General features: G+C 36.9%; 99 protein-coding genes, 8 tRNA genes, 2 other RNA genes and 1 pseudogene (1 of these 110 only partly in view). 52 read left to right on the top strand and 58 right to left on the bottom strand.

Annotation, left to right across the window (positions count from 1 at the left end; translation table 11 throughout):
• Positions 1-791: the 3' portion of a protease HtpX gene (gene htpX, locus HX124_RS04320; protein WP_107007047.1), read on the top strand. Its footprint begins 115 nt before the window's first position; the window shows 791 of its 906 coding nt (coding positions 116-906); its start codon lies beyond the left edge, outside the window; its stop codon occupies positions 789-791.
• 105 nt (positions 792-896) lie between these two features.
• Here htpX and HX124_RS04315 read toward each other — a convergent pair whose 3' ends face one another.
• The 3 genes from HX124_RS04315 to HX124_RS04305 form a co-directional block, all read right to left on the bottom strand.
• A complete protein-coding gene (locus tag HX124_RS04315) occupies positions 897-1,487 on the bottom strand; it encodes a DUF4112 domain-containing protein (RefSeq protein WP_286376714.1) in 591 nt (196 codons plus the stop codon).
• A gap of 102 nt (positions 1,488-1,589) precedes the next feature.
• Positions 1,590-2,942, bottom strand: coding sequence for a magnesium transporter (gene mgtE / locus HX124_RS04310; RefSeq protein WP_286382055.1), 1,353 nt, complete (start codon positions 2,940-2,942; stop codon positions 1,590-1,592).
• Positions 2,943-3,080: 138 nt separating this feature from the next.
• Positions 3,081-6,179 carry a multidrug efflux RND transporter permease subunit gene (locus HX124_RS04305; protein WP_286382054.1) on the bottom strand — a complete coding sequence of 1,033 codons (3,099 nt, stop codon included), beginning with the start codon at positions 6,177-6,179 and terminating at the stop codon, positions 3,081-3,083.
• Positions 6,180-6,429: 250 nt separating this feature from the next.
• Between HX124_RS04305 and HX124_RS04300 the strand changes: the two genes are divergently transcribed.
• Both HX124_RS04300 and HX124_RS04295 read left to right on the top strand, forming a co-directional pair.
• Positions 6,430-7,584, top strand: a complete 1,155-nt coding sequence (locus HX124_RS04300; protein WP_286382053.1) for a glycerophosphodiester phosphodiesterase — start codon at positions 6,430-6,432, stop codon at positions 7,582-7,584.
• A gap of 128 nt (positions 7,585-7,712) precedes the next feature.
• Complete coding sequence (locus tag HX124_RS04295; RefSeq protein ID WP_107007042.1) at positions 7,713-8,087, top strand: diacylglycerol kinase; 375 nt, start codon at positions 7,713-7,715, stop codon at positions 8,085-8,087.
• A gap of 374 nt (positions 8,088-8,461) precedes the next feature.
• On the opposite strand, the gene HX124_RS04290 is transcribed toward HX124_RS04295, so the two are convergent.
• Complete coding sequence (locus HX124_RS04290; protein ID WP_286382052.1) at positions 8,462-12,364, bottom strand: YadA-like family protein; 3,903 nt, start codon at positions 12,362-12,364, stop codon at positions 8,462-8,464.
• Positions 12,365-12,723: 359 nt separating this feature from the next.
• Between HX124_RS04290 and HX124_RS04285 the strand changes: the two genes are divergently transcribed.
• Positions 12,724-13,086: a hypothetical protein gene (locus HX124_RS04285; protein WP_286376709.1), complete on the top strand. Its 363-nt coding sequence runs from the start codon at positions 12,724-12,726 to the stop codon at positions 13,084-13,086.
• Positions 13,087-13,417: 331 nt separating this feature from the next.
• Here HX124_RS04285 and groL read toward each other — a convergent pair whose 3' ends face one another.
• From groL to HX124_RS04265, 4 genes are all read right to left on the bottom strand, one after another.
• Positions 13,418-15,052, bottom strand: coding sequence for a chaperonin GroEL (gene groL, locus HX124_RS04280; RefSeq protein ID WP_286382051.1), 1,635 nt, complete (start codon positions 15,050-15,052; stop codon positions 13,418-13,420).
• Between the two features lie 71 nt (positions 15,053-15,123).
• A complete protein-coding gene (locus HX124_RS04275; protein WP_107007039.1) occupies positions 15,124-15,414 on the bottom strand; it encodes a co-chaperone GroES in 291 nt (96 codons plus the stop codon).
• Between the two features lie 203 nt (positions 15,415-15,617).
• Positions 15,618-16,376, bottom strand: coding sequence for a metallophosphoesterase family protein (locus tag HX124_RS04270; RefSeq protein WP_286382050.1), 759 nt, complete (start codon positions 16,374-16,376; stop codon positions 15,618-15,620).
• Entirely contained in the window at positions 16,357-17,295 is a 939-nt protein-coding gene (locus tag HX124_RS04265; protein WP_286376706.1) for a diacylglycerol/lipid kinase family protein, read from the bottom strand. Before HX124_RS04265 ends, HX124_RS04270 begins: the two co-directional genes overlap by 20 nt.
• A gap of 407 nt (positions 17,296-17,702) precedes the next feature.
• Here HX124_RS04265 and HX124_RS04260 point away from each other — a divergent pair, with 407 nt between their 5' ends.
• Entirely contained in the window at positions 17,703-19,535 is a 1,833-nt protein-coding gene (locus HX124_RS04260) for a phosphoenolpyruvate carboxykinase (GTP) (RefSeq protein ID WP_286376705.1), read from the top strand.
• Positions 19,536-19,670: 135 nt separating this feature from the next.
• A complete protein-coding gene (locus tag HX124_RS04255) occupies positions 19,671-20,375 on the top strand; it encodes a hypothetical protein (protein ID WP_286382049.1) in 705 nt (234 codons plus the stop codon).
• Between the two features lie 52 nt (positions 20,376-20,427).
• Here HX124_RS04255 and glpD read toward each other — a convergent pair whose 3' ends face one another.
• Complete coding sequence (gene glpD / locus HX124_RS04250; protein ID WP_286382048.1) at positions 20,428-21,948, bottom strand: glycerol-3-phosphate dehydrogenase; 1,521 nt, start codon at positions 21,946-21,948, stop codon at positions 20,428-20,430.
• Positions 21,949-22,280: 332 nt separating this feature from the next.
• Here glpD and HX124_RS04245 point away from each other — a divergent pair, with 332 nt between their 5' ends.
• Positions 22,281-22,709 (top strand): hypothetical protein, encoded by a 429-nt coding sequence (locus HX124_RS04245; protein ID WP_286382047.1) that lies wholly within the window; start codon positions 22,281-22,283, stop codon positions 22,707-22,709.
• A 36-nt stretch (positions 22,710-22,745) separates the two neighbouring features.
• Here the strand turns inward: HX124_RS04245 and HX124_RS04240 are convergent, their stop codons facing one another.
• Both HX124_RS04240 and folD read right to left on the bottom strand, forming a co-directional pair.
• On the bottom strand, positions 22,746-23,414 hold the full coding sequence (locus tag HX124_RS04240) for a class I SAM-dependent methyltransferase (protein WP_286382046.1): 669 nt from the start codon (positions 23,412-23,414) through the stop codon (positions 22,746-22,748).
• Between the two features lie 185 nt (positions 23,415-23,599).
• Positions 23,600-24,448 (bottom strand): bifunctional methylenetetrahydrofolate dehydrogenase/methenyltetrahydrofolate cyclohydrolase FolD, encoded by an 849-nt coding sequence (gene folD, locus HX124_RS04235; protein ID WP_107007031.1) that lies wholly within the window; start codon positions 24,446-24,448, stop codon positions 23,600-23,602.
• A 151-nt stretch (positions 24,449-24,599) separates the two neighbouring features.
• Here folD and HX124_RS04230 point away from each other — a divergent pair.
• From HX124_RS04230 to HX124_RS04215, 4 genes are all read left to right on the top strand, one after another.
• Positions 24,600-24,673 (top strand) — tRNA-Cys (locus tag HX124_RS04230).
• Between the two features lie 9 nt (positions 24,674-24,682).
• Positions 24,683-24,768, top strand: a tRNA-Leu gene (locus HX124_RS04225).
• A 309-nt stretch (positions 24,769-25,077) separates the two neighbouring features.
• Positions 25,078-25,809, top strand: coding sequence for a hypothetical protein (locus HX124_RS04220; protein ID WP_286376700.1), 732 nt, complete (start codon positions 25,078-25,080; stop codon positions 25,807-25,809).
• Positions 25,810-26,012: 203 nt separating this feature from the next.
• Positions 26,013-26,098 (top strand) — tRNA-Leu (locus tag HX124_RS04215).
• A gap of 353 nt (positions 26,099-26,451) precedes the next feature.
• Here HX124_RS04215 and HX124_RS04210 read toward each other — a convergent pair.
• The 5 genes from HX124_RS04210 to rlmE all read right to left on the bottom strand — a co-directional run bounded on the left by HX124_RS04210 (position 26,452) and on the right by rlmE (position 32,572).
• A complete protein-coding gene (locus HX124_RS04210; protein WP_107007029.1) occupies positions 26,452-26,766 on the bottom strand; it encodes a DUF5713 family protein in 315 nt (104 codons plus the stop codon).
• A gap of 80 nt (positions 26,767-26,846) precedes the next feature.
• Positions 26,847-28,352 carry a vWA domain-containing protein gene (locus HX124_RS04205; RefSeq protein WP_286382268.1) on the bottom strand — a complete coding sequence of 502 codons (1,506 nt, stop codon included), beginning with the start codon at positions 28,350-28,352 and terminating at the stop codon, positions 26,847-26,849.
• A 369-nt stretch (positions 28,353-28,721) separates the two neighbouring features.
• Positions 28,722-29,579 (bottom strand): dihydropteroate synthase, encoded by an 858-nt coding sequence (folP, locus tag HX124_RS04200; protein WP_286382045.1) that lies wholly within the window; start codon positions 29,577-29,579, stop codon positions 28,722-28,724.
• A 140-nt stretch (positions 29,580-29,719) separates the two neighbouring features.
• On the bottom strand, positions 29,720-31,609 hold the full coding sequence (gene ftsH, locus HX124_RS04195; RefSeq protein WP_107007026.1) for an ATP-dependent zinc metalloprotease FtsH: 1,890 nt from the start codon (positions 31,607-31,609) through the stop codon (positions 29,720-29,722).
• 312 nt (positions 31,610-31,921) lie between these two features.
• The gene (gene rlmE / locus HX124_RS04190) at positions 31,922-32,572 is read right to left on the bottom strand and encodes a 23S rRNA (uridine(2552)-2'-O)-methyltransferase RlmE (RefSeq protein WP_107007025.1); all 651 of its coding nucleotides are present in this window, start codon (positions 32,570-32,572) and stop codon (positions 31,922-31,924) included.
• A gap of 199 nt (positions 32,573-32,771) precedes the next feature.
• Between rlmE and yhbY the strand changes: the two genes are divergently transcribed.
• The 7 genes from yhbY (at position 32,772) to HX124_RS04155 (ending at position 41,210) form a co-directional block, all read left to right on the top strand.
• Positions 32,772-33,095 (top strand): ribosome assembly RNA-binding protein YhbY, encoded by a 324-nt coding sequence (gene yhbY, locus HX124_RS04185; RefSeq protein WP_286382044.1) that lies wholly within the window; start codon positions 32,772-32,774, stop codon positions 33,093-33,095.
• A gap of 12 nt (positions 33,096-33,107) precedes the next feature.
• Positions 33,108-33,647, top strand: a complete 540-nt coding sequence (locus HX124_RS04180; RefSeq protein ID WP_107007023.1) for a DOMON-like domain-containing protein — start codon at positions 33,108-33,110, stop codon at positions 33,645-33,647.
• 800 nt (positions 33,648-34,447) lie between these two features.
• A complete protein-coding gene (gene carA, locus HX124_RS04175) occupies positions 34,448-35,590 on the top strand; it encodes a glutamine-hydrolyzing carbamoyl-phosphate synthase small subunit (protein ID WP_286382043.1) in 1,143 nt (380 codons plus the stop codon).
• A gap of 13 nt (positions 35,591-35,603) precedes the next feature.
• A complete protein-coding gene (gene carB, locus HX124_RS04170) occupies positions 35,604-38,837 on the top strand; it encodes a carbamoyl-phosphate synthase large subunit (protein WP_286382042.1) in 3,234 nt (1,077 codons plus the stop codon).
• A 96-nt stretch (positions 38,838-38,933) separates the two neighbouring features.
• Positions 38,934-39,410 carry a transcription elongation factor GreA gene (greA, locus tag HX124_RS04165; RefSeq protein WP_107007019.1) on the top strand — a complete coding sequence of 159 codons (477 nt, stop codon included), beginning with the start codon at positions 38,934-38,936 and terminating at the stop codon, positions 39,408-39,410.
• A gap of 169 nt (positions 39,411-39,579) precedes the next feature.
• Positions 39,580-40,464: a class I SAM-dependent methyltransferase gene (locus HX124_RS04160; protein WP_286382041.1), complete on the top strand. Its 885-nt coding sequence runs from the start codon at positions 39,580-39,582 to the stop codon at positions 40,462-40,464.
• 122 nt (positions 40,465-40,586) lie between these two features.
• Positions 40,587-41,210 (top strand): CatB-related O-acetyltransferase, encoded by a 624-nt coding sequence (locus HX124_RS04155; protein ID WP_286382040.1) that lies wholly within the window; start codon positions 40,587-40,589, stop codon positions 41,208-41,210.
• 190 nt (positions 41,211-41,400) lie between these two features.
• On the opposite strand, the gene HX124_RS04150 is transcribed toward HX124_RS04155, so the two are convergent.
• From HX124_RS04150 to ubiH, 3 genes are all read right to left on the bottom strand, one after another.
• The gene (locus HX124_RS04150; RefSeq protein WP_107007016.1) at positions 41,401-41,646 is read right to left on the bottom strand and encodes a hypothetical protein; all 246 of its coding nucleotides are present in this window, start codon (positions 41,644-41,646) and stop codon (positions 41,401-41,403) included.
• 171 nt (positions 41,647-41,817) lie between these two features.
• Positions 41,818-43,062: an FAD-dependent monooxygenase gene (locus HX124_RS04145; protein ID WP_286382039.1), complete on the bottom strand. Its 1,245-nt coding sequence runs from the start codon at positions 43,060-43,062 to the stop codon at positions 41,818-41,820.
• The gene (ubiH, locus tag HX124_RS04140) at positions 43,059-44,270 is read right to left on the bottom strand and encodes a 2-octaprenyl-6-methoxyphenyl hydroxylase (RefSeq protein WP_286376691.1); all 1,212 of its coding nucleotides are present in this window, start codon (positions 44,268-44,270) and stop codon (positions 43,059-43,061) included. The genes HX124_RS04145 and ubiH overlap by 4 nt, the downstream gene beginning before the upstream one ends.
• Before the next feature lie 169 nt (positions 44,271-44,439).
• On the opposite strand from ubiH, the gene HX124_RS04135 reads away from it, so the two are divergent.
• Together HX124_RS04135 and HX124_RS04130 are read left to right on the top strand one after the other, a co-directional pair.
• Positions 44,440-44,946: a metal-dependent hydrolase gene (locus HX124_RS04135; protein ID WP_286382038.1), complete on the top strand. Its 507-nt coding sequence runs from the start codon at positions 44,440-44,442 to the stop codon at positions 44,944-44,946.
• Complete coding sequence (locus HX124_RS04130; protein ID WP_286382037.1) at positions 44,943-45,650, top strand: hypothetical protein; 708 nt, start codon at positions 44,943-44,945, stop codon at positions 45,648-45,650. The genes HX124_RS04135 and HX124_RS04130 overlap by 4 nt, the downstream gene beginning before the upstream one ends.
• Before the next feature lie 131 nt (positions 45,651-45,781).
• Here HX124_RS04130 and HX124_RS04125 read toward each other — a convergent pair whose 3' ends face one another.
• From HX124_RS04125 to HX124_RS04115, 3 genes are all read right to left on the bottom strand, one after another.
• On the bottom strand, positions 45,782-47,146 hold the full coding sequence (locus tag HX124_RS04125; RefSeq protein ID WP_286382036.1) for a spinster family MFS transporter: 1,365 nt from the start codon (positions 47,144-47,146) through the stop codon (positions 45,782-45,784).
• 474 nt (positions 47,147-47,620) lie between these two features.
• A complete protein-coding gene (pepP, locus tag HX124_RS04120) occupies positions 47,621-48,943 on the bottom strand; it encodes a Xaa-Pro aminopeptidase (protein ID WP_286382035.1) in 1,323 nt (440 codons plus the stop codon).
• Positions 48,944-49,057: 114 nt separating this feature from the next.
• Complete coding sequence (locus HX124_RS04115; RefSeq protein ID WP_286382034.1) at positions 49,058-49,690, bottom strand: UPF0149 family protein; 633 nt, start codon at positions 49,688-49,690, stop codon at positions 49,058-49,060.
• 64 nt (positions 49,691-49,754) lie between these two features.
• On the opposite strand from HX124_RS04115, the gene HX124_RS04110 reads away from it, so the two are divergent.
• The 3 genes from HX124_RS04110 (at position 49,755) to ssrS (ending at position 50,875) form a co-directional block, all read left to right on the top strand.
• Positions 49,755-50,306, top strand: coding sequence for a hypothetical protein (locus HX124_RS04110; RefSeq protein WP_107007009.1), 552 nt, complete (start codon positions 49,755-49,757; stop codon positions 50,304-50,306).
• A gap of 2 nt (positions 50,307-50,308) precedes the next feature.
• Entirely contained in the window at positions 50,309-50,593 is a 285-nt protein-coding gene (locus HX124_RS04105; protein ID WP_107007008.1) for a cell division protein ZapA, read from the top strand.
• 100 nt (positions 50,594-50,693) lie between these two features.
• Positions 50,694-50,875: non-coding RNA, 6S RNA (gene ssrS / locus HX124_RS04100), on the top strand.
• A 127-nt stretch (positions 50,876-51,002) separates the two neighbouring features.
• Here the strand turns inward: ssrS and HX124_RS04095 are convergent.
• On the bottom strand, positions 51,003-51,998 hold the full coding sequence (locus tag HX124_RS04095; protein ID WP_286382033.1) for a hypothetical protein: 996 nt from the start codon (positions 51,996-51,998) through the stop codon (positions 51,003-51,005).
• A 138-nt stretch (positions 51,999-52,136) separates the two neighbouring features.
• Entirely contained in the window at positions 52,137-53,321 is a 1,185-nt protein-coding gene (locus tag HX124_RS04090) for a putative solute-binding protein (protein ID WP_286382267.1), read from the bottom strand.
• A gap of 439 nt (positions 53,322-53,760) precedes the next feature.
• Between HX124_RS04090 and HX124_RS04085 the strand changes: the two genes are divergently transcribed.
• Together HX124_RS04085 and lon are read left to right on the top strand one after the other, a co-directional pair.
• Entirely contained in the window at positions 53,761-54,360 is a 600-nt protein-coding gene (locus HX124_RS04085) for a 5-formyltetrahydrofolate cyclo-ligase (RefSeq protein WP_286382032.1), read from the top strand.
• Positions 54,361-54,496: 136 nt separating this feature from the next.
• Positions 54,497-56,926: an endopeptidase La gene (lon, locus tag HX124_RS04080; RefSeq protein ID WP_286376682.1), complete on the top strand. Its 2,430-nt coding sequence runs from the start codon at positions 54,497-54,499 to the stop codon at positions 56,924-56,926.
• A gap of 470 nt (positions 56,927-57,396) precedes the next feature.
• Here lon and HX124_RS04075 read toward each other — a convergent pair whose 3' ends face one another.
• Positions 57,397-58,353 carry a M28 family peptidase gene (locus tag HX124_RS04075; protein ID WP_107007004.1) on the bottom strand — a complete coding sequence of 319 codons (957 nt, stop codon included), beginning with the start codon at positions 58,351-58,353 and terminating at the stop codon, positions 57,397-57,399.
• Positions 58,354-58,511: 158 nt separating this feature from the next.
• Between HX124_RS04075 and rlmH the strand changes: the two genes are divergently transcribed.
• From rlmH to HX124_RS04050, 5 genes are all read left to right on the top strand, one after another.
• On the top strand, positions 58,512-58,994 hold the full coding sequence (rlmH, locus tag HX124_RS04070) for a 23S rRNA (pseudouridine(1915)-N(3))-methyltransferase RlmH (protein ID WP_107007003.1): 483 nt from the start codon (positions 58,512-58,514) through the stop codon (positions 58,992-58,994).
• Between the two features lie 158 nt (positions 58,995-59,152).
• Positions 59,153-59,929, top strand: a complete 777-nt coding sequence (locus HX124_RS04065; RefSeq protein WP_286382031.1) for a DODA-type extradiol aromatic ring-opening family dioxygenase — start codon at positions 59,153-59,155, stop codon at positions 59,927-59,929.
• 235 nt (positions 59,930-60,164) lie between these two features.
• Positions 60,165-60,941: an META and DUF4377 domain-containing protein gene (locus tag HX124_RS04060; protein WP_107007001.1), complete on the top strand. Its 777-nt coding sequence runs from the start codon at positions 60,165-60,167 to the stop codon at positions 60,939-60,941.
• A 237-nt stretch (positions 60,942-61,178) separates the two neighbouring features.
• A complete protein-coding gene (locus HX124_RS04055; RefSeq protein ID WP_286382030.1) occupies positions 61,179-61,403 on the top strand; it encodes a hypothetical protein in 225 nt (74 codons plus the stop codon).
• Between the two features lie 3 nt (positions 61,404-61,406).
• Positions 61,407-62,240, top strand: a complete 834-nt coding sequence (locus HX124_RS04050) for an META domain-containing protein (protein ID WP_286382029.1) — start codon at positions 61,407-61,409, stop codon at positions 62,238-62,240.
• A gap of 63 nt (positions 62,241-62,303) precedes the next feature.
• Here HX124_RS04050 and gdhA read toward each other — a convergent pair whose 3' ends face one another.
• Positions 62,304-63,647 (bottom strand): NADP-specific glutamate dehydrogenase, encoded by a 1,344-nt coding sequence (gene gdhA, locus HX124_RS04045; RefSeq protein ID WP_286382028.1) that lies wholly within the window; start codon positions 63,645-63,647, stop codon positions 62,304-62,306.
• Between the two features lie 329 nt (positions 63,648-63,976).
• Here gdhA and HX124_RS04040 point away from each other — a divergent pair, with 329 nt between their 5' ends.
• The 3 genes from HX124_RS04040 to HX124_RS04030 all read left to right on the top strand — a co-directional run bounded on the left by HX124_RS04040 (position 63,977) and on the right by HX124_RS04030 (position 66,083).
• Complete coding sequence (locus HX124_RS04040) at positions 63,977-64,768, top strand: RnfABCDGE type electron transport complex subunit B (protein WP_286382027.1); 792 nt, start codon at positions 63,977-63,979, stop codon at positions 64,766-64,768.
• A gap of 29 nt (positions 64,769-64,797) precedes the next feature.
• Entirely contained in the window at positions 64,798-65,457 is a 660-nt protein-coding gene (gene nth, locus HX124_RS04035) for an endonuclease III (protein ID WP_286382266.1), read from the top strand.
• A gap of 149 nt (positions 65,458-65,606) precedes the next feature.
• The gene (locus tag HX124_RS04030) at positions 65,607-66,083 is read left to right on the top strand and encodes a GNAT family N-acetyltransferase (RefSeq protein WP_286382026.1); all 477 of its coding nucleotides are present in this window, start codon (positions 65,607-65,609) and stop codon (positions 66,081-66,083) included.
• A gap of 1 nt (position 66,084) precedes the next feature.
• Here HX124_RS04030 and HX124_RS04025 read toward each other — a convergent pair whose 3' ends face one another.
• From HX124_RS04025 to HX124_RS04005, 5 genes are all read right to left on the bottom strand, one after another.
• Complete coding sequence (locus HX124_RS04025; RefSeq protein ID WP_286376675.1) at positions 66,085-66,447, bottom strand: hypothetical protein; 363 nt, start codon at positions 66,445-66,447, stop codon at positions 66,085-66,087.
• A 15-nt stretch (positions 66,448-66,462) separates the two neighbouring features.
• The gene (locus tag HX124_RS04020; RefSeq protein ID WP_107007114.1) at positions 66,463-66,681 is read right to left on the bottom strand and encodes a hypothetical protein; all 219 of its coding nucleotides are present in this window, start codon (positions 66,679-66,681) and stop codon (positions 66,463-66,465) included.
• A 90-nt stretch (positions 66,682-66,771) separates the two neighbouring features.
• Complete coding sequence (adk, locus tag HX124_RS04015; protein WP_107006995.1) at positions 66,772-67,425, bottom strand: adenylate kinase; 654 nt, start codon at positions 67,423-67,425, stop codon at positions 66,772-66,774.
• 71 nt (positions 67,426-67,496) lie between these two features.
• Complete coding sequence (locus tag HX124_RS04010; RefSeq protein ID WP_107006994.1) at positions 67,497-68,813, bottom strand: DUF445 domain-containing protein; 1,317 nt, start codon at positions 68,811-68,813, stop codon at positions 67,497-67,499.
• 58 nt (positions 68,814-68,871) lie between these two features.
• On the bottom strand, positions 68,872-69,390 hold the full coding sequence (locus HX124_RS04005) for a hypothetical protein (protein ID WP_107006993.1): 519 nt from the start codon (positions 69,388-69,390) through the stop codon (positions 68,872-68,874).
• A 292-nt stretch (positions 69,391-69,682) separates the two neighbouring features.
• On the opposite strand from HX124_RS04005, the gene mrdA reads away from it, so the two are divergent.
• On the top strand, positions 69,683-71,725 hold the full coding sequence (gene mrdA, locus HX124_RS04000; protein ID WP_286382025.1) for a penicillin-binding protein 2: 2,043 nt from the start codon (positions 69,683-69,685) through the stop codon (positions 71,723-71,725).
• Positions 71,718-72,272 (top strand): 16S rRNA (guanine(966)-N(2))-methyltransferase RsmD, encoded by a 555-nt coding sequence (gene rsmD, locus HX124_RS03995; RefSeq protein ID WP_286382024.1) that lies wholly within the window; start codon positions 71,718-71,720, stop codon positions 72,270-72,272. The genes mrdA and rsmD overlap by 8 nt, the downstream gene beginning before the upstream one ends.
• Before the next feature lie 40 nt (positions 72,273-72,312).
• On the opposite strand, the gene HX124_RS03990 is transcribed toward rsmD, so the two are convergent.
• Positions 72,313-72,531 carry a hypothetical protein gene (locus tag HX124_RS03990; protein ID WP_107006990.1) on the bottom strand — a complete coding sequence of 73 codons (219 nt, stop codon included), beginning with the start codon at positions 72,529-72,531 and terminating at the stop codon, positions 72,313-72,315.
• 215 nt (positions 72,532-72,746) lie between these two features.
• Between HX124_RS03990 and HX124_RS03985 the strand changes: the two genes are divergently transcribed.
• Positions 72,747-73,508, top strand: coding sequence for a 3-oxoacyl-ACP reductase (locus tag HX124_RS03985; RefSeq protein WP_107006989.1), 762 nt, complete (start codon positions 72,747-72,749; stop codon positions 73,506-73,508).
• A gap of 266 nt (positions 73,509-73,774) precedes the next feature.
• Here HX124_RS03985 and HX124_RS03980 read toward each other — a convergent pair whose 3' ends face one another.
• From HX124_RS03980 to sdhC, 10 genes are all read right to left on the bottom strand, one after another.
• Positions 73,775-74,290, bottom strand: coding sequence for a hypothetical protein (locus HX124_RS03980; RefSeq protein WP_286382023.1), 516 nt, complete (start codon positions 74,288-74,290; stop codon positions 73,775-73,777).
• 144 nt (positions 74,291-74,434) lie between these two features.
• Positions 74,435-75,325 (bottom strand): succinate--CoA ligase subunit alpha, encoded by an 891-nt coding sequence (sucD, locus tag HX124_RS03975; protein ID WP_107006987.1) that lies wholly within the window; start codon positions 75,323-75,325, stop codon positions 74,435-74,437.
• Between the two features lie 12 nt (positions 75,326-75,337).
• A complete protein-coding gene (sucC, locus tag HX124_RS03970) occupies positions 75,338-76,501 on the bottom strand; it encodes an ADP-forming succinate--CoA ligase subunit beta (RefSeq protein ID WP_107006986.1) in 1,164 nt (387 codons plus the stop codon).
• A gap of 168 nt (positions 76,502-76,669) precedes the next feature.
• Positions 76,670-78,106 carry a dihydrolipoyl dehydrogenase gene (lpdA, locus tag HX124_RS03965; RefSeq protein ID WP_107006985.1) on the bottom strand — a complete coding sequence of 479 codons (1,437 nt, stop codon included), beginning with the start codon at positions 78,104-78,106 and terminating at the stop codon, positions 76,670-76,672.
• 60 nt (positions 78,107-78,166) lie between these two features.
• Positions 78,167-79,378: a 2-oxoglutarate dehydrogenase complex dihydrolipoyllysine-residue succinyltransferase gene (gene odhB / locus HX124_RS03960; protein ID WP_107006984.1), complete on the bottom strand. Its 1,212-nt coding sequence runs from the start codon at positions 79,376-79,378 to the stop codon at positions 78,167-78,169.
• The gene (locus HX124_RS03955; protein ID WP_286382022.1) at positions 79,378-82,215 is read right to left on the bottom strand and encodes a 2-oxoglutarate dehydrogenase E1 component; all 2,838 of its coding nucleotides are present in this window, start codon (positions 82,213-82,215) and stop codon (positions 79,378-79,380) included. The genes odhB and HX124_RS03955 overlap by 1 nt, the downstream gene beginning before the upstream one ends.
• A 577-nt stretch (positions 82,216-82,792) precedes the next feature.
• Positions 82,793-83,503, bottom strand: coding sequence for a succinate dehydrogenase iron-sulfur subunit (locus HX124_RS03950; RefSeq protein ID WP_286376668.1), 711 nt, complete (start codon positions 83,501-83,503; stop codon positions 82,793-82,795).
• A 14-nt stretch (positions 83,504-83,517) separates the two neighbouring features.
• Positions 83,518-85,416: an FAD-binding protein gene (locus HX124_RS03945; protein WP_286376667.1), complete on the bottom strand. Its 1,899-nt coding sequence runs from the start codon at positions 85,414-85,416 to the stop codon at positions 83,518-83,520.
• A 12-nt stretch (positions 85,417-85,428) separates the two neighbouring features.
• Positions 85,429-85,794, bottom strand: a complete 366-nt coding sequence (gene sdhD / locus HX124_RS03940; RefSeq protein ID WP_107006980.1) for a succinate dehydrogenase, hydrophobic membrane anchor protein — start codon at positions 85,792-85,794, stop codon at positions 85,429-85,431.
• The gene (sdhC, locus tag HX124_RS03935; RefSeq protein ID WP_107007113.1) at positions 85,794-86,183 is read right to left on the bottom strand and encodes a succinate dehydrogenase, cytochrome b556 subunit; all 390 of its coding nucleotides are present in this window, start codon (positions 86,181-86,183) and stop codon (positions 85,794-85,796) included. The genes sdhD and sdhC overlap by 1 nt, the downstream gene beginning before the upstream one ends.
• A 1,067-nt stretch (positions 86,184-87,250) precedes the next feature.
• Between sdhC and gltA the strand changes: the two genes are divergently transcribed.
• The gene (gene gltA / locus HX124_RS03930; RefSeq protein WP_107006979.1) at positions 87,251-88,525 is read left to right on the top strand and encodes a citrate synthase; all 1,275 of its coding nucleotides are present in this window, start codon (positions 87,251-87,253) and stop codon (positions 88,523-88,525) included.
• A gap of 60 nt (positions 88,526-88,585) precedes the next feature.
• Here gltA and HX124_RS03925 read toward each other — a convergent pair whose 3' ends face one another.
• Together HX124_RS03925 and HX124_RS03920 are read right to left on the bottom strand one after the other, a co-directional pair.
• A complete protein-coding gene (locus HX124_RS03925; RefSeq protein WP_502872804.1) occupies positions 88,586-89,227 on the bottom strand; it encodes a hypothetical protein in 642 nt (213 codons plus the stop codon).
• A 116-nt stretch (positions 89,228-89,343) separates the two neighbouring features.
• On the bottom strand, positions 89,344-90,009 hold the full coding sequence (locus tag HX124_RS03920) for a YARHG domain-containing protein (protein ID WP_286376665.1): 666 nt from the start codon (positions 90,007-90,009) through the stop codon (positions 89,344-89,346).
• 163 nt (positions 90,010-90,172) lie between these two features.
• On the opposite strand from HX124_RS03920, the gene HX124_RS03915 reads away from it, so the two are divergent.
• Entirely contained in the window at positions 90,173-90,838 is a 666-nt protein-coding gene (locus HX124_RS03915) for a DUF2306 domain-containing protein (RefSeq protein ID WP_286382020.1), read from the top strand.
• A 21-nt stretch (positions 90,839-90,859) separates the two neighbouring features.
• Here HX124_RS03915 and HX124_RS03910 read toward each other — a convergent pair whose 3' ends face one another.
• Genes HX124_RS03910 through HX124_RS03900 form a run of 3 tightly spaced genes read right to left on the bottom strand, consistent with a single transcriptional unit; the run spans position 90,860 to position 94,519 of the window.
• On the bottom strand, positions 90,860-92,665 hold the full coding sequence (locus HX124_RS03910) for an NAD(P)-binding domain-containing protein (protein WP_286382019.1): 1,806 nt from the start codon (positions 92,663-92,665) through the stop codon (positions 90,860-90,862).
• A 21-nt stretch (positions 92,666-92,686) separates the two neighbouring features.
• On the bottom strand, positions 92,687-93,532 hold the full coding sequence (locus HX124_RS03905) for an SDR family NAD(P)-dependent oxidoreductase (RefSeq protein WP_286382018.1): 846 nt from the start codon (positions 93,530-93,532) through the stop codon (positions 92,687-92,689).
• A gap of 30 nt (positions 93,533-93,562) precedes the next feature.
• Positions 93,563-94,519: a metal-dependent hydrolase gene (locus HX124_RS03900; protein WP_107006974.1), complete on the bottom strand. Its 957-nt coding sequence runs from the start codon at positions 94,517-94,519 to the stop codon at positions 93,563-93,565.
• 362 nt (positions 94,520-94,881) lie between these two features.
• Here HX124_RS03900 and HX124_RS03895 point away from each other — a divergent pair, with 362 nt between their 5' ends.
• From HX124_RS03895 to HX124_RS03880, 4 genes are all read left to right on the top strand, one after another.
• The gene (locus HX124_RS03895) at positions 94,882-95,385 is read left to right on the top strand and encodes a hypothetical protein (protein WP_286376660.1); all 504 of its coding nucleotides are present in this window, start codon (positions 94,882-94,884) and stop codon (positions 95,383-95,385) included.
• Positions 95,386-95,746: 361 nt separating this feature from the next.
• Entirely contained in the window at positions 95,747-97,372 is a 1,626-nt protein-coding gene (locus HX124_RS03890) for an NAD+ synthase (protein WP_286382017.1), read from the top strand.
• Between the two features lie 5 nt (positions 97,373-97,377).
• On the top strand, positions 97,378-98,433 hold the full coding sequence (locus HX124_RS03885) for a hypothetical protein (protein ID WP_286382016.1): 1,056 nt from the start codon (positions 97,378-97,380) through the stop codon (positions 98,431-98,433).
• A gap of 28 nt (positions 98,434-98,461) precedes the next feature.
• Positions 98,462-98,956: an endonuclease V gene (locus tag HX124_RS03880; RefSeq protein ID WP_286382015.1), complete on the top strand. Its 495-nt coding sequence runs from the start codon at positions 98,462-98,464 to the stop codon at positions 98,954-98,956.
• A 105-nt stretch (positions 98,957-99,061) separates the two neighbouring features.
• On the opposite strand, the gene HX124_RS03875 is transcribed toward HX124_RS03880, so the two are convergent.
• A tRNA-Met gene (locus HX124_RS03875) sits at positions 99,062-99,138 on the bottom strand.
• 166 nt (positions 99,139-99,304) lie between these two features.
• On the opposite strand from HX124_RS03875, the gene HX124_RS03870 reads away from it, so the two are divergent.
• Positions 99,305-99,706, top strand: coding sequence for a hypothetical protein (locus tag HX124_RS03870; RefSeq protein ID WP_107006969.1), 402 nt, complete (start codon positions 99,305-99,307; stop codon positions 99,704-99,706).
• A gap of 136 nt (positions 99,707-99,842) precedes the next feature.
• Here HX124_RS03870 and HX124_RS03865 read toward each other — a convergent pair.
• The 4 genes from HX124_RS03865 to coaD all read right to left on the bottom strand — a co-directional run bounded on the left by HX124_RS03865 (position 99,843) and on the right by coaD (position 101,148).
• Positions 99,843-99,919 (bottom strand) — tRNA-Met (locus HX124_RS03865).
• Positions 99,920-99,980: 61 nt separating this feature from the next.
• Positions 99,981-100,363: RNase P RNA component class A (gene rnpB, locus HX124_RS03860), an RNA gene on the bottom strand.
• Positions 100,364-100,391: 28 nt separating this feature from the next.
• Entirely contained in the window at positions 100,392-100,655 is a 264-nt protein-coding gene (locus HX124_RS03855) for a YfhL family 4Fe-4S dicluster ferredoxin (protein WP_107006968.1), read from the bottom strand.
• A 1-nt stretch (position 100,656) separates the two neighbouring features.
• Positions 100,657-101,148, bottom strand: coding sequence for a pantetheine-phosphate adenylyltransferase (coaD, locus tag HX124_RS03850; protein ID WP_107006967.1), 492 nt, complete (start codon positions 101,146-101,148; stop codon positions 100,657-100,659).
• Between the two features lie 141 nt (positions 101,149-101,289).
• On the opposite strand from coaD, the gene smpB reads away from it, so the two are divergent.
• The gene (smpB, locus tag HX124_RS03845) at positions 101,290-101,766 is read left to right on the top strand and encodes an SsrA-binding protein SmpB (protein ID WP_107006966.1); all 477 of its coding nucleotides are present in this window, start codon (positions 101,290-101,292) and stop codon (positions 101,764-101,766) included.
• Positions 101,767-101,809: 43 nt separating this feature from the next.
• Here smpB and HX124_RS03840 read toward each other — a convergent pair whose 3' ends face one another.
• From HX124_RS03840 to rluD, 5 genes are all read right to left on the bottom strand, one after another.
• Positions 101,810-103,096 (bottom strand): hypothetical protein, encoded by a 1,287-nt coding sequence (locus HX124_RS03840; RefSeq protein ID WP_286382014.1) that lies wholly within the window; start codon positions 103,094-103,096, stop codon positions 101,810-101,812.
• Positions 103,097-103,367: 271 nt separating this feature from the next.
• Positions 103,368-104,642, bottom strand: a complete 1,275-nt coding sequence (locus tag HX124_RS03835; RefSeq protein ID WP_286382013.1) for a hypothetical protein — start codon at positions 104,640-104,642, stop codon at positions 103,368-103,370.
• 178 nt (positions 104,643-104,820) lie between these two features.
• The gene (locus HX124_RS03830; RefSeq protein ID WP_286382012.1) at positions 104,821-105,375 is read right to left on the bottom strand and encodes a flavodoxin family protein; all 555 of its coding nucleotides are present in this window, start codon (positions 105,373-105,375) and stop codon (positions 104,821-104,823) included.
• Between the two features lie 39 nt (positions 105,376-105,414).
• Positions 105,415-106,155, bottom strand: coding sequence for a peptidoglycan editing factor PgeF (gene pgeF, locus HX124_RS03825; protein WP_286382011.1), 741 nt, complete (start codon positions 106,153-106,155; stop codon positions 105,415-105,417).
• Between the two features lie 22 nt (positions 106,156-106,177).
• Positions 106,178-107,230 (bottom strand): 23S rRNA pseudouridine(1911/1915/1917) synthase RluD, encoded by a 1,053-nt coding sequence (rluD, locus tag HX124_RS03820; RefSeq protein ID WP_286382010.1) that lies wholly within the window; start codon positions 107,228-107,230, stop codon positions 106,178-106,180.
• Positions 107,231-107,301: 71 nt separating this feature from the next.
• On the opposite strand from rluD, the pseudogene HX124_RS03815 reads away from it, so the two are divergent.
• A pseudogene (locus HX124_RS03815) lies at positions 107,302-108,363 on the top strand (outer membrane protein assembly factor BamD); the annotation flags it as partial.
• A gap of 150 nt (positions 108,364-108,513) precedes the next feature.
• A complete protein-coding gene (locus HX124_RS03810; protein WP_286382008.1) occupies positions 108,514-110,406 on the top strand; it encodes a DNA primase in 1,893 nt (630 codons plus the stop codon).
• A gap of 67 nt (positions 110,407-110,473) precedes the next feature.
• Here the strand turns inward: HX124_RS03810 and hemA are convergent, their stop codons facing one another.
• Complete coding sequence (hemA, locus tag HX124_RS03805) at positions 110,474-111,763, bottom strand: glutamyl-tRNA reductase (protein ID WP_286376650.1); 1,290 nt, start codon at positions 111,761-111,763, stop codon at positions 110,474-110,476.
• A gap of 77 nt (positions 111,764-111,840) precedes the next feature.
• On the opposite strand from hemA, the gene HX124_RS03800 reads away from it, so the two are divergent.
• From HX124_RS03800 to HX124_RS03775, 6 genes are all read left to right on the top strand, one after another.
• On the top strand, positions 111,841-113,553 hold the full coding sequence (locus tag HX124_RS03800) for a tetratricopeptide repeat protein (RefSeq protein ID WP_286376649.1): 1,713 nt from the start codon (positions 111,841-111,843) through the stop codon (positions 113,551-113,553).
• A gap of 7 nt (positions 113,554-113,560) precedes the next feature.
• Entirely contained in the window at positions 113,561-114,136 is a 576-nt protein-coding gene (gene lolB / locus HX124_RS03795; protein WP_286382007.1) for a lipoprotein insertase outer membrane protein LolB, read from the top strand.
• A gap of 21 nt (positions 114,137-114,157) precedes the next feature.
• Complete coding sequence (ispE, locus tag HX124_RS03790) at positions 114,158-114,985, top strand: 4-(cytidine 5'-diphospho)-2-C-methyl-D-erythritol kinase (protein ID WP_286382006.1); 828 nt, start codon at positions 114,158-114,160, stop codon at positions 114,983-114,985.
• A 4-nt stretch (positions 114,986-114,989) separates the two neighbouring features.
• Positions 114,990-115,064, top strand: a tRNA-Gln gene (locus tag HX124_RS03785).
• Between the two features lie 37 nt (positions 115,065-115,101).
• Positions 115,102-115,176, top strand: a tRNA-Gln gene (locus tag HX124_RS03780).
• A gap of 91 nt (positions 115,177-115,267) precedes the next feature.
• A tRNA-Gln gene (locus HX124_RS03775) sits at positions 115,268-115,342 on the top strand.
• Position 115,343: the final 1 nt, after the last annotated feature.

Below are 115,343 nucleotides of genomic sequence, written 5' to 3'. Positions count from 1 at the left end.
GCAACCTAATGGTTATCTGTTTTGTCTTTGGTATGGTGGGTTCTCTCATCTCACTGTTCATGTCTAAATGGATGGCGTTAAAAACAACAGGTACAGAATTAATTGATCCTAATGCTCCACGTAATCAAGCTGAAGTCTGGTTACTCCAAGAGGTTGCTCAACTTTCTCAACGCGCTGGTATTCAAATGCCAGATGTAGGTATTTTCCCATCTTATCAATCTAATGCTTTTGCAACAGGTTGGAACAAAAACAATGCGCTTGTTTCTGTTTCATCTGGTTTATTAGAACGTATGAATAAAGATGAGTTACGTGCTGTTATTGCACATGAAATTGGTCACGTTGCAAATGGTGACATGGTCACTCTATCTTTAATCCAAGGTGTAGTGAACGCCTTTGTCATGTTCTTTGCTCGTGTTGTTGGTGACTTTATTGACCGTAATATTTTTGGTCGTGAAGATGGTGAAGCACCAGGAATTGCATATTTTGTCATTACGATTGTATTAGATATTGTCTTTGGTATTTTAGCATCTGCGATTGTGATGTGGTTCTCTCGCCACCGTGAATATCGTGCGGATGAAGCAGGTGCACGTTTAGCAGGTAAAGAAGCGATGATTTCTGCTTTACTTCGTTTGCAATCAGAATCAGAAATGCCTGATCAAATGCCTAAAGAAATGAAAGCCTTTGCCATTACTGAAGGTAAAGAACAAGGCTTTAGTTTAGCTGCTTTATTCCAAACACATCCTAGTATTGAACAACGTGTCGCTGCCTTACGTCAGTTGAATGTACCGTAATTTAATCACTACGTTCCAAAATTTAACAATAAAGCCTTAACTTATTAAGGCTTTATTTTTTCAACAACTCAAATATTTTCCAATCTATTCGATCTATTTAAGATTTTATGCTGAATGCGCTTTCCACGCTTGATACCAATCCCACAGCATGGTTAAACCCAACCACATTGCCAAGCCAATCATGATTAAGACAAATATGCCTAAAAGATCAGGAATATGTAACCAAAACCAAGCCACAACAGGATTACGCCAAAATGCCGAATTTTGTTGTTTTTGTTCGAGACGTTCATGTAAAAATGGATGAATCACATGATCTTCTGTTTTAATTTGATATTCAGTCTGAATATGCTCATGCACAACATCTAAAGCTTTACGGCTAGGACGGATAAAAATATCAAATACTGTCCCCACAACTGGCACAAAACCGACAACCGCATCCATTACAGCCAATTTCATCACACCATTTAATTTCGTTTGTGGTACACCCAATTGTTTGGCTTTATAAATCGCATAACAGGTCAATACAAACCCAGCAACATCACCTGCAACAGGAATTGTACTCAGTGCGGCATCAGCTCCTACTCCCTGCTTGGTAAATGGAATACGTACAACAGAATCCATCATATTGGCAAATTTGGCTAAATCACGTTCAAGTCGAATGACTTCTTGAGTTGATAGTTTTTTTTCTGTGCTCATGTTTGAGTAATAACCTAATCCAAATCTTACATTAAAATCATAACGATTAAATTCCGTATATTGTGTATGAATTTAATATTTAACTTTCAATTTTATCTATGTTTATACAGCAACTTGCCCCAGTAAAATAGACGCTATAAATAAGTAGACAATAACCCCTGTCGCATCACAAATAGACGTGACTAACGGTGCTGACGCACTTGCAGGATCAAGTTTTAAGCGATTTAAAATAAAGGGTAAACTCATTCCAATCAAACAGCCTAATAAGACAATCCCCATCATACTCAATGCTAGAACCAATGCGACCATTGCATCACCTCGGATATAACCCAAAATAGACACAGCAAATGCCATCGTGCCGCCTAGACATAGAGCCACTAAAGTTTCGCGTCCAATTAAATACATCCAATCCTTTAATTGTACATCTCCCATTGCAAGCGCACGTACCATTAAAGTTGCTGATTGAGAGCCTGCATTTCCTCCACTGCCCACCAATAAAGGCAAGAAAAACACCAAAACAATATTGGCTGAAATAATATCTTCAAAGTGTGAAATCCCAATTCCAGATAACAAACTACCAAATACCAAAATCACCAACCAAAATACGCGTTTTTTATATAAGAAAAAAATGGGAGCGGTTTTAATGCTCATTTTGGGTGAACTACTGACTGCGCTAGATTTTAAAAAATCCTCCGTCATTTCTTCTTGTGCGACATCCATCGCATCATCATAGGTGACGATTCCTAATAAATGTTGCTCATCATCTAAAATAGGCAATGCAATAAAATCATAATGACTAAGTTTTTGCGCAATACTCTCTTGATCTTCATGTACTGACCCCACCACCAAATCAGTCGTCATAATATCTGCTATGCGCTTTGTAGGTTCCGCTAAAATAATTTCACGTAAAGACACCACGCCCAACAACTTTGAGGCTTGATCTACAATATAAATAAGATATAAGGTTTCACGGTCAGACGCTTGCTGACGAATCTGTTCAATGGCTTGTGGTATGGTCAAATTTGGTGACAAAGCCACAAAATCTGAACTCATTATTGCCCCTGCTGACTCTTCAGCATATTGAGCAAGTTGTTGAATTTGTTGTTGTATCTGAGGGTCTAATTGAGCATATACTTCATTTTTTAGGTTTTTAGACAATGCTTTAAATAAATCTGTACGATCATCCGAATGCATTTCAGAAATTAATTGTACTAACTGAGATATGGGTAATTGCTCTGCAATCTCAAGCTGCTGCTCTAAACTTAAAAATTCAAAAACATAAGCTGCATGTGGTAAATATTCAATTAATTTTACTTGAAGATCAAAGCTTAATGTTGCCAATACATCAGCAAGATCCGCATGATTGACCTGTTTAATTAAACGCTTAATCTCCTCAATATTATGATCTTGAATGGCTTGTTCTAAATTAACAATAAGTTGAGAAGATAATTGCATACCGATAACACTCATTATTTTGCTACATCATAAAATGCTCGCTTTTGGTAAAGCAAACAAATTCACATGAATTGACGATAAAAGCAAAAATTGCCCATCAAAGTGAGCAATTTTTAAAATTTTATCGTGAAAAATTGATTATGTTTTTGCTTTTAACTTAAAAATTGAACGTACCATAACATACATAAATGGAATAAAAACAAGAACTAATACCGTACCAAAAATAACACCACCTAAAACACTCACACCAATTTCTTGGCGACTTGCTGCACCTGCACCAAAAGCAAAAACCAGAGGTACAATACCCGCACCAAATGCCAGTGAAGTCATTAAAATTGGACGTAAACGAAGCCCTGCTCCTTCTAAAGCAGCTTGTACAACACTTTGCCCTTTTTCTTGGGCTAATGCAGCAAACTCAACAATTAAAATGGCATTTTTGCACGATAGACCAATTGTGGTGAGCAGTGCAATTTGAAAATAAATGTCATTTGGAAAACCAGCAAAATAACTAAATAAAATATTACCGCCAATCCCTAAAGGAATAGCACTCATCACTGCTGTTGGAATAGACCAACTTTCATAAAGTGCTGCTAAGCATAAAAAAATAAAGCCAATCGAGACTAAATATAATAATAATGCCTGATTACTCGTTTGCTTTTCTTCAAAAGCAACACCACTCCATGCCAAATCTACACCCGAAATTTGACTGACTTGATCATCAATTTCTTGCATAGCTTGACCTGTACTTGATGCTTTTGCCTTATCTGCTTCTAGCTCCAGTGCAGCATAACCATTAAAACGATTAACAACTTCAGGTGCGCCTGACCAACTGACCTCAGAAAAGCTACTAAATGGCACCATTTCATTCAAACTATTACGCACTGACCAATACTGTAAATCTTCAGGTTTGGCACGATAAGGAGCATCACCTTGCATAATGACTTTTTTAATCCGACCACGATCAATAAAATCATTAATATACTTACTTCCCAACGCTGCTGACATGGTGCTATTAATATCAGTAAGCGACAAATTTGATGCCATTGCTGCTTTTTGATCAATTTTAACTTGTAAATTTGCTTTATCAGGTAAGGCTTTTTTATCTAAATTTTCATAATGCATCGCATGTTGTGATGTTTCTTTTAAGGCATTAAATTTCTGTGCTAAAGCATCACGACCTTGCCCATCAATATCACGAAACCAAACTGCAATGCCATTGGTATCTCCTAAACCATTCACCACAGGAGGCATATTGATCATCACTGAAGCAGCTATATTGCTTTTACGAAAGTATTGACTTGCACGCTCACGAATAGCCGTTGCACTATTTGCTTGACCTGTACGCTCATCCCAAGGTTTTAACTTAACAAAACCTTGTGCTAAATGTTGTCCCGTTCCTGCACGATTACGTCCATAACGCAACATCACCAAATCAACATTTTCTTTTTCATGCTCTAAAAAATAACGTCGAACATTTTCACCAACCTCAATCGCTTTAGACATTGGTGCATTATCTTGTAAAGTAATTTGTAAGCTTAGTGTGCCTTGATCTTCACTGGGTAAATAGCTCGTTGGTAAAGCCTTATAAATTAATGTAAAAGTGCCAATTAAACCTATAGCAATAACTAAAGTGATTAATTTATGTTGAATCGTTATTTGTGCAACAGCAATATATTTATTTTTTATAGTCTCTAAGAAATTATTAAAACGTACTGCCCAGTGGTAAGGTTTTACAGTCGGTTTTAACATCAAAGAACATAACGCAGGTGTTAAAATCAATGCCACAGCCAATGAAATTGCCATAGCGGTCACCAGCGTCACTGAAAACTGCCGATAAATTACACCTGTAGAACCGCCAAAAAATGCCATTGGAACAAATACAGCTGTTAAAACTAGTGTGATCCCAATCAAAGCACCACTGATTTCCTGCATAGACTCAATAGAAGCTTGTTTGGCATCCAAACCCTTTTCATGCATTAATCGCTCAACATTCTCAACAACAACAATGGCATCATCAACCAACAAACCAATCGCCAAAACCAAAGCAAATAAAGTTAAGGTATTGATACTCATCCCAAAAACATATAACACAGCCATCGTGCCTAACAACACAACTGGTACAGTCATTGCTGGAATTAAAGTCGCTCGCCAATTTTGTAAAAAGAGAAACATCACAATAATGACCAGCAAAATCGCCTCAAATAAAGTTTTAACGACTTCTTTGATGGACTCTTGCACAAAAGGTGTGTTGTCACGAGGATAGACCAGTTTATAGCCTTGTGGTAATTGCTTAGATAAATGCGTAACTGTTTGCTCAATCAATTTCGACGCTTCTATCGCATTCGCCCCTGAGGCTAAAGAAATTGCCATTCCAGCAGAAGGAAAACCATTAATCGTGTTATAAGCTTGATAATTTTCAGCACCAATTTCAACACGTGCTACATCTTTTAAATAAACAAAACCGCCTGATTGAGTCGATTTCACAATAATGTCATTAAATTCTTCAACCGTTTTTAGGCGTGTCCCTGATGTGACTTTAGCACTTAAATACTGTGTTTCTGCTGTTGGTAAATCACCAATTCCTCCTGCTGCTACTTGAGTATTTTGGGCTTCTACAGCTTTTTGAATATCACTAGGAATTAACTTATATTGTGTGAGTTTATTAGGATCTAGCCAAATACGCATCGCAAATTGTGAACCAAAAACATCTACTTCACCGACCCCTTCAACTCGCGCTAACTCAGATTCTAAATGTGCAGACAAATAATCTGATAGCTCAATATTATTACTACGACGACTTTCATCATATAGCCCAATCACCATATGAGTATCGCCTAACGATTTAAAAACATTGACACCTTGCCGTTGAACATCTTCTGGCAAACGATTAATCACACTATTAATCGAGTTTTGAACCTGAACTTGTGCTGTATCGGGGTCTGTACCATTTTCAAAACTAATATTAATTCGACTACGCCCCGTCGAATCACTACTTGAACTAAAATAAAGTAAATGATCTAAACCTTTGATTTGTTGCTCTAAAATTTGCGTTACACTTTCTTCAACTGTTTCTGCATCTGCTCCCGAATATGTTGTACTAATCGCAATACGTGGTGGTGCTATGTCAGGATAACGCTCAACAGGTAAATTTAATAATGCAAAAAAACCAATTGCCATCACGAAAATAGCAAGAACAAAAGCAAAAATTGGACGAAAAATAAAAAATTTTGAGAGCATCAGATTAGATTCTGTATCAGATAAATATAAAGGTGCAATGTCTTTATAATGAAATCCATTTATATGGATATTCTGTGACTTAACTAAAAAAAACAAGAACTAATAACAGAAAAACTGCGCTTAAAGTGAAATAAGAAGAAAATATGTAGAAACTTAAAAATTATCTTTTGTAACTCAAAATACTTTTTCATTATTCTGCAAAAAAGATCGAGCACATTGCAATGACACAAACAAAACAATAGAGCGAATCATGATTAAAAAAACTGTACTGAGTTTCAGCCTTTTAGCAGCATTAACCGCATGCAATGATGACAATGATGATGACTATTCATCGCCCCCTAAAACCGAGTACCAAGAACCTAAAATCATTATTGTAGGACATCGTGGCGCAAGTGCTTTACGTCCTGAGCATACTTTAGCTTCATATCAAAAAGCGATTGATGATGGTGCAGACTTTATCGAACCTGATCTCGTATCAACAAAAGACGGTGTTTTAGTTGCTCGTCACGAAAATGAAATTGGTGGCACATCAAATATCAGTACACTTAGTCAATTTGCTGACCGTAAAAAAACCAAAATTATTGATGGTACATCACTGACAGGTTGGTTTACCGAAGATTTTACTTTAAGTGAATTAAATCAAATTAAAGCACGTGAACGTATTCCTAAAGAACGCCCAGCAAATACTCAATATAATGATCAATTTGCCATTCCAACCTTAGAGCAAATCATTGAACTTGCTGATCAAAACTATAAAAAAACAGGTAAAATTATTGGTTTATATATTGAAACTAAGCATCCAACTTATTTCCAAAAACAAAATTTGGCGATGGAAGATAATTTACTCAAAACATTAGCAAAATATGAATATACACGTGATATTGCCCCTATTTATCTACAATCATTTGAGGTCAGCAATCTAAAATATTTAAAAGACCAGCTTACACTACATAAAAGTTTGAAACATGCAAAAATTATCCAACTTTATGATGACAAAACAGCACAACCTGCTGACTTTAAAGAACAAAAAAACCAAACTACTTATGCAGACATGGCAACAGCACAAGGTTTAAAAACAGTCTCGTTATATGCAGATGGTGTTGGACCATGGAAACCTTATATTTTTAATGACACATTTACTGCACCTTCAGACTTTGTTAAAAATGCGCATGCTGTTAACTTAAAAGTTCATCCTTATACCTTCCGCCCTGAAAATCATTTTTTAGCACCAAATTTAAAATGTAGCCAAGCAGAAATTGATGCTGCTCAGCGTTGTGAATCTGGTGCAGAAAAAGAGTTTGAAATGTACTTTAAAGCAGGCGTTGATGGCGTATTTACTGATGATCCTGCTTTAGGACGTAAAGCCTTAACGAACTATCAAAAAGCGGATCCATCTCTCAAATAATCTATTTTGCTCAATACATCAAATCGTATTGAGCAATTTTTTCTTTTAAAAGCCAGTAAAATTCAAATTAATGCTCATTTAAGCTTAAACTATGATAATTCAAACTATTCTTATTATTTTCCAAACTTATGAGTCTCTATTCTCCCCAAAAAGGTAAAACTGGTTTTAAACGCATCCTAAATGCAACAGGCTATTCTTTAGCTGGATTTAAAGCTGCTTACCAAAATGAAGCTGCTTTTCGGCAAATTATTTTTTTAAATATTATTCTTATTCCAATCACTTTTTTTTTAGATATTAGTGCTATTGAACAAGCATTAATGGTTGCTGTCTGCCTCTTTGCTATTATTGTTGAATTATTTAATTCGGCACTAGAGGCTGTTGTAGATCGTATCTCTTTAGAGCAACATCCACTTTCAAAAAATGCAAAAGACATGGGGAGCGCAGCACAGTTTGTTGCTCTGTCTATTATTTTTAGTACATGGTGTATTATTTTATTTTTATAAAAATTTTGATCCAATTTTCCATTAAAATCTAAAAATTCAGATAAATTTAAAACTTAACTAAACAACACTATCACATAAGACATGGATGTCACCGTTGAGCGAAGCTGATCTCAATATCCTACGAAACTTCGCCTTTTATTTCTAATAAAGAATTTTTTATTCTTTTGCAGAATATCCTCTTTCTTTAAAATGAGACACCATCCATACAAATGAATATGAACCTTGCAATACAAATTGAGAAAATACCAAACAATAGTCTTACCCAATTTATTTGCCAACAAAAATATATTTAAAAAAAAATCAATGAATTATTTTTATCCATAAAAAATCCCCGCATGAAGCGAGGATTTTTTTATTTTAGATGAAAAACTTAATTATTTGCCACCAAATACGTAAGATACACCAATTCGACCGCCAACTTCGCTACCACCAGCAACACCGATTGCACCACTTAGAGATGTACGACCATCACCAAATACTGTAGTTACACCTAAAGCACCTGCTGATTCACCTTCATAGTGACCTACACCACCAAACACAGCAAACTGACCTGGTTGGATATTAGGAACTGGTTGTTGAGCAGCTAATGCAATTGCGATACCACGATAAGCAGTTGATTCAACATCATCTACACGACGATTCAAATCAGATGCAAATGAACGAACTTGCCCCATATTTGCAGCATCAGAGTCAACAACACCATTTGCAACATTACCAATTACTTTATTACCAGCATTTAAGCCTTTATCAGCATTGATCGTAACATCACCAACTTTGATTTCACCAGCTTTAATTGAAGTAGAACCTACAACTGTAGTTGTTGCTTTACCAGCAGCATCTGTTGTAATTTTTTCTTCAGTTAATGTAATACCTTGAACATTATCTACACGAGTTTCAGATTTTGCTGTAGAAGTTTTGTCCGCTGCAACTTTAGTTTCAGTACGATTAATAGTATCTGACTCAAAAGTATTGAACTTATCTGCTACTGAAGTTTGTGTTTTAGCAACTACAGTTTTTCCACCATCTGCTGCCGTAATCGTTTCAGAGCCATAAACTTTTGCAGTAGCACTTTCATCTGTACGTTGGGTTACATCGCTACCACGTGTAATACTAATATCTGTCGTTTTACCGTCAGTACCAGTTTGTTTTAATGCTTCTGTACGCTCAGAAGTATTTGTTTGTTTCACATCTTGTGATGCCAACAAGCCCATATCTGTGTTATTTACAACATTATGTGCTTTCGTTGCTTGCGTGTATGTATAACCAGACTTATCTTTGTTACTTACTACAGTTTCAAAATTAGACTCAGCTTTTTTCTCTGTTTCAATTTTTTGATCTGCTTGATATACAAGATCTTCAGCCTTAGCAGAACCTTTAGATGCTGTTGTTCTAGCATCTGTTACAACTTTTTCAGTTCCATTAGACTCTGTAATTGTTGAACTAGTTAATGCATTTTTACCTTCTTGGTAATTTACAGCAGTTGTTTTTGCATTGTCAGTATATTCATACGTCTCTGCAACAACAGCTTCACCTTTCGCATTTAGCTCATAAGTTTTTCCACTACCTTCTTGTGAATTTGTTTTTACAGAATCACGATATTTATCACTTTGACCATGATTATAAAGTGTTACATCATCTGTAGACTTATTCGTTTGAGTAACAACAGTACCATCTTTATAAGTATCTTTTAAGCTAGAAGAAGCTTGTTCAGATTTTTTATAAGCTACAGCACCTGTTTGGTAAACATTTTCATCTACCTTTTTAGCACCAGTTGTTTCACGAACAGCTTCAATTGATGCAGTTTTAGGTTCTTGACGTGAAACCACATCTCGACCTAATTCGTCTTTAGCAAGAATACCATTCGTTGCTGATAACGCTTTACCATCTTCGTCTACGCCATAATATGGTGTATTTACAAGATCAATAAGACCTGATTCTTTTTTAGATGCAGTTTCATTCGTTGCAATTGTACGATCAAGAGTATTCTTACCTTCAGCATATTGTGTTGCTGCAAGCGAACTATCAGATTTGTCATACGCAGTAACATTACCCTTCGCATCTGTAGACTGATTGTTTTTTGCTGCTGTAGAAGTAGAACTCCACACTTTTTCTTGACCAGCTTGATATTGCTGTAAAGATGCCTTACCTGAACTTGACTCAGTATCTGTACCTAATACAACTACATTACCTTTTGAATCTAGCTCATAGTTTGTATGCGTGCTTTCTTTATTATATGCTTGTGTTGTTTCACGATCTAAAGCATTTTTACCAGTCGCATATAACTTAACAGTTTCTTCTTTTGAGTCCTTATTTGAATCATAAACGATTTTGCCATCTTTTGATGTCGTTGCATTTTCGCTTGATTCTTTTGCATTTAAATCATAAACAGTAGCATTACTATGATCTACATTTTCTTTATAGTCATGAGATGATTTGCTAGTAACAACTGTAGCTACTTTGATATCTTGTGTTTCATCACCTTTACCATTCGTAAATGTAACTTCACTACGAATATCATTACCATCTAGATCTTTACCAAGTACAACATAATAACGTTGCTTACCATTTTCATCTTTCCAAGATTGAATTTGGTCTTCTGTAATCTCTTTACCTTGATTCAGTACGATGTGTCCATTTATTTCATTAATTTGGATATCATTAGTTGAACCAATTTGGTCATTAATTGAATCTTCAATAGTTAGAGCAACAGTACCCGCTTTAAATGTCGACTCACTGCCTGGCTTAGTTACAATTGAACCAACATTTTTAGTTCCTAACTGCTTGCTATCAAACGTTGCTTGATCAACTAACACACGATTAACTTCAATATTTTCTTGTTGGCTACGTTTATAGTCAGCAGAATCATTTGAAGTCGTTTTAGTATGTGCTACGAAACCATCAGCATAAGTTTTAGTTTCGCTAGATGATGATTTATCAACAGATTTTTGTACTGCTGAATCTGTATAACGTGTAGAGCCACCATTATTAAAGATTTCATAATCTTTACCTTGGTTTTTACCAGCCGTATATTGTGTTGGTTGATATTCTGAATCAAAACTTTCATTTGATGTTTCAGTTGCAGTTGTAAATGCTACAGTTGGTTTACCATTGGTTAAAACATACTCACCTTTAGCATTTTTAACAAATTCACGATTTGTTAATTTTGTCGTAGAACTTGAAGAACGTTCAAAAGCTAAATTACTTAAACCATCTTTATATTCTTTATTCGAGTCTGAAGAAGTCGAATTATTTACATAATTAAAGTTATCAAGTAATGAAGTTGACGTTTGTTCTGTTTTAGATGTTGAACTTTCATCTACTTTTAATGCAGCAACATCATCATAGCTTGTACTTTTGTCTGTAAACGCTGTTTTAGTATTAACAACTTTAGACTCATCTAAAGACTTCTTGTCAGCACTTAAGCTATAACCTGCAACTTCACCTTTCTCATTATGAGCATAATCAGTATTTACTGTTTCAGAAGTTACACTGTTTTCAGAAACTGAAAGACGACCAGCTGTATCTTGGCTTACATTTTTTCCAGCTGTGTTAACTTTTGACTTAAAGTTAACATCACTAGTATTTGTTTCTTCCGCCACAGTACCAGTACTAATAAACTGTCCCGCGATTTCTTTACCATTCGCATCACGTTTTGCTTCAGATTTTAAATCTGTAACTTTAGTTTGTGATTCACGAGACGTTGCACGTGCATCAGCTGATGTATAAGCTGTATTTACAGTTTTATTATAATAACTTTGTTTGATTGCATTATTTACTTTAGCTAAGTCATCAGCACTGAACTCAAAAGAACTATCTTTTGTACGTTGTTCAGAATCTTTAACCTCTGCACCTTTATCATTTAGCTGCACACGTGTATTTGCAGTACGAGTTACTAAACCACTTTGTTGAGTATTTTGTGAAATCACTTCTGAACGGCTGAGTTGAGTATTTGCATCAGTAACTTTGTCATTGGTTGTCGTACTTGATGTCGCTACTTCACCTTTACGTGTTTCTGTATAAGCATATTGTTGATAATTAACACCATTATCTTCAACTTTTTTACCAGCCACTTTTGCAGTAGCAGATTCAATTTTATCACTATTCGCTATTTCAGTTGTTAGTGGATTGCCTTTGGTATCTACAGTACCACTTGTTTGATCATATGCCCCTAGTTTTGTATCCGTTGCTGGACGATAGCTATAATCGGCAGCGATTGTTGCGCTAGATAAAGTTGCAATTGCAAGTGCAAGTGAAGTTTTTTTCATTACTAATTTCATATATAAATCCTGCTGAATACTTTTATATCAACGTTGTTCAAGCACATATAACTTCTAATAAGTATTTATTGTAGAAGTTAGACATTTTTTGTTTCCCATGGAGGATTCTAATATTGCTTTATATTTTTATCAATCAAAACTTGATGGAATATTTAAATATTACTTGATACGTGGTTTTTATTTTCTTATATCTTTATAAGTTAAATATCTAATTAACAATAAGTTAATATTTTTAAATAGTTTTTTATCTTTTTGTATATAAATCTTGGTTTTTTAATCTTATGTTCTTATAATTAAAAAAGTTTTTATTTCACCAAATATCTCCTAACGTATATTTTTAAAGGATTTTTCACTTGATTATGGATAAAATTAATGAAAAAAAAGCATTTAGTGAACGACTAAAATCAAGTCTAGAGAACCTTAATTATTCTTGTGGTCCCACTTTCTTATGTAGAGAATTTAACCTACGTTATTCAGGTTCACCGATTAGTACACAAACAGCACATAATTGGTTAAATGGAAATGCTATCCCTAGCCAAGAAAAACTACAAATTTTAGCAGTATGGTTACAGGTGAGTAGTGAGTGGCTAAGATTTGGACAGCAATCTTCTGAATTTTCAGGTAGCCAACACATGTACCTTTCATCTATTGATGCTAAATTTCAGCGACTTGCTCCAAAACAACAGCAGCTCATTATGGACTTAATTGATAGTTTACTGTAAGACTTTCTATTTTTGATTCCCCTAGCTGTAACTTTAAGTACATATTTTCTGACTCCAATTTCTTAATTTTATTTAAGTTCTCAACAATCATTGCATATAAATGTTTTAATTCATCTTTATGAATTGTGGTTAATTGATCATTATCTTTAAGTGAGTTCAAGTGGCACCTCTCTTTTTTATTATTAAATTAAAAAATTCTTAAAATTTCCTCTACAAATTAAATCAAATTTTGATTTACTTCAAGCTTTTTTATTAAACAATACCTTTTAAGTATGCATAAAAAATCCCCGCTAAAAGCAGGGATTTTTTAATCAATGATTGCGCTGATGAATTACATCATGCCGCCCATACCACCCATGCCACCCATATCAGGCATAGCTGGTTTATCTTCTGGAATGTCAGTGATCATTGCTTCTGTAGTCAACATCAAACCAGCAACAGATGCAGCATGTTCAAGTGCAGAACGTGTTACTTTGGCTGGGTCAAGAATACCCATTTCAAGCATATCGCCATACTCTGAAGTTGCAGCGTTATAACCAAAGTTACCTTCACCATTTTTCACTGCATTGATCACAACTGAAGGCTCATCACCTGCGTTTGCAACGATTTGACGAAGTGGCGCTTCAATCGCACGACGTAAAATATTTACACCTACATTTTGATCATCGTTTGCACCAGTTACGCCATCAAGTGCTTTTGCTGCACGTACAAGCGCAACACCACCACCCGCAACCACACCTTCTTCAACCGCAGCACGCGTTGCATGAAGCGCATCGTCAACACGGTCTTTCTTCTCTTTCATTTCAACTTCAGTTGCAGCACCGATTTTGATCACTGCAACACCGCCTGCCAATTTAGCAACACGTTCTTGAAGTTTTTCTTTGTCGTATTCTGAAGTTGATTCTTCGATTTGCGCACGGATTTGAGTTACACGCTCTGCAATTTGAGCAGCATCACCTGCACCATCAACAATTACAGTGTTTTCTTTAGAAACTGTGATTTTGTGTGCTGTACCTAAATCTTGAAGAGAAGCTTGCTCTAAAGTCATGCCCACTTCTTCAGAAATCACAGTCGCACCAGTCAAAATCGCGATGTCTTGAAGCATAGCTTTACGACGATCACCAAAACCAGGCGCTTTAACTGCACATACTTTGATAATACCGCGCATGTTGTTCACAACAAGTGTTGCCAACGCTTCGCCTTCAACATCTTCAGCGATGATTAAAAGCGGTTTACCTGTTTTTGCAACAGCTTCTAAAACTGTAATCAATTCACGGATATTGCTTACTTTTTTATCAACAAGCAGAATGAACGGATTTTCAAGTTCAGCAGTCAAAGTATCTTGTTTGTTGGCAAAGTACGGGCTGATATAACCACGGTCAAACTGCATACCTTCTACAACGTCAAGCGCATCTTCGAAGCCTGAACCTTCTTCAACGGTAATTACGCCTTCTTTACCAACGCGTTCCATTGCCTGAGCAATGAGTTTACCTACAGTTTCATCAGAGTTTGCAGAAATTGAACCCACTTGTTCAATCGCTTTGGTATCTGACGCAGGTTTAGCAGTTGCTTTGATCTCAGCAACCAATGCTTTAACAGCAAGATCGATCCCGCGTTTTAAATCCATTGGGTTCATACCTGCAGTTACAGATTTGATCCCTTCGTTTAAGATTGCTTGCGCAAGTACAGTCGCTGTCGTTGTACCGTCACCCGCGATGTCATTGGTTTTTGAAGAAACTTCACGAACCAATTGAGCACCCATGTTTTCGAACTTGTCTTTTAAAGTGATTTCTTTGGCAACTGTTACACCATCTTTAGTGATGTGCGGCGCACCGAAAGAACGGTCAATTACAACGTTACGACCTTTAGGACCTAAAGTTACTTTTACTGCATCTGCAAGTGTATTTACACCCGCAATCATTTTTGAACGCGCTGAATCACCAAATTTTACATCTTTAGCTGACATGCTAAACTCCAAATATTTTTAAATTTTTAACAATTTGATTTGTTTAAAAAAGCCACAATAAACTGCGTAAATTAGCCTTCAAGTACCGCTAAAATATCTGACTCTTTCATGACTAGAAGTTCTTCGCCATCTACTTTCACTTTAGTACCAGCATATGCACCAAACAATACGTTATCGCCTACTTTTACATCCAAAGCACGTACACCATTGTCAGTAATTTTGCCGTTACCTACAGCAATGATTTCACCTTGAGCTGGTTGTTCAGCAGCTGAAGTACTCAAGATTAAACCACCCGCAGTTTTAGTTTCCTTTTCTACACGGCGAATGACTACGTTTTCATGTAAAGGACGAATCTTGCTCATTTCTAACTCCATAGACATTAAATAATGTCATTGATTACGAGGTGAAGATGACTTCTTATTCCTAGGTCATCGACAAATTTTTGATATGACACTTTTGTGGGGATGGAAATAATTGCTTCAAGGGGAAAGCTAAAAAAAATTTCAAATTTTGTATTATTTTTAGGCAAGCACATGCATTTTTATCATTCATCAAGCATAAACAATTATTTTTTGGGCACAAATACCTGACTCATTTCATCAAAAAAATAATGTTCAAATGAGCCATCACAATGAATCACATTAAAACTATTCGGCATATTTTTATGCAATCGCTTTGAAATCGCTGTTCCTGCATGTACTTCATAAACAGGTTGTTGCAAATCTAGTTCAAACTCTCGATTAAGATCGTAGACTGCAACTAAATGTAAATGCCCATGTAATAAAGCATAGAGTTGATGTTGTCCCCATTCCTTAATGGCAAACTTTCCTAAGCTTGGACAATCTTTTAAATGATGATTTTCATTTGAAGTATAAAAGGGTTGGTGACTAACAATAATTTTTAATTTGTTCTGTGGTGCTTTTTGTAAGATTTCATCCACATGTTGAATTTGTTCAAGTGAAATATGCCCACGGGTATGATAACGACGGCGAATACTATTCATGCCTATCAAATAAAAATGTTCAGTTACTAAAGTATTTTCTAGGCTACCAAAAAATAATTGATATAAACCAAATGGGCTAAAGACCCGATTCCACAGTTGATAAAGTGGAATATCATGATTACCAGGTACAACGAAATATGGAATTTTTAAACCATCTAAAAACTGGCGACAAGCTAAAAATTCTTTAAACTTAGCACGTTGGGTTAAATCCCCACTCACCACCACAACCTCAGGTCGTTGCTCTTGGCAAAAAGTTTGAATTGCTTGAATACATTCCTGCCGCTCAGTGCCAAAATGTAAATCAGACAGATGCAATAACATGAGGCACCATAATATTTAATGCATTTTTTTCAACATGTAATTTTAACGGAGTTGACATACTCACAATCTCACCATCTACAGCAACAGTCAGTTTAGGCTTTTTTGAATAAACAATGACCCTTTGCGCACCAAAACTATACACATCAGCTGCTTGTTCTAATTTACCTCGTATGGTTTGCAATAAAGTTTTAAATAAAGTGACCTTATCGCCCTTAGCAAGAACAACACCTGCGATTTCTCCAACTGCTGCACATTTTGAGATTTTTAAATTCAACTCTTTAAGCTGCAACTGATTATTTCCAAAGAAAATTAAAGGTGTTTTCACTGGATATTTTTGCCCATCCACCTCTATTTCTAGTTTTAACTCTTTACGATCTCGAATTAAAACATCCAAACCTGAAGTATACGCATTTAAAGGAAAGCGCCCAAAACGACGATTGTATTCTTCACGTTTTTTAATGAATAAGGGATACAGTCCTAAGCTTGCATTATTTAAATAAATTTGATCATTAATACACGCCACATGCGATGCTCGTGGTTCACCTGTGACAACGACCGTTGCAGCTTCAAGTAAATCAAGTGGAATGTTTAAAACTCTTGCCACATAGTTGAATGTTCCCATGGGTAAAATTCCCATCGGAATAGTTTGGTGCAACATTTGTGAAGCAACGGCATTTAATGTGCCATCTCCTCCTGCTGCAACAATTACACCTTGATGCATATATTGCTGATGACGCTGAAAGACTTTTTTCATTAAACTTTGAATGTTTGGCTCAGATGAAATATCAAAAACTTGGATTTCAAAGCCATGTGATGTCCAAATTGTCATCATTTGTTCATAAATATCTTCTTTTTTATTGGCATGAAACCCAGATTTTTCGTTATAAATCATGGAAAGTGGTTTAAGTTCAGTTGACATAAGTTTGATTATTTTGAAGTATTTATTCTAATTTCGCTGATTTTATAAACAATTAAAAGCAGCTTTATGTAAAATTCAAATTATGATCATTCATTTAATCAATAACAATTGAAAGTTAAATAAAATTCATAAACATTTGTTAATTATTACTATTTAAAATAAAAATAATATACATAATTTTAAAAAATGTGTTTAGATTACCCATACTTAGGACTTATATAGCTTATTTATCAACAACTTACAAGACACAACAAATAAAGTATCTTTTACGCCTTTAGTCTTATTTTTTTCATGAATATATGCTTTAATACAGCCACTTTTTTTCATACTTAAATCTAGATGGAATATCCGTCCATTTAGATTGTTTTTTGTACACAAAATTGTACACATTTAAGATAGGCCTCACCATGACCCAAGTGAACGCACCAGAATTCGTTCGTCATCCCAAGCTCATCGCATGGGTTGAAGAAATTGCTAAATTAACTAAACCTGCAAAAATTGAATGGTGTGACGGAAGCGAAGAAGAGAATCAACGTTATATCGACTTGATGATCGCTAACGGCACTATGCAAGCTTTGAACCAAGAAAAACATCCTGGTTCTTATTTAGCGAATTCTGATCCGTCCGACGTAGCGCGTGTTGAAGGTCGTACATACATCTGCTCTGAAAAACAAGAAGATGCTGGTGCGACTAACAACTGGGAAGCTCCTGCAGAAATGCGTGTTCGTCTTAACGGTTTGTTTGATGGCGCAATGGAAGGTCGTACTATGTACGTTGTTCCTTTCTCTATGGGTCCTTTAGGCTCTCATATTGCGCATATCGGTATTGAATTAACTGACTCTCCTTATGTAGCAGTAAGTATGCGTAAAATGGCTCGTATGGGCAAAGCTGTTTACGATGTACTTGGTACAGATGGCGAATATATCCCTTGCGTACATACGGTTGGTGCGCCACTTGCTGAAGGTCAAAAAGATGTTGCTTGGCCTTGCAACCCAGAAAAATATATCGTGCATTATCCAGAAACTCGTGAAATCTGGTCTTTCGGTTCAGGTTACGGCGGTAACGCATTGCTAGGTAAAAAATGCTTAGCGTTACGTATTGCATCATCTATGGGTCGTCAACAAGGTTGGTTAGCTGAACACATGTTAATCTTGGGTGTTACAAACCCTCAAGGTGAAAAACATTACATCGCAGCTGCATTCCCTTCTGCTTGTGGTAAAACCAACTTTGCAATGTTGATTCCACCAGCAGGCTATGAAGGTTGGAAAATTGAAACTGTAGGTGATGATATTGCTTGGATCAAACCAGGTGAAGACGGTCGCTTATATGCAATCAACCCTGAAGCTGGTTTCTTCGGTGTAGCGCCTGGTACAAATACCAAAACTAACCCGAACTGTATGGCAACACTTCATAAAGATGTGATCTATACCAACGTTGCTGTAAATGACAACGGTGAAGTATGGTGGGAAGGTCTTTCTAAAGAAGCACCTGCTAACCTTACTAACTGGAAAGGTCAACCACATACTGGTGAAGAAAAAGCGGCTCATCCGAATGCGCGTTTCACAGTTTCAGCAGGTCAATGTCCTTCTATTGATGCTGACTGGGAAAATCCAGCAGGCGTACCTATTTCTGCGTTCATCTTCGGTGGTCGCCGTGCCGACACTGTGCCTTTAATCTCAGAAGCTTTTGACTGGGTTGATGGCGTTTATAAAGCTGCAACGATGGGTTCTGAAACAACTGCTGCTGCTGTTGGTCAACAAGGTATTGTGCGTCGTGATCCATTTGCGATGCTTCCATTTGCTGGCTACAACATGGCTGACTATTTCTCTCATTGGTTAGAGCTTGGTGAACAAGTTGCTGCTAAAGCTGAAGCTGCTGGCAACAAACTTCCAGGTATCTACAATGTAAACTGGTTCCGTCGTGATGCTGAAGGTAACTTTGTATGGCCTGGTTTTGGTCAAAACATGCGTGTTCTTGAGTGGATCATTGACCGTTGTGAAGGTCGTGCAACGGCTGTAGATACTCCAATTGGTCGCGTTCCAACATTTGAACAATTGAACTGGACTGGTTCTGACTTCACTAAAGAACAATTTGATCTTGTAACTTCACAAGACAAAGATCAGTGGATCAAAGAACTTGAAAGCCATACTGAATTGTTCAACAAACTTGGTGAACGTTTACCAAAAGCGCTTAAAACTCGTCAAGACGAACTTTTAGAAGCGGTTAAGAAATCTGCTTAATATAAAGCAATAAAAAAGGTCACTTCGGTGACCTTTTTTTTACTAAAAATTCTCTATTTACTTACATAATTATGATGGAGAAATGCCTCATTTTTCCGTATAAAAGCCCCTACATCAACAACATCCATCATTACAATGTTAGAAGAAATTACTACAATACAACCCTATTTAACGTTATTACCAGACAATGAAGCTGTTTTTGCACCGAAAAGTGCATTTTTAGCCAAGCACTTACTTCCTCTGATTTCAATTGATTTATCTGTGGTCAACCCAAAATGGCAAGGAAAAATTCATCTAGTGAATCCAATAGAACCTTATGAATGCTATATAGGTAGTGAAACAATTGAATTTGCAGATGAATTTGCCAATGAAAATTGGTTTATTTTACAATTAAATGATGAAAATCAGTATGAATGGCTTGGCAATCCCAACTATTTCCAACTTGAAAATCCTGATTGTGATGAAGAGTTAAAACAACATAGCCAAGAAATGCATCAAGACTATTTAGAGCTTAAAGCACGCTTTAAAGAAACAGGGAAAATTATTACATCCTCATCAATTCAATATAATAGCACTTCAACAACAACACTTTTAGACCAGCTTGGTGGTGAGGTCGATTATGGAAATTGGTGTAGTCCAATTGATCAACACTTTGACTTAAAATGTATCAATGAAGATACAGATGAACAAGAAATACATCTATATGATCAGCAAGGTCAACGCTATTATTTTATCGCAGGTGTTGCAGGTTGGGACTATTGCTCGCACGGTGCAGATTGGATTTTAATGTTCTATCAACCTGAAACCAAACGGGTTTTATTTACCTTTGATTGGACTTAATTCATTCTCATTTATTTAAAAAAGAGGTCAGCAAATTACTGACCTTTTCATATTATGCGACATCTTTTTGCAATCTTCTTTCATGCAAGTCAAGTAAATATTCATCCAAAGCTTGCATCTCACTGTCACCAAATTGCAAATACAGCTTTGTTCTACGTTTTAAAATATCTTCACTTGTGACCGCCCATTCATATTCAACCAAATAGTCAACTTCTTGCGCATACAAGCCATGCCCAAAGTCTTGTCCTAGTTCATGAACTGAAGTCACATGATTCAAAAACCTCCAAACTCGTGTGCCATAAGCATGCGCCCATCGACTTGTTGTTTCAGCATCAATACCGATAATTTTATTTTCAATCTCAGCACTCAATACATCAATTGAGATTAAATTTTCAGCACCCGATAATAATGCTTTTTCTGTCCATGATTTCCCCAATTCTGGAAAAAACTTTTTTAAATGCTCCATCGCAGATTCAGCCAACTTACGGTACGTCGTTAATTTACCACCAAAGACCGATAGTAATGGGGCTTCATTTTCACACTCTTGTGATAATGACAAAGTATAGTCACGTGTAATTGCAGTAGGATTATCCGACTCATCATCACATAATGGGCGTACACCTGAAAATGTTTGAATAATATCACTTTGCGTTAACTGCATTTTAAAATGATCATTAGAAACATCTAATAAATAGTCAATTTCTTGTTGAGTAATTTCCACCTGATTTGGATCACCCGTGTATTCACGATCTGTTGTACCCAGCAAGGTATATTTCCCTAAATAAGGAATCGCAAATACAATACGTTGATCATCATTTTGCATAATAAATGCTTTATCACCCTGATAAATTTTAGGCACGATAATATGACTGCCTTGAATCAAGCGAATACCATATTGTGATTTTAAATTTAAATCCTGTTGAATAAACTTGGCTACCCAAGGTCCTGTTGCATTGACCAATACTTTAGCTTGTATTTGGTAAATACCCTGTATATTTTCCAGCTCAACAATCCAAAAACCATCTTTACGCTGTGCTGATCTACAACGTGTTTGTGTAACAATTTTTGCTCCCTGTTCTCGTGCTTGAATGGCATTTAAAACCACAAGCCGTGAGTCATCTACAGCACAGTCTGAATACTCAAAACCACGTGTTATTTCATTTTTTAGTGGGCTATTTTCAGGCTTAAATTGCACGACCTGAGAACCTTCTAGCTTTTCTCTTTTCCCTAAATGATCATAAAAAAATAAACCTGTTCGAATCAACCATGCAGGACGTAAATGAGGTTGATGCGGCATGATAAATCGCATTGGACTGATAATATGAGGTGCTTTAACCAACAAAATCTCACGCTCTGCCAATGCTTCACGCACCAACCGAAACTCTTTATATTCAAGATAACGCAAACCACCATGAATAAGCTTACTACTCGCTGAAGAGGTATGACCTGCTAAATCATCTTTTTCACATAAAAAAACTGATAAGCCACGCCCTGCCGCATCATTTGCAATACCAACACCATTAATCCCACCACCAATGACACACAAATCATAAACTGTTAAATTATCTTGCATATAATTCTCCCAAGATGCACATGATGGTTGAGTTGCTGTTCGTAAAATTTAAATTCACATATTTTTAAAGCTCATTTTTACTTTTAATTTAGTTCAAAAATGCTGCATTTTTATAAAAAATGCAAATTTGTTTTAATCCATATCAAATATTTTTATAAGATCATCATTTAAAATCAGTGAAATATGCATGATTTATAATTTATTTTCCAAAATAGAAAAAAGAATGAAAAATTTAGAAAAAAATTAACTCAATTGAACAAGCAAATCAGTCATCGTTTAATTGATAGAGCTATGGCATACTTAAAACAACAACAGTGTGGAATTAACTAAACATGAAAAAAATTGGATTATTGGGTTTAGGATTTGTTATTTTAGGGTTAACAGCTTGTCAAACCACACCACGCCAATTTAATGGTGTAACAGGTTACCAAATCGAAAACCAAAGTGAAAATTCCGCAACTCTTGCATACACATTAGCAGGGCGAGCAAATCAACAAATTGATGCCGACAAATTACAACGTGCTTGTCAAAAAGTTTTAGGCTTAAATAAAACCTATAAAATTTCAGTTTTAAGCACCAATGAAATCGCCAACCCTGCCACTGAATCTGAAGAAAAATATGGTGTTCAATTAGGACATTCACGTACATCTTTAGGCTTATCTAACACACAAAGTGTAAATAGCAGTGAAAATTATGCGACACGTCAAGCACTTGAAACACGTCCAAGCACTTTACATGTCGTACGTTATACCTGTTCTTAATTGTTTACTGAACGTTTGATATAAAATAAGGCGCGATTACAGCGTCTTATAAAAACTTACATTGCGAAATTCTTTAGCTTCGTCTAAGTCTGGCCAAGTCGTTGCGCTACGCTCATCTAACTTTTGATAATGAACATGACTAAAGTTTTTCACTCGACTATCCGCCACCCACACTTCTGGGGCAAATTTTAAAAATTCATCTAAGAAAAAGCGATTACATTGATCATATAAGACATCCGCTGCGAGTAAAACATCAACCTGCTCAGCCTTGTATAAATCATCTAAATACTCAAGTTCAACATCATTCAATAATGCATTTTCACGACATGCATCTATACTGACTTGGTCGATATCACAACAAATGACCCGTTTTGCACCTGCCATTTTTGCTGCAATCGCCACTACACCAGAGCCTGCACCAAAATCAAGCACCACCTTATCTTTCACATGATGAGGTTCTGCCAGCAGCCATTGTGCCATCGCTAAGCCAGAAGCCCAACAAAAAATCCAATAGGGTGTGTCATTCCAAATACGACGAATCACTTCATCATCCAAACGGTCTGTTGGGAAAACAGGTGGAATGAGCCACAAAGAAATCGGGGTTTCAGGCAACTGCTGTGCAAGCAGTTCACAGTTTGGAATTACTTCATGCAAAGCATCGAGTAAGTGTTGTGGGGCTTTTTGAAATTGAAATGTACAGCTCATAAGATTTCTTTTAATTCATTTTAATCTTGAAAATCCCCTCTTCTACTAGGAGAGGGTTAGGGAGAGGTCTTAATTTAATTAATGCCCTCATCCCAACCTTCTCCCTAAGGGAGAAGGAGCATCTCATTATTGTTCACAATGAAATTCCCTCTCCTCTTTTGGAGGGGCTAGAATGAGGTGTTTTATTAACCCAATGCTTTTTCAGCAGCTTCCACAGTTTGACGAATTAAAGTAGTAATAGTCATTGGACCTACACCACCCGGAACTGGTGTATAAGCAGAAGCTACATCTTCAATCCCAACAAGTTGGATATCACCAACACCACCACCTTCACGTGGATGGAAACCAGCATCAACGACAACTGCATCTTGTTTGATCCAATCTTTTTGGATCAATTCTGCTTTACCCACAGCACCCACAATAATGTCAGCTTGCTTGACAAACTCAGCAAGATTTTGAGTACGTGAATGACAAATGGTGACTGTTGCATTTGCTTCAAGCAACATCGCTGCCATTGGTTTACCCAAAATCGCAGAACGACCTACCACAACTGCGTGTTTACCCGCAATTTCAATGTTATTTTCTTTGAGAATGGTCATGATGCCCGCAGGAGTCGCTGAACCATAAGCAGCTTCACCCATTGCCATACGACCAAAACCAAGACAAGTCACACCATCAACATCTTTTTCTAAAGAAATGGCATCAAAACAAGCACGCTCATCAATTTGCGCAGGGACTGGATGCTGCAAAAGAATACCGTGTACATCAGGATTAGCATTTAATTTTTCAATTTCAGCCAATAATTGCTCAGTTGTGGTTTCTGTACCCAATTCAACTTTAAGAGAGTCCATACCTACACGACGGCAAGCATTACCTTTCATACGAACATAAGTTGCTGAAGCACCATCATCACCAACCAAAATCGTCGCAAGAATTGGGGTACGACCTGTTTTTGCTTTCAACGCTTCAACACGAGTTAACAAGTCAGTTTCAATTTGTTTTGCCAATGCACGACCATCTAAAACTAATGCCACGGCACATCTCCAAGGTAGATATGAATCAATTTTGCAAATAATACATGATTATTTAGACAATTTTATTCTATATGCTGATTTTATGTGCATACGAATAAATATAGTATTGTTTTTTTTTCAAAGGTTGCTAATATGTGCATCACCAAGACACGGTGGGATGGCAGAATGGTGATGCAGCGGACTGCAACTCCGTAAATGCCGGTTCGATTCCGGCTCCTACCTCCAATCTTGTAAGCCCGAGTGGTGAAATCGGTAGACACAGGGGATTTAAAATCCCCCGCCCACAAAGCGTGCCAGTTCGAGTCTGGCCTCGGGCACCATTTTAATACTTCTTGAAATGGTGCAATAAAGAACCCTGCAATATGCAGGTTTTTTTATGCCTAAAATTCCTCAACTTCTATAACCTTCACCCAAATTATAACAAAACGCCTACTAAATCATTGAAATACAATTATTATATAGCCACCTTAAAGCCACTATATTTATTTTCTGTATAATCATTTTTTAAAATCAGTAATTATCGACAATCTCTTGCCCTCATTTCTATTCAACACGTACAATATTCACCGACTAATCTTTCTAATTTGATAAGAAGCTATTTCTACCCGATTTAACTTCTCATGAGCAATATGAGCAAAACCCAACAGACCGCCCTCTATTTACAGCAATTAGAAAAGAAGTATCCTCAAGCTTTTAAACGCAACTATTTATTTTATAGTCAGATTAAAACCAGAGGGATTTTGGATGAATTACGTGAACTCATTCCTTGGGTTCTTGCTGCCATGATTTTTGTCAGCATTGATTTTGCCTTAGGTAATTTCATCGAAACTCATTTTCATCAATTTGACGCAACACAATCTAAAGGCATTGCGATTCTAGTCATCATGCTATTTTTTATGTTGATTGTTCCTCTAATCATTAAACAAATGAAACATAGCTCAACCCATTTATACCAACAGTTTAAAAACGTACCGCTGAAACTCGCGATTGTCATTATTATACAAACCATTAATATTGCTTTTATACAAAGTATGTTTTTACAAGGCGTTCTATTTTTCTTTGCACTTAGCTTTGGCTTTGTTAAATTTTACAAAGAAAATATGTTTAAAGCACATACCAGCACCATTGAATACTATTATTTACAACAAGTTCGTCGTGCTTGCTTTTGGTCATACAAACAAGCCCTAAAGACCAAATCAAAATTAAAGCTTGCTAAAAAAGGCTCACCAGAAGCAAAAAAATCACAAGCCCAACTGAACGAGTACCTTGAATTACATATCAGCCTATTAAAATATGAAAATGAATTGTGTAAAAATTATAAATTCATTGATTTAGATGCTTATATGGATAGTTTAATGTAAACAAAACTCGCCAATACATCAAAATACACCAGCTAATGCAGCAATAAAAAATGAATAATCACATATAACAATAAGCGAATTTTTAAAAAATTAAGCAAAAATGCTGTTTTTTAAATCAGATACTTTCGAATTGATTGAAAATAAAGCAAATAATCATAAATATACTTGCCAAGTTTTATTTTGTTCTTTATTATTGCGCTCATGCCCGAGTGGTGAAATCGGTAGACACAGGGGATTTAAAATCCCCCGCCCACAAAGCGTGCCAGTTCGAGTCTGGCCTCGGGCACCATTTTAATACTTCTTAAAATGGTGCAATAAAGAATCCTGCAATATGCAGGTTTTTTTATGCCTGAAATTTTTATCATTTATTTCTGGTGTATTTCAATTCTTCCCATTTTCACTATTTAACACCTTCTCTCTATGCAATTTTAATCAAAATGAATAAGGCAAGATATTCCCATCAAAGCAAAGCTGAATTAAATAAATAACAGAAAATGATCAACACAACAATATAAAGCAGTTCAGTGTAACTGTGATTTTGTGAATGGTATTTAAGAGAAGTTTTAGTGTAAAAGACCACTTTCATAGAGCTGAAAATGAGCTTAAATCAATCAGTAAAAATTTAAAAAAATAAAGAGCGGATTACCACTCTCTATTTGAAATTAATTCTTCCATTTCAACATCCATATAGCCTTGATCTTGCGCCACCATCATCATTGCTTCCGCAATATAATCTGCCGCAGTATCATCTAAAGATGAATCAAGATCTTCAAACTGTGGTTTCATTTTATTAATTTCCACTACAGTTTTATGTGCCACATGATAAAGTTCATCATCACTTAGGCTTGATTTTGCAATTTTTTTTGCAAAACCTTCAATGACCTGTTTGACCTCAGCAACCAAAATATCTGGATAATATTCATCGTCAAACATAGGGAGAAGTAAATCGTTAAACATATGAACCTAATATTTAGCATTCGTTAAGCGCATCTATATAACATAATGCATACAAAACAACAAACTTATCCCTGCATAAATTAAGATGCTCTATTCACTTGTTGCACTGTCGGTTTATCAGAACTTAAGCTTTTTGCTTTTTTCAACAAGCCAATAAATTCATCTTTCAAACCAAATTCATCAGGTTGCTGAGCTGACTGTGCCAGTTGTAAAATATCATTCCAACCCATTGAACCCATATACTTACTGCTATTAAGTTGCTGACCATAACTTGCCACCGCAAGCGCAAAACGCGTATCACCACTCGCCTGAGTTAATGGCTTAGATGACGCTGAAATAGGCTGGGTTAATAAAATACTTTTTGCTTGATTTGGTAATTTATAACGTAAATTTAAATAAGCATACTCCGTCTTACTTCCCTGTGCTTTTGCCTCATTTTGATAACGAGAATCAGCCAACCAACCTTTTTGACCTGTTGGAATAATTTCATAGAAAGCAGTCACTGTATGTCCAGCTCCGATATCACCTGCATCAACCTGATCATTATTAAAATCTTCTTGCTTCAACATACGATTTTCATAACCAATCAAGCGATATTCTTTTACTGTGGCAGGATTAAACTCAACTTGAATTTTTACATCTTGAGCCACTGTTGCAAGTGTTGAACTAAGCTGTTGTTTTAATACCTTCTTCGCTTCATTTTCATTATCAATATAGCTATAGTTCCCATCACCAGCATCCGCTAATTGCTCCATAAGCTGCTCATCATAATTACCACGACCAAAACCTAAAGTCGTAAATGAAATACCTGTTTTGCGCTTCTCAGCAATCATATTTTTTAAGGTATCAAAATCTGTAATCCCGACATTAAAATCTCCATCTGTAGCAATTAAAATACGGTTAATCCCATTTTGAATAAAAGATTTTTGCGCCTCTTTATATGCCATTTGAATCGCACTTTCACCCGAAGTAGAACCACTTGCCGAAAGGTCATTTATGGCATTTAAAATTTTGCTTTTTTCATTTCCTGAAGTTGGCTCTAGTACAACCTCCTCATGTCCAGAATACGTAATTAAAGTCACTTTATCCTGAGGACGAAGCTGCTCAGTTAAAATTGTTAAGGTTTTTTTAACTAAAGGTAACTTTTTCTCTTCATCCATACTGCCTGAAACATCAACTAAAAATACCAAGTTTGCAGGAGGAAGCTGTTTTTGATCAATATTTTTAGCCTGAATCCCGATACGAATCACTTTTGCATTGGCTTGCCAAGGTGAATCTACGGTTTCAGTATTGACCGAAAATGGATGTTGACCTGTAGGCTGTGGATAATGATAATTAAAATAATTGATCATCTCCTCTACACGCACTGCATCTACAGGCGGTAAGGTTTTGTCTTGTGTCAGGAAGCGTCGTACATTGGCATAACTTCCCGTATCTACATCAGCACTAAATGTTGACACAGGCTCTTTTGCAACAATTTTTACCGTATTTTGTTCATTTTTTTGGTAGTTTTCAGTATTTCCCTCAGAACCATAGGCTTCTGCTTCTACAACCGCATCTGCTGCGACGACTTCTGTAGCTGCCATATCACTTACTGCTTCTTCGGTTTTTTTAGAACACCCTGACAGTAGTACCGTCATCATTGATGCTACTAAAATTGTGTATTTCATTTTCATCACTCAATCCTCAATTCAAATTTTGTAATTTTTCTGATTTATATCGATATACTTCATTTGTTATATTATAACATTAATCTATTTTAGCAATATGAGACTTGAATTTGGTTGACATGATTTTATAGTCATTTTGTAATTTTAAAATTAATCATAAATATCAAATATTTAAATAAATAAAGCACAAATTATCAAATCTAAAGATCTCAAAATAAAAAACACAACAAGAACTGTGTTCTCATTGTGTGAAATTTTATAACTATTTTAAGCAAAATTTAAAAATTAAGTTGCAGCTGCTAAAGTTGCTTGCCATACCAATATCGCTTCATGCATCGCTTTTACATCATGTGCACGCACCATACATGCGCCCTGCTGAATACTCATCAGATGTGCAGTAACACTCCCAACCGCACGATTTTGCGCATCTGCTCCACCTAATGCCTCACCAATAAAACGCTTACGTGAAAGTGCAGAAAGTATTGGATATCCCATTTCATTTAACTTATACAGTTCATTCAATAGTTTTAAGTTTTGCTGAGCATTTTTTGCAAAACCAAAGCCTGGATCAATCATAATATTTTCAGGTTTTACACCTGCATCTAAAGCATCCGCTACACGTTGTTTTAACTCATAGATGACATCCGTTGTCACATCTTGATATTGATCCAAATTATTCATCGTGGTCGGCTCACCACGCATATGCATAATGATCACAGGAATGTCCAAATCAGCCGCGACTTGTAAAGCATGAGGTCGTGTTAATGCACGCACATCATTCCAAATATGCGCACCTGCTTGAACCGCTGCTTTAATCACTTCAGGTTCAGAAGTATCAATTGAAATAACAACATCTAATTTTGCCAATGCTTGCACAACAGGAATGACTCGCTGTAGCTCTTCTTCAACAGAAACAGGAGAAGCACCCGGTCTTGTTGATTCTCCACCAACATCAATTACAGTTGCTCCATCTACAATCATTTGTTGAGCAAATGCAATCGCCTGTTCAACTTCATTATGCATTCCTCCATCACTAAACGAATCTGGTGTGACATTTAAAATCCCCATGACATGTGGTTTAGATAAATCTAATGTCAAATTCCCACAATTTAAAACTCGTTGAGTTAAGGGTATCAACTGCATAAGAACACTCCATTTTTACATTGCTATATTCTAACAAGTTCACTCCTTAAAATACTGAAATGTTTTACACCCCATAAATAATTTAAATAGAATAAAAAAAGAGCCTCTAAATAGAGACTCTTTTAACCATCATCAACATATTAATTTGCTGGTAATGGTGGAGGTGTTGATGGACCATTATTTGGAGTTACATCAATAACTGGGTTTTCAGCAATATAAACTTTTGGTGGTTGTGGTTCACGACCTTCCATAATGTCACGGATTTGATCACGATCAATCGTTTCCCATTCCATCAAAGCTTTTACCATTGCGTGTGCAATATCTTTATTATTTTCAAGAATCTCACGTGCAACTCGATACTGCTCATCCAAAATACGACGTACTTCCTGATCAACCATTTGTTGTGTTGCTTCAGAAATTGTACGACTACCTACATTACCAAAGAAGCCATTTTGATTTTCATCTTCATAAACCATTACGCCCATTTTCTCAGACATACCGTACTTCGTAACCATTGCACGTGCCATTTTCGTTGCACGTTCAAAGTCATTTGAAGCACCAGTCGACATTTGGTTAATAAATACTTCTTCAGCAATACGACCACCAAAAAGAATTGAAAGTTCATTCAACATCTTATCTTTATAATGGCTAGTTTGATCATGTTCAGGTAACTGCCAAGTTACTCCCAAAGCCCAACCACGCGGCATAATCGTTACTTTATGCACAGGGTCTGTACCTGGAAGAATTTCAGCAACAATCGCATGACCTGCTTCATGGTAAGCAGTTGCACGACGTTCTTCTTCACGAATCACCATCGACTTACGTTCAGGACCCATGTAGATTTTATCTTTAGCATCTTCAAAGTCATGCATATCGACAGTGTTCTTGTTACGACGCGCAGCGAATAACGCTGCTTCGTTCACAAGGTTTGCCAATTGTGCACCTGAGAAGCCAGGCGTACCACGTGCTAGAACTTTAACATCCACACCTGTTACAGAAGGCAATTTCTTCAAGTGAACATTTAAAATTTGCTCACGACCTTTGATGTCTGGAAGACCTACCATCACTTGACGGTCAAAACGACCTGGACGTAGTAAAGCTTTATCGAGTACATCTGCACGGTTTGTTGCAGCAATGACGATAATACCTTCATTGCCTTCGAAACCATCCATTTCTACAAGCATTTGGTTCAGCGTTTGCTCACGTTCATCGTGACCACCACCTGTACCTGAACCACGGTGACGACCAACTGCATCAATCTCATCAATAAAGATGATACATGGTGCATGACGTTTTGCTTGTTCGAACATGTCGCGCACACGTGATGCACCAACACCCACAAACATTTCAACGAAATCAGAACCTGAGATACTAAAGAATGGTACTTTTGCCTCACCTGCAATCGCTTTTGCAAGTAAAGTTTTACCAGTACCCGGAGGACCTACCATCAACACGCCTTTAGGAATTGTTGCACCTAAGCGTTTGAATTTTGCTGGATCCTTTAAGAAATCAACAATTTCAACAACTTCTTGTTTTGCTTCGTCACAACCTGCAACATCTGTAAATGTTACTTTGATTTGGTCTTCTGAAAGCATTTTTGCTTTTGACTTACCAAAACTCATTGGACCATTTTTACCGCCTGCGCCACCACCCATGTTGCGCATAAAGAACATGAATAACAAAATGATTAAAAGCACAGGGAAGCTTGCGATAAGAAGCTGCATCAATAAACCTTGACGCTGAGGTGCAGTACCTTCAACAACAACGTTATTTTTGATTAGAGTAGGCATCAATTCAGGATCTTGAACCGCAGGACGGATACTTTCAAAATCTGAACCATTGGTTTTTTCGCCACTTATTCTTTCACCATCAATAGTGACTTGTTTAATCTGACCTGCATTAACCGCTGTAACAAACTCAGAATAGTTCATTGCTGCAGGCTTATTGCGGTCACTAATGTTACTGAAAATTAAAATCAGCACACCAAGTATCACAAGCCACAAGACGGCGTTTTTGAAGAGATCGCTCAAAGCTTTATTCCCATATCAATCTAATTTGACCATGCCCATAGAGGGTGATCCTAACAAAAAGCGAGTAATGAATTTCGCAATAAATTTTAAAAACGTACAAAATGCACAATTTTTAACAACTTGGCAAGAAGACTTATTGACAATTCATACATGAATTACACGATTCATTTCAATTTTTTTCAAAAATGCCTTTCAGTTGCATAATGTTATCTCATTATTCAACCAATACAGCTTTCATGAAACAATTTCAAACATAACACATGCATCAGAAAATGCTTTAGAAAAATTCACATTCTCTTTTATCAAAAATTCTTACTGCGAAGCCTTTTTACGACCTTGTCCAATTAAAAAAACTTCTTTTGAACGTGCTCGTGATGCAGCGGGTTTCGCTGTTTTCAACACATCAAAACTACTGACGACTTGTTTACGAAATTCATCAAAACCGTCCCCTTGGAAAACCTTAACTACAAATTGCCCTTTAGGTCCTAAAACCTTATTCGCAAAATCAAGTGCAAGCTCACACAAGTAAATTTGACGAGGTTGATCTACTGCCTTATTACCTGATGTATTGGGGGCCATATCTGAAATTACAACGTCTACAGTACGTCCATTTAAAATATTTAACAATTTTTCAAAAACTTCTTCTTCACGAAAGTCACCTTGCAAAAAGGTAACATCAGGTAAAGCATCCATTTCTAAAATATCTGAAGCAATGACTAAACCTTTATCACCAACGAGTTTTCCTGCAATTTGTGACCAACTTCCTGGTGCAGCACCAAGATCGACTACAGTCATACCCGGTTTAATCATTTTATATTTTTCTTGAATTTCAAGTAGCTTATACGCAGCACGAGCACGATAGCCTTCTTTTTGTGCTTTTTTCACAAAAGGATCATCTAAATGCTCTCTCATCCACGCACGACTACTTTTAGATAACTTTTGGTTGGTAATGCGTGTAGCCATAACTCTCTTAATACAAATTAATAATCCGCTCTTGATTGTACGTGAAAAATATTCGTATTGCAGTATGCAACAGCATTTAAATCATCTGTTATTCGTGTGTTTTTTTAAATCAGCATAATCGATTATTTCTACAGAATTTACAGCGCAGTGATATGGCTTTTGTTATACTAGGTCGTTTTTAAAATTAGGTTATGCTTATATGGCAACTCTCTCTATCCAAGAACGTAAACGTTTACGTCAAATCGGACATGCATTAAACCCTGTCGTAATGCTGGGCGATAAAGGCTTGACTGATAGTGTCGTTGAAGAATTAAACCGTGCTTTACACGATCATGAGCTTATTAAGATCAAAATTGCAGGTGAAGATCGCGAAGCTCGTGCTGCGCTCATCACTGAAATTGCAAATACTACTGAAGCTGAAGTCGTACAAACCATTGGTAAAATTGCTTTGCTTTATAAAAAAGCTGCAAAACAAAATCCTAAACTGTCGAACTTAGTTCGTCACGCTCATCTTTCAAATTAAGATTATTGTTTCATGGCAAGTTATGAACTCAATGCTTTTGATCGTCGATTTCAAAGCATTTCTCTCGTTGGTGCGATTGAACAAGTCAGTCCCTATACACTCAATGTGGGTTATTGGTTAAGAGATCCTAATCAACTCATTTTGTATCCTGACTTGGTTGCATCTCATCCACGTTTAGATTTTCTTTGGGAAAAAACTTGCTTTGAAATTTTTATAGGCGTACAGGGCGAAGATTATTATCGTGAGATTAACCTTTCCCCTTCGCAAGCATGGCAAGCTTATCAGTTTGAAGAATATCGCTATCCTGAAACTATGCCACCACAAGTTGCGTATGATATTGAACTCAATCAATTAAAACGCACGCATTATGGCTTAAATGTTAGCCTCGATTTAACTGAATTTATGTTAGCCCATAAGTTAAAGTGGTCTGATCTTTTTATTGGTCTAACAGCAGTTTTAGAAACATCACAAGCACAGCAGTTTTATGCTATGCAGCATAGTGGGCAAAATGCAGACTTTCACAATAAACGTGATTGGCTACATATCTTTTAAGCCACATTGTCTTAATGAAATGTAAAAGTAACAAAAGCAAAAGGTTCCCCCCTTTTGCTTTATCTTTTTACAGCCAACTACCAACATCACTAGGAGATAAAACAATAAAAATAAATTGCTGATGAGAACAATCATATAAAGTATGCCCCTCCCATAACCAGAAACAAAATCCAATATAAATTTCATATAAAATTCACCCAAACTCTGTGTCAAAACTCCAAACATATACAAAGCCTAAAAGAGCGTTATGCCACCTCATTTTCCATTTTCTAATGTTTTGAATAATTCGTTTTAAAATTTATTTTTAAACTGATGATTATTTCCAACCCACTTAAACTGACTAATAAATAATACAAATGAACATTTTTTATGAAATGGTACACAAATAAAACGCCTGCTCATGCTTTATTTTTAAGCTATTTTTTTATAACTCAAAACAATGGGGAAATATTTTTTACCAATCGTTAAATTTATTACGTTTTACTATTTTTAATAAAAACCTTGCTAACAAGCTAAACTATAACAATAAATTTTAAATTTTGATTTATCGAATAAATATTACATTTTAGCGATTAGATATTCATTTCCCATGAAACAGAAACTCGCTCTAAATACAAGGCGTTTATCTGACATATTGTTAATTTTTTACATGGACTTCAAAGGTAATGATGCGTATAATGCAGTGTTAAGTTATAAGCGAGCAGACACAGGGAGGGTAGGATTTAATTAACCTTCCTTTTTTTTCGTCTACTCGCTTTTTTACAGCCCTATTTTTGTGGTTTTAGTTCAGGAGCTTTGGTTTGAGCACCCCCGCCATTTTAGCCCTTGCTGACGGTACTATCTTTAAAGGTACATCGATCGGCGCTACGGGAAGTACGACTGGTGAAGTCGTTTTTAACACTGCCATGACTGGTTATCAAGAAATCTTGACTGATCCAAGTTATGCCCAGCAACTTGTAACTTTAACTTATCCTCATATCGGTAATACTGGTTGTAATGACGAAGACGCTGAGTCTGGTCGCATTCACAAAGTCTGGGCGAATGGTTTAATCATTCGTGACTTGCCTTTATTACATAGCAACTTCCGATCAACGCAATCTTTAGGCGACTATTTAAAAGAACATAATGTCGTTGCAATTGCAGATATCGACACACGCAAATTAACACGTATTTTACGTGATAAAGGCGCACAAAATGGTTGTATTCTTGCTGGTGAAAATATCACTGAAGAAGAAGCCATTGCAAAAGCACGTGCATTTGGTGGTTTAAATGGTTTAGACCTTGCCAAAGAATGTTGCGACCCTGAAGGTTTTGAATGGACTGAAGGCTCTTGGGTTTTAGGTCAAGGTTTCTCTCAGCCTGAAGCTAAATTCCATGTTGTTGCATACGATTACGGTGTCAAAACCAACATCTTACGTATGCTTGCAGATCGCGGTTGTAAATTAACTGTTGTTCCTGCACAGACACCTGCTGAAAAAGTTCTTGCTTTGAATCCAGATGGCATATTCTTGTCAAATGGTCCTGGCGACCCAGCAGCATGTGACTATGCGATTGAAGCAGTAAAAACAATTGTGGAAGATGCACGTAATATGCCTGTATTTGGGATCTGCTTAGGTCACCAAATTCTTGCTCTTGCATCTGGTGCTAAAACTGTGAAAATGCCTCACGGTCACCACGGTGCAAACCATCCTGTACAAAATCTTGAAGATGGTACAGTGATGATTACTTCTCAAAACCATGGCTTCGCAGTAGATGCAGAAACTTTACCTGCAACTCTAAAAGCAACGCACAAATCATTGTTCGATCAAACCCTGCAAGGGATTCATCGTACAGACAAGCCAGCGTTTAGCTTCCAAGGTCACCCTGAAGCAAGCCCTGGTCCACATGACTGTGCACCATTGTTCGATCATTTCATCGAACTTATTGAAGCATCTAAGAAGTAATTAAGGAGCGATCATGGCTAAACGTACAGACATTAAAAGCATCCTGATTATTGGTGCGGGTCCGATTGTCATCGGTCAAGCATGTGAGTTTGACTACTCAGGTGCACAAGCATGTAAAGCGCTTCGTGAAGAAGGTTATCGTGTTATTTTGGTGAACTCTAACCCAGCCACCATTATGACTGACCCTGCTATGGCAGATGCAACGTATATCGAACCGATTACTTGGCAGACTGTTGCGGCAATCATTGAGAAAGAACGCCCAGATGCAGTTCTTCCTACAATGGGTGGTCAAACTGCTTTGAACTGTGCTCTTGCACTTGATGAGCATGGCATTCTCAAAAAATTCAATGTTGAATTGATTGGTGCGACCAAAGAAGCCATCGAAAAAGCGGAAGACCGTAAACTTTTCGATATCGCAATGCGTAAAATTGGTCTTGAATGTCCAAAAGCTGACATTGCTGAGTCAATGGAAGAAGCTTTAGCGATCCAAGCACGTTTTGGTTTCCCTGTGATTATCCGTCCTTCATTCACTATGGGTGGTTCAGGCGGTGGTATCGCATACAACAAAGAAGAATTCATTGAAATCTGTGAACGCGGTTTCGATCTTTCTCCAACTAAACAATTATTGATTGATGAATCTTTAATTGGTTGGAAAGAATACGAAATGGAAGTTGTTCGTGATAAAAACGACAACTGTATCATCGTATGTGCGATTGAAAACTTCGACCCAATGGGTGTACACACAGGTGACTCCATCACTGTTGCGCCTGCACAAACATTGACAGACAAAGAATATCAATTGATGCGTAATGCATCTTTAGCTGTTCTTCGTGAAATTGGTGTTGAAACGGGTGGTTCAAACGTTCAGTTCGGTATTAACCCGAAAGATGGTCGTATGGTCATCATCGAGATGAACCCACGTGTTTCTCGTTCTTCTGCACTTGCGTCTAAAGCAACAGGTTTCCCGATTGCAAAAATCGCAGCAAAACTTGCTGTAGGTTATACGCTTGATGAATTGAAAAATGACATCACTGGCGGTACAACGCCTGCATCATTCGAACCGTCAATTGACTACGTTGTCACTAAAGTTCCACGTTTCAACTTCGAAAAATTCCCACAAGCTGACGCAACTTTGACGACACAGATGAAATCTGTGGGTGAAGTGATGGCGATTGGTCGTAACTTCCAAGAGTCTGTAAATAAAGCACTTCGTGGTCTTGAAGTGGGTGCTTGTGGTTTTGATGAAAAAATCGCGCTAGGTACTGAAGGTGCACGTGAAAAGATTTTAGTTGAGCTTAAAGTTCCGGGTCCTGAGCGTATTTGGTATGTAGCTGACGCGTTCCGTCACGGCTTCACTTTAGATGACGTTTTTGAAGCGACCAAAATTGACCGTTGGTTCTTGATCCAAATCGAAGATATTGTTAAAACTGAAAATGAAATCAAAACTTTAGGTTTTGGTGATTTGAATGCCGACAACATCCGTGCATTCAAACGTAAAGGTTTATCTGACCTTCGCATTGCGAACTTGATGGGCATTTCACAAAAACAATTCCGTAAACACCGTTGGAACTTGGGCGTAACCCCTGTTTACAAACGTGTAGATACATGTGCTGCTGAGTTTGAATCAGATACAGCGTATATGTATTCAACTTACGATGAAGAGTGTGAATCGAACCCATCGACTAAAGATAAGATCATGGTGATCGGTGGCGGTCCTAACCGTATTGGTCAAGGGATCGAGTTCGATTACTGCTGTGTACACGCGGCGCTTGCAATGCGTGAAGACGGTTACGAAACCATCATGGTGAACTGTAACCCTGAAACAGTTTCTACCGATTATGATACATCTGATCGTTTGTACTTCGAACCAATTACGCTTGAAGATGTACTTGAAATCGTACGTACTGAAAAGCCTAAAGGTATTATCGTACAGTACGGTGGTCAAACTCCGCTTAAATTGGCTCGTGCTTTAGAAGAAGCAGGTGCGCCAATTATCGGTACATCTCCAGATGCAATCGACCGTGCAGAAGACCGTGAACGTTTCCAACAAATGATTCAACGTCTACAACTTCGTCAACCAAACAACAGCATTGTAAAATCTGCTGAAGAAGGTATGGCTGAAGCTGCAAAAGTGGGCTATCCATTAGTAGTACGTCCTTCGTATGTATTGGGTGGTCGTGCGATGGAAATCGTATACAACGATGACGAACTTAAACGCTACTTACGTGATGCGGTTCAAGCATCAAATGAAGCGCCTGTTCTTCTTGACCATTTCTTAGATGATGCGATCGAAGTTGACGTAGACTGCGTATCTGACGGTAAAGACGTTGTGATTGGCGGTATCATGCAGCATATTGAACAAGCAGGTATTCACTCAGGTGACTCAGCATGTTCTATTCCTCCTTATTCTCTTTCTCAAGAGATTCAGGATGAAATGCGTCGTCAAACAGTTGCAATGGCAAAAGAACTTGGCGTTGTTGGTCTGATGAACGTTCAGTATGCTGTAAAAGGTAATGACGTTTATATTTTAGAAGTAAATCCACGTGCATCACGTACTGTGCCATTCGTTTCTAAATGTATCGGTGACTCTTTAGCAAAAGTTGCTGCGCGTTGTATGGCGGGTCAATCTTTAGAATCTCAAGGATTCACTAAAGAAATCATCCCGACTCATTTTGCAGTAAAAGAAGCTGTATTCCCATTCAACAAGTTCCCTGGTGTAGATCCAATTCTTGGACCTGAGATGAAATCTACAGGTGAAGTGATGGGTGTAGGTAAAACTTTTGGTGAAGCATTCTATAAAGCTGTTTTAGGTGCAAATGAACGTTTACCTGGTCTTCCTACCGAAGGCGAAGTAAAACACGCATTTATTTCTGTACGTGATTCTGACAAGCCTCGTGCTGTTGGTATTGCAAAACAGTTAACTGATCTTGGCTTCAAAGTTATCGCTACTGGCGGAACTTATGATGTAATTAAAGATGCAGGTATTGAATGTGAACGTGTGAACAAAGTCACAGAAGGTCGTCCTAATATCGTCGATCGCTTGAAAAATGGCGAAGTTCAGCTCATTATCAATACAACTGAAGGTAAACAAGCTCAGCAAGATTCGTTCTCGATTCGTCGTTCAGCACTTCAAGGTAAAGTGTATTACACTACAACCTTAAATGGCGCTGATGCTGTTTGCCAAGCTTTAGCAATTAAATTGCCAATGGATGTATACCGTTTGCAAGATTTACAAACTGTAGGTTAATTCGTTTACCGAGAAGTCCCGTCACCTCTCGGTGGCGGGCTTTTTTCATTTCTAAACCTATGTTTTTTTCATACACTCACAAATTGAGGGACAACAATGCAACGTTATCCTATGACACCTGAAGGCAAGGTAGCCTTAGAAAAAGAACTTCAGCAGTTAAAATCTGTTGATCGTCCACGTATTATTGCAGCGATTGCGGAAGCACGTGAACATGGGGATTTAAAAGAAAATGCAGAATACCATGCAGCACGTGAACAGCAAGGTTTCTGTGAGGGACGTATTCAAGATATCGAAGGTAAACTCGGTGCTTGTCAAGTGATTGATGTTAAAGAACTTGAACAAACAGGTCGTGTTGTTTTTGGTGTGACGGTGACCATCGAAAACTTAGATACTGAAGAACAAAAAACCTACCAAATCGTAGGTGATGATGAAGCTGATTTTAAAATTAATAAAATTTCTGTGAATTCACCTATCGCGCGTGGTCTTTTGGGTAAAAATGAAGGTGATGAAGCTAAAATCATCACGCCACAAGGCGAAGTTGAATATGAAGTTGTCAGTGTTGAATATCTTTAATTCATATTAAAGCACAATATTTGATAGAATTTAGGGCTGATCATTCAGCCCTTTTTTATGCTTGCTCGAAAATGACCATATTAGCTACGTACTTCAAAGCAAAACGCCATTGTTAATTTTCACTATTCTTTTTAAAGTGTTATAAAATAAAAAATCAAGTGGAAATATTATGAAAGCAGGACGAGTGAGTCGTACCGCTGAAGCCGCAGCAGCATTACGTGCCAACCATCATCTAAATGCTGAAAATCCTGTATTTTCAGACTCATACGCTTTTGATATGACCAATGCACGTTGGCGTGTACTATTGAATAATTCGTTAGTTCGTAAAACCTTAAATTCAAGTTTTATGAACAAAACTTTTGGGAAACTGACTGGGCAAGTGGTAGGTCGTTCACGCTATAGTGAAGATTTATTACAGCAAGCGATTGAAAATAATAATGTTCAACAATATGTATTAGTTGGCGCAGGCTTAGATTCCTTTGTTTTACGTTTAGCTGATCAATATCCACAACTAAAAATTTTTGAAGTGGATCATCCCGATACACAAAAAACTAAGATTGAAAAACTAAAGAAAATTTCTAAATCGAATCAATTGCCCGCTAATGTCGAATTTGTCAGCATAGACTTTGAAAAAGAAAAATTATCGGATGCTTTAAAACGTAGTGGATTTGATTCTGATCATGCTGCATTTTTTTCTTGGTTAGGCACAACACATTATTTAATACCTGAAACAACTTTAGCCACATTGCAAAATATTGCCTCAATTGCAGCGCAAAATAGTGAGGTGGTGATGGACTATTCTGTGGACTATAAAGCCTTGAAAGGTTTTGAGCGCTTAGGATCACATTTTGTAATTCAATTTACACGTTTTATGAAAGAACCGTTGATGGGCGCATTTATTCCTAAAGAGTTACATAATGCTGTGCAAAAAATGGGTTATGCAGTTATAGAGGATTTATCTGGCATTGATATTACTGAGCGTTATTTTCATCATCGTCCTGATCATATTCGCCATACACATGCTTCTCATTTGATTCATTTAAAACTTGTATAAATTTCCACATCCTCTAAATTACTGAAATAGCCTAGTTTTAGATACTACTTAGGCTATTTTACTTAATTTTTGATTCTTGCTCATATAGAATAGCCAAATATGCTTTCTGCTTTGTACTCTCTATGACTGACGCCATCAACTCACCTGTTAAACATTGGTGTGAATTTGAATTTATTTCTAAAACTGTGAAAAACCCCAATATTCATATTAAAGGAAATTATTCTTATTATTCAGCCTATTGGGATCAGGGTTTTGAGCGTTGTGTGGTGCGTTATTTACATGATAAACCTTCAACGCCAGAAAAGCCGATTGATCAGTTATATATTGGCAATTTTGTCTGTTTTGGTGCTGAATGTGTGATCATGATGGGAGGAAATCAGTTGCACCGTCCTGATTGGATTTCGACCTTTCCTTTTGATACCCGTAGTTTTTTGCCTGCGGGTGATACAGTCATTGCCGATGGCTGTTGGATTGGTAGTCGTGCCATGATTATGCAAGGGGTAAAACTGGGTGAAGGTGCTGTGGTGGCAACGGGTGCTGTGGTCACGCAAGATGTACCACCCTATGCAATTGTTGGTGGTGTCCCTGCAAAAATTATAAAATATCGTTTTTCAGAAGAAGATATAACAAAACTGCTTTCTCTTAAATTATATGAAATAGATGAAAAGCAGTTTCTAAAAATGCGAGAGACGTTGCAAAATCATGACTTAGATCAACTCAGTTCATTGATCGAAACACTGAAATAAAAATTAACTACTCACGTATCATCTTGCTAACCATCCTTCTTTTGAGAGTCAGTAGTTTTGGAACAACTTATTCATCACCTCTATCTTATTGCGAATGAGTATCCATCATTGACATTCATCGTCAATAAAAAAAGCCCAAACTATTTTAAGTATTTACCTAAAATATTTGGGCTTTTTTGACAAAGTTTACTTAGTCTTTAGACTCATCGGGTGGAACTTCAGTAATTTTCCCACCACGTGCTAAAAATGCAGCAACTTCATCTTCCAATGCTTGGCGTTGTTTCAGCTTCGCAGTCACCGTTAGAGTTTCTGCTTCTGCTAAGTCAGTGTCAGTCACACTAGAATCAGCAGCATTTGCACCTTTCTCGGCTGCTTTTGCTTCATCATCATCAACTACATTGTCATCATTTTCATCATAATCATTTGTATCCGTCATTTAAGCTCTCCCCATGAATGACTCAGATCATTACCAAAATAAGGTTTATTTACGAAGAAATGTACCAATCTCTTTGGCATTCGCCTAGTACTAAATACACTAAAAGCGCATATTTTTTAACCAAATTAGTAATTTTATTTAAATGATTGTCTAAAAAATATCAAATCCTATTTAAATTGCATAACGTGTATTTTGTAAATTTGATAAACCATTTGCCTGCATCATAAAACGTTCTTTTAAAAATGCGGAATGTTCAATCTGTTTTAAACCAAAGTTTCTAGCCCAAACAAAAGGAAATAATTCAGCCGACTCTAACCAACCAATGATTGACATACTATGCATCATGGCATCATTTTGTCCTTTGCGTAGATGTTCATAACGCTTCAAAGTTTGCTCATGTGCCCATACGCCACGCTTTAAATCATGTAATAACACATCACATAAAATAGCAGCATCTAAACAACCAATATTTACCCCTTGTCCTGCCAAAGGATGAATCACATGTGCAGCATCACCAATCAGTGCTAAACCTTCTTTAACATAACGCTGTGCAGCACGCGCCTTGAGTGGAAATTTTGCACGTGGCGTTGCTTCTAAAATTTCTCCCAACATATGATGACTTTCTTGGGTTAAAAGCTGACAAAACTCGGCATCATTTAAAGCAGCATATTCATCTGCATAATCATCAGGTAGTGTCCAAACAATTGAAATCCAATGTTCTGCTTGTTCAGGTACTAAACTTGCCATGGGTAAAAATGCTAAAGGTCCTGTCGGATGAAAAATTTGTCGTGCAACATATTGATGAGGTTGTGTGCTACGAATCGCACAGGTTAACCCTGCTTGCTTGTAGTCCAAAATATCTAAATCAATAAATGCTTGCTCTCGTACAAATGAATTTGCCCCATCTGCACCAATTACTAATTTGGTTTTCAAGTTTGAGCCATCTGCAAGTTGAATGATCCAATATCCAACAGCTTGCTCTACACGAGTCACTTTAACTTGGGTACGATAGTCTTTTAATTTTTCCAGCATCGTTTGTTGAATGGCAAGATTTAAAACACTCGGTTCTACCATGGAACCTAGACTTTGTTCATCTGTGGGAAAATGTGTAGAAGCTTGACCAAAATTAATTTCGCCATAGCCATTTTTATTCCAAACTTGCATACCTGTATAAGGCATTTGACGTGCAATTTTATCCCATATATTCACTTTTTTAAGCAAATGAATAGTGGCCTGACTGAGTGCTAAAACACGTGGATTTGCGACAGCTAAAGTTTTGCTTTCATCTAAAATAGGTGCAGCATCCAAAACAGTCGCTTGTACACCACCTTCGGCAAGTAATAAAGCAGTTAAACCACCCACTAACCCACCACCCACAATCACCACGTCTAATATATTCTGTGTAGTTTGACTCATGCTTTTAGCCCCATTGCATAATTGGCAACTAAAGGTTTAATCCCAGGAATAAGATCAAAAGCCACCAAACCTGTATTACGTAGCAGTTTTAACATTGGATTTTGATTACTAAAACCACGTACAACTGAATCACAAAATTTAATCACACGCTTTTGATCTGACAAACGCGCTTGCTCATAGGCTTTGAGTATTTCAGGCTCACCAATATCGTTTTTATGAACCACTTGTTGATGAAGATAGCGAACTAAAACATCTGCATCACGCATACATAAATTAAAACCTTGCCCTGCCACAGGATGAATAGTATGAGCAGCATTGCCCATTAAAATGACACGACCTACAGCTTGTTGATGTGCTAATACTTGTGATAGCGGAAAACTAAAACGCTTTCCTGTTTTAATAAATTTCCCTGCACGATCTCCATAGGTTTTTTGCAAAGCATCAAGGAAATGTTGATCATTTTCTTCACCCAACCATTCATGTTCAGTTCCTTTGGTCACAGGCCAAACTACTGAACGGCGATATTCACCAGGTAAAGGTAATAGTGCTAAAGGTCCTAAATGACTAAAGCGTTCAAAACCTACTTGATGATGTGGTTTAGACGTCTGTACAGTGGTCACAATAGCAACTTGCTCATAATCATGTACGTCTACACCAACACCTAAAGCCTGACGACAAAATGAATCTCGACCATCCGCAGCAATGACTAATTTGGCTTTGAGTGCATGAATGTACTCTCCTCCACGTGTTGCTTCTATTTGTACTTCATCTTGATTTTGAGTCAGTGACGTGACTTGCACACCATCAATGAGTTCAATCAAGGGTTGTTGACGTACTTGAGTTAATAACACACGTCCTAACCATGCATTTTCAATCACCTGACCAAAGCTTTCGACTTTTTCTTCATCTGCTTTTAAACGTGCCTTACCAAAACTACCTTGCTCAGTAATATGCACTTCTAAAATTGGGGTAGCATGTTGTTGTAATGCATCCCATAGTCCAAGCTTCTGATAAATCTGCACTGTACGACGAGATAATGCTGTATTACGAGCATCAAAGCTTGAGTGATAAGGTGCAAGGGTTGCATCATCATAATTTGGATATTTGATTGCCTCGAGCAATTTAACTGCGATATTTGCTTTTGCCAACATCAGAGCCAAACTTAGCCCAACCATCCCACCACCCACAATAATGACTTCTTGCTGCATGTTTTAACCCTTTCTATATGCAATTCAGCATGCTGAATACTGCTTATCTTGATTGATTTTATATTACATGAAGCGCAATGATTTTTATATTGGATTAGTATCTTGTTCGGTGTGATTTGGCAGCGTTATGTTAATCTAGGCAAAATTCGTTTTATAAAAATATGAAAAAATGTTTATTGCACATGTACCTTCTGGCTATATTTTAGCAGATCTATTAGACAAAAAATTAAAACCCAATCCTCTCAGTCGTAAAGCGTTTTATAGCACGATTATGCTCGGTGCTATTTTTCCAGATATTGACCTATTTTACTTTTATTTCTTTGATCAACGCTCAGTACACCATCATCAGTATTTTTTACATTGGTTTTCTGTCTGGATCCCACTTTTTCTGTTGGCATTTGCTGCATGGAAAATCTTTAAACAGCATACTAAGTTTGCATTCATCGCTATGCTATTTTCAGGTGCTGCACTTTTACATATTTGTTTAGATACTTTTGTGGGCGATGTTTGGTTATTTGCACCCTTTATAAATCGATCCTATGTATTTTTTGAAGTTACAGCACGTTATCAACCTTGGTGGTTAAATTTTATTTTTCATTGGTCATTTTTGGTCGAGTTAGTTATCTGCGCTTATGCACTCATTTTATATATTCGTAAAAATAAGGCATTGAAATGATTGTTGCAGGCGGTGGTGCTGGTGGCTTATTTCTCATTATTTTCTTGTTGATTTTAATGTCACTGGGTTCAGCAAGTTTTTATTTTCTTTGGCGATGTCGATATACACGTCAAGGATTACTTGTTCCACCTTTAAAAAAATGGCAACTTTTTCTACTGTATAGTCCAATCATTTTATGTGTTTTATTTGCAGCTTTGATTTTTTGGGCAGCTCAAGCGAATGAAAAATATGTGAAATTTGAACATGAAAAAGATAAAAATCGCTATTTCACCCTCGAAAAAGATACACCTTTTGGTGAAATTATTCTGCCCAAAGGGACACATATCAGCAAATATATTCCTGCGGGTTTTGATCATAATGCACCACGCGACTTAAATGATGTAGATGGGATTCAATTTCCATATCCAGTACAAATCAATGGCATGTCTGTTCTCGAAATCTCACCAACAATAGGTTTTTTACGTTTAGCTAAAGATTATCATTTCATTCATCAAGCTAAGAAAATGACTTGCCCTAAAACACATTATCTTGTCGTTGATCTCAATAATTATCAGCTAGAGCTAGCATATCGTGATAAAAATCTACCCATCCCACCACTTACATTTAAACCAAGTCTATGGACATTTCAAGATTGCATGTCAAAAATCGATTTCCCATCGTCATTACCGCATTGGAAAGATGGAAAGCTCATAAGTGCAAGGTAAAAAACTGATTTTTATGCTATTTATACATCAACTTATCATTTAAACAGATACAACTCAAATAGACTTTTACTCCACATGATTCATTTATTTATCAATCAAATTTCGTCGTAAAAGTCTATTGAAAGCGTTCATTAATTTGTACTGTTGCCCTCTTCAACCTTCATACTTTCAATGAAGTGCTTACATCCCGATTTTAATAAAACAATTGTCAATAAAGCAGCGACTCCACCAACAATCGCAATTGAATAACCAACTTTATTAATATCTGCAAAAACATGATCTGTGATCATTGCAACTAAAGTTGTGCCTATACCTAAACCGATCAAGCTACTGATTAACAAAAATATTGCAGAAATTTGAGCACGTAATTGGTTTGGTGCAAGTATTTGCATCGCCGCAGTTGAAGTTGGCATCGGAAAAGAAGCAAAAAACATAGCTATACTTAAAATAACTAAAGATACAGTCAGATTGTCTACCACGGTATAACTCATAATCGGCAAAAGAATGCCTAACCCACCTAGAAAACCTGTGTACATTGCCGCATCTTTACGTCCTTTCATGGTTAAATAATCCGTTAACCATCCTGCAAAAAACACGCCTGAAGTATTGGCAATCAACAGAATTGTTCCTAACATATACCCTGTTTCTACAGGTGATAAATGGTAATTTCTCATATAAAAAGCAGGTGACCAACTCATCATACAAAATAAAGCCATCGCATAAAATGTAAAACCCATATAGTGACATGTAAAAGTTTTACGATGCTTAGCTAAAAACTTAAATGAATCCGTAAATTTGACTTTTTCTACTTGCCCTAACGCATTGACACGCTGCCCTTTACGAATAGGATCTCGTACTGTAAGTAAAAAAACGATACCAATCAAAATACCTGGTAAACCAACCAAAATAAAAGCCACCTGCCAAGCTTTCATTAAACCAAACAAAGGAACCTGTATATGCGTTGCATCTTTTAAAAGACTAATCACATAGCCACCGACTAAAAAAGCAGTTCCCCCTCCAATGAATGAGCCAATTGAGTAAATACCAACAGCTTTTCCTAACTTTTCTTTAGAAAACAGATCACTAAATATAGAGTATGCTGCGGGTGATAAAGCTGCTTCGCCTATACCAATGCCCATTCTTGATAAAAATAATTGCAGAAAATTTTTACTCAATCCACAAGCAGCTGTAGCAAAACTCCAAAAAATAATTCCGATTGCAATAATTTTTGGTCTTGAGAAACGATCTGCAAGATATGCAATTGGCAATCCCATGATTGCGTAAAAAAGAGAAAAAGCTAAACCATGTAATAAGCTAAATTGAGTATCTGTCAGATTTAAATCATTTTTAATGGGTTCAATCATCAAAACTAAAATTTGACGATCTATATATGAAAATATATAGGCTAACATGCATAAAAAAACAACATACCAAGCATATTTAGAACTGTGCTGCTTTTGTGGTATCTCACCATCATTCGCATTTTCGTGTCTCATCATTTATTTCCTTATAATTCGAGATTACGTTATCAATCCACACTTTGGACTTTTTAAGTGATGAAAAAATCATTTTCCTAACGAAATGTATTGTTGTTGGATCATCATATTCGTTTTTGATTTTATCAGCACACTGATAATATTTCTTTTTATTTTAAGGAGCAAGTACATTCAGAGAAAATTTTTATTCTGCGTATTGCACAAAATTAGATCAAAAAATGCTGACAGCGGATGCTAATGCCATTTCTTTTTATGAATCTCTTGGCTTTAGTCGTGCTGGAAAAAATCAACCTATGTGGATTTATGCTGGAACAGAACATTAAAAATAGAAAAATAAATCAAAGCTCAAACAATAATAAGTACATAAAAAACCCTCCTGTACTCAGGAGGGTAAAATCTTCAAAATGTGTCATTTTTCAATATGACTTTTTAAGTGAAATTTTTAATATCCCACTGATTTTTACTGTACCTCTCTTAGTTTGACTCTGCCATGAGTGCTTCAATATCTGCAACAGATTTCACAACATTTTTAGTCAAAACCAATGGACCATTTTGTGTTGCCACGACATCATCTTCAATACGAATACCAATACCACGCCATTTTTTATCTACAGTTTGATCATCAGGTGCAATATACAAACCGGGCTCCACAGTCACCACCATACCTTCTTCATAGCAGCGCCATTCGCCTTGATCTTTATATGACCCTACATCATGCACGTCCATGCCTAACCAATGTCCTGTACCATGCATATAAAATTGGCGATAACTTTCAGTTTCAATAATCTCTTCCAAATCGCCCTGCATAATCCCTAAATCAAGTAAACCTTGAACTAAGATTCTTACCGCAACATGATGTGGTTCTTTATAAGAGTTGCCAATACGTACAGCATCAATCGCAGCAATTTGTGAGTCTAATACAATTTGATATAACGCTTTTTGTTCAGGACTAAATTGACCATTTACAGGAAAAGTACGAGTAATGTCAGAAGCATAAAGCTCATATTCACAAGCCGCATCAATAAGAACTAAATCACCATTTTTCAATGGTTTATTATTTTCTACATAATGTAAAATACAGCCATTTTCACCACCACCTACGATACTATTATATGATGGGACACAACCATTTTTTCCAAAAATATAATTCAGTTCAGCCTCTAGAGCATATTCCATCATATTTGGTCGAACTGTTTGCATGGCACGGGTATGTGCTTCAGCACTAATCTCTGAAGCAATTTGCATAAGCTGAATTTCTTTGGCTGACTTATGCAAACGCATTTCGTCTACAATCTGATCAAGTTGAATGATCTGAGCAGGAACAGCCGCACCACGACGTGACTCACCTGTTGCTTTAGCAATCCACTGACTGACTCGCGCATCAAATTCAGCACGTTGCCCGATACGATAAAAAAGTTTTTCTTTATTGAGTAATTTTTCAATAATCTCTTCATCTAACAGATCAATGGCATAAGCTTCATCAGCATCATAATCGTCTATTGCACCATCAATTCCTGCACGATAACCATTCCAAATTTCCATTTCACGATTACGTTCACGACAAAAAAGACTATAGCTATAGTCTTCACATGTTGCATCTGTTTCAATAATTGCCACAGCTTCAGGCTCAGCAAAACCTGTTAAATAGAAAAAACTACTATCAGCACGAAATTTATAATCAGCATCTCGATTTCGCATCACTTCTGGACTGGTTGCAATAATCGCAATGCTATTAGGACCCATTTGTTCTGCGAGGCGGTCACGACGTTCCCGAAAATCTACTTGCGTTAATTTCATTCTTTATTCAGCTTATCATTCAATGGTAAAAATTAGTTTGGTCTTATTCAATCAAAAATAAAGGCTTTTTATGTGCAATATCATCTTAAAAAACCTTTATTTTGATGGGTAAATTTAACTAGGGCGATGTGGTGTAAACATCTCTACCACATTATTACTATCAGAAGCATCGATGACTTGCTTCATTTTACTGTGAAAATTTTGTAATAAGGAGCTTTCTAAAACTGGAATTTTCTTTCGTCCCATTGACAATGATACAGGAATTAAACGTACAAACTCATATAACTCTTGATAGCTTGCCTCACCTTCTTCATCATCATCTGACTCATCAAATTCAACAGAAGCAACATCTTGTAAACTTTCAATCAATTCTTGTTCATCTGCTCGAATATGACCTGAAGCTAAACCAAAACCGAGCACTACACCAGCACACCAATCTGATAATGCTAAAACGCGCTCAGCAAGGCTATGCTCATCATCTGGTAATAATGGTAAATAATCCAATTCATCTTCTGATAAAGCATGTGCAATGTCTTCGGCTTCTTCAGCTAACATTGCGAGCGCATCTTCGTTTACTTTTGGTACATCAATGGTTGATAAAATTTGTAACCATTCATCACGAGATGGCACTTCAGTAACACAAATTATACCTGTAAGTAAGCCATGTAACTCACTTGGGCTTGAAATTTCTTCAATTTGACCAAAGTTTTGATCCCAATCTGACCAACCTGAAATATCGTCTTGCATTCGCTTTTCCAATCTCTATACTTCTGTATATATTACCTTTGATTGCAGATCTGTGCGACCCGTTATGCTAGAACAATTACAGCGTCTACAAACGCATATTGGTGTTTTAAAAACACGTATTGAAAAAACTGAGAAAGAAAATGTAGCACTGTTAAAAGAGAAAGCTAACAGTGAAGAGCAGACACATACTCAGATTTTGCATAAAAATGGCATTATCACTCAAAAGCAAGATGAAATCGAAAGCTTGACTGAACAACTGTCTCAATTGCAAAAACAGTTTAATCAACTCAATACTGATGCAAAATCTTTGGCTGAACGTTATGGTCGCCTAGAAAAAAGTTGTACTGATTTAAAAACACGTTTTCAAGAGATTTTGACTGAGCGTAATGAATTACGTGTAATGAAAGAAAAGCTTCAAGCTGAACAGCGCCAATCTCACCAAGAGATTAAAGAATTAAATAATGAACGTGAACGCTTAATTCAGAAAAATGATCATGCGAAAACTAAAGTTGAAGCCATTATTCAACGTTTAGCGATTTTAGGTACAGAACAAGATCATCATGCGCAAGAAATTCAACAACTTGCTCATCCTGCTGAAACAAATGAGGAAGTTTAATCATGTCTGATGTTGTTATTGTTGAATTACGTTTAATTGAACAAATTTTTCGTTTAAGTACAACACCTGATAAACAAGCCGATTTAGAGCGTGCAGGAAACTTGCTCAATGAGAAATTTCAAGAATTTCGTCGTAAAGCACCAAATATGGAACATAACAAGCTTATGATCATGGTTGCTTTAGAATTAATGCAAGAGGTTTTAAGCCTTAACAAGTCCTTACAAGAATATACACATTGTGAACGGCTCCTTGAGGAAATTTTAAAAGATGTTGAAAAAGCAGTATAAACTGCTTTTTGTTTGTGCATTTGATGCAATCTAATTTATAAAAATACACATTTATTGAGAATGAGTATTTGCCACAGCATTCAGAATATGTATACTTAATATAACTCTGAGGTGTTCGCCAGTACGTCTATTCCCCTGCCGATACTTAAACTTACGGATGCGTTCTGTGTATTTTGAGTGTATGCCTACCCCGAGTAGGAAACCCAGTAAGTACGCGTCGTGTCCACCTTGAACTCATCGGGTTCAGGGTAACGACCATGCAGCGGCATCTTCGGAGAACTTAATTTTTTACAATAAACTTTAACCATCTCATTTTTTTCTAATCTTTTGATTTAAAATCTTTTTGTAAATTTGATAGAAAAGCATAGTTCATGCTTTTCTATTTGAGTTCGTCTAGTGAATGATCAAATTATGCTTTACTTTTACAAATGTAATCTGCAATTTTTCCAGCCGCATCATCAAAAATATAAATTAAATTTGGGTCTGTAGAACAAACAGACGATTTAAATAAACCTTTTAAAGTCATCCAAATACTTGTTTTTTCTGATTCAACCACAGCATTTGTTTGTACTGTACGCGTTTGTTTCATTGCATATTCAGTAAAAATTGTATGCCAATTTTGACCGAACTTTTTAATATCTGCCTCACTTGCACCATTTAAGTCAATAATTTGATTAATTTCGACAGAGTTTGGATTATAAATAGCAATAAATGGTCCATTTGAACGACGAAGTTTAGGATTGAGTTGAGTGAGTTCCTCTGCTGCGAGTTTATAATCATAAACTGCTAAAATTTCTTCACAGTCATCATTATTTTGTTGCAACTCAATTGTTACAGGCACTTTAGTCACAACTTGAGCTGTTTCAGCAACACCTTGATTTTCCGTCGCTTCTTCTACTGTTTCTAATTTTACAAAGCTATTACATAATGCGGTATTGGCTTTTTTTGCATTGGTTCCTTGACTCAATAAAATCACTGCCGATGGACGTGTACTTGCATGTACAGGCATCAAATCTGCAACACCCATGGTAAATTGGCGAGACATTGTATCTTGGGCATGAATAGGTGGCATCGCCATTACAGGCGGCATTGCCATCACGGGCGGCATGGTCATTGCAACAGGAGGAGTTAAGTCATCTAGCACACAACTTTGACCGTTTTCGAAAGTTGCTTTTAGTTGCCCCTGTTGCTCAAGAGCATCATTTAAACCGTCTATCTTGACATTTTTTGCTGTTTTACCTGATGCCAGAAAGGCTTGGCAACGGTCAGATCTCAATGTGATCTGTTGATTTTGATAACTAAATTTAAATTCACCTTGATGATTTTCCATTTTACCTGTGATCTGTGCAGAAGCAGCAAAAGACATTCCACACAAAAATAAGGTCGCACATAGTTTGTTCAGCATACATTTAACTCAATAAATAAAAACTGCTGAAATGTATCAAATAATATCGAATAAAATTATTTAAAATCAATTATATGCTTATATATAAAACAAAAACTGTTGCTTTAAGCAACAGTTAGTATTTCCAATACACTTTATTTACTCATCGGTTAAAGCACACTCAAAACTACTCGGATTTTGCCCACAACGTACTTTCTTTAATATTTTCATCATCGCAGGGTCATAATAGCCTTCTTTGGTCATTTGAACACGCGCCTCACGCATAATCTTGATATAACCAGGCTTATCTGCTTCACGGATTTCCATCCAATATTTTTCTGGAATTTCTTTTTCAATTTTATCAACAAATTCAAACGCAGGATCTAGTTGTTTAGAGATCATTTCACGTGCAATTGACCCCATGCCTATTGGAAACTTGTTACGGTGCATAATCAAAGTGCCTGTAACTTGAATAAGCGGAAATTTAATAATTCCACCTACTGTTTTTCCTGTTTTATCATTCATTCCTTTTTGTAATTCTAAGGGCTTAAATAACAAAGCAGGTCCAGCCATAATATCGACCTCTTTATTATTAAACTTGCCACCTACAGTGAGTAAATCAACAGAAATAGGCTGTGCCCCAACGTTTTGCACCAATTTTTTTTGCGTACCATCAAAGTTCATAACAGCAACTTTTTTCCCTGCTGCTTTTGCCAAAGTATCTATACGACGGTCATTGACCATAATATAAGCCGCACCTAAAGGTACAATACCGACCACCTCATAGTCTTTATTCACCATTTTAGAGTCATATTCAGGTCGCGCTAATAATTGAATTACAGCAGATAATTGTTTATAGCTTTGTACCGCGCCAATGGCATCAATACTGCCCACAAATGGATTAAACTGACGTGCACGCAAATTACTAATTCCTGCACCATCACAACGTTTACTTCTAAAATCTTCTGTTAAAACACGCTCATCGGTATAAACACGTAAATTTAATTCAGTGGTGGCTTTTTTCTTTAATTTTGGATAATCCATATCTATGCGCATTTGCAGTTTAGAAGGTCGAGTGATTTTTAAATCAACACCAAAATCTTTTGCAATCTGCGCAATACGAGGTAATTCACTAATATAGGTTGTTGCTTGTTCAAAAGCTTCACCATTGGCGCCATCAGGTGAATAAACACACAATGTCACTTGTTTAGGAATTTGCGCCCAAACTTTTGGATCATTCATTAATTGTTTAATTTTTTGTTGTGAATGTGCAGACAAAGTCAAATCCAGTTTAGGTGCAGCATAAGCCATATTTGAAAATGCCCAAGGGAATAAAATTGCCATTGCCAATAAACTGCTTTTAAACGCAGGTGCAATATACTTTTTCAAGTCATTTTTTTTGATCATATTCATGTTATTTTCCATTTTTATATCATGTGATGGTCTATGACCTTCTATCCTTATGCCTTAAGTTAAAAGAACTTGTTTTAGATTAAATTGACTGCTTAAAGCCAAATGTCGTCAAAAAAGTTAAAATCTAAAAATCGTTCTACTTTTTATTTTTTATATATAAATATGAATCACTTAATACAAAGCTATTCGCTCACCGTTTATCTGATTTTTCATTAAAAATGTCTCTGTTTCTTAAGCTGATCTTTATTTTTAAATAAAATGTATGAATAGAACTCATCATTTTTTATTTCAATGATATTTGATTGGTAATATCACGCATTGCCTTGTTAATATTGAGGTTGATTTTTCAGTTTTTAAATACCTTAACCTTATGTCTAACCAAACTTTACAACTACGTAAACAACTCAGATCACAACGACGCCAATTAACAGCATTTCAACAACAACAACATGCTCAAGCTGTATTACAACATTTAAGACATTATCCGCGATTTTTTTCAGCAAAAAATATTGGTATTTATTTAGATGGGTTTGGTGAATTGCGCACCCAACATTTGATAGAACTTTGTTTTAAACATCAAAAAAATGTGTATTTACCGATAATTTGCAATATGAATCAAAGCTTACGTTGGGTCAAAATTTCACATCAACAATACAGAAATAAACGTTTTGTTCTACATAAATTAGGTATGTTTGAACCTATGGCGAGTCGCGGTTTGCATGTTTCTTGTTTAGATCTGTTACTGATGCCACTCTTGGCATGTGATCTTACTGGAGCACGCATGGGAATGGGTGGTGGTTTTTATGATAGAACCTTAGCATCAGCGCCTTATAAACCCTATCGTTTAGGATTGGCACATGATTTTCAGTTTTTTGATGAAAAATTTGTTCGAAATCCTTGGGATCAAGCACTTCATGGCTTAGTGACACCAAGGAAACTACTGCACTTTCAACGTCAAATTAGCCAATAGTCATTTTTATGATTTATTTATTATCAAATACTTGACATTTTTTATGCAAATTATTTATTACAGCCCTTGTAATTTTTGAAATACACATCACTATAAAAAACATGACAAATTATTTTGTCACTCATTAGGAGTGCCCATGTCTGAGATTATTATGAATCAAGAAAACTTAGAGCCACAGGTTCCAAGTGTATTACCACTTTTAGCGCTACGTGATGTTGTGGTGTATCCACACATGCAAATTGCGTTATTTGTAGGTCGTGAAAAATCGATCAATGCAGTTGATGTGGCTCGTAACAGTGACAATTTAGTATTTGTGGTTGCGCAAAAAGATTCGCTTACAGAAGAAATTGATCACGACAACTTATATCAATACGGTACTGTCGCGAAGATCGTGCAAGTTGTGAATCACGAAAATGACGAAAACTGCATAAAAGTATTAATTGAAGGCTTACATCGTTCTAAGTTAGTACAAATTATTGACAACGATGAATATTTATCAGCTGAACATGCTTTAAGCCCAATGACTGTATCGGTTGATCAGGATACACAAGCAACACGTGTAGAAGAGTTACGTGCTTTATTTGCTCAATATGCAGAAGCAAAATTACGTAATGCACGTGAACTGATCGCAGCAGCGAATAAAATTGATGATTTATTACAATTATTATTCTTTGTTGCAACACGTGTGCCTTTGAATATAGACGTTAAACAAAAATTCTTAGAACACGATGAGTTTGAAGCACATTTACAAGAACTCATGACGTATTTATTGCAACAATCTGAAGAACAACAGATTGAGCAAACTTTACATGACTCTGTAAAACGTAATATGGAAAAAAATCAGCGCGAATACTTCCTCAATGAAAAGATGAAAGTCATTCAGCGTGAACTTTCTGACATGAATGGTGGTGCTGAAGATGATATCGCTGAAATTGAAAAGCGTTTGGCTGAAGCTGACTTACCTGAACATGTGCGTAAAAAAGCTGAAGGTGAATTCCGTAAGCTCAAAGCGATGCAACCTGCTTCAAGTGAAGCGGCTGTGGTTCGTAACTATATCGAGGCGATTTTAGATACCCCTTGGAATAAAGCGAGCAAAGTCAGCATTAACTTGGCAAAAGCACAAGAAATTTTAGACACTGACCATTATGGTTTAGACGATGTAAAAGATCGTATTGTCGAATATCTTGCAGTTCAATCACGTGTGAAAAAATTACGTGGTCCTATTCTTTGCTTGGTTGGTCCTCCAGGTGTAGGTAAAACTTCACTCGGTGAATCTGTTGCAAAAGCGACAGGTCGTGAGTTTGTCCGTATGGCTTTAGGTGGTGTACGTGACGAAGCGGAAATCCGTGGTCACCGTCGTACCTATATTGGTGCAATGCCAGGTAAAATTGTGCAGTCATTGACGAAAGTCGGTGTAAAGAACCCATTGTTCTTACTCGATGAAATTGACAAAATGGCGCAGGACTACCGTGGTGATCCTGCTTCAGCCTTGCTTGAAGTACTTGATCCATCACAAAACAGCAAGTTTAACGATCATTATTTAGATCTTGATCTGGACTTGTCTGAAGTCATGTTTATCTGTACTGCAAATAGCATGAACATTCCAGAAGCCTTACTTGACCGTATGGAAGTGATTCGTCTACCAGGTTATACCGAAGATGAAAAAATTAACATTGCAGACCGCTACCTTGTTCCGAAAGCAATTAAGAACAATGGTTTACGTGCCAAAGAATTGACTGTTCATGAAGAAGCAATTCGCGATATCGTGCAACGTTATACCCGTGAAGCAGGTGTTCGTAGTCTAGAACGTGAAGTGTCTAAGATTGCACGTAAAGTCGTGAAAGAAGCTGTGAGTAAAAAGGCGAAAAACCTTCAAATTGATGTCACTTCTACAAATCTTCCAGACTACTTAGGTCCACATAAGTTTGACTTTGGTATGGCTGAAGAAGAAGCACAAGTTGGTCGTGTGAATGGTTTGGCTTGGACGTCTGTCGGTGGTGAATTGCTCACCATTGAAGTTGCAGCAGTCAAAGGTAAAGGTAAATTCATCACCACTGGTTCACTCGGTGATGTGATGAAAGAGTCGATTACTGCGGCAATGACAGTGGTTCGTACCCGTGCTGATGAATTGGGTATTGAAGCATCTCGTTTTGAAGAAACTGACGTTCACGTTCACTTACCTGAAGGTGCAACACCAAAAGATGGTCCTTCTGCGGGTCTTGCACTGACTACGGCACTTGTTTCAGCATTTACAGGCATTGCGATTCGTCCAGATATTGCAATGACAGGTGAAACCAGTCTAGGTGGTCGTGCGATGCGTATTGGTGGCTTAAAAGAGAAACTTTTGGCTGCACATCGTGGTGGTGTGAAACTGGTGTTCATTCCTCAGGACAACGTACGTGATTTGGCAGAAATTCCAGAAAACGTCAAAGAAGGCTTAGAAATTAAAGCTGTGAAAAGTATCGATGAGATTCTGCCACTTGCTTTGGTTGAACAACCAACACCATTGGTTAAAGCACCAATTGTTAAAGCAGTTGATGATGGTAAAAAAGCGGCTCGCCACTAAAATATATTGAGTGATCTCGCATAAGAAAGAGCGCTTCGGCGCTCTTTCTTTTTTATGATATAGAGATAAAATGATTGAACCAAAAAATTCATTTATACATGTTCTCTTACAATATAAAGATTTTAATTTATTAAATTTATAGCACAATAATAGTGATTATATTTTAAACAAAAACCATTGAAATCAAATATAATTTATAGGAGATAAAATCTTATATATAAAAATATACATTGCAATGAGTCATATACCAAGTTTGTTTATATAGTTTATCTTAATTCTATATTTATTTTAATTGAGTACCTTGAAAAAATAAAAATAGACTCAATATTTATAGTAATCACTAAACTTCTTATAGTTTCCAGTTGATTAACTTCAATCTGAATCTCCAGACAGAGCGAAGTTAAAACACAGTCTAAGTTTTAAGACTGTGTTTTTTTATGTCACTTAAAATATAGCCAATTTTATCTTGATTATTCTTTTTCTAGCAAACTATACACCACACCATTAATAACATCCGTCATTTTATTTACATTCAATTTTTCAACCGTATCATCTTTGGTATGATAATGTTTATTTCTAAAAAATGCCGTATCTGTGATCATAATTGCAGGTATTTCAACATTCCAATAATTCATATGATCTGAAAAATCAATTCCTTTGACAAAGGATGGTGCAACCAAACGTTGACAATCTAAACGCTTTAAATCTTTCATTGAATCACAATATTTTTCACCTAAATGACGTGAACTAAAGTTACTCACTGCTCCAATAAAATTGCCATGTTTAGGATAAAACAACCCTAAACCTGAGGGGTATTCTTGTATTTCTTTATGATCAAAATAGCCAATCATTTCTAAAATATAAACGGCTTGAATTTGAGATTTTTCATTTAAAATAGATTGAGCATGTACATAGCTTCCCATATGCTCAGTACGAAAATAGGGTGGCTCTTCTAAGGTATAAAAAACAAAATCGACATTATGTTTTAAACGTGTTTTATTTGCCGCCAAAATTCGTGCAGTTTCAATCACACCTGCCACACCTGAAGCGTTGTCATCTGCACCTTTGAAATTTCCATAAACATCGTAATGCGCACCAATAATGACTTTTTTAGAGTTTCCTGTTTGTAAATGACATACCACATTACGGTAAGTTTTGCCTTCTACCTGATAAGGTTGATATTCGCAAGGAATTGAAAATTGCTCAATTTGCTTTTTTAAGTAAGCTGCAACACGATCTAATTCTTTGGTATTTTCATAATTTCTAAAAGCATAAGGTGCAATAATATAATCTAAATAACCATTTAAACGGTATGCATCCGCTTGACGATGAATACTGGTATCTGCATAAATATTACAAGCAAAACCACAAATAACGCTCACACTTGCTAATTTTTTAAATCCTTGAAAGAGATTTTTAATGTACATTTCCTCGCCTTTTTATGCATTTTTTTAAATATTCAAATTGTATTGGATGACGATTTACATCATCTGTGAATTTTTTACACCATCTATGAATTTTCTCGTCCTGAGCATCAACAATATAACGTTATAATATTGAGATTGCCACGTTAGATCATGTTTATATGAAAATCCGTATTCTGACCATCGGTCAAAAAATGCCTGCTTGGGTACTGACAGGTTTTGAAGATTATTTCAAACGTATTCAACCCTTTGTACAAACTCAAATCATTGAACTGCCTATGGCAAAACGTGGAAAAAATGATTCTGAAGCCGATATTTTAAAATACCGCCAAATTGAAGGTGACAGCATACTTGCGCAGTTAAAGCACAATGAAGTCCTCATTGCCCTTGAAGTAGGTGGTCGTGAATTCAGCACCGAGAAACTCGCAGAAACCATGAAAGGTTGGATGCTTGAAGGCTATGATGTTGCTTTAGCCATTGGTGGACCAGATGGGCATTCTGAGGCTGTGCGTAAAGCTGCTGCATGGCATTGGTCACTGTCTAAACTCACCCTGCCACATCCATTGGTACGTGTTATGTTGATTGAACAATTGTATCGTGCAATGAGCATTAACCATAATCATCCTTATCACCGTGCAGGTTAAAACACTATTTTTAACCTTAATTTGCAGCGTTGCATCAATGCAACATTCTGTTGAAATTACAGGGCTTATGTCTTGAAAAAAACTCAGGCATCATTGGAACATTCATACAGTTCTGGTGAATGCTCTATCTTTTTGTTCTTCTGTTTAGGCGTATTGTTATGAATTTACAAACACTTCCGGGTTTATTTATTTCACATGGTTCTCCCATGCTTGCGCTTGATCCTGAACAAGTTGGTCCAGCACTGCAACGTTTAAGTTTGAATCTTCCTCAGCCTCAAGCCATCATCATCATGTCAGCGCATTGGGAAAGTGAAGCGCTTGAGGTGAGCACTGCTGTACGTCCTGAAACATGGCATGACTTTCGTGGTTTTCCACAAGAACTTTACGAAATTCGTTATCCTGCTGCGGGTCATCCTGAATTAGCAGAAGAAATTTTGCGTCTTTTAGCAGAAGCGCATATTCCTGCGCATGCCAATAGCACACGTCCTCGTGATCACGGTGTGTGGATGCCTCTCTTACATATGTATCCTGAAGCCAATATTCCTGTGGTCGAAATTTCTTTGCCTATGAAGATGAGTGCAGAGCAAATTTATCAGATTGGACAAGTGCTTGCACCATTACGTGAAAAGCAAATTTTATTGATTGGTTCAGGAAGTATTACTCATAATTTAAGAGAGCTGTCTTGGAATGGCGACAATAGCAATGTACCAACATGGACATCGACTTTTAGAAATTATGTCGTCAGTAAATTGACCCATAGTGATTATGATGCTGTGTTAGATTGGCAACAAATTCCTTTTGTGCAAAAAAATCATCCAACACTTGAGCATTTTGCCCCACTGTTTTTTGCTATGGGTACAGGTACACGATTTAGTGTAGTACATAGCAGTTTCTCAATGGGTGCTTTAGGTATGGATCTTTACCGTTTCGATTAAAATCCTAATTTATTTAATTGAGAATAAGTGATCACTGGATTGCTTATTCTCAAGTTTAATTTTATTTTCTTTTTCTATTTTTAACTATAATTACTTAAAAATAACATTTTGTTCAGTTTCATTTAACTTTCTACCTGATTAGTTACATTTTTAAACCGAATAATTCAATTCTATCCATATCTTTTAAATCTACCTGTTTTATCCTATATACAATTTATTGATACTGTGAATAAACATGAAATTCAAATATTTAGCTTTAGCAATTCTGCCATTGGCTGTGGCTGCTTGTCAGTCTAGTGACATTCAAAAAGTTGGAGATTTAGCAGTGTCAGTGTTACAACAACAAAATGCAGATAAAATTTTACCGACTTATCAATGGTCAGCAGATACTGGTGCAGCTAAACCATTAGTACTGAATTTTGCTCAAGATGGCAGCTTAGGTATTTCTACGAGCTGTAACGGTATGTCTACGAGCTGGAAAATTGAAAATAACCAAATTGTTAGCACCAATGTAGCATCTACATTGATGGCATGTTCAGGTGATGCAGCAAAACAAGAAGGTCTTGCAGCAAGCTTGTTTGAACAAGGTAAAACTGCTTTTGTATTAAATACAAGTAATCCACAAAACCCAACGTTGACCCTGACATCTGCTAAAGGTGAAAAAGTGGTATTTACAGGTCAATTAACACCTGAAACAAAATACCAATCTCAAGGTGAAACCATTTTCCTTGAAATTTCACCTGAAACTAAAGAATGTACTGCGGGTGTAATGAAGAAACAATGCTTACAAGTTCGTGAAATCAAATATGCGGACAATGGCGTTAAAACACAAGTAGATAAAGACTGGACGTTGTTCTACGATAATATTGATGGTTTCACTCATACAACCGATGAGCGTCAAGTCGTGCGTATTAAGCGTTATGAAATTAAAAATCCTGCGGCTGATCAATCTAAATATGCTTATGTACAAGACATGATCATTGAGCGTGAAGCGGTTAAAGGTTCTCTTTAATTTTTATACATCAAAATAGTTTTTTTAAAACCGATGTTTAGGCATCGGTTTTTTTAATCCTTTTCAATAATTCCAATATGTGTGATTAGAACATGAAAACTAAAATAATGATGCTTGTCCTATTCTGTACGGCTTGTACTGAAAAACCGCGATCTACACAAGAAACTCAAAAGCTACTTGGTCAATATACATGGGCATATACACCGTCCAATAGTGACATTCCGATAGAGTTAAGCTTTGAAGATAATCACTTTGGTGCATATACATCCTGCAATGGGTTGTCCTCCACACTTAGAAAAACAGGAATCCTTTATTAAAGGATTTTTTGAACACCCTGTTCCATTTCAAATTAAATATGCTTCAAGTCCACACCCCAAACTTATTTTCCAAAAAAATCAGCAGGAATATATATTTATTGGTACAAAAATTTTGAGTAAAAACAAACATCCTCATGGAGAATAACTAATGAAAATCATGCCATTATTGTTTTTCTGTGCATTATTATCTGTTTCAGCTTGTCAAAACTCCCCCTCTAAAAATCAAACACTAAGCCCTACTGCTCCGTTATCCGCACAGCAATTCACTGATGCATTAACCCAACATACATGGAGCTATACTCCACCAAACAGCTCAGTGCCTATTCTTGTTAATATTTCAACTCAAGGTACTCAAATTTATAGCGGCTGTAATCAAATCTCAAAAACGCATGTACTCAATGGCAATCACCTCAAAGCAAATCCTGTTCAGGTGCAAACTTTGATGGGCTGTGATGCACTAGAGTCCCAAGAAAATTTAGCGACTCAAATTTTTACGGATGCACATTTAGATATTCAAACACATGCCAAAGATAAAAAAAAGCTGAATGTTTCGTTAAAAAATGGCGCTATATATACCTTTCAGGCACTTCCCTATATTGCTGATCTAAAAAATTATGATGCAGAATTATTAAAAAAATTTACATGGCAACATCTAACTGATGAACCAAGCCTTGACCAAATTCAACCCTTACTTATTAATTTCACAGCCGATCATATGCTGTTTTATGCAGGCTGTAATGGTCAAAGTCAAAAATATATCCTTGAAAATAAGACGCTCATTCCAAAAGGTGACTTTAGAAGCCAAGTGAAATTTTGTGGCAATACACAACATGAACAACATATTGCTCACATCATGTCCAAGCCTATGAATATCAGGTTTAACTTTTCAACGGCTTTACCAACTTTAATTTTAGAATCAAAATATCAACCCAATATGATCTTTCAAGCCATTCCGCGAAAACAAGACCTGAAATCAACTTGATTCAATGCCATAAAAAAACCGATGCAAAAGCATCGGTTTTTAGATTTATTCGAGGTTTAAACCTTAGAATACACCTTGTGTGATCATCGCATCAGCCACTTTTACGAAGCCTGCAATATTTGCACCATTTACATAGTTCACAGTACCATCTTCTTCAGTACCGTATTTCACACAGTTACGGTGAATTTCTTTCATGATCGCATGTAAACGCTCATCTACTTCTTCAAATGTCCAACCCAAACGGATTGAGTTTTGTGACATTTCAAGACCTGAAGTCGCAACACCACCCGCATTTGATGCTTTACCTGGTGCATAAAGAATTTTCGCTTCAACGAATTTCTCTACAGCTTCAAGTGTGGAAGGCATGTTTGCACCTTCAGCTACACAGATCACGCCATTAGCAAGAAGTGCAAGAGCATCATCTTCATTCAATTCATTTTGTGTTGCACATGGTAGTGCGATATCACATTTGATTGACCAAGGACGTTGACCTTCAAGATATTCAAAACCGTGTTTAGATGCAAATTCTGAAATACGACCACGTTTTACATTTTTAAGTTCCATCACTTCACACAAAAGTTCAGTAGTGAAACCATTTTTAACGTATACCGTACCGTTAGAGTCTGAAAGTGAAACTACTTTCGCACCTAAGTACATCGCTTTTTCAGCAGCAAACTGAGCAACGTTACCAGAACCTGAAATAGCGACAGTTTTGTCTTTAAAGCTTTCACCACGAGTTTTAAGCATTTCTTCAGCAAAATAAACTGTACCAAAGCCAGTTGCTTCTGGACGTGCCAAAGAGCCACCAAAAGACAAACCTTTACCTGTAAATACGCATGAAGTGTCATTGCTGAGCTTCTTCATCATACCTGCCATGTAACCGACTTCACGACCACCTACACCGATATCACCCGCTGGAATATCTGTATTTGAACCGAGGTGACGATAAAGCTCGATCATTAATGCTTGGCAGAAACGCATAATTTCGCCTTCTGACTTACCTTTAGGGTTAAAGTCAGAACCACCTTTACCACCGCCCATTGGCAATGTAGTCAAAGCATTTTTAAAAGTTTGTTCGAAACCTAAAAATTTTAAAATTGAAAGGTTTACAGATGGGTGGAAGCGCATACCACCTTTGAATGGTCCAATTGCAGAGTTATATTGAACACGGAAAGCACGGTTTACTTGTGTTTGACCTTGGTCATCTAACCAAGATACACGGAATTGAATCGCACGTTCTGGCTCTACAAGACGTTCAAGCAAACCATAATCTGCATATTGTGGATTTTTCTCAATAAATGGCCATAAGCTGGTCATTACTTCTTCTACAGCTTGCAGAAATTCAGGTTGGTTTGGATCACGTGCTTTAACGTAATCTAGGAAGTCATTCAGGCTAGTATATTTCAACGCTCAATCCTCAGCATAAGGGGTGAATCAAAATTGGTCAAATTTTTCAAAAGAATGATATATTTTGGCGCAAAGTATTTAATCTCTTTTGTTAACAATCTACAACACTTTTTCTAATGTTTTTTTAAATAATTATTAAATTCAACATGATATTTACTAATAAATAAAAAAAATTATGCCCATTCAGTCGCATTTTTCATATATTCACTGTGGCATTTTTGCTCATATTTAGCGCATTTTTCGTCCTATTTTGGATCAACCACAAAACCCTAGGAATATGTTAAAATTTATTCATATTTTATTTTCCTGACCCTGCAAGTTTTTATCGCATGAATTCGCAAATTTCTCTCATCCAACAAATCGATGCCCTACTTCCACAAACTCAATGTGGATTATGTGGTCATCGTGATGGTTGTCTGCCTTACGCTCAATCTATTGCTCAAGGGGAAGCTGCGAATAAATGTGTACCTGGTGGGCAACCTGTTGCCGATGCTTTGGCACAACTTCTAAATCGTGAACAATTGGTTGCTGAAGAAAGTGTTTGGGCGACTCAAAGCGATGGTCGTCCACAACGTATGAAAGCGATTATTCGTGAAGATGAATGTATTGGCTGTACCAAATGTATTAGTGCCTGCCCCGTCGATGCGATCATTGGCTCTGGAAAGCTGATGCACACGATTTTGACAGACTTATGTACAGGCTGTGAACTATGCATTCCTCCATGTCCTGTAGACTGTATTGACCTTGTTGAAGACACTCAAGCAATTCCTGATGAGCTTCACCGTATCGCTGAGCAAGATGATTTACGCCAACGTTATTATTCACATATTCAACGTGAAGAAAAACGCCGTATTCATCGTAAAGGACCTGTTGTTCGTGCTGAAATCGATACTCAACTTTTTGCACAATTTTCGACACAAATCCAAGAGCTTCCATCAATTCAACTCAGTGATAAAAGCCCAGAGAGCACACCTACAATAGATGCTAAAACAACGATTGAACTTGCTAAACTTCGTACACAAATTAAGAAGTTAGAAAAACAACTATCTGTGCGTATGGATGAGAAAAAGCAAATTCAACTCAATGAATTACAGCAACAATTAAGTGCTTTACAAAGCTAAAAGAGGAGAAAATTGTGACCGTTAAAAATATGACTAAAAAGCAAATTCAGACTTTTTTTGAAATTTTGCGTGAACAACGTCCTCATCCTGAAACAGAGCTAAATTATTCAAATGCTTTTGAGCTTTTAGTTGCAGTCACTCTATCTGCTCAAGCCACAGATGTCAGTGTCAATAAAGCCACAGACAAACTCTTCCCCATCGCCAACACACCAGAGCAAATTTATGCACTTGGTGTAGATGGTTTAAAAGAATATATAAAAACCATTGGTTTATATAACTCTAAAGCTGAAAATGTCATCAAAGCCTGTAAAATTTTGATTGAGAAACATAATAGCCAAGTCCCTGACAATAGAGCTGATTTAGAGGCTTTACCTGGTGTAGGACGTAAAACAGCCAATGTTGTGTTAAATACTGCATTTGGACAGCCAACAATGGCTGTAGATACTCATATTTTCCGTTTGGGGAACCGTACTGGCTTAGCCGTGGGTAAAAATGTATTAGACGTTGAACACCGCCTCATAAAAGTCATTCCTAAAGAGTTTATTTTAGACTCGCATCACTGGTTAATTTTGCATGGGCGTTATACCTGTATTGCACGTAAACCGAAGTGTGGCGAATGTGTTGTTTCTCATGTTTGTAATTGGACTGATAAATATGAGTTTGGTTGCAGCAAAAGAAATCAAAAATAAGCCCTTAGACCAAGCCTAATCATGATTTTAGGCTATTGATTTTCGAGTTTTAACATTAAATTATTTCAATATTTGGAGCTTTTAAATTGAAATAAAAGTTGTGTGATACTTATAATTTAGATCAAACAATCATTTTAAAAATCATCAAAATGTCTAAAATAATGATTCGACAACTGAACGCTGATGATGTTGCTGACTTTAGAACAATCAGACTTTCAGCACTCAAAAATACGCCTGAAATGTTTGGCTCATCTTATGCAGTTGAAGCTACAAAACCATTGAGTGTTTTCGCAGAGGTGATTTCAAAGTATACAATTTTTGCTGCTTATTCTCAGCAAAAGATTATTGGTGTATTGATTCTTGATCTAGAAAATGACTCAAAAAACAAACATCAAGCACAGCTATATGGCTTTTTTGTTGAACCTGCTTTTCGGGGGCAAGGCATTGCAACACAACTTTTACAAGCAACAATTCAACATGCTCAGCCATATGTAGAACAAGTCACACTTTCAGTGATGGCGACCAATCTTCCTGCTATTCATTTATATCAAAAACTTGGTTTTAAAATTGATTTTTCTAGTGAAATGAATGATGAAAATGAAGTCAAAATGATTTTCTTTTATTAATTTACTTTACAACAACCAAGTCATATTCCTTACGAAAATAAATATTTCCACCATAAGCATTACGGGTTGCACCTTCCAAAACGATTCGATACTGACCTGAGTGCGTGGGTGTACCTTTGATTTCGATGGTATGCTCACTATAAGGAAGTTGCCCTACCCCTGTATACATTTTCAACCCAGAATTTATAGGTATAGAAGTATCAACAAATAAACCATCGATCAAGGTAACTTTTTCAATCTCAATTTTCGCATTGTAATATTGTCCCACGACCGCATTGGGCAAAACTTTCGGCGTAATCTGAATCTCTTGAGTACATGCCATTAAAAACAAGCTAAACAATAAACATAAAGCTTTTATCTTCATGCAACTCCAGATGTATTATTTATTTTTATTTTCCAAATCTTTTTTCATTTTTTCTAATCTTTTCCACTCTTCAGCAAGCTGTGGATGAACTTTATAATCCGCAGTTTTTCTCATTTCTCTACGTTCTTGCAACTCTTCTTTTTGTGCTTTACGTAATAATTTAAAACTGATCACCAATAAGCCCAGTAAAACAAGAACACTTAAAACAACCAAGGCAATTAATGCAATTTTAATCAAGATTTTATTCCTCAGCCATAAAAAAGAGCCCTAATATGAATGAGGACTCTTTTTTTGTCAAAGTTTTAACAACTTTGCACAATGGTTTTATTTATCTAAGATTGCGAATAAATCTTTTTGAACAACTTCGATATCACGTAAACCATCTAACTTATCATAAGTTGGTGCATTTTCACCTGAGGCAGCACGACCTTGATAAAAACCAACTAATTGTTCAGTTTCAGTATGATAAGAACCTAAACGTTTACGAATCGTTTCTTCTTGATCATCTGGACGTTGAATAAGATCTTCACCAGTTTCATCATCTTTACCTTCCACTTTTGGTGGGTTGTAAATCGTATGATAAACACGACCAGAAGCCGCATGCTGGCGACGACCAGAAAGACGTTTTACAATCTCTTCATCTGGTACATCAATTTCAATCACGTGATTGATAGCAATCCCTTCTTTTTCCAAAGCTTCAGCTTGAGGAATCGTACGTGGGAAACCATCAAAGATACAACCATTGACACAATCAGGCTGTGCAATGCGTTCTTTTACTAAACCAATAATCAATTCATCTGATACTAAACCACCAGATTCCATAACATTTTTAGCTTTAAGACCTAATTCAGTACCTTCACGAATCGCAGCACGGAGCATATCACCGGTTGAAATTTGTGGGATATTGTAGCGCTTACAGATCAACTGAGCTTGAGTACCTTTGCCTGCTCCAGGTGGTCCGAGTAGGATAATGCGCATAAAAAACATCCTCTTTTAAAACAATATGTATGATACCTACGATGATCCCTCTGGGATGCACGGGTATCTATTTATAAGAAAGCAACAAACAAATGGATTAGACCTGCTAAAAATCCTGTGACTCCTCCCAAAACAATCAAAAGCCATTCGTCTTCTCTAAAGGCAGGACGTAATAAATTTTGAAATTCTGTTGGTGTCAGTTCACGGATACGCTCTCTAAACATTTGAAAGATTTTCTGTGCACGGCTCGCATTAAAGGCTGGGTCGCTTACAGGCACCATCGTAATTTCAATGGAACGATCAATCAAGTCTGTTTTAAGTTTAGCATATTCCGAAGGACCTATAGAAAGTTGTAAAGCTGTTCGTATCAATGGCGTTTCCATGATGCTATTCACATGGCGCTTAATAATACGACGTGTTTTTTCCTTTCTTGGTCCATACATCATTTCGGTCATGATGGATTTTAAAGTAATTAGGTCTTCTGTGACTACACTTGCAAAGACATCTGATACCTCATCCTGACGTTTCATAAATGCACCTTGCACATTATATGTACCGATACGCGGAATTACAGGTTTAATCCAAGGAAATTTCTTGTCTTTTGTACGCTCAAAAAATTGTGGGTAGCGAACATAATGTGGATAAACAGGGTTAAATACCATCCAAATTGCAATCCAGTTGGTTAAAAAGCCCCAAATTGCTGCAAATACAGGCACAGTACGATGATCAGGAATCAGAATATAGACTGCCATTTGGAAGATACCAAAGAGCATTCCTATTAATGCACTGATATGCCAAATAAAATTAATTTCTTTTTGTCCAACCTTTAAGAACATGCGTACCATTAAACGGCGGTCACCTTCCATTTGTCGTACAACCATTTCTTTCATATTAACCAATGATTCAACATTCATGGTTAACTCAGTCACGAGACCTTTTAAAATATTTGGCATTTGTTGATGCGCTTGGGCATAAATACGACGCTTAATGGAATAAGGTAGATTTTCCCACAAGACAGCATTACGATCTAACATGACTTCATCGATCAAATGTTCAAGCTCAAAACCGACTTGCTCACCAATGATACGTGCCATATCTTCTGGCTCCATAGCATTCAGGAACTCATTGAGTGAACCTAGCTTGGACAAAGTATTATCAGTAATAATGCCTGAGATACGTCCTGCTTTGCGTGGCACAATTCCTTGCCAGCCTACAGGCAGTGGACCAATATGAAATCCCCAAAACTTAATTGGATAAAACACCATTTTCAGTGCCATCCATACATGTATCCACGTCACAAAAGCTGTCACCGGCACAATACTTAATATTGCAAGATGATCAGGTCGACTAAAAAAAGCTTGCCACAAATCGTTAACGTATTCCAACATGCATGACTCTCATATTTATTTCTATTTGCGGTCTAAAGAAAATGGATAAACATAAAAATTAAAGCCCCACACTCAATGTGTAAGCAAATTGAATTTGTGGTCGAGTTTCTTCAATCATATTGCCATTTCGATCATGTAATTCACTGCCCGCACCCATTCCAACACTGAATGTACTAATGCGCTCTTTGTTGAGTAAAACATATGACAAGTCTACACCTGCCCCATATTGAACTTTATCACCATTATCTACTTTTTTACTTTTGAGTGAACCACCATAAACGCCAACGTAGAAGCCATTTTTGTCAGTTCCATTTAAAACAACAGGATAGCGAAAGCCGACTTGCCCACCAAACTCATGATCACCATTTACAAATGCGCCCAATTTAGCATAAGCAATGCCATAGGGGTTGACCCATTCACCATTAAAGTGTGCTAATTTTTGTGTTAGACCTGCACCAGCATTAAGAGTTGAGGTATCGCTTGATTTTAATTTGGCTTCTGGTAAATAGTCTTGCCAATCGGCATATGCACTATTCCCTAATCCAAAAAGTAATATTAAGGGAAAGATTTTTTTCATTATTTTCTCCATTGTCCCTAATTTTGGGTCAAACATAATCTTCCATATTTTTCCGACTTTAACAGAATTATCACGCAACTCATATACAAAACCCTAGAAATTTAGTGTCTATAAGGTCAAAGCATAAATCGTTAAGGCAATCATCTGTATTTTTATAAGCCTATTTATAAATATGCCATTTTTACAGATTTTTATAGAGATTCAAAACGAATATTTCTAATTTTGCTGCAATTCTAAGGTAAAATGGCTGCCCGCAGTATCCATTCATTTAACACAGTAAGTCGAACTTAATATGAAACAACAGTTTCCTTTAAAAAATGTTCAGCAAGAAAAGCGTATCTTTCGCAGTCGCATTTTTTTTGCTATTGGCATTGTTTCATTTTTTTTGCTCTTACTGGTGGCTCGTTACGCCTATTTACAAATTTTTCATTATGAAGAGTTTAGCCAAGCTTCAGATAAAAATCGAATTCGCCTACAGCCTATAGCGCCTCCTCGTGGCTATATTTATGATCGTAACGGTATTTTACTTGCCGATAATTACCCTGTCTTTACAGCAACGTTAAGTAAAGCTGATATTGAAGATATTGATGATACGGTTAAACGTCTCACACCTATTTTAAATTTAACAGAAGAAGATATTGATCGTTTTTCAAGTCGTATTAAAACATCCAAGAAAACTGAACGTGTCACACTCAAATTAAACTTAACTGAAGTGGATATTGCCCGTTTTAGTGAAGTGAAGTTTCAATTTCCCGGTGTTGATATTGAAACCCAAATGACACGTTACTACCCACATGGCGAATTATTTGCGCATGTTATTGGTTATGTTGGGCGTATTAATGATAAAGAGCTTAAAGCGATTGATAAAGATGCTTATGCAGGCACAAATTTAATTGGGAAAATTGGCGTTGAAAAATCTTATGAAGATTTATTGCATGGCGCTCCCGGTTATGAATCCATTGAAGCGGATGCACATGGTAATGTATTACGTCATTTAGGTCGTAAAGAATCAACACGTGGTAATGATTTATTTTTGTCTTTAGATTATGGCTTGCAAAGTGTTGCTTCTGAACAGTTAGCAGGACGGCGTGGTGCGATTGTTGCGATTGACCCACGTACAGGAGAAATTTTAGCCTTAGTCTCAAGCCCAAGTTTTAATCCTAACCTATTTGTTACAGGGATTGGGCATGCTGACTATAGTGCTTTACGTGACAATTTAGACCAACCTTTATATAACCGAGCAGTTCAAGGAAGTTACCCTCCTGGTTCCACAATTAAACCGATGGAAGCGCTTGGTGGCATTCATTTTGGTACAGTTGACTGGGGAACCACGATTTCTGACCCCGGATATTTCCATTTACCTGGTGACTCACACAAATTCCGTGATTGGAAAAAAACTGGTCATGGTAGTGTAAATATGCACAAATCTATCGTGGTTTCTTGTGATACTTATTTCTATATTCTTGCCCATCAAATGGGTATAGAAAGAATGAATGAGTGGATGCGTCAGTTTGGTTTTGGTGAAAAAACTGGTGTAGATTTACCAAGTGAAAGTACAGGTTTATACCCAAGTCCTGAATGGAAAATGCGTACTCGTAAAAGTAAATGGCTCAAAGGTGAAACCATTTCGGTCAGTATTGGTCAAGGTGCATTTACCGCAACGCCATTACAATTAGCTATGGCAACAGCAATTACTGCAAATCATGGTGCACATGTTATTCCACATGTATTACGTGAATCTAAAGGCGCTAAAAAACACCAAGTACTCAATGCTCCTACTGGAAAAATTAATTTCAATGGAACAGATAATGACTGGATCAAAATGCGTGAAGCGATGGTCGATGTGATTCAAAGCGGTACAGGTCGTGGTATTCGTACACCAATGTATCAAATCGCAGGTAAAACAGGGACAGCTCAGGTAAAAAGTATTGCACAAGGTAAACGCTATAATGAATCTATTTTAACAGAGCGCCAACTTGACCACGGTCTATTCGTTGGCTTTGCACCTGCTGAAAACCCTGAAATTGCGATTGCTGTCATTTGGGAAAATGGTCGTCATGGTGGTTCGGCTGCCAAAATTGCACGTCCTATTTTTGATTATTGGTTACTGAAACGTGAAAAAAATCCGATTCTTCCAACAAATCATCAAATCAGTGGCGGTTTAATGACAGCAGGCATTAAACCTGGTGAGCTTCCAAGTGGTGAAGCTAATTTAGCAGCTGATCCTAATGCTGTACTAAAACCAAATGCAACTAAACCAAATACCACTACACCAACACACCAGCCTACAGCCCCTGTAGCAGCTATTCCACATGAGACTGAATTAAGTGACTAAAGCAAAAAATCAATTACGGATTATTGGTGGAGAATGGAAACGTCGTGTATTGCCATTTGCAGATATTGAAGGCTTACGTCCTACTCCTGACCGAGTGCGTGAAACCTTATTTAACTGGTTAATGTGGGATGTGCAAAATAGTCATGTTTTAGATTTATGTACAGGTTCTGGGGCTTTAGCTTTTGAGGCGTTATCTCGTGGTGCTGCCAAAGTCACGATGATTGAACCCAACCAAACCCAAGCCACTGTTCTAAAAGACAATATTAAACTCTTAAAAGCGGAAAATTGTCATCTCAAAGTAATGACTGCACAACAAGCACTTCAACAACTCAAAGACCCATTTGACTTAGTGTTTTTAGATCCGCCGTATAGCCTGAATTTATGGCAAGAGCTAGCTTTGGCAGTCGATCCTCTGATTCAACCTCAAGGTTTTATTTATGTTGAAGCAGATCAAGCATTACAACATTTAGATTTACCTGCACATTGGCAACTGGTCAAACAGACCAAAGCAGGTGTTGTACACGCTGGATTATTTCAAAAAGCATAAAGTAAAAAGCTCAGTAAAATATACTGAGCTTTTTTTTAAATTAACGGTGTTGATGTGATGGACGATTTTGATTCCAATCTGGTCGGCTTGGGCGGTCATGATTCCAATTTGGACGATTTGGACGGTCTTTATTCCAGTGTGGGCGATCATCACGATCATAACCTGAATGATGACGATTAGGATGATCATCTAATGGCGCAACAATACAACCAGTTAATGAAACACCAAGCAATCCAACCAATAGCACTTGTTTAAGCATAGCATTTACTCACTTAATTTATTTTGTCTATTGATAAGATATCGCTTGGTGATGTAGAGCTACTGGACACTCTGTGTAAGTCTTGTATAAAACTCACACTTATTTAATTCATATTTCTATATTCATTGTTATATTTTTCAAATAGGCTTGCAGAATAGCTTTATTGAACTGATCTACTGTTAAAATATCATTATTTTTTAATTTAGAAGCTAAATATGGACATTCAAGATCAAATTGTACTTGTTACAGGTGGAGCACGTGGTTTAGGTTTAGCCATTACACGAACTTTACTTCATCAAGGAGCACGTGTTGTCGTAAATTATTACACAAGTGAACAAAGTGCTTTACAACTCAGCCAAGAATTTCCAGAGCAAGTTTTTAGTTATAAAGCTGATGTCACCAAGCTTGAAGAGGTAAACATCATGTTCCAAAAAGCAAAGCAACATTTTGGGCATGCAATTACATCTGTGGTGAACAATGCTCTACTCAACTTTCAATTTAATGGTGATGCAAGACCAAAAGTTGAAACATTGAACTGGCAAAATATGCAACAACAAATTGAAAGTGCGGTTAAAGCAACATTGAATACCACCCAAGCTGCACTTGAAGATATGAAAAAAGACCATTTTGGTCGAATTATTAATATCGGAACAAATCTCGTGCAAAATCCTGTGGTTCCTTATCATGATTATACAGCCGCAAAAGCTGCACTATTGGCATTTACTCGTACTACAGCACAAGATTTAGGACAATATGGCATTAATGTCAACATGCTTTCTGGTGGCTTACTACGTAAGACCGATGCCAGTTGTGCCACCCCAGATTTTGTATTTGATTTAATCGCACAATCTACGCCATTAAAAGAAGTTACAACACCAGAACAATTTGCTGATGCTGTTTTATTATTTTTATCACCGTGGTCAAGAGCGGTTACTGGGCAAAATTTAATTGTAGATGGTGGTTTAGTAAAGGGATAAACCTATTCACCCTCTTCTAATCTTGCATCATATATTTCTGTAAAGCTAAATGAATTTTTTCAGTTTATACATTCACCTATTATATTGAAAAAATTAGCAAAAATTTATTATTGGACAAAGAAAATCTGTTTATTTTCCTTGTCCAATAGCACAACATTTATGCTGTCTGTCGTGATATTTAAAATGATGTTATGGAAATTTTTCCAAAAAAATGAAATGCCATTTAAAAAATGACGCGCTCAGAAAATCAAAAAAATAACGAAAAATTACAATGCTTTAGTCCAATAAATACGTACCATTTGCCCACGATCATAAGGAAAACTCGATAAATACTCGTACCCTAATGTATTATTTTTATTGAGTTTAAATTCCATTCCATACCCCATTGAGATATTCAATCCTTGTACTTCTTGATGGATCGACTGACCTGCGCTAATTCTATTTTTAAAATCATCAGATGTAAAAGCAGTATAATTAAAAAGCTTAAAACGCTCGTCAGCATAAATTTGATTACTCAAAACTGAATAGTTTTTTAACTCCTGTTCGTGTTCTTCCGCGAGTTTTTTTTGCTCCTGATTCAAATCTTCATTTGCAATCTCAGTCGCTTTTTCTATATCTATTTGTTGATTTTTATCTTTTTTCAAATGTTTAAAAAAATCATATTTGATGAAAGACGTTTTATTTTTTATTTGATCATTATTTTCTAAATTTACTTGATCTGCTGCGATCGCATAGGTTTCTAGACAAAATAGAAAAATACTGCAATAGATTTTACCCGTCATTATTGTCCCATGACATTTTTAATCCAATTGATTTAAAAAACTATAGCACTATTTTGAACAATAGCTTTGAATATTTTCCGATTTTCTTTCATAAAAAAGAGGAAGTTTACACTTCCTCTTCTGAGTAACTCAGTTTAAATCACTTTAAACTAAGCCTTTACTTTTTAACAATTCAAGCATTGTTGAACCCAACTCAGCTGGGCTACGTGTATATGCCATGCCCGCTTTTTCAAATGCTGCAAATTTTTCTTCGGCTGTTCCTTGACCACCTGAAATAATCGCACCTGCATGTCCCATACGCTTACCTTTTGGCGCAGTAACACCAGCGATATAACCAACAACAGGCTTTGTTACATTTGATTTGATATATTCAGCTGCTTCTTCTTCCGCAGTACCACCAATTTCACCAATCATAATGATTGCTTCAGTTTGAGGATCTTCTTGGAATAATTTTAAACAATCGATTTGGTTCATACCTGGAATCGGGTCACCACCAATACCAATACAAGTAGACTGACCTAAACCAAGCTTCGTTGTTTGTGCAACTGCTTCATAAGTCAATGTACCTGAACGTGAAATTACACCAATTTTACCTGCTTGGTGAATATGACCTGGCATAATCCCAATTTTACATTCACCTGGTGTAATAATACCTGGACAGTTTGGACCAATGAGGCGAGCACCATTACCATAAGTTTCAAGGTAACGTTTTGCTTTGAGCATGTCTAAAGTTGGCACACCTTCAGTAATCACAACAATCAACTCAATACCTGAGTCAACAGCTTCAACAATTGAATCCAGTACAAATGGTGCTGGTACATAAATTGAAGTTGCATTTGCGCCTGTTTCTTTCACAGCTTCACGCATGGTATTAAATACAGGTAAATTTAAATGCGTTGTTCCACCTTTACCTGGCGTCACACCACCAACAACTTTTGTACCATAAGCAAGAGATTGCTCAGAGTGAAAAGTACCATTTTTACCTGTGAAACCTTGTACCAATACTTTGGTGTCTTTATTTACTAATACGCTCATGATCGATACTCCTTACGCTACTGCAGCAACAACTTTTTCTGCAGCATCAGCAAGACCTGTCGCAGAAATTAATTTCAAACCAGATTCATCAAGTAATTTTGCACCCAATTCCGCATTGTTTCCTTCTAAACGAACAACAACAGGAACAGTGACATTTACTTCTTGAACTGCTGCAATAATCGCTTCAGCAATCATGTCACAACGTACAATTCCACCAAAAATATTAATCAATACAGCTTGAACAGAAGTATCTGAAAGAATAATTTTAAATGCTTCGATAACACGATCTTTCGTCGCACCACCACCAACATCAAGGAAGTTTGCAGGTTGACCGCCATAAAGTTTAATGATGTCCATCGTTGCCATTGCAAGACCAGCACCATTCACCATACAGCCAATATTACCTTCAAGCGCAACGTAATTCAGATCAAATTCTGATGCTTTTAATTCACGTTCATTTTCTTGGGACTTATCACGCATCGCTGCGATTTCAGGTAAACGATAAAGCGCATTTGAATCGATACCCACTTTGGCATCAACACATAAAATTTCACCATTTTCACGAACTGAAAGTGGGTTAATTTCAAATAAAGCAAAATCATTTTCAATGAAAGCTTTATATGCACCCGTCATAATCGTGACAAATTGATTGATTTGTTTGTCTTTTAATCCAAGTTGGAATGCAACATCACGTGCTTGGAAAGGTTGTAAGCCTACTAATGGATCAACTTCTACTTTAAAGATTTTTTCAGGTGTTTCTTCAGCAACTTTTTCAATTTCTACGCCACCTTCAGTCGATGCCATAAAAGTCACACGACGTGATGAACGATCTACAACCGCACCCAAATAAAGTTCGCGTTCTACAGGATAAACATCTTCACAAACTAAAATGCTATTTACAGGTTGTCCATTTGCATCTGTTTGATAAGTTACTAAGTGTGTGCCTAATAGGCTTTTCGCATATTCAGCTGCTTCTTCGGCAGATTTTACAACTTTAACACCACCTGCTTTACCACGACCACCTGCATGAACTTGGGCTTTCATGACAGCAAATTTGCCTTCAATCTGCTCAAACGCTGCCGCTGCTTCTTCTGGTGATGTAATTAAAATGCCTTCTTGAACTGGCATACCATATTTTTTTAACAGCGCTTTCGCTTGATACTCATGTAGATTCATTTTTTACCTTTTACTACTTTTCACGTTGTTATTACCACCAACACTTAAACGTCCATCGCTTTAAATATTGGCATTTATTAAAATTTGTTCTTCTATATTTAGATGATTATTCAAATAAAAACAACCATCTTTTTAAAAAAAGAGCGGTCGGAACCGCTCTATTTCATTTTATTTACGTTTACGCTGGATCGCGTGAATCGCACGTCCATCTACAGCAAGTGCTGCTTCATGGACGACTTCTGAATAAGTTGGGTGACCAAAAGTCATCAACTGTAGATCTTCAACACTTGATACAAATTCAAGTGCGATCATACCTTGGTGAACGATATCAGAAGCACCAGGACCAATCACATGCATACCCAATAAACGGTCAGTTTTTGAATCAGCAACAAATTTCACAAAACCTTGAGATTCGTTTGCTGCTAAAGCACGACCATTCACCGCAAATGGGAATTGACCTGTTTTAACTTCGTGACCTTTCTCTTTCGCTTGTTCTTCAGTTAAACCAACCCAAGCCGCTTCTGGATGTGTATAAATCACAGAAATGATGGTGTCATAGTTCACTTGAGCAGCATGACCGTGAATACGCTCAACCGCCATTACGCCTTCTTCCATTGCTTTATGTGCAAGCATTGGACCACGTACCAAGTCACCAATCGCATAAACACCTTCAACAGATGTTAAGCACTGATCATTCACTTCAACCAAACCGCGCTCAGTCAATTTAATGCCTGAATCTTCAGCCAATAAACCTTCTGCATATGCTTTACGACCAACACAAACGATGAGTTTATCAAACGCTTCAGTTTTGTCTTCGCCAGCTTGGTTATACTGAACAGTCACTTGACCATTGTTGATTTCAGTACCAGAAACTTTAGCGCCAATACGAATATCTAAACCTTGTTTAGTCAAGATTTTTTGATATTCTTTCGCAAGTGCTTTGTCTGCCATTGGTAAGAATGCATCTAATGCTTCAAACACAACAACTTCAGAACCTAGACGACGCCATACTGAACCAAGCTCAAGACCGATTACACCCGCACCAATCACACCTAAACGTTTAGGAATTTCTTGGAATTCTAATGCACCAGTTGAGTCAACAATTAAGTCTTCATCAACTTTTGCAACTGGAATATTTACAGGAACAGAACCTGTTGCAAGGATTACATATTTAGGTTCTAAAACTTGAACATCAGCACCTTCTAATGGTGTGAATTCAACTTTTTTACCTGCAAGTAATTTACCAGTACCTTGTAACCACTCAATGCCGTTGCCTTTTAATAATTGAGCAACACCACCTGTTAAGTTATCTACAACTTTGTCTTTACGAGCAAGAAGCTTTTGAAGATCAAGTTGTACATTTTCAACAGTAATCCCGTGTACATCTAAGCCATGAAGCGTATCTTCATAGTGATGTGAAGAATCTAAAAGTGCTTTAGACGGAATACAACCTACGTTTAAGCAAGTACCACCTAGTGATGGCTTACCTTTGTGTACACGTTTTTCGATACACGCAACTTTGAAACCAAGCTGAGCAGCACGAATCGCTGCTTCATAACCACCTGGTCCACCGCCGATTACAACTAAGTCAAATTGTTGAGACATGTTTATCTCCAAAAACGAGCTTAGAGGATCGCCCTAAGCTCGTATTGTTATTCTAAAGAATTAAAGGTCAAGGATAAGACGAGCTGGTTCTTCTAACAATTCTTTGATTGCTACAAGGAAACCTACAGCTTCTTTACCATCGATTAGACGGTGGTCATAAGAAAGTGCCAAGTACATCATTGGTAAAATTTCAACTTGACCATTTACAGCCATTGGACGTTCTTGGATTTTATGCATACCCAAAATCGCTGTTTGTGGTGTATTCAAAATTGGTGTTGAAAGTAATGAACCGAAAGTACCACCATTAGTAATAGTGAACGTACCACCAGTCATATCTTCGATACCTAATTTACCATCACGCGCTTTACCAGCATATGCACGGATACCATTTTCAACTTCAGCATAGTTCATGCGGTCAGTATCACGAAGTACAGGTACAACTAAACCACGCTCACTTGACACAGCAACACCGATGTCATAGAAACCGTGATAAACGATGTCATCGCCATCAATAGATGCATTTACTGCTGGATAGCGTTTAAGCGCTTCAGTTGCAGCTTTAACGAAGAATGACATAAAGCCTAAACGTGCACCATGGCGTTTTTCAAATGCGTCTTTATATTGAGCACGCATTTCCATGATTGGTTTCATGTTCACTTCGTTGAACGTTGTCAACATCGCAGTTTGTTGCGTTGCAGCAAGTAAACGCTCAGCAACACGCTTACGAAGACGAGTCATTGGAACACGTTTTTCAACACGTTCGCCTACAGCAACGCTTAATGGCGTTACAGAAGCTGCTGGTTTAGCTTGATGATTTGCAACATCTTCTTTAGTGATACGACCACCACGACCAGTACCATCAACATCAGCTGCTGCGATACCTGTTTCAGACAATGCTTTACGTACTGCAGGAGCTTGGTCTGCCACTTGAGCACGTTCAACAACAGGTGCGTTACCTGCTTGAGTTTGTGCAACTGCTTGTTCAACTTTCTCTTCAGACTGAACAGCTTGAGTTTGTGCAGCGCCAGAAACAGCACCTGCTTCAAAAGTTGCAATCACTTCAGCAGAAAGCACAGTATCGCCTTCATTTTTGATGATTGCAGAAATAGAACCGTCAGCAGGAGCAACAACTTCTAAAACAACTTTATCTGTTTCAATATCACAAATTACTTCGTCACGTGATACAGCTTCACCTGGTTGTTTGTGCCAAGTTGCAATTGTTCCATCAGCAACTGACTCTGGAAATACAGGTGCTTTAATTTCGGTTGCCATTATTTAGATTCTCCTGATTGATCAGCGACGATCGCTAAAGCGTCATTTACAAGCTGAGCTTGTTGTTTTGCATGCAAATAAGGTGAGCCACACGCAGGTGCAGCTGAAGCTTCACGCCCCGCATAGCTAATTTGAACTTGTTGACCTGCTTTCATCACGCCTTCATATAGACGTGGAGCAATGAATAACCAAGCGCCTTGGTTTTTCGGCTCTTCTTGACACCAAACAAGTTCTTTTACGTTTGGATAAGTCGCCAATACTTCAGCAAGACGTTTTTCTGGGTACGGATAAAGTTGCTCAACACGTACGATTGCAATGTTCAAGTTTTGTTCACGACGTTTTTCAAGTAAGTCGTAATAAACCTTACCACCACAAAGTACAACACGTGTTACATCTTGTTTATTGATTTGATCTACTTCATCAATCACAGTTTGGAATGTACCAGTTGCAAGCTCTTCTAAAGTCGAAGTTGCAAGTTTGTGACGAAGCAATGACTTCGGTGAAGTCACGATCAATGGTTTACGGATTGGGCGAACCGCTTGACGACGCATTGCATGGAAAATCTGCGCTGGTGTCGTTGGCGTAATCACTTGCATATTTTCTTCAGCACATAACTGTAAGAAACGTTCTAAACGTGCAGATGAATGCTCTGGACCTTGACCTTCAAAACCATGTGGAAGAAGCAACGTTAAGCCACACACACGTTCCCATTTGGTTTCACCAGATGAAATGAATTGGTCAATAACGACTTGTGCACAGTTAGCAAAGTCACCAAACTGAGCTTCCCAAATAATTAAACTTTTTGGAAGTGTAGTTGCATAACCATATTCAAATGCAAGAACCGCCATTTCTGACAATAATGAGTCATAAATTGCAGTACGTGGTTGGTTTTCTTTTAGGTTACATAATGGAATGTAAACTGAACCATCAACTTGGTTATGTAATTTTGCATGACGATGCGAGAATGTACCACGACCAACGTCTTCACCTGTCAAACGAACAAGGAAACCATCATCAAGAATAGAAGCATAAGCAAGTGTTTCTGCTGCACCCCAGTTCAATGGCATTTCACCAGTTTGCATTTTCAAGCGATCATCAATCACTTTAGATACTTGACGTTGCATCACGAAGCCTTCAGGCAACTCACGCATTTTACGACCAAGTTCTTTTAAGCGTTCGATTGGGAAAGTTGTATCCCAGTCATCTGTATAATCATGACCAAGATATGGTGTCCAATCGACAAACATTTTTTTGTTTGGTTCAAGAACAAGTGCATTGGCAACATGACGACCTGCTTCAAGGTCTTCACGATATTTTTCAACCAAAGCATCGGCATCAGCACGATCCAACACTTTTTCTTGTACAAGCTGATCAGCATAAAGCGTACGAGTTGTCGCTTTTTTATTGATCACTTGATACATCATTGGTTGAGTTGCAGCTGGCTCATCCGCCTCGTTATGACCACGGCGACGGTAACAGAACATATCAATCACAACATCTTTACGGAATGTATGACGGAAATCATGTGCTAACTGTGCAATAAACAATACAGACTCAGGATCATCACCATTCACATGGAAGATCGGCGCTTGGATCATTTTTGCAATGTCAGTACAGTATTCTGTAGAACGCGCATCACGTGGATCAGAAGTTGTAAAGCCCACTTGGTTATTCACCACGATATGAACTGTACCACCCACTGTATAACCACGAGTTTGTGACATTTGGAAGGTTTCTTGGTTGACACCTTGACCTGCAAATGCAGCATCACCGTGTACAATCACTGGCAATACATCATCACCACCAATGTCTTTACGGCGTACTTGGCGTGCACGTACAGAACCTTCAACTACAGGTCCAACGATTTCTAAGTGAGATGGGTTAAACGCCAATGCCAAGTGAACTTCACCACCTGGAGTCATTACGTTTGATGAGAAGCCTTGGTGATACTTAACGTCACCAGAACCTTTTTTATGTAGTGCTTTACCTTCAAACTCACCGAACAAATCAGCAGGGTTTTTACCCATGATGTTTACAAGTAAGTTTAAACGACCACGGTGTGGCATCCCGATCACAACTTCTTTACAACCTACAGAACCTGCACGTTGAATCAGTTCGTTGACCATTGGAATGAAAGATTCGCCACCTTCAACGCCAAAACGTTTAGCACCAACATATTTATTACCAAGGAATTTTTCTAAACCTTCGGCTGCTGTTAAACGTTCAAGTACGTGTTTTTTCTGGTCAGCAGAAAAATTGAATTGACCACGTGCACCCTCTAGGCGTTGTTGAATCCAACGTTTTTCTTTGGTATCAACAATGTGCATATACTCTGCACCAATAGAAGCACAATATGTTGCTTCCATCGCTTCAACCATTTCACCTAAAGTCGCTTCGGTTTTACCAATTGCAAGATTACCAGCATTAAATACGGTATCTAAATCTGATTTGGTTAAACCATGCGCTGCAAGATCTAAATCAGGTACGTCTTCACGTTTCGCCAAACCGAGTGGATCAAGTTTTGCTTTTTGATGACCACGGTTACGGTATGCCGCGATTAGTTGTAAAACACCAATTTGACGACGTTCATGCTCAGTACTTACTTCACTTTGCACAACAGGCTGAACACGACTTGAATTACGACCTAATAATAAAAATTGCTCACGAATATTTCCATGTGGTTGATCACCTTTAGGGAATTTATCGAAATATTGCTGCCAATCCTCGCCTACTGAGGTTGGAGAAGATAGGTACTGCTCGTAAAGCTCTTCAATATACGCTGCACTATCAGCGGAAAGTTCAGTATCAAGACGCAGTGCGTCAGCAATTTCTTGCATTTGTGGACCCATTTCCTATTGCAAAAACATTAGAGGGTGCTTTTTAAGCACTCCCATGATTGATCATGCCAAATCGGTAAATTGACATTCACCCATCAGGTACTTATGACCATGGGGCGTTACAACATTAGCTCAACACTAATGCAAATAATGAATCATAACGCCCTCATGGCATCATCACTCACTGATATACTCAACCAAGGCTGAGCAATTTTTTGCAAATCGACTTAGAAAAAATAAATATTCAGATTTATTTTTTCTAAAACGACTTCATTTTTATTCATATAAATAGTTATAAACCTATATGAAGCAGTCTTATGTTGAAAATATGTACGATAATTAAGTACTTTTTCACACTTATGACGGTTTGTTAAATCGTAACATGAACTATAACATCAATTGATTTTTTTGACACATACCTCTTATAAATTGGCGAAATACATGTGTTAAATAATCTACTATCATTCGCCCATTTATATAAACAATCCATACAATAAATCACTAAATTCAATTCATTTTTAAACTCAATAAAAAAGCGCACATCAAAACATGATGTGCGCTTTCTTTTTCAGCAAAATTAGCCTGCTTGGTCGAGCAACATGCTACGGATATGACCGATCGCTTTCGTTGGGTTCAAACCTTTAGGGCAAACTGACACACAGTTCATAATCCCTTTACAACGGAATAATGAGAATGGGTCATCAAGACGCGATAAACGATCTTGAGTTGCTGTATCACGAGAATCAATAATGAAGCGATATGCATTCAATAATGCTGAAGGACCCAAGAATTTATCAGGGTTCCACCAGAATGATGGGCATGAAGTTGAACAACATGCACAAAGAATACATTCATACAAACCATCAAGATGTTCACGATCTTCAGGAGATTGTAAACGCTCTTTTGGTGGCGCAGGCTGGTTATTGATCAGGAATGGTTGAATCTTGTCATACTGATCGTAGAACTGATTCATATCCACAACTAAATCTTTAACCACTGGTAAACCTGGCAATGGACGAATCACGATTTTTTCTGGTAAATCGTTTAAGTTCCATAAACAAGCAAGACCATTTTTACCATTGATGTTCACGCCATCAGAACCACAGATCCCTTCACGGCATGAACGACGGAAAGTCAATGATTCATCCTGTACTTTCAATGCAAGAAGAGCATCAAGCAACATACGGTGCTTATCAGTCAATTCAAGTTTAAAAGTCTGCATGTACGGTGCTTTATCCTTATCAGGATCATAGCGGTAGATTTCGAATGTACGGGTACCTCTACTCATCTTAGTTCTCCCAATTAGAATGTACGTGGTTTAGGTGGAATTGGATCTACAAGTAATGGCTTATAGCGTACTGGTTTGTACTCTAAGTGATTATCTGCTGAGAACCATAAAGTATGTTTCATCCACTCATCATCACGACGACCATATGGGTAATCTGCATGATCAGGTGGTAACTCGTAATCTACAACCGTATGCGCACCACGACATTCTTTACGCGCAGCAGCAGAAATCAAGGTCGCTTTTGCTACTTCGTAAATATTTTCAACTTCTAAAGCTTCAATACGTGCAGTGTTAAATACTTTAGATTTGTCTTTTAAGTGGATGTTACGTACACGTGGTTCAATCGCAAGAATTTGTTTTACGCCTTCGTCAAGCAATGCTTGAGTACGGAATACACCTGCGTGATCCTGAACGATGTCACGGATTGCATCTGCAACTTCCTGCGCATTTTCACCTGATGTAGAGTCATCAAGTTGTTTAATACGAGCAATTGTATTTTTAAGTACGGTTGTAGGCAGTGGTGTGTAGTCATCGCCATGATGTTTAGTCACGTAGTCAATAATGTGTTCACCAGCCGCTTTACCAAATACAACCAAGTCAAGCAGTGAGTTCGTACCTAAACGGTTTGCACCATGTACAGATACGCAAGAACATTCACCAATCGCATAGAAACCTTTTACAGGTTTAGTGAAGTCACGCTCACCACCATTGTGCGAATAAACACCAGTGTCCTTGTTATAGTTTGCAACAAGTTCCTGAGTTTCAGCAGACTCTGGAAGTACCACTTGACCATGAATATTCGTTGGAATACCACCCATTTGATAATGGATTGTTGGTACAACTGGAATCGCTTCTTTAGTGATATCCACGTTTGCGAATTTTTTACCAATCTCAAATACAGATGGTAAACGCTTCATGATGGTATCAGCACCCAAGTGTGTCATATCAAGTAAGATATAATCACCTTTAGGACCACAACCACGACCTTCTTTGATTTCTTGGTCCATAGAACGTGATACGAAGTCACGTGGTGCCAAGTCTTTCAAAGTTGGTGCATAACGTTCCATGAATGGTTCGCCGTCTTTGTTACGAAGGATTGCACCTTCACCACGACAACCTTCAGTCAACAATACGCCTGCGCCCGCAACACCCGTAGGGTGGAATTGCCAGAATTCCATATCTTGTAATGGAATACCTGCACGAGCTGCCATACCAAGACCGTCACCAGTATTGATATATGCGTTAGTCGATGCACGGTAAACACGACCAGCACCACCAGTAGCAAACAATGTTGCCTTACCTTGGAATACTGCAATTTTACCAGTTTCTTGGTCAATCGCTGTTACACCAAGGACATCACCTTCTTCGTTACGAATAAGATCAAGTGCGATCCACTCTACAAAGAATTGAGTGCCCATTTTCACGTTGCTTTGATAAAGCGTGTGAAGAAGCGCGTGACCTGTACGGTCAGCAGCAGCACATGCACGTGGAACTGGCTTTTCACCATAGTTCGCTGCGTGACCACCGAAAGGACGTTGGTAAATTGTACCATCAGCATTACGGTCAAATGGCATACCAAGGTGTTCAAGCTCATAAACAACTTGAGGTGCTTCACGAGTCATAAACTCGATTGCATCTTGGTCACCTAACCAGTCAGACCCTTTCACGGTGTCATAAAAATGGTAGTGCCAGTTATCTTCTTGCATATTACCAAGAGATGCACCAATACCACCTTGAGCCGCAACCGTATGTGAACGTGTTGGGAATACTTTAGTTAGCACTGCAACTTTCAAACCTGCTTGAGCAAGCTGATAAGATGCACGCATACCTGAACCACCACCACCAACGATGACTGCATCGAAAGTTTCGTGTGGAATATTTGTGTAATCTTCTTTAGGGATTATAGCGCCCATGATTGTTTCCTATCAATTCGCCCAAAAAATCTGGATTGCCCAAATTGCGTATGCAAATACTGCAATAATCACTGCAGACGTCAACACAAGACGCAGACCTGAAGCTGAAGGACCCATTTGACGTGTAGTCACATAGTCAGTGAATACCTGCCACATACCAATCCAAGCGTGTGCAACAAGAGACAAGACTGACAATAAAGATAAAATCTTCATTGGCAATGTCATCATAAAGCCTTTCCATTGTTCGTAGTCAAATCCGCCATTGCACAGAATCCAACCAAGCACAACAACAGTATAAACAGCTAAAACAACAGCACTCACACGTTGGATATACCAATCACGAGAACCTGAACCCGTTAAACCTGTAGCACTTTTCATTAGAGAACAATCCATACAAATGATGCGATAACTGAGATCGCAGCCAAGATTAATGCAATTGTAGCTGCAACACGACCACTTTGCAGTTCTTCAGCAAAACCAAGGTCAGCAAGTAAGTGCTTAATACCCATAATCAAATGGAATAATAAGCCTGCTACAAATACCCATACAACAAAACGTACAACGAAGCCGCTAAAGATTGCTTGCACTTGCGCAAAACCTTCAGGCGTAGACAATGATTTGTCTAAAAGCCATAGAAGTACCGGTACGAGTAAAAATACGATGACACCTGAAAGACGGTGTAGAATTGATGCAATAGCCACAGGGGATTTTAAGTTTACATCTAAAACTTGACCCATGGACAAATTGACAGGTCTGTTGCTTTTCACAGCGGGCATCCTGTAAGTAAAAACTCCATCCGGAGTTTGTTGGAATTAATTCGAAGGAAAGCTGGCATTGTTAGGCAAGCAAATTGCCTAAACTTATAAACGACACTGAATTATAAATCGTGAACTGTCAAAATACAAACGATGCGATTTGGCTTTTTAATGAAAAACTCTACAAATAAGAATCATTTATAACAAAATATCTCATCATACAAAAAATTAAAATCAATAAAACCATGCTATCTATTTATTTTTTAAACATTTAATTTTAATATGCCAATATATTTTTATTTATTTTTAAGTTTTTTAAATTTTAGACTAAAGCACAACATAAATACGAAACTGTGTTTTATTTAAAATTTCAATCATTAATCATATTCAATCATGAACGGTATATAAAGATATTTATAAATTAAACACTACCATTATTTTTAAAATAAATAGTGCATATCATTAATATAATATTTAACTTAAGAGTTTTTGAACAGAAATAAGTACTTAGTTTGTGAATAAATCAATTTTAGTTTTAAAAATAGCAAATAATTGTTTATTTTTAAGACGGAATTTAGCATATTTTTCGCACTAAAGATCATTTTTTAAACAGTAAAAACTTTTTTCAAACTATTTTTTAACCAATCAATAATGAAAATGAAAAAAAATATTTCAATCATTTTTGTGTGGTTTTTTCACACAGTATTAATTTTTATGAATTGTAAGTCATGGTAATTAGATGGTTTTAGGTGATTTGCATACTTTTAACAATATTTAAAAATTCAATAATTTTTAGGCTTTGATCACTATTCTTGTCTAGCAAGATCAATTATTTTTATGCACCAAATCTAGAATTTGCCTTATTATACTGAGCCGATACTGTAATTTTATTTAAAATTCTTTGAATGAGATTGCATGACTAAGCTACTGTGCTAACGTCACTTTTTATCCATAAGTATAATTGACAAAATTTCAGTACTCACTAAGCTAATAGCAATTTTTGATCTGTCTAACTTGTTTGGTAACAAATAACAATTACAAGTTAGATAAAACATTCACCAGGACAGGAGATCAATTGAATGTCTGCAGCAACTGGCAAAAAAGCCGTTTTACAACTTGATGGCAAAGAAATTGAATTACCAATTTACAGTGGTACATTGGGCCCAGATGTAATCGACGTTAAAGATGTATTGGCCGCAGGTCACTTTACTTTTGATCCTGGTTTTATGGCAACTGCTGCTTGTGAATCAAAAATCACATTCATCGATGGCGGCAAAGGTGTTCTTTTACACCGTGGTTACCCAATCGACCAACTTGCGACTCAAGCTTCTTACTTAGAAACTTGCTACTTATTATTAAGTGGTGAACTTCCTACTGCTGAACAAAAAGCTGAATTTGAAGCAAAAGTACGCAACCATACTATGGTACATGACCAAGTAAGCCGCTTCTATAACGGTTTCCGTCGTGATGCTCACCCTATGGCTATAATGGTTGGCGTTGTTGGTGCACTTTCTGCGTTCTATCACAATGGTTTTGATGTTGAAGATGTAAACCACCGTGAAATTACTGCAATTCGCTTAATTGCAAAAGTTCCTACACTTGCTGCTTGGAGCTACAAATACACAGTGGGTCAACCATTCATGTATCCACGTAACGATTTAAGTTACGCTGAAAACTTCTTGTACATGATGTTTGCTACACCTGCTGACAAAGATTACAAAGTAAATCCTATCCTTGCTAAAGCAATGGATCGTATCTTTACACTTCATGCTGACCATGAACAAAATGCGTCTACATCTACAGTACGTTTAGCGGGTTCTACTGGCGCTAACCCTTATGCATGTATCGCTGCGGGTATCTCTGCGCTTTGGGGTCCTGCTCACGGTGGTGCAAACGAAGCTGTTCTTAAGATGCTTGATGAAATCGGTACCGTTGAAAACGTTGCTGACTTCATGGAAAAAGTGAAAACTAAAGAAGTTAAACTTATGGGCTTCGGTCACCGAGTTTACAAAAACTTCGATCCACGTGCGAAAGTAATGAAAGAGACTTGTGACGAAGTTCTAAGCGCTCTTGGTATCAATGATCCACAATTAGCACTTGCTATGGAACTTGAACGTATTGCACTTTCTGATGAATACTTCATCAAACGTAACTTATACCCTAACGTAGACTTCTACTCAGGTATCATCCTTAAAGCGATTGGTATCCCAACAGAAATGTTTACTGTAATCTTCGCTCTTGCACGTACTGTTGGTTGGATCAGCCACTGGTTAGAAATGCACAGCGCACCTTACAAAATCGGTCGCCCTCGTCAGCTTTACACTGGCGAAACTCAACGCGATATCAAACGTTAATTCGTTATACGCTTTGACCATAAAAAAACCACCTTTTGGTGGTTTTTTTATTACTTCAATTTATCGAATTTTAAAGGGTATTTTATCTTCTTTTATGGTCACTTTAGCGCCTTTACACGCATTTGATGTTTTACTTGTTCTCAATACATAATCTGCCTCAGCAACTACTTTTAATGTACTTTCAATATTCTCTCCAGTTTTACAATCTTCTTCACCTAACTTTTCACTATAACGCCCTGGATAACTTGAAGATTCAGCCGTCGCAACCACATAAGCTTTCCAACCATCAAAATAAACTAAGTCATCTCGACTAGAGACTTCACCCTGACCAGAACTTGCAGAAGTCAATTGCACAAGTTGAATCGGCTTGCTTTTAGCTTGAGCATTATAAATTTTAAATCTATTGGCTTGCCCGCCATATTCAAGGATTTGTGACTGCTTTAACTTTGGTCGAGTCAAAATATAACCACCCCAAAAATTGCGCCCTGCATCTTGAAATTCCACACCAGACAAGTAAGCGACCTCTCCTGATTTTAGTCGTACAGCCTGCGTCTTATTAATATCAATTGCATTTTTTGGTGTTGCATAAGAATCATCTAAATTCGTTAAAGTTGAAATAATTTCTTTTGATGTAGGCGTTGCTGCAAAGCCTATAGAACATACAAACACGCCAACCATCAAACAAATACTTTTTTTCATCATAAGTTTGCTTTCTCTATTTCAAATCAATAGCACAATAGAATTTTTGCAAAAACCAAAATAATCACAGATTGATTGAAAAAATTAATATTAAAAGTCACTTCCCGATTTCAGTTTTATTAGCGCCCCCATTCCATCTTTTCCATATAAGGACGAACTTTTTTAATTCGCTGAATATTGGTCTTTTCAATTTGTGTAAGCTGATTTTCAACATTGGTACTGCACGGCATATACCAATCTGCTTCACTAAAAGCATTCGCTATTTCTTTATTTGCAAATGAATAACCATGACGCGCATAAATACTATTACGCATATAATCAAGTTCATCAGGTGGAAGTTGTAAATCATCATCTTTTAGCAAACGATTTGAAGCCTCTGCAAATGAACCTTCATTTTTTGCATAACGACACTGCTGTGGTTTTAAGTCAAAATATTTAGGTTTTACTTTAGCGGTTGTAGATTCCCAACTCGATTGTAGTGTTTTAGGCTGATTTTCACTGACTAAAAATGTAAATGTACCACTACTTGCTTTAGGACCACTTTCAACCGCCGTGATTTTATAACCTTGTGAAGTTGCTTGAACTTTGCCTGAGAAATTCTGCTTATTTTTACCTAAAATACTGTAGCCCTTGACCTGATTACGATCAATTGACTCAATAAACACCCCTATTTTTTGCCCATCATAAATACCTGACCAAGAGGTTTTAAGCTGTTGTATATTCAATGCAAAACTCGATTGCATGACAAAAAAAGGCAAGCAAAACATAAATAATTGCTTTTTCATTGTTATACCTATGTATGTATTTATATAAATCTCCACTATAATTTTAATTCAACTTTAACTTTTTTTAAGATTGAAAACGTAAAATTTTATCAAGATTTTTAGTCATCATTTACAAAACGACTTCACTGATATTGATCTTGCATAAAGCATGCAGAATACAACCATGAAAAAAATAGAACTCAGAAACATTTTCTTGATTTTTATACTGATGATTTATCTATATTTGAGTCTTCTCATGGTTAAAATTTGCCTACAATATTTTCCTTGGCAAAATGACACTAATTTTCTAGCCTTAAAACAAGACGTCATTCACACGCAACCTTGGCGCTTTGCCTTCCAAGCTCATGTCATTGTCAGTTCATTGATTTTAATCGCAGGTTTCACTCAATTTTCGAGTCAAATTAGACAAAAACTCCCAAAAATCCATCGTTATAGTGGTTGGCTTTACATTACAACTGTCTTAGCTTTTGCCTTACCTAGCGGCTTTATTATGGCACTTTCAGCCGCAGGAGGTTGGCAAACACAGCTATGTTTTATATTACTGAGTATTTTATGGGGAATGACTACTTGTATTGCTCTCTATAAAATTTTTCAAAAACAATGGAAAGCTCACCAAAATTGGATGATTCGTAGTTTTGCTTTAGGGCTTTCAGCCTTAAGTTTAAGAACATGGAAAATCGTTTTATATCAGCTACAACCTTATTTTGATTGGCTTACACCACTTCATATTTATCAACTTGAAGCATGGTTAGGTTGGACAATTAATCTTTTGATTGCAGAAATCATTATTTTTAGATTAAACAAAAATAAAAGCCCTAAACTAAGTTAGGGCTAAAATTCTTTCAATAACTTATGATGCTGTATCGTAATGCTTCAAATCTAAATCTTTTAACTGATTTTTTAACTCTTGCAATGACCACGGCCAAGCTGCAAAGTTACGACCATTTTGATCTAAATAATAAGACTTACAACCCCCTGCATTAAATACTGTCGTTTTCAGATTTCTTTGCACTTTCAAATTATGATAACGCACAACATTTTTCTTAATTTCAATACGTTTAATTTTCTGGTCACGCATTTTCAATAAGCCACTGATAATATAATCCAGTTGTGCTTCTGCAATACCAATAAAAGAGTCATAAACTAAAATATTTGGACCTAATACCAAGAACGCGTTTGGTACTTTTTCAATACTTGCACCCAAGTAAGCTTCTGGAGAGCTGTCTTTCCATAACTCAGACAATAATACACCGTCTGAATTCGTGACACGCTGTCCAATAGGTGGATGAGAAACCTCAAAACCTGTGCCCCAAATAATCACATCAACTTCATGACGCTCACCATTGGCAGCAACCACTGCATTACCATCTATTTCAACCAAACCATGTGGAATGAGGCTCACATTATCTTGTTGTAAAGCAGGATAATAGTTGTTAGCAAATAATAAACGCTTACAACCAATATCAAAGTTTGGTGTGACATCTTGACGTAGTTGCTCATCTTGAATTTGTAATTTAAGCAATTGTTTACTTAAAAAATTAACAGGCTTTAAAATCTTTGGATGACGTAAACCAAAATTAATACCATTCAAAATTTGTGCAATACTATTACGCCAAGTTTGTTGAATCACAGGGAAACGTTCAACAATGCCTTTTGCCGTATCCCCTAATTCACGATCAGCTTTTGGTAAAACCCAAGGAGCTGTACGTTGGAATACAAATAACTCTTTTGCTAATGGCTGTACTTGCGGAATAAATTGAATCGCTGATGCACCCGTTCCAATGACCGCCACACGCTTACCTTTAAGATCATAATCATGATCCCAACGTGCAGAATGGAACATTTTACCTTTAAAGCCTTCAATACCTTTAACTTTTGGCATAGAAGGCTCTGTGATCGGACCTGTTGTGAAAATAGTCGTTTTTGCTTGATATGAACCTTTTGAAGTTTCTAAATGCCAAACTTGCTGAGCTTCATCCCATTTCGCACTCAACAGCTCATTGCCAAATTCAATTTTCCCACCCAAATCATGCTTTTCTACAACCTCTTCTAAATAGCTAAGAATTTCTGGTTGCTTCGCAAATAAATGACTCCATTTATGACTTGGCGAAAAAGAAAATGAATACAATGCTGAAGGCACATCACAACCACAGCCTGGATAATTATTATCACGCCATGTACCACCAACGCGCTCAGCTTTTTCGAGCACAATATAATTATGATAACCTGCTTGATTCATTTTATAAGCAGCGGCAATTCCTGAAATACCCGCACCCACCACAATCGTGTCATAGACATGAACGGGTTGAGGTTTTTTCACTGTTGCTTTTGCTTCAGCTACAGTTGCTTTTTCTTCAATCGCTTGTGATTTTGCAATTACTTTTGGTGCTTCAGCTTTTTCTTCCACAACTTTTTCAGGTTGAATCTGTGGCTCTACTTTTGCTTCAAGCTGAGCTTCAGCTTTAGGTGCTTTTGGCTCAACCGTTGTTTGCTTTACCTCAATTTTTGGCTCAGCTTTTACTTCAGCTTTCGCTGCTGCTTTCACTTCCTCTGGTTGAGTCACTTGTTTGATCTCTTCTACAGTCGTTGTTTGTGACGCTTTTTTCGCTGTTGATTTATCTTCTGGTAACTGATCTACGGTACTTTCTGTTGTCATTTTTTTATCTCAAATGTTGGCTTATTTCATAAACTTATCAAATATTGGATAACCAATTCCCAATGCTTTGGTATACAGTGCAGGCGATGCACGTTTTAAAATCCAAAATAATTTAGCATCAGGTTGAGGAATGGTATAAAGCTTGCCTGCGTCTAAATTATTAAGCGTTTTAATTGCTACAGCATCACTTGTCGTAAAAGCATGATTCATTAATAAATCATCTGCTACGCCAGAATAACTATCAGGCAAGCGTCCATTTTTCATAATATTGGTGGGTACAAGTGTTGGACAAAGCACATTGACACTGATTTTATCTTTACGTAATTCAGCCGATAAAGTTTCAGATAGCGCTAAAACACTTGATTTGGTTACATTATAAGCCGTCATTTCAGGCGCGGCAGTATAACCTGCTGCTGATGCGACATTAATAATTGCACCATATCCCTGCTGTTTAAACTTAGGTACAAAATAATGGCAGCCATAAATCACGCCCCAAAGATTAATATTGACACACCACTGCCAATCATCAAGGGAAACCTCGTCAAATTTGCCTCCCAACCCTACACCTGCATTGTTGATGACCAAAGTGACTGCATGATTCATTAACTTTTCAGCATTTTCAGACAATGCCTTAACTTGTGTCTTATCCGTTACATCACACTGTACGGCAAATGCTTTACCTGAAGTTTGGCTTGCGATTAACTGTACTGTTTCTTGTGCAGCATCTAAATTAATATCTGCACAAACAATTGTTCCGCCACGCTTTGCAAGCTCCAAAGCAAAGCTACGACCAATTCCACTTCCTGCACCTGTAACTACAGCATATGCATTTTGTGTTGGCTTTTTCTTTTTCGAAAAAAATCCCATTGAGTTCTTCCATTTAACTTTTAAATTATTTTAAACACGGAGTGCAGGAATAAATTCTTTAACAAAAAATGGAGTTAATACGCCATTTTCAGGGTTCAATAAAGTTTCTTTGTAATATTCTAAGAACTCGGTTGTATCGTGGTCATTTGGATGGAAATCTGGGCGTAAATAGTCAAAAATATGTCCCCATGAACTTCCGTATACACCATCTTTTAAACCAAAAATTAAGCTAAAGCTGCGTGGAATATCTTTCCAATAACTCCAACTAATTAAATTACTTGGCTTACGATAAAAAGGAACCAATAACGATGCGACTGAAATAAGCACTAAAATCGTAATCAAAGCAGGGAAAAAGCCCGCAATACGTAATGCATAATTATTTGATAAAGTTTGGAACACATCATAAGCAATATCTTTATGCTCAGACTCTTCAAGCATGTGCCACATCCAAATTGCACGTTGCTTTTCATCTGTAGATCTAAAGAAAATTTCTTCGTGGTTCATCATATATTCAGCAAGTACCGCAGTAAAATGCTCAATTCCTGCCATCAAAGATAACTTCATCGGTTGTGGCAAACGGTTAAAACCGTAATCAAACACATGACCTGCTAAGAAACGGAATAATTTAACAGGTAAATCACGTTCCATATAAGCATCATTTAATTCTTCATGCATTTTGGAATGAATCGCTTCTTGTCCAATTAATGATGTCACACGCTGTTTTAACAACGGATCTTTAATAAAATCACGATGATAACGCGCTGTATCGATGACTAAATCTTCACCTAAAGTCAGAAAAATAGACAACGAAGCAAAGTATGCGCTTGCCAATTCAGCATCCATATAAAATTTGTGATCCAATTTTTCTGGTTCAAAATTAAATTTCATATGACGAATTGGAATAATCGGGGTTTGCTCATCTAAACTAAAAGGAGAATTAGAAAATACTTTTGAAAAGATAGATTTAACTGGCTTAGTGAATAACATGGCTACATACTCTTTATTTGATTAATGTATAAACAGCAACTCATCCTGTGACCTACTGCTCATGTTTTGAGTAAAAACTCTATTGAATATGTAAAAATTACGCTAAGCTTTATTAAATACCATTAGCATTTGAGGTCATTGAGTTAGCATTTTATGACTATTTAAAAAATTGTTAGACAATATTTTTTGAGTTAACACCTATTAACAATTTTTGACCTCTAAGGCTATTTTCTTTTTCATATTTTTACGTTTTGCTCACTTTGCAATGCTACTTTCAATATGAAAATTCAAGCAAAATATCAGCTTCACGTCGAAATTTGATGATCATTTTTATCCATAATTTCATCCTAGGATTAAGATAAATGTTGTACTTTTATTGGTGGTTATTCAGGCTACTCGATATTGAAACATTTAAATGCCGTCGTTTAAGTCTAGGCGAAATCAAAATCAGTCAAATGGTTTTTGGAGATCTTATTGATTACTCTAAAGTTTTGATTATGAATCAGCCTTATCTCCCTTGGCAACCTGTTGGTATTTTAATGGCACCCAACGGCTGTATTCACATGAAAGATGCTGACTTTTTTGAGGATTTTTCTCAAAAAAACTTATCAACTCAAGCACTTTTTATTCATGAAATGGCACATATTTATCAGCATCAAAAACATGTTAATGTACTTCTCAAAGGTGCTATTTTACAAATTGCATTCTATATCACTTATGGAAAATATAACCCCTATACCTATAATTTAGAAAATCACAAAAAATATGAAGACTATAATATTGAACAACAAGGAGATATTGCTCGAGATATCTTTCTAAGAAAAATTAAGAACATTATTTTAGAAACTTCTGCAAATCATTTTTAAATATGTGGAGGTTTGCACAAAGAGTAAGATTTTCTCAGCATTTTTAATACATAAGAAACAAAATTAATCATCAAAAATCTTCGTTTTTTCATCAAAAACCTGTTAAATTCAAAAAGATGATAGAGAAGTTTTAGACAATCTTTTTAAACATCTAGCATCTGGCATGATTTTCGTTAAAATAGCTCAAGTCTGTAATTTTTGCCGTGCAAGAAATAAAGATTTTTTGTCATGAAAATGATTTTTTATTTTATGCCTTTTGGCAGTGTTTTAAATTTCCGAATCACACACTATTGAATAATTATATATAAATCAATCTATTGTGTGTAAACATACTACCCTATAGGAATAGGACAAGGTTTAAATGAAAAGTTTTAAAGTTGCTCTCGCGCAATTCTCTCCACATATTGGTAATATTGAAGCAAATGTTCAAAAAATGATTGAACAAGCAAATCAAGCAAAAAAACAAAATGCTGATATTATTGTTTTTCCTGAACTTTCAATAGTAGGCTACCCTGCTGAAGATTTGTTGTTACGCCCAAGTATAAGTAAACGTACAGCTCAAGCTTTTGAGCAATTACATACGGTTAAAGATATTGTCATGGTCTTTGGCTTTGTCAACACAACCGAAGATGGGCAACGTTATAACTCTGCGGCAGTCATGAAAGATGGGCAAGTGCTTGGTGTATATAACAAACAAAATCTTCCAAACTATAGTGTTTTTGATGAAAAGCGTTATTTTAATGAAGGTCATCAACACCTTGTATTTGAGTATTTAGGTCATAAATTTGGTGTACTTATTTGTGAAGACGTATGGTCACTTCAAACTGTGCAACAACTTGCTCAACTTAACGTAGAAAGCGTTTTAGTTCTCAATGCATCACCTTATGAAGTAGGTAAACCACAACATCGTATTGCAACATTGCAAGAACTTGCGAGACAAATCAACATTCATCTGGTTTATACCAACCAAGTAGGTGGTCAGGATGATCTCATTTTTGATGGTTCAAGCTTTGTAATTAACAATACAGGTGATGTTGTCTTACGTGCAGAAAGCTACAAAGAGCAAGTGTATTTCATTGATTATGAAATTGAAAATAAAGCCTACAAAGCGGTTACCACTGCACCTGCCCTCGATACAATGGCTGAAATTTATCAGGCTCTAGTCATGGCAACACGTGATTATGTCGAACGTTCTGGTTTCCCAGGTGTCATTTTAGGTCTTTCAGGTGGAATAGACTCTGCACTTACTTTAGCGATTGCTGTAGATGCAATTGGTGCTGAAAAAGTACAAGCTGTCATGATGCCATATACTTACACTTCTCAAATCAGTGTTGAAGATGCCGCAGAGCAAGCAAAACGTATGGGCGTGACTTTTGGAATTGCCGAAATTCATCCAATCGTAAATAGCTTTATGCAAACACTGTTCCCATTCTTTGGTAACTCACCTGCGGATACAACAGAAGAAAACTTACAAGCACGTGCACGTGGCACATTGCTGATGGGTTTATCAAATAAATTTGGTAATCTAGTTTTATCAACAGGAAATAAATCTGAGTTATCAGTTGGTTACTGCACACTTTATGGTGATATGGTTGGTGGTTTTGCAGTACTGAAAGATGTTTATAAAACCATTGTATTTGAATTAGCAAAATACCGTAATAGTCTCAGTGAAACACCTGTGATTCCTGAGCGCGTGATTACCCGCCCACCATCTGCTGAGTTACGCCCTGACCAAAAAGATCAGGACTCTTTACCTGCTTATGATGTTTTAGATGCAATTCTTTATGCATATATCGAAGAAGATCAAAGCCAAGATGACATTATTGCCAAAGGTTTTGACAAAGATGTTGTCGAAAAAATAATTAAGCTTGTTGATCGTAACGAATATAAACGCCGTCAAGGTGCGATTGGTCCACGTATTACATCACGTGCATTTAGTCGTGAACGTCGCTATCCAATCGTGAATGGCTGGAAAGCAGGTGTTTAATCCTTGTGAGTAGCGAAAGCGCTTTATCATTCATGAGCTTTGCTCAACAACTTGCTCAAGCACTTCAGCTTGAGCAAGTTCGCTTTATTAAAAAACAGTTACTTGAAACTCAAAACCCTATTTATATTGAAGGTTTCATCGCTCAGTCCTACCAAAATGCAGATAAAATTTTACTGCGTGATTTCATCAAACTAGAGCAACTTCAAGCAGTTATACAAAAGTATGCATTTGAGCTTAATTTAGGACCCGATATACTTGAGTTTATTGGCGTTGCAGCACAAAAAATCCATCATTCTGCTGCTCACAATTCGACTGTACTCAATGAGTTATTATCTGATGAAAATTTTGAATTATGGTTATTTAAAATTTTAGAATTAGAACAACTAAAAACCTATTTACAAGATCATCTTGAACATAACCCACAAATTCAACATATAAGCATTCAGCTTGCTAATCAAATTTTAGAACAAAATACACCTTGGCTGAGACAATTACGCCAATATACCGTCAAACAAGATCATCTGCGCTCTAAAGTACTGAGTTTCATTCAAGAACAACATCAAAATCTGGAACTCAAGCTAGAACAACAACTTGCAGCAGCAATCCGCTCGCAACTGATTCATATCATTCAACTTCCAAATGAAGACCTTGCAAATCTTGCCTATTTGATTTGGTCTGATCTTAAACAACGTCCATTAAAAGAAACTTTTTCTCAGTTCCAATCTATCGATTTTGAAGAATTTTTTATTTTAGTCTATGAAACATGGAAAGGACTACGTCAAACTGATTTTATGCAACACATTATCCTGCATGTTGTTGCTGCATTTTATGAATATTTTAGTGAATTTAGCTTACAAGAATTATTACATTCTGTCGGTTTAAATGAACATGATCTGCGTCTAGAAGCATATCGCTTTATTCCATCTTGCATTAAAGCACTGGATGAACATGATCTACTCGACTCAATTATTGCCTCATTAATTGCGCCTTTTTATCAAAATGAACATACTCAACAAACAATTGCCCATTTAATGAGTACAAATTTACCATTTAAAGCTTAAAATTTAACAAATATAAATAGAGTGAAAAATGATTTTAATTATTGATGTTCATTATCGAGAAACAGGTGCTTATGCTGTTGCAGGTTTAATCCAAGATTGGGATAGCCAAGAATTTGAACAATGTTATACCCTCCATATTACCGAAGTTGCTGAATATATTGCAGGAAATTTTTACAAAAGAGAACTTCCTTGCATATTACAACTTCTTGAATGTATTGATAAAGATTTTAAATATATAGTGATTGATGGCTATGTACAACTTGGTGCAGAACAACAAGCAGGCTTAGGCACACATTTATGGAATGCTTTAACCCATAAAAAAACGATTATTGGCGTAGCAAAAAATTATTATAAAGATACACCTGCAAACTGTGCGTTATATCGAGGAAATAGCAAAAAACCACTTTATATTACTTGCAAAGATATTCACTTAACAGATGCAAAAAATTATATTGCAAAAATGACAGGTCAATATCGAATTCCTGATTTAATCAAAAAAATTGACACTTTAACCAGAGTATAATCTTTTTCTATAGATGCTTTGAACGCATAAATTTTATCAAGCATTAAAAAATTATATTTTTACGCACAAAAAAAGAGACCATGCGGTGAGCATGGTCTATAAAAATGGTGGCTATGACGGGACTTGAACCTGTGACCCCCGCATTATGAGTGCGGTGCTCTAACCAACTGAGCTACATAGCCGTAAACTGTGTGCGCATTATCTAAATTTATAGATAATACGTCAAGCCCTCTCACGCACTAATGATCATGCTTTAAACAATTGAAAAACAAATGTTTAAAATTAATACATATTTCATTTTATTTATCGGACAATAGAGCAAAGTAAATCATCCATCTGGTCATAAAAATGAAGTTTAAATCTATTTTACTTATCGTTAATCTCTCTTTTTTAATCACTGCTTGTCAGATGATCAGTCCTATTTTTGTAGACTATAATGGCGTTCGCATGGATGTTGCAAAATGGATTAATCAACAACAACTCTTAACGATGCAGCAAAAACGTAGCTTGGCTCAACTCAGCAAGGCTCAACAACGTTTTTATCAGCTTGAACAAGCAGATGAAGCTCAAAAATTTGAAATTAACAAACAAAATGCGATAGCACTTCATTGCGCTCACTTGCATGTGAGTGAAAGTAAAATTGAAAAATTACAACAACAGATTTTCTCTGAAGAAAGCGCTCATTATTTACAAATGGCACAGCAATTACCAAAGCTTAAACTTGATGAAAAACAGATTCAATGTGAATAATTGACAATCTAATCAATTTCCAACCTTAAACCCTATAATCTTCTGCTTTTAAAAGCAGCAGATTAACTTTATCTCATTATTTTTCATGTTGAATAGATAAAAAAAAGACCACGTTTTGGAACGTGGTCTATAAAAATGGTGGCTATGACGGGACTTGAACCTGTGACCCCCGCATTATGAGTGCGGTGCTCTAACCAACTGAGCTACATAGCCGAAAACTGTGCGCGAATTATCTACTGTTATTACTAACTCGTCAAGCACTATTTTAAAAAATGTTTGAAGTGAGCCGATAAGCCGGGTTCTGTCGTGAACGATCATTCCTCTAGGCGTACAATCACTCATACGCTCAAGCGACCTACCCGAATCCAGCACGGGCCGTGCCTCAGGATTCCTATTTGGTCTTGCTTCTGGTGGGGTTTACCTTGCCATGAACTGTTACCAGCCATGCGGTGCGCTCTTACCGCACCCTTTCACCCTTACCATCTCTCTTGGTTTCCCCGAAAGGAAATTGCAAAGATGGCGGTCTACTCTCTGCTGCACTTGCCGTCGACTTTCGCCGCCCAGGCGTTACCTGGCACCCTGCCCTATGAAGCCCGGACTTTCCTCCCCTGCTTCAATCACGGAGATCTCCACAGCAGCGATCGTCTAGCTCACTTCAAGGGGCGCATATTAACAAATTTTTATATCAATTGCTTGTACTTTTTTGCGCAATCAGCCTTTTATATTTATCCATAAGCTGTTCTTGACTTTCAACATGCTCTGGATCTAAAGGAATACAATCAACTGGACAAAAAAGTGCGCATTGTGGCTGCTCATGATGTCCCACACATTCTGTACAAAGGCTTGGATTTATTTCATAAATCAACTCCCCCATATAAATTGCTTCGTTAGGGCATACAGGTTCACAGACATCACAATTGATACATTCATCAGTTATATATAAAGACACACTACCAACCTTGTTGAATTTTTTGTTCAAAAGCATTGACGACACATTGTGGAACAAATTTGTGTACATCACCTTTTAAACGTGCAATTTCCCTCACCATCGTGGAGGAAATAAAAGAGAATTGTTCCGAAGGTGTTAAAAACACAGTTTCAAAATGATGGTCTAATTGGCGATTCATATTTGCCAATTGAAATTCATATTCAAAATCTGAAACTGCTCTTAAACCACGGAGCACCGCTGTTGCCTTTTGTTCATTAAAGAAGTTTACCAAAAGTCCATCAAAACCGACAAATTCTACATTCGGTAAATGGCTTAAAGATTCTTGTGCTAATGCCACGCGTTCTTCTAAAGTAAATACAGGATTTTTATGATGTCCAATTGCGATAGCGACGACGACTTCATCAAACATTCGTGAAGCACGAGCCACTAAGTCGACATGTCCATTTGTTATAGGATCAAAAGTTCCAGGATAGATGACACGAGTTTTAGACATCCATTTATACTCTAGTTGTTTATGTAGATGCCTAGTTTAGCAAAAACTTATTTTGAAGCGAACCATCTCAATGCAAATGAAAGCACTTCACCTACAGCCAAGTTTGAGGCAAAATAAGATTAATCTTGGAAATTTTGAATTATGTCTAAAAATATTGTAGTTAAAAAAAATAATGGTGGCACCATTGCACAAAATAAACGTGCACGCCATGATTATTTTATTGAAGAAAAGTTTGAAGCAGGTCTAGCTTTACAAGGGTGGGAAGTCAAGTCTTTACGTGCTGGTCGCATGACGATCACTGAAAGCTATATTATTTTTAAAAATAACGAAGCTTTCTTATTTGGCTCACAAGTTCAGCCTTTATTATCGGCTTCAACACATGTTGTCCCTGAAGCCACACGCACACGTAAATTACTGCTTTCTAGACGTGAAATTGAAAAACTGCAAGGTGCAGTGAATCAAAAGGGCTATTCTTGTGTGCCTTTAGCATGTTATTGGAAAGGTCATTTGGTCAAAATCGAAATCGCTTTAGTGAAAGGTAAGCAACTTCACGACAAACGTGCAACTGAAAAAGACCGTGACTGGCAACGTGATAAAGCTCGCATTATGCATAAATAAAAGCGGTAAAAAACCTCCAAATTGGAGGTTTTTTATATCAGCATTAGCAAAATTTTAGGCTGCCGTAGCAGTTTGGGGCAAATGTTTGATTTTGAAGCTGTAAGTCTTTTAATGGAAAATCAACACGCGTGTTTGGTAAATTTACATTTCCAACAGTTAAAGAGTCACCAAATAAACAATCTATAGCACCACAAGTTGGTGGATTTGCTTTTATATAGTTACTAATAGGATTCACAACTTGTTTTAAAACATCATTAGTAATATCAATTTTTTTAGTTGGATTAACATTACCAATATCAATTGGATCTTCAATGGCTAACCACCACCCACGTTGAGCTGTTGCTGCTGTACCATTCCAAAAAATATCTTGTTTCTGCATAGAGAGTGAAAAAGGATTATTTAATTTAAGTTTATGAATGTAGCCCAAATTCTCATTAACTGTAATATCAGCCTTCAAGCCTGTAATATTTCCATCTACTTTTTTCTGAAGCTTTAATAATCCTAGTAAAATAGTGATTGAAGCCCTCAGATCACCAGAAAAATTCAGTTGATTGATATTTGCATAACCACCCAATTGAACACTATTTAATCTACGACCATTAACCGTTGTTCCATTAAGAAAAATATCTGCAGAAGCGGAATCCAAATTCAGACTATAATTATTAGAGTCAAAACCAAGTGTTGGACAAAGAATTAAAACACATGCTCTCACATTACCATTTATTTTCATCCCTGTATCAGTGTAGCTCATGGTTCTTGGTAGAGTATATCCTACCCCAGTTGTATCTTGAATTTTCATATAACCACTGAGGCTATTAATCCCATTAGGTGTACCTGTATTTTCCTCACCAAGAGTCAACATCCCCAAGACTTTTTCCGCACTCAGACGAAAACCCATCATTTCACGAGTAGAGGCAGAGTTTGGATTTTTAATGGCAAACTCAATAAAAGGATTGGTCATTTTTGCAGAAGAACCGACCCGCTCTTCACGTGTTTCACCAAGACCTGACAGACTTAAATGATCAATATCAATATCACAACCACCTGGTCCATTTATACCACCACAGCCCAGTTGTAACTTTTTAATATTGGCATTTAATTCCACATTCGCTTCCATACCCAGTTTATAAAAACCGATATTTTGTGAAGCCATTGAAGCGTTTGCTTTTGAGGGATCTGTATAAGTAAGATTCATTAATGCCTGACCCTGCACCTGAGAAAGTTCAGAATCTGATAATGATTTGAATGTTAAGTCATCTGCATGGGTTAGACCACTCGCTAAAAAATAGACAGCGCTAAAGATAACTAAGCTCTTTTTTATTTTTATCATATTTACTCCATTTTTTTATTTCTTACTCGATACACTCAATGACACAAGTTTTATCATTATTAAGCAAAACTAACATCATTAAATAAATAAATCAAACACATAAAACAACATTAACGTGATAAATATCACAATTAAGGATCCATTATTTATTCCATAAATTAAGCACTAGATTTAAGCACTAGACATTTTTATTAACAGGTAAAATACATATTTTTCATAAATAAAAGCTGTAAAAAAAACCTCCAAAATTGGAGGTTTTCTTATATCAGCATTAGCAAAATTTTAGACTACCGTAGCAGTTTGGAGCGAAGTTTTGGGTGGCAAGTTGAATATCCTTCAATGGAAATTTAACTGTTTGACCTGCTAAATTTACAGGTGGGATGGTTACACCGCCCACACAACTAATAATTGTAATACCACTACAATCTGTTGGATGATCAGTTAAATAGGTTGATAGTGGTTGTATCACTTGAGATAACACATCATTTGTAATTTGAACTTGATCAGTAGGATTAAGATGACCAATATCAATAGGATCTTCAATTGCTAACCACCATCCTCTTCGGGCTGCAACTGTAGAACCACTCCAATTAATATCTTGTTTTTGCAGTGACAATGAAAATGGATTATTCAGATTGATTTTATGGATAAACCCAAGGTTTTCAGAAATATCTAAATCCGCTTTTAATCCAGTAATACTCCCTTTTGCATTAATTGGAATAGATACCAAATTGATTGGAAAAATTTGAATTTGAGCTTTAATACCGCCATTAAAAAATAATTCATTGATGTTGGCTGAACCTTTTAACTGCGCGGAATTAATACGGCTACCTGTAATTGCCGTTTCTCCTACCAGAATATCAGCCTGCGTTGATTGCAGATTTAAATTATAATCAGTTGTATTAAAACCATAAGTTCCTATCCCTCTAATTTTACCACTGATCTGCTGTCCACCAACATCTGATGATTTAAGGGTTCTTGCGCCAGTAAATGCAGTTCCTGTCGTTTCTTTAATTTTCATATAACCACTGAGGCTATTGATCCCATTAGGTGTACCTGTATTTTCCTCACCTAGGGTCAGCATTCCCAATACTTTTTCCGCACTCAGACGAAAACCCATCATTTCACGGGTAGATGCTGAATTTGGATTTTTAATGGCAAATTCAATAAAAGGATTGGTCATTTTTGCAGAAGAACCGACCCGCCCCTCCCGTGTTTCAGCAAGCCCCGAAAGACTTAGATTATCAATATCAATATCACAGCCACCTGCACCATTTACACCACCACAGCCCAGTTGTAACTTTTTAATATTGGCATTTAATTCCACATCGGCTTCCATACCCAGTTTATAAAAACCGATATTTTGTGAAGCCATTGAAGCATTTGCTTTGGAAGGATCGGTATAAGTAAGATTCATTAGTGCCTGACCTTGCACCTGAGAAAGCTCAGAATCTGATAATAATTTTAATGTTGAGTCATCTGCGTGTGTTAGACCTATTGTTAAAAAAAACAAAGCACTAGAGATGACTAATCTCTTAGTTATCATTACGTTTACTCCAATTTTTATTTTATTTTTTACATGCTGATTCCATCAAGCAAGTCAGAGTATTATTAATTAAAATTAAACTTTTGAAAGTAAATAGGTTTACAAAATATATATAGAAATATAAATTATATGAACCAAATCACAGTTGTTAATTTTCAACCAACTGTTTAAAAAAACATTATTTAGATATTCTTATTAACAATAAGGCAACATATTCGCCAAACCAAACTGCTGTTTCTAAATCTCCTTTGGGTGGCGTAATGTCTGTTGGTGCATTATCTGATTGAGTCATTAATCCTAGAAAACTCGACATCCGATTTAAGTCTTCGGTATTACGACCTGTCGGCATTAAAGGTAAACCTGTCCATAACATGCCGTGTTGCATTGCAAATAAATTGATTTGCTGAAGTACAGCCAGTTTGTCTCCACTCAGACCGCCGCCATTGGTAAAACCTGCTGCAAGTTTGCCTTGCCATGTACGTGCTAACCAACGTTTTGAAGATTGCTCCATGAATTGTTTTAAACCAGAAGTTAAATTTCCCATGTAGGTTGGGCAACCGAAAAGAATGGCATCTGCTTGATCCAAAACATCCCAATCTATATTTTCAATATTCATAAGATGAACTGTTGCGCCAACTTGGGTTGCGCCTTGAGCAATATGTTGAGCAACTTTCGCTGTATGCCCATAAGGGCTATGATAAACAATCGCAAGAGATTTAGCAGATAAAGACATATCAATTAAAACAAACAAATTTACTCAAGTTTACATGAATTACTGCATAAAGACGAATGTCGCCATACGTCCAGTCTTTGCATTTCTACGATATGAATAAAAATCTTGCTGCTGTAAATATGAACATTGCTCTCCACCTAAAATCAAATCTACACCCTTTAATTTGAGAATAAATCGGGCAATATGATAAAGATCAGCATAATATTTACCTGTTTGCTCACCCGCTTGAAAAGCTTGCTCTAATTCAGGATATTTCGCACAAAAAGCTGCTTTTACTTCTGCACCAACCTCAAAACAAGGTTGACTAATTGCGGCTCCAAGCCATGCCCAAGTCGGTTGTGTTTGCATTTCTTGAATTGTATTTTCAATAATACCACCTGCTAGCCCACGCCATCCTGCATGTAGGTTAGCAACTTCTGTGCCGTGTGCATTTCCTAAAACCACAGGCAAACAATCAGCCGTCATCATCATTAATGCATGACCTTTAGTTTGAGTTACTAAACCATCCCCTTCGAGTGCCTGTAATTCAATTTTGTCATTTACTGTATGGCAAATCGTGCTGTGCGTTTGAGTCATCCATGTGATTTTATTCACCGCATATTGTGAAAATTCATCCAATAAAATCATACGATGTTGTTGCACACGTTTCGGGTTATCATTCACATGCAATGCCAAGTTAAAACCTGCAAGTTCAGCTTGCTTTGAAGGTAAAGCTTGCGGATGTTGGATTTGAGTTTGTCCAACAAAGACGCCTTGTGGTAATCCTTGAACAAATTGCATGTGATTCTCCTTTATTTCTACATTAATACGCTTTATTTTCTGAGCGCAATACTTCAACCAACTGTGCAAAGTCTTCTGACCAAGGTGCTTCAAACATCATCTCTTCTTTGGTACGAGGATGAATAAGACCCAATTTTGCAGCATGTAACGCTTGGCGTTTAAAACCACGTAATGTATTAATCAAAGTTTCAGATGCCCCCGCAGGCACTTTAACGCGACTCATATAAACAGGATCACCCACTAAAGGATAACCAATATAAGAAAAATGCACACGAATCTGATGTGTACGACCTGTTTCTAGTTGCGCTTGTACACGGGTAAAGTTTTGGAAACGCTCTTTGACATTATAATGTGTCACAGCATCACGCCCGCCCGGTAAAATCGCCATTTTAATACGATCAACAGGATGACGCTTAATTGGCTCATCAATCGTGCCACCTGCGATGATATTGCCATAACAAATCAAATCATAAATTCGGTAAACAGATTTTTTTGCTAACTGCTTACTTAAGGCAAATTGAGCTTCTAAATTTTTTGCAACAACCAGTAAGCCACTGGTGTCTTTATCAATACGATGGACTAAACCTGCTCGTGTTAATTCTGCTGATTTTGGGAAATGATGCAATAAAGCATTCACCAAAGTTCCTGTTGGATTACCCGCACCCGGATGCACCACCAGACCTACTGGTTTATTAATCACTAGAATATCATCATCTTCATATACAATATTAAGAGGAATATTTTCAGGTTGTGCTGAAGTTTGTGCTGCTAATTCAACCTCTAAAGTAAGAAGCTCATTACCTTCACATTTGTACTTTGGCTTAACAATGTTACCATTTACCAACAAATGACCATCCTTCATCCACTGCTTGAGTTTTTCACGCGAAAACTCATTCCAAACAGTCGCTGCGACTTGGTCGATACGTTGCCCTAAGTAACCGTCATCCAATTGAAATTGCAACGATAAACGTGTTGCAGTTGTGGCTGAAGTATGATTATCTGCATCCTCAGAATCTTCAAGTAAATTGAAATCATTTTCTGAGAAATTAGAATTAGAAGATTGTGCTGAAGTCATTTGCTCATTCGGACAAAAGTGGTTTAATAGCGCAATTGTAGCCTATTGCCCGTATAAACAGAGGAATTTTTATGTCGCTACCACGTTATAAAGTTACAATGCTCGCATTATCTTTGAGCATAGCAACGGTATTTGTAGGCTGTAGCAGCAATCCGAGTAAAAAAGATATCGTTGATACTGGTCCTAAGTCAAGCGAGCAAAGCTACTACGACAAAGCGATGAAAGCCTTAGATAAAGGACAATACGGTGATGCTGAAAAATCATTACAAGCAATCGATACCTATTATCCAACTGGGCAATATTCGCAACAATCTCAGTTAGAGCTGATTTATACCAAATTTAAACAAAAAGATTATGAAGCAACAATTGCTCAAGCAGATCGTTTTATTCGCCTAAATCCACAGCATCCAAATGTAGATTATGCTTACTATGTGCGTGGCGTGGCAAATATGGAACAAAACTACGATGGCATTATGCGTTATACATCATTAAAGCAATCGCATCGTGATATTGGGTATTTAAAAGTCGCTTATCAAAACTTTGTTGACTTCATTCGTCGTTTCCCAAGCAGCCAATATGCCGTTGATGCAGCACAACGTATGAAGTTTATTGGACAAGAACTTGCTGAAAGTGAAATGAATGCAGCGCGTTTTAATGTCAAACGTAAAGCTTATTTAGCTGCTGTTGAACGTTCACAATGGGTGATTGAGCATTATCCACAGACTCCTCAGATTCCTGAAGCACTTGCAACAATGGCATATGGTTATGACAAACTCGGTGACAAAGCAACCTCTCAACAATATGTTGAACTCCTGAAACTCAACTATCCAAATCTTGTTAAATCAAATGGTGAAGTTAATTTACGTGCTGCACGTAAAGAAGGAAGTTTCCTGAACCGTGCAACTTTAGGGATCTTGGGGCGTGGTGAAAAAACACGTGGTGCAGTTGAAAGTACAGAATCTAGTGCCAAAGAAAAAAATGACAATCAAGCAAGTTGGCTAAATCGTGCAACTTTTGGTTTACTTGATCGTCCAGACCGTGAAGTTTCTTCGGAACCTGCACGTGCAGATGAAAGTTTGTATGATCGTCAACGTACTCAACAAACACCTGTAGAGCCAAAGCAAGCTGAACAATAAGTTCACACATTCAGCTCAATAGACAAAAGGCGGAATTAAATTCTGCCTTTTTTATGTGTAAGTAAATTCAATACGCATATACGCCTTGCTAAATCTAAGCTAAACTTATCGACCCGCTTCTTTTTAGATGTAATTTGGCTTTGACCTATGGCAATTCCTCAACACACGATTGATCAAATTTTAGATCGAACTGATATTGTCGATCTGATTGGTCAACGTGTGAAATTGAAAAAGACAGGACGTACTTATTCAGGTTGCTGCCCTTTTCATCAGGAAAAATCGCCATCCTTTCATGTCTATCGTGATAAACAATATTTTCATTGTTTTGGCTGTCAAGCGAACGGTAATGCAATCCGTTTTTTAATGGATATTGACCATCGCAACTTTGTTGATGTGATGAAAGACTTAGCCAATCAAACAGGTATTGAGCTACCTAAAGATAATCAAGACAATAAAAAAATATCTTATAAGCGTGAAGCCGCAAAACCATCGACAGCGCCTAATTTTACTGCACCACCTAAAACACCTGATCTAAACCAAAATGATATTGCACCTGAAATTGATCCTTTTGAAGCATTCAGCCAATATCCTGACCCTGAAGATTTTGATCCGACTCAGTTTAATATGATGAGTGATCAACAAATTCCACAAGAAGGGAATTTGTATGATCTTTTAGAAAATGTAGCGCAATTTTATGAAAAACAACTTCCTTCAAGTCAAAGTGCTCAACAGTATTTTAAACATCGGGGCTTAGGTAAAAATACGATCCAATATTGGCGTTTGGGCTATGCACCTGAAGATTGGCAACATTTAGAAAAAGCCTTCCCACAAGATATTGAAGGCTTAAGATTACTGGGGTTAATTCGCACCAGTGATAATGGTCGTGACTTTGACTTACTCCGTGATCGCGTGATTTTTCCTATTCGAGACAGTAAAGGTCGTGTGGTTGGTTTCGGTGGTCGTGCGCTCAATGACGATATTAAACCGAAATATATCAACTCGCCTGACTCTGAAGTATTCCATAAAAATCAGCTACTTTATGGTTTATATGAAGGTCGTAAAGAACGTGCACAAAACTGGCTCATGGTTGAAGGCTACATGGACGTCATTGCCTTACAACAATATGGTATTTCAGGCGCTGTTGCTACGCTAGGTACTGCAAGTAATGCAGACCATCTGGGAATTTTATTTAAACAAAATAATCAAATTACAATTGCTTTTGATGGTGATATCGCAGGTCAAAAAGCAGCTCGTCGAACACTAGAAATTGCTTTACCCTTACTTAATGACGGACGAGAACTTAAGTTTTTTGTCCTACCTAAAGAGCATGACCCAGATTCTCTGATCCGCAAAGAAGGCGTAGAAAGTTTCCATCGTTTATGGCAAAACGCGCCTTTACTTTCAGACTTTTTGTTTGCACTTCTCAGCCAAAACTATGAAATTACAACACCTGAAGGCAAAAGTCAGGTCATGGCTGAACTCAATCAATTGATTGAACTACTGCCTAAACAAGGTTCATATCGCTATTTATTACGTCAGTTTTTCCGTGAAAAGCTTGGATTTAACAAAAAATGGCAACCTCAAGTCAGCTTAGACGCAACTTTATCTTTTGCGCAAAATACAGGTAATGAAGAATTTGCCATCGCAATTTTAATGCAGCATCCTTTTCTCTATATTCATTTTGAAGTGTTACGTGCTTTTATTCAACCCAATGATTTTATTGCACAAATTCTAACGATCTTTGATGTGATTTTTGATGACTTACCTGATGATCAAGAACTTGCAACCTATTATATTTTAGGCGCATGTAGTGCCTATCATTTGCAACTTTCAGAAATTATACAACGTACCAATATTCAAGCTTTAACTGACTCACCAGAAATGGCAGATAAACTCGCCTCAGATTATTCTCTCGCCTTACAAGAGAAATATGTTAAACAAAAGCTCAAATCTCCTTCTTCGCTCATTGAAATGCGAAATTTACGTCGACAACTCAATGAACTCACCAAGAAAATTAGTTTAAAATTGGTGCATAGTTAATCTAAAAATAAAACCGATCAAAAGATCGGTCTTTTTTATTCACATATTTTATCAAATATATTTAAGATCAAGGCTTCAACTTCACCTTACGACCATTAGCAAAAATATCCTGAATATTTTCTTTCAACCATTCAAAATGTGAAGGATCTTCATCTTTAGCAGCATTGCGTAGCAAAATTGAAGTAGGATGTAAAAGTTTTTGTGTCAGACGATGTTGAAAATCTTTTAAAACCTGTTCCGCATTTTCGCCTGTTTGAATACGTTGCAACGCATCTTGTAGTTCAAGCTGACTTAAATTTTCACCTTGTTGACGATAGGCATGAATTGTTTCACCTGCATCATTAATTTTTTGCTGTGTCACTAACTGTGTCACGAGTTGATTGACCATCACTTCAGCTTCAACCGCCGCTTGACGACGATGTGCTAAATTTTCATCAATTACAGATTGTAAATCATCAACCCCGTACAAATACACACCATCTAAACTTTCAACTTTTGAATCAATATCACGTGGTACAGCCAAATCAACCAATAACATTTGTTGATAACGACGCTTTTTCAAAGCTGTCTTCACATCTGCAAAAGAAATGACTTGATATAAACTACCTGTACAACTTGAAATGACATCTGCTCGATGCAAATTTTCAGCTAATTCTGAAAATGGAATAATTTCAACTTCAACCCGATGTGCAATTTCTTGTGCTAACTTTTCAGCACGCTCTCGCCCACGGTTACAAATAAGAACTTTGGCAACACCCATTTCAGCTAAATGTTTTGCCACTAAGCTGTTCATTTCACCTGCTGCAACCACCATTACAGTCAGTTTTTCAGGTTTACTAAATACTTGTAATGCAAGCTGAGCAACGGCATAACCCATCGAAACAGCATGACTACCCACCGCAGTTTCAGAACGTACACGTTTAGCTGCATAAAATGCATATTCAAAAATTTGATTTAGATTTTGCGAAACAATATGAGCATCTTTTGCCAAAGCAAGTGCAGATTTTACTTGACCTAAAATTTGAGGCTCACCCAACATTAAAGAGTCAAGACCACTTGCAACACGCATGAGATGTGAAACAGCATCTGTATTTTCATAACGATATACATGATTTGACAATTGTTTTACATCAATACCATTTGATTGGGCAAGCCAATCTAATACCATATCGGCATTTTCAGCCATGGCATAAACTTCGGTACGGTTACAGGTCGAAACCACCACCATATCGTTCATTTCGTGATGTTGACCTTGTCCTGCAAACAAATTGCTTAATCGCTCTGGATTAAACGCAATTTTTTCACGTAACTCTACGGAAGCAGTTTGATGGTTGACACCCAATGCAAAGAAAGACATATCAGATCATCATTTCGCTAAATTTATGTTATTGTGCAATAACGGTGTCATAAAAAGCATACTTGGATAAAGAAAAATTGCGTCAAATAAGCAGCCGAATTAACGGCACGACAATTAAGCAATATTCTACCACATTCTTACTTGTCGGTAGTATGGCTTCTAGCGCTCATCTTCAAGCGGCTGGAGGATTGTATCATGCAAATTATAATACAGAAGCATTAAAACAAACCATGATCGCCGAATTTGCCCTAGCGTATCATGATACACCAACTGCACTACATAACTATACCGTACTTGCTATTCGAAATAATTCAACTTCAATTAAACAACGTGCATTAGACATTGCGATTGAGCAACATGATTTGCAAGCAGCACTCGATATTGCAACACATTGGGTTGTACAAGAGCCTGAAGATGTGCCAGCTAAATTTTATTTAGCTCATATCGCACTCAAAGCACATGAATATCAACTTGCTGCTGAAACCTTAGATCATATTTTAAATATTGATGCCAATGCTGATCTAGAGCAAATTTTAGCAGGAATCACTCCCGAATCAGAAGAAGATCGCCTCAATCTACTGAACACCTTATATGCAAGCAAAGAGAAAAATAATCCCTCTGTTCTCATTTTAATTGCAGGGCTTGAAGCACAAAACAATCAAATTGAAACTGCTTTAGCAACAATCAATAAAGCACTTAAAAAACGCCCTAAAGTCACAGGCTTTATTCTCATGAAAGCCAATCTTTTAATGGCTTTAGGCGATGAAAAACAGACTTTAGAATGGTTTGAATACAGTAGCCGTAAACATAAATACAACCTAGAAGTTCGTTTGGCTGAGGTGCGTTATCTGATCAAAATCAACCAATCTGAACAGGCTTTAGACAAACTCGAAAAAATTATTAAAACTTGGCCAAATGCTGAGGAAGCATTATTTATCGGTGGCTTAACAGCGATTGACCTTAAACAATATGACTTAGCTGAACAATATTTAGTCGAATTGCGCTATTCGAGTAAATATCAAAATGATGCCTATTTTTACCTTGCTGTAAATGCAGAGCGCAAACAACAACTTGAAACAGCAAAAGCATATTATCGCTTAGTCGATGGAAATTTATATACCGTTTCTAGGCGTAACCTCATTTCAATCTATGACCATCAAGGTAAACTCAATGATGTATTGCGTTTTTTAACGCAAGAGCGTGTAAATTATCCACAACATGCGAGTTTTTTATATCAAGCACAAGCTGAAATTCTAAAAAAAATGAATAATAAAAAAGCAGCCTTACGCTTACTCAACGAAGCAGTACATAATTTACCTGATGATCCAGAATTACTTTATTCAGAAGTTTTATTGCTAGATCCCTATGAAAATAAAGACCAATTGGATAAAGCACTCAAACAATTACTTATTTTAGAACCAAATAGCCCAACATATTTAAATGCTTATGCGTACACTTTAGCCTTGCAGAACCGCCGCCTAAAAGAAGCACGGAGTTATGCTGAAAAAGCGCTTGATTTTGCGCCAGAACAAGCCTCTATTTTAGATACTTTAGGCTATATTACCTTTTTGCAAAATGATTTTACGACCTCATCTCGAGTCTTACAAAAAGCTTATGAAATGAGTGGCAGCATCAATATTGGATTACGTTATGCAAAATCTTTATATATGCAAGGTTCTCTCGACAAATTTAATCAAGTGTTACAACAACTCAAAAAAAATCATCCAAATGATGCTGAATTACATCAACTTGATTCGTTATTGTTACCCCAACACTTAAATAAGAGTTAATTTCTTTATGCGCTTCATCGCTAAAACCGCTTTTGCATCTATAACTATGGCAGTCTTTGTTTTAACGGGTTGTCAACAATATGTTCAGCCGCAACAAAATCCACCCCAGATCGAAACAGCTCAAAACTTTCAGCTTGAAGGGAAAATTGGCGTTAAAACACCTAAGCAATCAGGCAGTGCTTTTTATACATGGCAACAAAATAACGAAAATTTTGACATTCAACTCACTGGAATTTTAGGTATTGGCAAAACTGTTATTCAAGGCAAATCGGGTGAAGTGACATTAAACAGCTCAAAAACTGGAGAAATTACTGCAGAAACGCCTGAAGAACTACTTGAACGAGCAACAGGCTGGATTGCACCAATCACACATATTATTGACTGGGTACAAGCAAAACCTGCAACCACAGCGGCAATTGTACAAAAAGACTCACAACAACGCCCTATCAAAATTGAAGAAGATGGTTGGACGGTTGATTTAAGCTACAACGATGCAGCGAACTTGCCAAATAAGCTGATTTTAAAGCAAGCGCTTGAAGCAGGACAAGAAAATCGTATTACAATGATCATTCAAAACCGCTAATTGATATAAGTTTAGGCTCTCATGATTCGTGTCCCTTCCCCTGCTAAGCTCAATTTATTTTTACATATCACAGGTCGTCGTGCTGATGGTTATCATGAGTTGCAAACTATTTTTCAGCTCATCGATTTATATGATTGGATGGAATTTCAACAAACAGATCACGCTCAAATCACAATTGATGGTTTAAGCAATGTCGATTTGGAACAAAATTTAATCTACAAAGCCACACAAATTTTAAAGCCTTATGCAAAAAAGCAAACGGGTTTAAAAATTAACATTGAAAAAAATATTCCGATGGGTGCGGGTCTAGGTGGTGGCTCATCTAATGCAGCAACAACGCTGCTCATCGTCAATCAATTGTGGCAATGTGGCTTAAATATTGAACAATTGGCTGAATTGGGCTTAAAATTAGGTGCAGATGTTCCCATCTTTATTCATGGTAAAAATGCTTGGGCGGAGGGAGTTGGCGAACACTTAACATTCATAGACTTAGCTCAAAAACAATACATTGTGTTAAAACCTGATTGTTTTATCAGCACTCAGTTGCTTTTTTCACAAAAAACATTGACAAGAGATACAAAGCCCACTAAATTTTGCGCCTATCAACAAAACTCATTTAATTTTAGAAATAACTTTGAGCCTATCGCTCAAAAATTATATCCAGAAGTAAATGAAGCGATGCAATACTTAGATCAGTTCGGTAAAGCAAAGTTAACAGGTACAGGTGCTTGTGTTTTTGTTGAAGTCACTGAGCATATGATCATTGATGACGTTTTAAAAAATTCACCATGTAAAGCTTACTTGGTTAATGGTTTAAAAGAATCACCATTGATTCATGTTAAAGTGTAATGATAGGGGCGTCGCCAAGTGGTAAGGCACCGGGTTTTGATCTCGGCATCCGTTGGTTCGAATCCAGCCGCCCCTGCCATCATTTTCACCTGTAGATGTTTGTTCATCGCTGTAATAGGGGCGTCGCCAAGTGGTAAGGCACCGGGTTTTGATCTCGGCATCCGTTGGTTCGAATCCAGCCGCCCCTGCCATTTTCTCAAAAAAGACAGAACATGGTTGTTTGCTTAAAGTGTCAATATTCCTTGACATAGCCAAGCAAAAATACTAAAATTCTGCCGCATTAGGGGCGTCGCCAAGTGGTAAGGCACCGGGTTTTGATCTCGGCATCCGTTGGTTCGAATCCAGCCGCCCCTGCCAT

The sequence above is a fragment of the Acinetobacter sp. 226-1 genome (assembly GCF_030329325.1).
Taxonomy (GTDB): domain Bacteria; phylum Pseudomonadota; class Gammaproteobacteria; order Pseudomonadales; family Moraxellaceae; genus Acinetobacter; species Acinetobacter sichuanensis.
This window is presented reverse-complemented; position numbering and strand designations above follow the sequence as displayed.

Excerpts from the sequence above, each read along its gene's own strand:
- rlmE (WP_107007025.1), bottom strand. The coding sequence starts at position 32,572 with ATGGCTACACGCATTACCAACCAAAAGTTATCTAAAAGTAGTCGTGCG.
- HX124_RS03910 (WP_286382019.1), bottom strand. The coding sequence starts at position 92,665 with ATGACAACAGAAAGTACCGTAGATCAGTTACCAGAAGATAAATCAACA.
- HX124_RS04095 (WP_286382033.1), bottom strand. The coding sequence starts at position 51,998 with ATGCTGAACAAACTATGTGCGACCTTATTTTTGTGTGGAATGTCTTTT.
- HX124_RS04210 (WP_107007029.1), bottom strand. The coding sequence starts at position 26,766 with ATGTTTAACGATTTACTTCTCCCTATGTTTGACGATGAATATTATCCA.
- ubiH (WP_286376691.1), bottom strand. The coding sequence starts at position 44,270 with ATGCAGCAAGAAGTCATTATTGTGGGTGGTGGGATGGTTGGGCTAAGT.
- HX124_RS04150 (WP_107007016.1), bottom strand. The coding sequence starts at position 41,646 with ATGACGGATACAAATGATTATGATGAAAATGATGACAATGTAGTTGAT.
- HX124_RS04205 (WP_286382268.1), bottom strand. The coding sequence starts at position 28,352 with ATGGCAGCTACAGAAGTCGTCGCAGCAGATGCGGTTGTAGAAGCAGAA.
- sucD (WP_107006987.1), bottom strand. The coding sequence starts at position 75,325 with ATGAGCGTATTAGTAAATAAAGACACCAAAGTATTGGTACAAGGTTTC.
- folP (WP_286382045.1), bottom strand. The coding sequence starts at position 29,579 with ATGCAGTTGATACCCTTAACTCAACGAGTTTTAAATTGTGGGAATTTG.
- lpdA (WP_107006985.1), bottom strand. The coding sequence starts at position 78,106 with ATGTCTCAACAATTTGACTTAGTTGTAATCGGCGGTGGACCAGGTGGT.
- HX124_RS03905 (WP_286382018.1), bottom strand. The coding sequence starts at position 93,532 with ATGGGATTTTTTTCGAAAAAGAAAAAGCCAACACAAAATGCATATGCT.
- HX124_RS04255 (WP_286382049.1), top strand. The coding sequence starts at position 19,671 with ATGTTAGAAGAAATTACTACAATACAACCCTATTTAACGTTATTACCA.
- HX124_RS04290 (WP_286382052.1), bottom strand. The coding sequence starts at position 12,364 with ATGAAATTAGTAATGAAAAAAACTTCACTTGCACTTGCAATTGCAACT.
- HX124_RS04115 (WP_286382034.1), bottom strand. The coding sequence starts at position 49,690 with ATGCAAGACGATATTTCAGGTTGGTCAGATTGGGATCAAAACTTTGGT.
- HX124_RS03890 (WP_286382017.1), top strand. The coding sequence starts at position 95,747 with ATGAAAAGTTTTAAAGTTGCTCTCGCGCAATTCTCTCCACATATTGGT.
- HX124_RS04160 (WP_286382041.1), top strand. The coding sequence starts at position 39,580 with ATGAAAGCAGGACGAGTGAGTCGTACCGCTGAAGCCGCAGCAGCATTA.
- HX124_RS04110 (WP_107007009.1), top strand. The coding sequence starts at position 49,755 with ATGCTAGAACAATTACAGCGTCTACAAACGCATATTGGTGTTTTAAAA.
- HX124_RS04145 (WP_286382039.1), bottom strand. The coding sequence starts at position 43,062 with ATGAGTCAAACTACACAGAATATATTAGACGTGGTGATTGTGGGTGGT.
- HX124_RS04305 (WP_286382054.1), bottom strand. The coding sequence starts at position 6,179 with ATGCTCTCAAAATTTTTTATTTTTCGTCCAATTTTTGCTTTTGTTCTT.
- gltA (WP_107006979.1), top strand. The coding sequence starts at position 87,251 with ATGTCTGCAGCAACTGGCAAAAAAGCCGTTTTACAACTTGATGGCAAA.
- ispE (WP_286382006.1), top strand. The coding sequence starts at position 114,158 with ATGATTCGTGTCCCTTCCCCTGCTAAGCTCAATTTATTTTTACATATC.
- rlmH (WP_107007003.1), top strand. The coding sequence starts at position 58,512 with ATGAAAATCCGTATTCTGACCATCGGTCAAAAAATGCCTGCTTGGGTA.
- smpB (WP_107006966.1), top strand. The coding sequence starts at position 101,290 with ATGTCTAAAAATATTGTAGTTAAAAAAAATAATGGTGGCACCATTGCA.
- HX124_RS04050 (WP_286382029.1), top strand. The coding sequence starts at position 61,407 with ATGAAAATCATGCCATTATTGTTTTTCTGTGCATTATTATCTGTTTCA.
- HX124_RS04010 (WP_107006994.1), bottom strand. The coding sequence starts at position 68,813 with ATGTTGGAATACGTTAACGATTTGTGGCAAGCTTTTTTTAGTCGACCT.
- glpD (WP_286382048.1), bottom strand. The coding sequence starts at position 21,948 with ATGCAAGATAATTTAACAGTTTATGATTTGTGTGTCATTGGTGGTGGG.
- HX124_RS04265 (WP_286376706.1), bottom strand. The coding sequence starts at position 17,295 with ATGTCAACTGAACTTAAACCACTTTCCATGATTTATAACGAAAAATCT.
- HX124_RS03915 (WP_286382020.1), top strand. The coding sequence starts at position 90,173 with ATGAAAAAAATAGAACTCAGAAACATTTTCTTGATTTTTATACTGATG.
- HX124_RS03945 (WP_286376667.1), bottom strand. The coding sequence starts at position 85,416 with ATGGGCGCTATAATCCCTAAAGAAGATTACACAAATATTCCACACGAA.
- greA (WP_107007019.1), top strand. The coding sequence starts at position 38,934 with ATGCAACGTTATCCTATGACACCTGAAGGCAAGGTAGCCTTAGAAAAA.
- rluD (WP_286382010.1), bottom strand. The coding sequence starts at position 107,230 with ATGACTTCAGCACAATCTTCTAATTCTAATTTCTCAGAAAATGATTTC.
- HX124_RS04075 (WP_107007004.1), bottom strand. The coding sequence starts at position 58,353 with ATGTACATTAAAAATCTCTTTCAAGGATTTAAAAAATTAGCAAGTGTG.
- HX124_RS03840 (WP_286382014.1), bottom strand. The coding sequence starts at position 103,096 with ATGATAAAAATAAAAAAGAGCTTAGTTATCTTTAGCGCTGTCTATTTT.
- HX124_RS04005 (WP_107006993.1), bottom strand. The coding sequence starts at position 69,390 with ATGAAAAAAATCTTTCCCTTAATATTACTTTTTGGATTAGGGAATAGT.
- HX124_RS03835 (WP_286382013.1), bottom strand. The coding sequence starts at position 104,642 with ATGATAACTAAGAGATTAGTCATCTCTAGTGCTTTGTTTTTTTTAACA.
- HX124_RS04065 (WP_286382031.1), top strand. The coding sequence starts at position 59,153 with ATGAATTTACAAACACTTCCGGGTTTATTTATTTCACATGGTTCTCCC.
- odhB (WP_107006984.1), bottom strand. The coding sequence starts at position 79,378 with ATGGCAACCGAAATTAAAGCACCTGTATTTCCAGAGTCAGTTGCTGAT.
- HX124_RS04245 (WP_286382047.1), top strand. The coding sequence starts at position 22,281 with ATGAAAAAAATTGGATTATTGGGTTTAGGATTTGTTATTTTAGGGTTA.
- mgtE (WP_286382055.1), bottom strand. The coding sequence starts at position 2,942 with ATGCAATTATCTTCTCAACTTATTGTTAATTTAGAACAAGCCATTCAA.
- HX124_RS04040 (WP_286382027.1), top strand. The coding sequence starts at position 63,977 with ATGAATTCGCAAATTTCTCTCATCCAACAAATCGATGCCCTACTTCCA.
- HX124_RS03980 (WP_286382023.1), bottom strand. The coding sequence starts at position 74,290 with ATGACGGGTAAAATCTATTGCAGTATTTTTCTATTTTGTCTAGAAACC.
- HX124_RS03925 (WP_502872804.1), bottom strand. The coding sequence starts at position 89,227 with ATGATGAAAAAAAGTATTTGTTTGATGGTTGGCGTGTTTGTATGTTCT.
- HX124_RS03810 (WP_286382008.1), top strand. The coding sequence starts at position 108,514 with ATGGCAATTCCTCAACACACGATTGATCAAATTTTAGATCGAACTGAT.
- pgeF (WP_286382011.1), bottom strand. The coding sequence starts at position 106,155 with ATGCAATTTGTTCAAGGATTACCACAAGGCGTCTTTGTTGGACAAACT.
- HX124_RS03900 (WP_107006974.1), bottom strand. The coding sequence starts at position 94,519 with ATGTTATTCACTAAGCCAGTTAAATCTATCTTTTCAAAAGTATTTTCT.
- pepP (WP_286382035.1), bottom strand. The coding sequence starts at position 48,943 with ATGAAATTAACGCAAGTAGATTTTCGGGAACGTCGTGACCGCCTCGCA.
- HX124_RS04300 (WP_286382053.1), top strand. The coding sequence starts at position 6,430 with ATGATTAAAAAAACTGTACTGAGTTTCAGCCTTTTAGCAGCATTAACC.
- HX124_RS04240 (WP_286382046.1), bottom strand. The coding sequence starts at position 23,414 with ATGAGCTGTACATTTCAATTTCAAAAAGCCCCACAACACTTACTCGAT.
- groL (WP_286382051.1), bottom strand. The coding sequence starts at position 15,052 with ATGTCAGCTAAAGATGTAAAATTTGGTGATTCAGCGCGTTCAAAAATG.
- HX124_RS04220 (WP_286376700.1), top strand. The coding sequence starts at position 25,078 with ATGAGCAAAACCCAACAGACCGCCCTCTATTTACAGCAATTAGAAAAG.
- HX124_RS04130 (WP_286382037.1), top strand. The coding sequence starts at position 44,943 with ATGATTGTTGCAGGCGGTGGTGCTGGTGGCTTATTTCTCATTATTTTC.
- HX124_RS04060 (WP_107007001.1), top strand. The coding sequence starts at position 60,165 with ATGAAATTCAAATATTTAGCTTTAGCAATTCTGCCATTGGCTGTGGCT.
- HX124_RS03990 (WP_107006990.1), bottom strand. The coding sequence starts at position 72,531 with ATGCTTAAACAAGTGCTATTGGTTGGATTGCTTGGTGTTTCATTAACT.
- HX124_RS03830 (WP_286382012.1), bottom strand. The coding sequence starts at position 105,375 with ATGTCTTTATCTGCTAAATCTCTTGCGATTGTTTATCATAGCCCTTAT.
- sdhD (WP_107006980.1), bottom strand. The coding sequence starts at position 85,794 with ATGAAAAGTGCTACAGGTTTAACGGGTTCAGGTTCTCGTGATTGGTAT.
- HX124_RS04295 (WP_107007042.1), top strand. The coding sequence starts at position 7,713 with ATGAGTCTCTATTCTCCCCAAAAAGGTAAAACTGGTTTTAAACGCATC.
- adk (WP_107006995.1), bottom strand. The coding sequence starts at position 67,425 with ATGCGCATTATCCTACTCGGACCACCTGGAGCAGGCAAAGGTACTCAA.
- HX124_RS03880 (WP_286382015.1), top strand. The coding sequence starts at position 98,462 with ATGATTTTAATTATTGATGTTCATTATCGAGAAACAGGTGCTTATGCT.
- HX124_RS04085 (WP_286382032.1), top strand. The coding sequence starts at position 53,761 with ATGTCTAACCAAACTTTACAACTACGTAAACAACTCAGATCACAACGA.
- HX124_RS04270 (WP_286382050.1), bottom strand. The coding sequence starts at position 16,376 with ATGTTATTGCATCTGTCTGATTTACATTTTGGCACTGAGCGGCAGGAA.
- HX124_RS03985 (WP_107006989.1), top strand. The coding sequence starts at position 72,747 with ATGGACATTCAAGATCAAATTGTACTTGTTACAGGTGGAGCACGTGGT.
- HX124_RS04025 (WP_286376675.1), bottom strand. The coding sequence starts at position 66,447 with ATGAAGATAAAAGCTTTATGTTTATTGTTTAGCTTGTTTTTAATGGCA.
- HX124_RS03895 (WP_286376660.1), top strand. The coding sequence starts at position 94,882 with ATGTTGTACTTTTATTGGTGGTTATTCAGGCTACTCGATATTGAAACA.
- HX124_RS04180 (WP_107007023.1), top strand. The coding sequence starts at position 33,108 with ATGGCAAGTTATGAACTCAATGCTTTTGATCGTCGATTTCAAAGCATT.
- HX124_RS04260 (WP_286376705.1), top strand. The coding sequence starts at position 17,703 with ATGACCCAAGTGAACGCACCAGAATTCGTTCGTCATCCCAAGCTCATC.
- coaD (WP_107006967.1), bottom strand. The coding sequence starts at position 101,148 with ATGTCTAAAACTCGTGTCATCTATCCTGGAACTTTTGATCCTATAACA.
- HX124_RS04155 (WP_286382040.1), top strand. The coding sequence starts at position 40,587 with ATGACTGACGCCATCAACTCACCTGTTAAACATTGGTGTGAATTTGAA.
- lon (WP_286376682.1), top strand. The coding sequence starts at position 54,497 with ATGTCTGAGATTATTATGAATCAAGAAAACTTAGAGCCACAGGTTCCA.
- sucC (WP_107006986.1), bottom strand. The coding sequence starts at position 76,501 with ATGAATCTACATGAGTATCAAGCGAAAGCGCTGTTAAAAAAATATGGT.
- mrdA (WP_286382025.1), top strand. The coding sequence starts at position 69,683 with ATGAAACAACAGTTTCCTTTAAAAAATGTTCAGCAAGAAAAGCGTATC.
- HX124_RS03920 (WP_286376665.1), bottom strand. The coding sequence starts at position 90,009 with ATGAAAAAGCAATTATTTATGTTTTGCTTGCCTTTTTTTGTCATGCAA.
- yhbY (WP_286382044.1), top strand. The coding sequence starts at position 32,772 with ATGGCAACTCTCTCTATCCAAGAACGTAAACGTTTACGTCAAATCGGA.
- HX124_RS04030 (WP_286382026.1), top strand. The coding sequence starts at position 65,607 with ATGTCTAAAATAATGATTCGACAACTGAACGCTGATGATGTTGCTGAC.
- HX124_RS04135 (WP_286382038.1), top strand. The coding sequence starts at position 44,440 with ATGTTTATTGCACATGTACCTTCTGGCTATATTTTAGCAGATCTATTA.
- HX124_RS04090 (WP_286382267.1), bottom strand. The coding sequence starts at position 53,321 with ATGGCAATTTTATTCCCTTGGGCATTTTCAAATATGGCTTATGCTGCA.
- HX124_RS04105 (WP_107007008.1), top strand. The coding sequence starts at position 50,309 with ATGTCTGATGTTGTTATTGTTGAATTACGTTTAATTGAACAAATTTTT.
- HX124_RS04275 (WP_107007039.1), bottom strand. The coding sequence starts at position 15,414 with ATGAGCAAGATTCGTCCTTTACATGAAAACGTAGTCATTCGCCGTGTA.
- HX124_RS03950 (WP_286376668.1), bottom strand. The coding sequence starts at position 83,503 with ATGAGTAGAGGTACCCGTACATTCGAAATCTACCGCTATGATCCTGAT.
- carB (WP_286382042.1), top strand. The coding sequence starts at position 35,604 with ATGGCTAAACGTACAGACATTAAAAGCATCCTGATTATTGGTGCGGGT.
- HX124_RS03870 (WP_107006969.1), top strand. The coding sequence starts at position 99,305 with ATGAAGTTTAAATCTATTTTACTTATCGTTAATCTCTCTTTTTTAATC.
- HX124_RS04285 (WP_286376709.1), top strand. The coding sequence starts at position 12,724 with ATGGATAAAATTAATGAAAAAAAAGCATTTAGTGAACGACTAAAATCA.
- HX124_RS04125 (WP_286382036.1), bottom strand. The coding sequence starts at position 47,146 with ATGAGACACGAAAATGCGAATGATGGTGAGATACCACAAAAGCAGCAC.
- lolB (WP_286382007.1), top strand. The coding sequence starts at position 113,561 with ATGCGCTTCATCGCTAAAACCGCTTTTGCATCTATAACTATGGCAGTC.
- nth (WP_286382266.1), top strand. The coding sequence starts at position 64,798 with ATGACTAAAAAGCAAATTCAGACTTTTTTTGAAATTTTGCGTGAACAA.
- hemA (WP_286376650.1), bottom strand. The coding sequence starts at position 111,763 with ATGTCTTTCTTTGCATTGGGTGTCAACCATCAAACTGCTTCCGTAGAG.
- HX124_RS03955 (WP_286382022.1), bottom strand. The coding sequence starts at position 82,215 with ATGCAAGAAATTGCTGACGCACTGCGTCTTGATACTGAACTTTCCGCT.
- HX124_RS04315 (WP_286376714.1), bottom strand. The coding sequence starts at position 1,487 with ATGAGCACAGAAAAAAAACTATCAACTCAAGAAGTCATTCGACTTGAA.